Genomic DNA, 115,343 nt, shown 5'->3' on the forward strand with positions numbered 1-115,343 from the left:
CATTGGTGTAAGTAGTTTGATGGGAGGGATAATCTCAAAAAAGAACCTATTTTTTTATACAAAAAGTAGGGGGGGAGATATATCAAGCGGTTAGGAGTTATATAACTATTGTTCTGGAGTTGAAAATAATTGGAGATTGGTAAGAGAATGAGGAGTTGATGGAGAATAGTTATTAGATGACAAAAGTAGTGCATACAATCACCACAAAAAAATAGATAGGTTTTGACCAAAGAAGAATTTCAAGCTTGTTTTGATAAATACTTTGATGCCATTCGGAATTATCTCTATTATCGTTCTGGAGATACCGAGTTAGCCACAGATTTGGCACAAGATGTCTTTATGAGAATATGGGAAAAGCAAATGGTTTTGGAAGAAGGGCGCATCAAAGGCTTGCTATACAAAATGGCGAGTGATACGTTTATTTCTCATTTGAGAAAGGTAAAAGTAAAGAACGAATATTTGCAGTCGATGCCGTTGGCATTTAAGACAGAACCTACCGAAGGGACAATGGATTATGAAATCCTAAAAAGGCAATATGAAAAAGTACTATCCTCATTGCCAGAAAAGCAACGAGTTGTTTTTCTAATGAGTAGAATGAATGGTTTAACTTACCAAGAAATTGCTGATCGATTGATGATAAGCGTTAAAGCCGTTGAGAAGCGTATGCGTAATGCTTTGGGCAAATTAAGAATGGGGCTTCAGGTAACTATGTTGCTCCTATGTTTTTATTTCTTTGGACTATAAGTACGATAAATTATAAGTCACATAGTTCATTAATTTTAGAAGTAACGTAAAAATGGAAGAAAATAAAGATAGAGATGCCAAGTTTGAGGAACAATTAAAACTGTTTGAAAATATGGAAGTTCCTTATAAAAGGACCAAAGAGGAGGTCTGGGAAGCGATGACCCAAAAAATGACCTCGCCTCCTTCAAAAAAAATTATTCCGCTCTACTTAACTCGATGGGCTGCTGCTGCCGTTATATTAATTATATCAGGGCTTGGTTTTATGCGCTTTTATACAACCAATGTTTATTCTGCTAATGGAGAACATTTGGCGCATACATTGCCAGACGATTCTGTTGTGCGATTAAATGCTGGTTCTAGTCTATCTTATGCACCTTATTGGTGGGTGTTTGAACGTGCTGTATCGTTGGATGGAGAAGCATTTTTTGAGGTAGAAAAAGGCAATCGTTTTGTTGTCAATTCTGATTTGGGGTATACAGAAGTGTTGGGGACCAGTTTTAATATTTATGCTAGAGATACGATCTATCAGGTTTTTTGTAAAACAGGAAAAGTTGGCGTCCATGCGACCAATTCAGATCAATCTATTGTGCTGACTCCTAACGAAAAAGGAGTGTTGAAAAATAATGTATTGACGAAAGAAGTTAAGAAAGATGGCATGTCTAGTATGGGGTGGATGAATGATAAGTTTTATTTAAATAATATTGCTTTTAAAAGAGCAATAGAAGAGGTAGAACGCCAGTTTGATGTGACCATAGAACTAGACAAAAACTTGGAACAGGAACCTTATTCTGGCTTTTTTGACAAAGAGAAACGTATTCAAACTGTCTTGGAGATTATGACGGAATCGCTTGATTTAGAGTTGACCAAAAAAGATGACAAGACTTATAGCATAACATCAAATTATTAAAAAAAGGATTGAAGCCACCACTCTCTAAAATTGTTTTACTCTTTATCGTATTATTATATGCATCTTCCAAAAGTTATGCTCAGCAAATCAATCTGTCTGTCAAAGCAAAACCTTTGGGCGAGGTATTGGGAAGTTTACACCAAGAGTACGATGTTCAAGTTTCTTTTAATGCTCAATTGTTGAATGAATGCCTAATAACGGTAGATCAGCAATTTGAATCTCCTAACGAAGTTTTAGAGTATTTAACCAAACTTTGTAACTTCAAGTACAGAGTGATTGATGGCGTTTTTGTGATTAGCAAAAAGCGTTCTATATCAAAGGAAATGCGTTCGCTCAAACAAAAATATACTTATCAAGGGAAAATTATTGACAAAGAAAATAAAGGCCATTTGCCCTATGCAACAGTTTTGATTGATAATACACGGATAGTGACCGATGTAGAAGGAAATTTTACCTACCAATCCGAAGAAAACAAAGCAAAACTGTTGGTGTCTTATTTGGGGTATTTTGTAAAAGATACGCTTGTCAAAGCAAAGCGAGGCTTCTTGATTGAATTAGCACCTTCTATTACGGAACTGCAAGAAGTAACGGTATTTTCAAATCAAAAAATTAAAACAATTAATTCAGAAGACAGATCTGGCTTGGCAAAATTGAATAACCGTCAAACACCATTTTTGCCAGGAAACAATAAAAATAGCTTGTTTTCTTTTTTGCGTTTGCAACCTGGTGTCATGGCATCTGGTGAGCAAAATAATGGTTATATTTTGTGGGGAGGACAGAAGGGAGAGACGCATATTTTATTTGATGGGATTACGATATTCAATACAAGCAATTATAATAATAAAATAGGCGCAATTAATCCTCTGTTGATTCAAGATATTGAGATCTTAAAAGGTGGATATAATGTAGAAATTGGCGATCGCTTGGGAGGCGTAGTTAATATTACAAGTAAGCCGGGTAACGTGGATACTTCTACCACAGAATTATTGGGAACACACAATTCATTTAATGCTTATATGAATTTAGACCTCAAGAAGCAGTCAAGTTTGCAACTTGGCATTCGTATCGTTGTACCAGATATTTTTGCATCTATTAATATACGACCAACGGCTTTTTTTTCGGATTTGACAGTGAGGTACGCCAAGCAGTTTAAGGATGGCAGTTCTTTACGTTTTACATCGTTGGTTAATGTCGATGCCTCGAATGTTCCCAAAAAACATTATTTAGCAGACTATTGGTATATCAATCAATTTAGACTGAGCAATTTGTACGGAGGAAATTTGAACTATATCAAACCTTGGAAAAATATTGGTCAAACACAATTTAGTCTTGCTTATTCTGAATTTATGACGGATTATTATGTTCGCCATTATGACTTGTATGTTAATGGAACAGGTCGGTTAGAACGCATTGGCGAACAGCATTTTTACAACAGTGTTCGAGAAGTTTCTGCCAAAGTGGTGCATAGACTACCTGCTTCTCGGTACCACCAACTGTCCTTTGGTCTCAATTTTACTTACAATAGCTCTCTAATCAACCATGGTATTCTCAAACGATTTGAAGGCGTTCAGCAAAAGAACAATCGGCTTGGAGCCTATGTTAAAGATGATATTAGCTTTTCTAAATGGTTTACGCTTAGATTAGGAATTCGAGCGGACCTACCTCTAGAGAGCTATACAAAACTGTTGATACAACCAAGAATTGAAGCGATATTTACTCCTGTGTCACAATGGAAAATTAATTTGGCGCATGGTGTTTATAATCAATTTTTGAGTGAGACAACTATTGTTGATGTTTATCGAAATTATACATACCATTGGTCTTTGACCAATAATAAATACCATCCTGTCCCTCAAGCAACCCATACCGTTATCGGGGTATCTGGTCGTTATAAATATTGGAATTGTCGCCTAGAAGCTTATTATAGACGTACCAAAAATACCTTGCAGTACTGGGGGGATAGTAACAATCAAATTATAGAAACCTCTTTTGGGAAGCATTATAATTATGGGGTAGATGTTAAGTTTGGGGCACACTACAAAAATCAGCAAATATGGTTGGCATATACCTTGAGCAAGGCAGAAGTGCAATTGAATAAAAACCAGCCCCCAACTAGAGCGCCACAAGATCAACGGCACGAATTTAAAGTAGCAGGAATGTTTAATGTAGGTCGATTTTTTTGGTCTATTAATTACGTTTATGGAAGTGGCTTCCCAAACAAGCATAACTTAACATCCAATAACAACATACGCTCGTATAGTCGATTAGATATTGGTAGTTTTTATCGTTTTAGAGTTAAGGAGTTAAGTGTTGATTTTGGTTGTTCTGTGCTCAATGTCTTAAATACTTATAATATTCAATACAACAATTGGGCAAATTTTTTGCAAGATGGGGAACAATATATTCAAGCCATGCCACGAAACTTTACATTCTTTGTTCATTTTAAATTTTAGCGTGTTAAGAAAGAATTACTCTTTTAAACGTTAATTAGGTTGATAATTATTATAGTTGGTTTGATTATTGGACGAGGTGATGATGATGAATTTTTGCTCTTTTTTGTAAGTAGTCAAAAAAATAAAGGAAAAAATGGATATGCTTTTTTATCTTTTGGCTAACTAAACTTGCTGCTTAATAGGGTAAAACGACAGCAGGTCATGAGGGGAACTAACCTTGCGATCTCATGAGCGCAGCGAATAATAATCAACAACCACAAAATAGCGGCGCAGCTAACTACTATATACTCAATAACCGATTAAAAACAATTGAAGACACCACGCTCCATAATTGTTTTACTCATTCTGTCTCTATTGGCATACAACAGCTATGCTCAGCAAATTAATGTCCATGCAGAAGCAGAGCCTTTGGGGGAGTTATTGACTAGTTTTCACCAGAACTACAACATTCAGATATCTTTTAATGCTCAATTACTGAATGAATGTCTAATTACAGCCAATCAACATTTTGAATCGCCTTACGAAGCTTTTGATTATTTAGCAGAAGTGTGTGGTTGTAACTATAAGATGTTGGACGGTGTATTTATTGTAACCAAGCCTCGCCCTAGAAAGAGTGTGTACCACAAAGGAGAAACCTACATTTATCAAGGAAAAATAGTGGATAAGATGAACCAAGAAAAACTACCTTATGCAACTATTTTGATCGATAAAACGAGTATTACAACGGATGCCGATGGAAACTTTACATACCAGTCCGACAAACGGAAGGCAAACTTATTGGCTTCGCATGTAGGCTATTTTGTCTTGGACACACTCATCAATGCAGATCGTGGTTTGTGGATTGAATTATCTCCATCTATAACCGAATTACAAGAGATAACGGTGTTATCAACGAAAAAAATAAATTTGCTAAACCCAGAGCAAAAGTCAGGATTGTCAAAGCTAAACAATCGCCAAACACCTTTCTTGCCAGGTAGCAACAACAATAGCTTGTTCTCATTTTTGCGTTTGCAACCAGGAGTGATGGCATCGGGGGAACAAAACAATGGTTATATTTTGTGGGGAGGACAAAAAGGAGAGACGCATATTATTTTTGACGGTATGACAATTTTTAACACCAGTAATTATAATGATAGGATAGGAGCGATCAATCCACTCATGATAAAAGATATAGAGGTGCTTAAGGGGGGCTATAATGTAGATATTGGCGATCGTTTGGGGGGAGTAGTCAATATTACAAGTAAGTCGGGAAATACAGATACATCAACGGTAGAGATAATGGGAACACCAACCTCTTTTAATGGATATTTGAATTTAAATGTAGCTCCTAAGTCAAGTGTTCAGGTTGGAATTCGCTTTGTTGGACCCGATGCTATTGCTTCTCTTACTCAATTTCCTACAGCAATGTTTATAGATGCTACCACGAAATATACACACCGATTTGACGATGGAGCTTCTTTTGCATTTACAACATTGGCAAACGTGGATATTTCGAGGCGTCCTAGAAATATACCTTCTACCACAAGTATAAAAACAGAGTCTCGAATCAGCGAACTGTTAGCAGGTAGTTTTTCATATATCAAGCCTTGGAAGAAACTGGGGCGCTCCAATCTTAGAGTAGCTTATTCCAATTTTGCGACAGATTTTAGTATTTTTTCAGTTCAGAATAATGGAAATGCTCCATCAATACATTTGCAACGTATATACGAACAACGGTTTTATAATAATGTACGAGAAGTATCTATAAAAGGAGATCATAGTTTTCCTGCGCTCCAATACCACCAATTATCGCTAGGGGTGAACTTGACACATAACAGTTCTAAGATTAATCATGGTATTATTGAACGTTTTGCGGATATAGAGCAATATTCTAATCGATTTGGGTTTTACCTAAAAGACGAATTAAGTTTGTTTAAAGGATTGCTTATTCGTTTGGGGATTCGGGCGGATTTGCCATTGCAAAATAAAACTCAATTGTATATACAGCCACGTATAGAGGCGATCTTTTCTCCTTCTAATGCATGGAAAATTAATTTAGCACACGGTGTTTATAATCAGTTTATAACAGAAACAACTTTGGTGGATTTCTATCGAAATTATACTTATCATTGGTCTTTAACAAATGGACAGTATCATACAGTACCTCAAGCTACGCATACTGTTTTAGGGCTCTCTGGGCGTTACCAATATTGGAACTGTAGAGTAGAAGGCTATTATAAGAGAATTAAAAATACATTACAATATTGGAGCAATAGTAACAATAAAATTATAGAAACCTCTTTTGGTAAAACCTACAATTATGGTTTGGATGTGAAGCTTGGAGCACATTATAAAAATCAACAAATATGGTTGGCTTATACCTTAAGTAAATCAGAAGTACAGTTTGATAAAAATAAACCAATTACAAGAGCACCACAAGATCAACGACATGAATTTAAAGTAGCAGGGATGTTTAATTGGAAGCAATTTTTCTTATCTGCCAACTATGTTTATGGAAGTGGTTTCCCAAATATTCACAATCTAACTTCTAACAAAAATATACGTCCATATAGTCGATTAGATGTTGGAGGTTTGTATCGTTTTAAGGTCAAAGAATTGAGTATTGATTTTGGTTGCTCGGTGCTAAACGTACTGAATACATACAATATCCAGTATAATAACTTAGCCAACTTTCCAAAAGAAGGGGAGCAATATATTCAAGCAATGCCAATCAATTTTACGATTTTTGTTCATTTTAAATTTTAATCTAAAAGTTTTGTTATAACAATAGTTCGTTGAAAAACTTTATTAGTTTGATAATCAATAGGTTATATCTTTGTTGTGTTTTATGTTAAAATTTTGATTATCAAACTAATATAAATGTGCTTTTTTATCTTTTTGGTAAAAAAGTAAAAAAGCAACGAACTACTATTATAATATATTCAATAGCTAAAGATGTTGCTAGTACGTACCGCTAACTACGAATACTAAGTGCTCTGCGAAAATGAAAGAAATTTACTTGAAAGAGTTCCAAGAAGTCAGAAAAAATATAATAAAAATAGGTTTGTTTTGAGTGCTAACTAAAAGCAAAAATAGTAAATCATTGAAATTATTAGATTCTCCAATTGCTTTCTTATGGATCATTATCCTATTTGCGTGCCAGAGCCATGCCCAGCAGATTGATGTCTGTGTAGAAGAAAAACCACTTGGAGAATTATTGGCTAGTTTGCACCTAGACTATGGTGTTCAAGTTTCTTTTAATGCCAAGCTTTTGAACGAATGTTTGATTACAACGACTCAAAAGTTTAAATCTCCTTATGAGACTTTGAATTATTTAACCCAAGTTTGTGGTTGTGAGTATAAAATGATAGATGGAGTTTTTATCGTTACCCAAAAACGAAGTTCTAAACGCTATTATTCTAAAAATAAAAAATACATTTATCAAGGTAAAATAATCGATAAAATAAATCAAGAAAAACTACCTTTTGCAACCATTAGAATTGATAAAACAAGCATTACAACGGATTCAGAAGGAAACTTTACGTATCAGTCCGAAGATCAGAGTGCGAATTTATTGGCTTCTCATGTAGGGTATTTTGTATTAGATACTCTTATTAATGCAGATCATGGTTTGGTGATAGCTCTCTCTCCATCTATAACCGAATTGCAAGAAATAACCGTGTTATCTACTCAAAAGATAAAAATTTTAAACCCAGAACAAAAAACAGGTCTGGCTAAAATCAACAATCGTCAAACGCCTTTCTTGCCAGGAAATAACAACAACAGTTTGTTTTCTTTTTTGCGTTTACAGCCAGGAGTGATGGCATCGGGGGAACAAAACAATGGCTATATTTTATGGGGAGGGCAGAAAGGGGAGACTCATATTTTGTTTGATGGAATAACGATCTTTAATACTAGTAATTACAACGATAGAATAGGAGCCATCAATCCTATTTTTATTAAAGATATAGAAATTCTGAAAGGGGGATATAATGTGGAAATAGGAGATCGTTTGGGGGGAGTAGTTAATATTACAAGTAAATCGGGTAATAAAGACACAACTACTTGCGAAATGGTAGGGACGCAAAAGTCATTCAATGGCTATATCAACAAGGGAATAGCCCCTAGTTCTAGCATTCAATTGGGTACTAGAATTGTTGGAGCGCCAGATGCTTCTGTTTATTCCACCAACCTTCTGCCTACCGCTATTTTTGCCGATGTAACTAGCAAGTATACACATCGACTTCAAGATGGCAGCCATCTGAGCTTTACGACTTTGGCTAATTTTGATATGTCGCAACGTCCTTTTCGATTGGGAAACACCAATAGTTATTTGGTATACCAAAGACTGAGCAACTTAATAGGAGGAAGTATGACTTACATAAAACCTTGGAAAGAAATAGGACATACCACGATTAAGATGGCTTACTCTGAATTTGCAACAAATTATAGTGTCTATTCTGTTAGTTTTCAGGATTCTATTTTTACAGTTAGAAATCAAAGAATTTCTGAGCAGCGATTTTTTAATAACGTGGGCGAGTTGTCTGTTCGAGCAGATCATGCTTTGCCTGCTTCGCAATACCATCAATTTTCTTTTGGTGCCAATCTGACCCACAATAAGTCTAAGATTAATCATGGCATTATTAAAAGATTTAGAAAGGTAGAGCAACAGTCTTTTCGTTTAGGAGGATATATCAAAGAAGAGATTAGTTTGTTTCAATGGTTGATACTAAGGATGGGAATACGGATAGATTTGCCTTTAGAGAACAAAACACAATTATTGGTTCAGCCAAGAGTTGAAGCCATTCTCTCCCCATCCAAACAATGGAAAATTAATCTAGCGCATGGCGTTTACAATCAATTTATAACCGAAAACACCTTGGTGGACATTTATAGAAATTATACCTATCATTGGTCGTTAACCAACAGTCGATACCACCCCGTTCCTAAAGCTACTCATACTATCTTGGGTGCTTCTGGACGTTATCGATACTGGAGCTGTCGGGTCGAAGCTTATTATAGACATACTAAAAACACCTTGCAGTATTGGAGTGATAGAAACAGTCAAGTTATCGAGACATCTTTAGGCAAAACCTTTAATTATGGTTTAGATGCAAAATTTTCTGCTCATTACAAAAATCAACAGATATGGTTGGCGTATACTTTGAGCAAATCAGAAGTACAAGTTGATAAAAACAAACCACTTACAAGGGCTCCGCAGGATCAACGGCACGAACTTAAAATAGCGGGAATGTTTAATTGGAAACAAATTTTTTGTTCTGTTAATTATGTGTATGGAAGCGGTTTTCCGAATATACATAATTTGACTTCTTCTCAAAATATAAGACCTTATAGTCGCCTAGATCTGGGCGCTCTTTACCGATTTAAAGTAAAAGAATTGAGTATTGATTTTGGCTTTTCTATCTTGAATGTGTTAAACACGTATAACGTTCAGTATAATAACCTTGCGAACTTTCCCAAAAAAGAAGAACAATACACCAACGCTATGCCTTTAAATTTTACAGTTTTTGCTCATTTTAGATTTTAGTTCTAGTATTTGAAAATGTTGACTAAGTGTTAAGGATGTACTATAAAAAAGAGGTTATTAGATTGTCCTAATAACCTCTTGACTTAATTTTTATACATAGCTCAATCTTGCATTTTACGACAAGAAATGAACTATTTTTATAACTTTTTAATTTCTAGATGGATAAACACCTTCAAGAGCAATAATGTAGTTGACACAACAGAAAGGTTGTATATTGTTATGGGATTGGCTACCACCGGTATTGCTTGCGGCAAGCGGATTTAATGTTGTATTGGCGCTTGTTCCATACTCGTTATCAAAACTACCTGTATTGGCTAAAAAGTTGTTGGTAGGATCATTTGTTGTTCCAACAACACTTGTTGCATTAATAGTATGATTATGAGATGGAATTTGGTTGATTGTCAAGGTTACATCTTCGGTACCTCCTTTTTGACCTAAGCGATAGTTGCTCAAGCCTGGTCCTTGTCGAGGGTTAATTGCAACACGACCACGCAAGTCAGGTAGTGCAAAAGTAGTTCGGCCATCACCTCCATAGGTAGTCCCTAAAATAGAAAATAAGGCAGAATGGCTGTTAATTGCTAACAATTGACCATCACAAAGCGCCCAACCTCTAGGGGCAAAATTACCACCAAACATAATGATTTCAGCAATAAATGGATTCATATTTTTTTAGTTTAGGTTATTTGAAAATTGGATAGGAATAACTATTGTTAGCTTCTAGATGGGAATACCCCTTGCAAAGCAATAATAAAATTGACACAGCAGTAAGGTTGTATATTCGTATGCGATTGTCCCCCTCCAGTGTGTCCTAGGGCATTGCTGTTCATGATGGTGTTGGCTGTTGTTCCATATTCCGAATCAAAGGCACCCGTGTTGGCTAAAAAGTGGTTGGTAGGATCGTTGGTTGTTCCTGCACTGTTGTTTACATTAATCATGTGATTGTGGGAGGGAATTTGATTCGTTGTTAACGTTACAGTCTCTGTTCCTCCTTTTTGCCCCAAACGGTAGTCACTTAGACCTGGACCATTCCCAGGGTGAATGGCAACACGACCACGTAGGTCAGGTAGTGCAAAAGTAGTTCGACCGTCACCACCATAAGTAGTTCCTAAAATAGAAAATAAAGCAGAATTTTGAGCAATAGGTAATAGCTGACCATCGCAAAAAGCCCAACCTCTAGGGGCAAAATTACCGCCAAACATAATAATCTCTCCAATAAAAGGATCCATAGTTTAAAAGTTTTAAGTGTTAATGATATATACAATACTTATCTGTAATAATTATATTACAAAATAGTAAATAAGCACAGAATTAAATAGAACTAATGTTTGTGTGATTTTATAGATTCTATTTCAATAGATATTTATGAAGGATAGCCAACTTAATGTAAATGATCATTTATGATTTAAGATATGTTATTGGACGAAGTACCATTAGTGATTGATACTTAAGTCTATATCAAAAAACGAGGGAGAAAGTATTTAAAAGTTACTACGAAAGTACAGTAGTTCGTTGGGCTTCCTTAGGTCTAGCACCTGAAGAAGTTTATGTAGTGGTATTAACTACGTTGTAGTTCCGATAATTTTTTTGAACGATTACTTCATACTTCCGACTTGTTGCATAACAAAAATAACTTTTTATTTAAAAAATAAAAATAAGTATGCTATAAAATTTGTTTATTTTTTAATTCTATAGAATATTATATTTTGTATAAGATTATTTTAATGTAATTTTTTTGCTAACTGTATGTGTTGCCGTATGAATTCTTGTCCAGTAAAACCCTTTAGGCAAGGAATGTAAGTTTATTTGAAGTTGGTTTTGGGACACAGGAATGGTTCGTAGTATTTGCCCCGTTGTTGCAATAATTTCGATTGTATGCATATCGCGTCCTTGAACATAGACTATGCCTGTTGTAAGGTTGGGGAATAGGTGGATTTTGCCTTGTGAGCCTAGTGGCGTATCAGATGAGGTAGGGACTAGATCTTGCGACAGATAAGCAAATAAATTAAGGTGATATTGGCGATTGCTACTTTGAAAAATATCTGTCTCGTAACGATTGCTTGTTATACGAGGATCTCTAAAAATACGCTCACCAGAGCCTAATATAACTTTGCCTAATCCCCATTTTCTTACTGCTAGTAAAGGAATTCTATTAGAAGAATAACCCAATACATTCCAAGCTGAGCTACTAAAAAAACGACCACTAACATCGGTTTGAATGCTACTTAGTTGCTTGGTTAAAGGGTGTGCTACAAAAGAGGTAATAGCAGTTTCAATCAATGGCCATTCTCGTCCAGTTTGATCGCCATCAACTCCAATAACTTCTATACCAAGTGGTGTCAGTAGGTTGTCATAACCTTTTCTGCTAGTTAAATAAAGTGTCCCACCTTCTCGAACAAAGGTTAAAATAGCCTCTACTTGACTTTGAGAAAAAAGTTGCTCTTGATTCCACGTTTGTCGAAGGTTAAAAAGGGTAAGTGCTGTTTTATTTTCTAAAGATTGAGCCGAAATATCCGAATAAGAAACATTCTGCGGTACGTATCCGCTCTCTTCAATAATAGAACGAAGTTCTGTGGTGTACTTGCTCAATCCAACTGTTAGAATAGTTTGGGCTTGCAGAAAAGAAAGCCCGTTAAGCATATAGATATAACAAAAAAGAACAACTATGGTGACTTTTGATGACAGCATATTATGAAATTTAAGTTGAAAGACCTTTTCTAAAGTACAAAATAAGTATGGAATCGATCGTCTTATCCAATAGAAAATTGATCACAAATACAACATACGCTTCAATATATAATTTGAGATAAGAAAATTGGACGACTCAAAAGTGCGATAAGGGAAAAATCGTTAAAAGTAAAGGAATTCTGACCTATTTATCGACTAGGTATTTGCCTCATCTTTGTTTTATCAGCTTGGCAATTGTTTTTAGCCAAATTGATAACCAATTATTTCTATAACTATGAATGTGTCATTAAAATCTATTTGAGGAAGATTTGCTGTAAGTGCCAATGTGGTGATACATTTAGTAAAAAGTACAAAAGATGAGAATAACAAATTTTTTATTGATTGCCTTAGTCAGTGGATTGTTTATTTTAACAGGATGTCAAGAAACACCAATTACAACCAATAACTTTACAGTCTCTATCGCAGGGCTAGAAGATTTAGGAAATGATTATGTGTACGAAGGTTGGTTAATTGTCAATGGAACTCCAGTTTCTACAGGGACTTTTACCGTTAATAATACAGGAGTTTTATCTCAAACAAGTTTTGAAGCAGATATTAGTGATTTGGACAATGCAACAAAATTTGTCTTATCGATAGAACCTAGTGTCGATAGTGATCCTGCACCTAGTGCTGTCAAAATTCTGGCAGGAGATTTTAGCAACAATACCGCAACGCTTTCAGTTGGAGATGGTGCTGCATTGGGAAGTGATTTTTCTACAGCAGCAGGTTCTTATATTTTAGCTACTCCAACAGATGCTTTGTCTAATAACGAGAATAGTGGCGTTTGGTGGTTGGTACCAGGAGGAACACCCAGCTTAACGTTACCGACGCTACCCAGTGGATGGAGATACGAAGGATGGGCTGTTGTTAATGGAATGCCTTTGAGTACAGGAACATTTACCAATGTTTCAGGAGCAGATGATGCTGCACCTTACAGTGGTCCTAATGCAGGACCAGCTTTTCCTGGCGAGGACTTTTTAACCAATGCTCCTTCTGGAATTACTTTTCCTTTGGATTTGTCGAATGCTAATGTTGTTATTTCTGTAGAACCATTTCCAGACAATAGTGAGAAGCCATTTTTACTAAAACCGTTGGTTGCAACAGTACCCGCTAATGCGACGAATGGTACGTCTTATAATATGAATAATAACAATACTACTAATCCTAGTGGAACAGTGACAAGACCATAATAGGTTACTACAGGATAATTAGATAGCTTACTTATTTTTTGACACCACTTTAGGGGGATGTAAAACTAGGAACGACTAGTAACTAAAATAAAGTGTTTGGATAGATGATTCTATGTGCAAGATAAGATTTTAAGAGGGCTGGATGCTTTTCTTTTAGTAGTATTCCTGTTCTTATGAATTCAAATTTAGTGGTGTATTTATTTATGATGCGTTGATTGGATGGTACTTAAATCAGCGCATCTTTTTTGCTATTTGGTGTCGAACCAAAGCGGAGAGTCATCTTCTGGATTGCCATTATAGTTAATCGTAATTTCTTCGCCAGCAACAATGTCTCTCAAGGCGTGGATATAAAGAACATCCGCATCCATATCAACTTGATAGGTAGCATTACAGGTAAAAGAATGATTGTAAATGCTGCCATAGCCCAAAGCAAGTGCTCCTGCTTGTAAATCCTCGTCCCATTCAAAATAATAATCGTTGATAATGGTCCCTTGCAAAGCTGGAATATCTTCTTTAGGGAGGTATAGGATAGGACAAATTTCTATAATACTACCAGAGCTAATTGGTGCACCTGTAAAAACACCTCGCCCATGCAATTTGCTGTGAGCGACAAAAATATGGGGAATCTGTTGACTCATCTCCTGAACAATAAAAAAATTCTTGGATAACCTAGTTCTAAAATTTGAATGCTTGGCTCGTTATACTTACATGTCTGTAATTATGCTGCGATTAGTTACCCTAGAATGCATGAACAAATGAACAATTTGGTTGACAACATACTTTTTACTTATGTTGGGACAAATATATTATTTTCAGTTTTTTTTAGAAAAAATAAGCTTAGAATTCTTAATGAATAATCGATGTATTATCCATTATTTAGGGGACACGGCAGTGTGCCACAAATTATGCGCTATGAATGTAACTAATCCCAAAGAAAAATCATAGATTTTGTGGTGCTAAACAAAGTCCCCAAGCTTTAGTTCTAAAGAGCCTTCTAGAACAATGGATGAATAAGTGTTAATTTATTAAAATTAAGTAATCGTTCAGAAAAAATTCTATAAACCACGAAGTAGCACCGCAGGTAAAGCCACACTTTTCCTCTTCGATTAGTACTAAAAATAAGGCTATTTTTTAACTATAATTTTTTATGCCCACTTACTACATAGGGAGTATTTTGCCAATTGTACTCGAGGAGCAGTGCAGCAACAGGGTAAAATTAGTGAGAGCTCATGGACCCACTTAATTTTGATCGCTTGTTGTTAGGTAGAGTTTTTTATAACAAGAGCTTATTTATTCTTATTTGAATTTCGTTCTTATCTTTAGATGTTGGCTTATAGCTTTTTAATGTTTTGTAGACACTAATGTTGAATTGTTTTTTCCCTAATCTAGTATCTATAATGTCTTGAATATTCTCCATCCTTTCTTTACAAGTATGTTTTGAAATTTTTTGATTTACACTTGCTTCAATCTGAAATATGAACAGGTCTTCTAATTCATCAATAGGGACAATTTTAAGGATGGAATCTGTTTCAAATTTATCAAGCCATTTGGCAATTGTTCTGTAATTATCATTATTCAATTTTACTTGAGAAGATGAATCATATTTAAGATTTAAAGTATATTCCATAATTCTTTTATTTATGATACTTTCAATATCATGATATTCCCCATTTTTTTTTTCATTTAAGTTGGGGGAATGATTATTCTTGCAAGAATAGAGAAAGATCAATATAATAGTTATTATAGGTAGTATTTTTTTCATTTGTTTTATCTAACAATTACAAGTATTTTTACATATCTGTCTGGATCATCCGATATTTCTCCTTTAGAGGAATATCGGATATCAGCAACTCCTTCAGTTTCTGATTTCTTACCAATAATAGTATCTAGTAGTTTTTTGACATCTAATGCCCGCTGCTCACCTAATTTGTCATTATATCGGTCATTTCCTGTAGTAGTAGTATAGCCAATAACTTTTATATATGCTTCTCTATTTTCTACTTTGTTTTTGAGTTCTTGTTGTAATGAATCCCACCATTTATGAAGAACCCTTAGTTGGTCACAAGAGAGAATTGCTTGATTTTCTGATTCAAAAATTAGCTCTTTTGAGACTGGTGGTGGTGCAATATACTTAAGAGCTTTTAGTTTAAGGGTAGGAGCTATAGATTTTAAGACTTTATCTTTAAATTCTGCTTTTTCTTTTATTGTTTTTGTATCCCAGTTTTTATATTCTTTTTCAACTACTTTACCAGTTGCAAAACCATCAGCATGTACTCTAATTTGTTGCCCATTTTTTATATATTCGATATTAAGAGAAACATCATAATCACTTAAAACTTTACTATTATGAATATTTGTTTTTTCATTAGTATCTATTAAGGAGTAATTTCCCTTTTTATCAACTTTAATTAATGCAAAATAATCTTTTTGTAAAATTTCTACATAAGGATCAGCAAATATGTTTGCATCTATAAATGAAGCTTTTGCCCAAGTACTAATTTCAACTTCGCTGTAGGAGGGAATCTCTATAGTAGGAAAATCTGATTCAGATTCTAATTCAATCTTTTTAGTAAAATAAGGTTTCTCTTTACCTTTATTTAAATCCCAAACTTTAACATAGATAAATGTTTCAAGAGATAGATAAAGTTCGTAATTAATTTGCTTTACTATTGGGTCATCTATTTTAGAAATTTCATTTATTTTTTCTGAATAATAAGCTTTTAATATTTTAATTTTATTTTTAATCCTCCTAAGAGTCTCTTTTTCTTCAGATGTTATAGCTCCATCTTCTTTGAAAAGATTAAGATATTTAGTATATTCCTTTTGTATTTTAACAAGTTCAATATTTACTTTTTTAAGTTCTTCTTTAGTCATACATAAACTCTTTTTAAATTGAATTAAGTAAGTGGGCATAAAAAATTATAGGTAAAAAATAGCCTTATTTTTAGTGCTAATCGAAGAGGAAAGGTGCGGTTTTACCTGCGGTGCTACTGCGTGGTAGCGAGCTAAAACAAATTTTTCCGATGAAGAGTAGTGCAAAAAGAAGGTTGTTTTTATAGAATTTTTTCTGAACGATTACTTATTACCCTAAAGTAGTAATAATAATTCAATTTAAAAAGAGTTTATGTATGAAACTCCTAATTCCACTGTACCCATTTTTACATCGTCTACATTAAAAATGATTTCAGGTTCTCTCATGGTTTTTATTTTAAAACGATTATTAAAAAGTCTAAAGAGCCAGCAATTTTTGTTGAAAAAAATGTTTAAAAATATGAGTATATATTTCAGTGGTTATAATCGAATTATGGGCCAGTAGTGTTGGCATATATCTTAAGTTGAGGTCTCTTTCCAATCACTACTCTGTTGATTGTTTAACGGAGTATTAATTGTTGGTAACAGGTGATTAATTGTTGACTGAGCTTTTGAGGATGAAATAATTGTTGGGCATACTCGTATCCTTTGTTGCACATTGTTTGTGCTAAGGTGGGGTGCTTCAACACTTGTTGAATGGCTTGGGCAAGACCTTGTTCATCGGTTGGAGATACGTACAAAGAATGTGGACCTCCAGCTTCTGTTAGGGCAGAGGTGTTTGCTGTAATAACAGGAGTTTTACTTAATAAAGCCTCAACAACAGGCAAGCCAAAGCCTTCATAAAAAGAAGGGTAGACAAGGAGTGTTGCTTTTTGGTAGAGTGCTTGCAATACTTCATTGGATGCCAAGTCCGTTATCCAGATGATTTTTTTCTCTAACTGCATTGCTTTAATCAGCGTTTGAACTTCTTTTTTATACTGCCCTCCCTGTCCAACGACTACAATAGGCAACTGTTGGTCGGAAGGCAAATATTGGTAAGCCTGAATTAGCAACTTTAAATTCTTACGCTCTTGAATGGTTCCCACAGACAAAACATATCGTTCGGGCAATCTATATTTTTTTAGCAAGGCTTCTATAGAAGTAGAATCATTTAAGGTGTAATAGATAGGATGGCAAGCTTGATAGATAACTTCTATTTTTTCAGGAGCTATCTTATAATATTGTACAATATCTCGTTTTGTATGTTCGCTAATAGCTATAATTCGATCTGCTTGCTGACAACTGTACCTAAATTTTCTATCATATATTTGTCGATCAAAAAAAGAGTACGTTTGGGGATAAACTTTGAAAATTAGATCGTGAATGGTGACGATGCTTTTTATACCGCTGCGTTGAATGCCAATGGGCAATTCGTGGCTAAGACCGTGGTATAGTTCAATAGAATCTGCTTGTAGTTGTTTGGGGATTGAAAAGGTACGCCACCAACTTTTAAACGAAGTTTTGGGGGCAAAAGAGTGGTAGTGCTTGGAATTTAAAAAGGGAGTTGTTCGAGCATCATGGTTAATTTTAGGGCTGTATAAATAGTATTGATGCTCTGGGTGAAAGGTCGCTAAATTAGATACTAGCGTGCGACTGTAATTGCCCAACCCTGTAAAATTGCAAAAAAGTCGTTTGGCATCAAATCCTATTTTCATATGAGTTTGTCCAGTCATTATTCAATTCTGTATTAGCCCATTTATGGATAAACTACCTAGCTAATTTAACGCAAGGAGGTTAAGTGGACTATTGTCGAATGCTACTACTAATCGGTTGTTAGGAAGTAATGTGATTATTATAAATAGTTATCAAGCAAATTCATATCATAAAAAACAGTGGCTCCTGCTTCCTCAAGCTGTTTAGCTGTACGCTTAGAAGCATAGCCAAGCACCTCGAAGCCACCTGTTTTGGCAGCAGTAACACCCGCCAAACTATCCTCAACAATGAGACATTCATGAGGCGCAAAACCCATTGTTTTTGCGGCATGTAAAAATAGGTCGGGTTGAGGCTTCCACTTCTGGATATCATAAGCGCTAAAAATATTATCTTGAAAAAAGTGCGTTAATTTTAACAGCCCTAAATTCAATCGAATTTTCTCTTGAGGAGCATTAGAGGCAACACATCGAGGAAGTGTCAAGCGTTCTAAAGCTGCATGAATTCCAGGGATGGGTTGTAGGCTCTTTTCAAAAGCTTCATAGGTTCGAGCACGATAAATATGGACAATATTAGCAGGAAACTTTTGACCACTAGCTTTTTCTATATAATCAAAACAATATTGCAATGATTGACCAGAAAATTCACCAATAGCTTGTTCTAGAGACATAGAATAGCCCATTTCTTGTGCCAAATCAACAATCGCACCTATTGAAGTAGCTTCGCTGTCAACCAAAACACCATCACAATCAAAAATGATGCACTTAAATTTCATTTCTATCTTTTTGGAACGTTATTTAAACCATTGTCGAAAGATAGAGTAGAAATTTCATAATTCAAAATAATGAGGAAAATGCCGAATTGAATTTAAAAAATGATAGGTTAACGAACAGATATTCCAAGTGTTTTTTTCTTCTTTCTAAAAGAAACTTTATGCATTTTTTCATAATAAAAATGAATAAAATAAGTGAAAATGGTGATGATAGGAATAAGGACAAGAACAACGCCAACACCATGTTGTTGGTACCCCAAGATTCCCATTCCAAAACAAATAATAACCCATTGAAATACATATAGTAACGTAACTCGTTGGCTAGAATAGATCAAAAAATTAAAAAATACATTAGGGGCAAAATAGCCTGCAATTTTGTTAACAATGAACAGCAAAACAAGATTAAAACCTAATAAGTAGATAGCACCACCTGGTCCTAAATGAAAATAATCGTTAAAGTGGTAGCTAAAATTGCTATAAACTAACCCTCCTCCAATAAGAAGAAACAGCAGACCATATAGTAGCATTTGCCTAAAAATAAACGTTTGATGGTTGTTTTTTTCCTTGAACCACCTGCCAAAAAACATGCCCGCTAAAATAAAAAAGAACCAAGGAAATACTGCAAAGTAAACATTCCATTCTCCTCCCCAAAGTAGATCCAAGCAATAGTCAACACCTATTATATCCAAACGAATACCTCGTACGAATGGGGTAATGATTAGTAGAAGTAGTCCTATTGCCAATGGAATAAACTTGTTATTGCCCAATTTTTGAACCCCAACCAAAAGTAATAGCGAAATTCCTGCTAATTGCAAGATGTCGCCCGTTAATAATAGATAAGTTAATTGCCCAAACTCTAGTGGAGTTGTCCAACCATAGGCTGCTATAAATTCAGTAGGTAGAATACCTAAGAAATAGGGAACAACAAACTTAAAGAGATTCATTCCATAACCAAATCCCAATAGCCCTAAGGCTCTACGAATGATAGCACGGGTACTCTGTCTTTTAGATAGACAAAAAGAGAAGCCCATGGCGATTAAGAACATTGGAGTACCTTTTCCGATGAAATGAATACTCGTTCCAAGCCAAGTGCTACTTTGAGTATAAGGATTTCCATACATCCATAATGTATGAACAACAACAACAAATAGGACACTGATTCCTCTTGCCAAGTCGATGGCAAGTACTCTATTTCTATTATTAATATTTGGATTCATTTGTATTTTATTTTGGTTCATTGATGCTAATAAGCGATAATCTAGTTAACGCCAAGAGTTGCTCACGAGGGAAGCTAATCTTTAGCAATTGTTTATTCTGACCAACTTAATTTTTTTCGTAATAATTTTCTTCTTCTTTTGGGAGGTGCTTGTTTGGGAGAATAGTATCCCATATAAAAAAGCCCCAAACACCGTTCATTTTTTTTAAGACCTAATTGAGCACCATATAAAATAGCAGCTTCAGAGCTATCCCAATAGCCCCCTATGTCATAAGCAGTACAGGACAACCACAAGTTTTGAACGGCACAAGCAACAGCAGCGAGTTCCTCCCATTCTTTAATGTTTACTTTTAAAGAACGTTGCATAATAATAGCGACCATCGTAGCATGTTGTGGATAGTGGCGTGTCTGTTCGTATCGGGAAGGAGGGAAATCTTTCTCGTGCCATTCTCTTTGATAATAGTCTAGTAAAAAAGTGCCCAATGCTTTTCGATGCTTGCCTCTCAAGACCACAAAACGCCAAGGTTCCGTACATTTATAATTAGGTGCCCAAGTCGCATTGATGATTAATTCTGTTAGTATCGAATCAGGGATTTCTTTAGCTAAAAAATCATCGGCATAAACACTTTTTCGGGTGCGAATGATTTCGCTTAAAAATGCAGCTTTATTTTTTTCATTCATCATTTTGTTAGATAATTACTTTACAGCGTATTTAGCTCTTTTGATGGATAATTATTGGTAGAGTAGCTCAATGCTTGATTGGCATAGCAAGCGATTGGATTGTTAAGCATACCCGCAAATTGCAAACTATTCATGGGATCTTCCAAATCAAGCATCTGTTGATTGTTGCGGATTTGCAAGCGATTCAAGCAGCATTTTTTGAATTGAGGAACAAAAAGATTGTAGCGTTGATATTTTTCTGCATAGCTTGGAAAGCGTTTTTGGTAGTCGTGTACACATTCTGCTACAAGTTGCCAAAATGAATCTTCTGAAAAATGAGTTTGTTCATTAAGAATAGCGCTCATAAATCTAAAGTAACAATCAAAAACATCGGTAAACAACGACAATATTTTCATTTCATCGGTTGTTTCGACAAACACTCGTTGAGCGGCTTTAGGAAGTGTCAATTCTTTGTTGTAAAGAAGAATTTCTTCTGTAATATCTTTCATGAAAATACCCGTTGGTAAATTGTCTTCTAAAATGAGAATGACATTTTCACCATGAGGCATAAAGACCAATTCATACTTAAAAAAACAATGCAATAGCGTAGAAAAATAAGCTTTTAAATAGGCTTTTATCCATGTTTCTATAGAATGACCAGATGCTTTTATGAGTTCTGGCAGAAAGGCTGTTCCTTGATGATCTATATGTAACAAAGCCGCCATTGTCATGACTCGTTGCGATGCCGTTATTTTGGATAGAGGGCTTTCTCTCCATAAAGCAGAAAGCATCTTATTATGGGCGCAAGAGTTGCCTAGTTTTTCATAAAAATGATTGGTATATCCGATGGTAGCAACTTCACCCAACATAAGAAAACCACATTCTTGCAAATAAGCATCAGGCTCTAATAATTGGTTAATCCAGTCTGTAATGACAGGGGTGCTTTTCATATAATTAGGAGACAAGCCTCTCATAAATCCCATATTAATAATAGACAAAGCCGTTTTGGTATAAAAATGATTGGGCTTATCCTTATTATATAGTGTGCGAATAGATTGCTGAGCGACATAGCTGTCTTTAGACGTTCCTAAATATAAGAGTCGTTTTTGGGCTAAATCGGGGGCAAAAACCAACGCTAACTTATTGAACCATTGCCAAGGATGTACAGGAATGAAAATGAAATCATCAGGATTTTGTCCCAACTCGATTATTTTTTTATTAAAATCCTGTATCATCGAAAGTCCTAATTCTTGTTCCAAAAGTTGCTGGTAACTCAAGGCTTGAATAGCACTAAAACAAGTGCGAGTCTTATGTCCTGCCAACCAAACTAAAGTAAAAGGATTGGCTGCCTCTGGAGCAAACGCTTCGTAATCATTTCCATCAAAGCCTATGCGACCACTATTGGCTATAAAACAAGGATGCCCTTCTACCATTGCTTGCTCTATGGTCTGAAAATCGGTCTGAACCAATGCTTTTGAGTTATTTTTTTGATGACAGTATTTATATGCTTGACTAGAAAGTGTGCTGGTCAATTCTTCTAAGTAGGTAGGGCAGACGCTTGCCGTAATTCCCAATTGAATTTCAAATTCTAAAACAAAAGCAAGTAAGTCTAGCGTCTCTTTTTGACCATAATTGATCTTGGTAAGAGACGCTTCGTCGATGTGCCAGTGTTCTAACGCTAATATTTTAGCATCAAATTGATAATAAATATTAGGATCATCAGCGTAGACAATATATGAAGTATTACTATCCTTTCTTAACGTTGGCTTTATTAGTCCTTCGTGCGCTAATTCAGCCATTGCTTTTTTTAGTTGTTTTCGATTGACAATAGCCCAACTGTCAGGATTTAGATGTTGAATAATCGAATGATGGTAAGATGAAGTCATTGATAATATATTTAAATCTTTGATGGTTTAAGAAACTGCTTAATAGACAATACATTCAGCTCGACTTTGCTGATAAGCCTCGTAAGTACAGAAAGCTAAGAAAGCTTTTTTGTCAGGTAGGTTGACCTGTTTGTCGTAGACAAAACCCGCTCGTTTGTTAAGGCGATGAATTTTGTGATTATTGACATCTGGTTCGACAACAATGCGTTTGCAATGGTTTTGCTCAAATAAAAAATCCATAATGCTAGAAAAGACATGCCAAGTGAAACCAGAAATTCGATGTTGAGGAGGTTTGACCAATACATGCATGCCGCAATCTCCTTCTAAAACGGGGTAATGTTGCCCGATAGGATCCGTTTTGGGGTTGTAAGATTCCATCAAGAAAGCAGCTTCATTCTGTATCTCCCCAATATATACCTTATAGTCAGGGATACTGAGCAAATGCGTGTAAGTTGTAATCAGCTCCTCTGCCGTAGCATCTAACATACCCCAATATTGAGCATGTGGATTGTTGACCCATTTCAATAAACAAGCAGCGTCTTTTTTGACACTAAATGGTCGAAAGGAAATAGGATGTGTTTCTTTTAACGGTGTTTGGTTCATAAAGCAGCCTGGTTGATGATGGAAGAAGTTGTTGTTGTGTTGTAATTTGCAATAGGATTTTTTAAGCGCCCAACAAATTGTAACAGAGCCGTCGGATCATCTAAATCAATCATTTGCTTGCCATTATTTAGTTGGAGGCGATTTAAACAAGATAATTGAAAATCAGGTGCAAATAAATCGTATTGCTCGAACTTAGATTGTAGTTCGGGGTATCTAGCTTGGTAGTCTAATATGTTTTCGGCTACCAATTCCCAAAATCGTTGCTCGTCATAGTTGGCGTGCTCTACTAGAATCTGTGCCAAAAAACGGAAGAAGCCGTCAAAGATGTCAATGAAAATAGAGAGTAGTTTTACATCTTCATCAACAGGGGCATACATCCGCTCTAATCCTTTGGGAAGCTCTATATTAGGATTTAAAATAACGGCTTCTTCTGTAATATCTTTCAAAAAGACCTTGATAGGCATATGATTGTCAAACACAAGAATTAAATTTTCACCATGTGGCATAAAGACCAAGTCATATTGATAGAAACAATGTAGGAGAGGACTTAGGTAGGCTTTGAGATACTTTCGAAGCCAGTGGTCGGTTGTTAAGCCAGAAGCTTTGATAAGTTCGGGCAGCAAAGCATCGCCATTTTGATCTACGTGCAGCAGTGCTGCCATCGTCATGACTTGTTGCCCTTCTTGAAGTTTGGAAGTTGGGCTTTCTCGCCACAAAGAGGCCAGCATTTTGTTATAATCATTGTGAGGACCCAATTCTTCATAATAAGGATTGATATAACTAACCGATGCAATTTCTCCGAGCATTTCAAAGCCAGTTTCTTGTATATATTTGTCTTGATGTAGTAAATTTTCCAACCAAACTGCCATTTGAGGAGCTGTTCCTAAATAATACATTGGAAGCCCTCTCATAAAGCCCATATTGAGAATGGATAAGGCTGTTTTGGTGTAAAACTTATGAGGATGTGTACTGTTGTATAAGGTGCGTATGGACTGCTGCGCAAAATACTGATCGTTGCCATAACCCAAACAAATAAGTTTGCCTTGAGCTATTTCGGGCGCAAATATATTGGATAATTTATTGAACCATTGCCAAGGATGGATAGGAATGAAATAATAATCCTCAGGGGCAAAACCATCGTCTGTTATCATTTTCGAAAACATCGCACGTGTTTCAGCATCCAATTCTTGTTGAATTAGGGTTTCGTAAGGCAAATCCTTTGTCCCCGCATAGAATGTTCGATCTTTGTGCCCTGCTAACCACAGTAGAGAAAATGAATTGCCCGATTCAGGGGCATAAGCTCTATAATCACCGCTATCAAAACCAATACGACCATTGTTGGCCACAAAACCAGGGTGTCCCTCCATCATGGCTTGTTCGATTGTTTGAAAATCAGCATAGACCAATTCTTTGGCACAAGGATTTTGTTTGATGTGTTTATAGGCACTGCTATAGAGAGTGCTGGTGATTTCCTCCAAATAAATGGCTAAATTCTTTTGTTGTATCCCTAAAGCATTTTTAAACTCTTTGATAAACAAAAGGGCATCTAATGAAATAGGGGTTCCTGTCTTGGTTTTGGTGATAGAATCTAAAGCTATGTACAAGTGATTCAAGGCCATTTCCTTGGCCTTAAAAGTATAGACAATGCTAGTATCATCTGTTGTTAAGGTATACGTATTCCAACCTTCTGAACTTTCTTGAATTACAGGTTCAATTAGGCGTTCGTGTGAAAACTCACAGATTGCTTTTTTGATTAATAGACGATTGACCTGTTGCCATATTTGTGGTTGAATATGTGCAATGGCTTGTTGTGGTGAAACAATATTATTATTGGTCGTATTCATAGCACTTCGTTTGATCATGCGACGGGTCTTTTGATTGATGATAAAATCTTTTTTTTCATAAAAAGCAAGTTGTGCTGTTTTGTGCGGTAGACTGACAATTCGATCTAAAACAAAGCCAATGCGCTCACAAATGGCAAACATCTTCTTGTTTTGAATATCTGGTTCTACTAAAATGCGTTCAACAGTTGGATTGCTAAAAATAAAGCGACTGATGGCATCAAAAATATGCCATGTAAAGTTGGGAATCGGTTGTTCTGCGGGGGCCACCAATACATGGATGCCACAGTCACCAATTCGCTGACTATAGTAGTTGGAAATGAGGTCTTTTTCAGGATCATATCGTTCCAATAAAAAGGCTGGCACTCCATTGTAGTAGCCCATAAAAACATCGTAATGTTTTGGGTGAATTAGCTTTTGGTACTCTAGTTTTACTTGCTCTAGGGTTGTATCTTGCAATCCCCAAAAAAAAGCATATTCTTGATTGACCCATTGGTGAATTAGTGGAACATCTGTTGTTATATCAAATGGGGCTAACTCAATGGTGCCAAAATGCTCGTAACTGATTTGATAGAGTACAGTTTCTTTTTTATCTTTTATCATAATATTAAATCGTTATAATCTTATTGACAATAGTTGGCTTTGTTACTCCCTGCGGTCGTGAGCTCGTTGCGCTCGGTTCGCTGCTACTATTATTGATAGTCGGTTTACTTTGAAATGGTGTGTTATGTTTTAGACACCTTGTTATTGAGTGCAGACTTGACGTTTATTTGTACATAAAAGAGTATATAATACATTAAAAGAATCGCCATGAAACAACCTACAGCAATCAAGAAAGGCATTCTTAATCCTTCTAAGTCAACAATAATTCCGACTGACAAGGAGGCTAATAAAACGCCTAAGTTTTGGAAAAAATGAATCTTGCTATAGTCTAGGGCATAAGCATCTGGATGGCTTTGTTCAAACAAAAGGACATCGAACCGAACCATGCCTTGAAATATTGCCCAGCCATAAATGATTCTACCCAAAATTAAGACAACATCTATTTGAGAGGCTTGTAGCCACAGCCCAACTATTCCTAATAATAAGGCGGATAAAATACCTCTATACAGGTTATTAGGTGCGTGTCTTTGATTGAAAAAAAGACCAATCAGTGCCACAAAACCAGGAATAGCGTACATCGTTCCAGAAACTAGTTTGCTGTCGTATATAGAAATACTTTCCCAATAGGTAGAGAAAAAAGGTCGAATTAAGAAATCACTAAAATACAGGACTAAAGTGAGTAAACCTACCTTTAGAATAAAGCCATTATTACTACGCTTTTCTACTGCTATTGCTGCTGAAGTTAGGACTTGATCGGTCAAAAAACGGTTGCTTTTTAAAAGGTACCAACTCATAGCCATTTGAACAAAATCCCCCAAAGCCATGATTAAAAAGATGTACCGAGGATCTAAAAAATCAACTGCTAAACCGCCAATCACAGCTCCTCCAATGCCACCTAGATGAACAATAACAGAGAGCAAACCAATGGTGTGTACCTGTTCTTCTTTTTTGATTATTTTAAGAATAAACGGATAAACCAGTAGATAACTTCCCTTGAATAAAACCATTATTAAAGAAGCCAACCAAAAATTAAAATAAGAACTAGTACTGAAACAATACAAGGCTAAAATCCCTGCAATGGCTTGAGTAATAACTAAAATTTTTAGTTCCGCTATTTTCTTGGCTAGGTATGCCCAGAAAGGGAAGGCAATCATGACCATAAAGCAAATCGCCCCAAAATAATAACCAACTATTTTAGGATCTGTAATGCCAAATCTTAATTCAAAAAATTGAGGATAAAAAGGATGCAGTAGATAGTCACTTACAACAGCAACTAAAGTCATTAAAATTAAAAAAAATCTTAAATCCATAAGGTGTATTTTTAGACTTGATGTTCAAGGTCTTTTAATTGTAATTGGGAAGTGTGGTCTACTTCAAATTGTTGAAAAGCAATTTTTTGTTCGATAGGATAGTAGTCAATTCCTGTCATTTCTTTGATAATGTAAGAATTGCGATAAGCAGCCATTCCCAAATCAGGTGTTACAAAACCATGCGTATGCAATTCAGCATTTTGAACAAAAATGGCATTGTTTTGAGTATCGATGCTATAATTTCTTTGGACATCAAATCGCCCCTTGTCATCCCACTGAATACGCTCGTGAATGCTTTCCAGAAATTTAGGTAACCTATAGGTATAACCTGTCGCCAAAACCAGCCCTTCTGTTTTTAACTCATAATAGGCATCTTGTTGGTGTTGATGAAAGGTAAGCTCTAATTCCGATAGAGTAGTAGGACGAACTTCTTTTAAGGTCGAATGTGTTTGTAACTGTACGTTTATATTAGGTTTTGAAAGGCGTTTGGTATACAGTAAATCATAAATAGCATTGATCAAATCGCCGTTGATTCCTTTGTACAGATGTTTTTGACGTTGAAGAATGGCATCTCTTTTGGCAGCAGGGAGGCGATAGAAATAATCAACATATTCAGGAGAAGTCATTTCTAAAGTCAGCTTGGTATATTCCAAAGGAAAATAACGATCAGAACGAGTAATCCAATTCAATTCATACTCCATATGATCAATATCTTGCAATAAATCGTAAAAAATTTCAGCAGCACTTTGACCACTTCCAACAATCGTAATGCTTTTTTGCTGTTGCAGTTGTTTTTTGTGTGCTAAATAATTAGATGAATGAATAAGCGTTTCCTTGTGCGCAAGACAACACTTGGGTATATGTGGGCTTGTTCCTGTACCCAATACGATTTTTTTTGTTTTATAAACAAGCGTTTTTTGCAATGGCTGATGAAAAACAGAAACCTCATAAAGTTTATTGGAGGCATTGTAATGGATAGAATCTACTCGAGATTGAAAATGAACGTTGGGCAATTGTTGAATAACCCATTGGCAGTACTGGTTGTATTCTTTTCGGAGTAACAGAAAGTTTTCACGAATATAAAAGGCATAGATTCGACCAGCTTGCTTGATATAATTTAAGAAGCTATAAGGGTTGGTAGGATCTGCTAATGTAACCAAATCTGCAATAAAAGGAATTTGTAATGTTGTTCCTTCAATCATCATTCCTGGATGCCAGTCAAAAGAAGTGGATTGGTCAAAAAATAGTCCCTGTAGTTCTTGTATAGGTTCTGTTAGTGCTGCCAATCCTAAGTTAAAAGGACCAACACCAATACCGATGAAGTCATAAATTTTACTTGTGTTCATTACGATAGTATATTAGTTTAGTACTCCGTTGATTTTTTAGTTTTTTTATAAAAAACATAAAAAAGCATCTTGCATCAGTTTGATTATTAGCCTTTTATCATAAAAAATAATAAAAATGCATCTTTCTGATAATCAAACTGATACGATTTTTTAACGGAGTAATGTTAGTTGTTAGAATAGAAGATATTTCCTTGTTGAATGATTAACTGAATAATCTTTTTGAGGTCTGAAGGAGTTGTTTTGGGATTTAGTAGCGTGAATTTTAGATAGGTCGTGCCATTAATTTTGGTACTGGCAATAGAGGCCTGTCCAGTGTTAAATAAAGCAGTTTTAATGGCTAAATTGACACTATCAAGAACAGCGTCGTCTTCAATCCCTGCTTTTAGTTTGTATCGAAACACGACCGTACTTAACTCTGGTTTGTGCATGACCTCAAAGCAATCGGCTGCTAACAATAAGTTATAGGCATCTAAGGCGCGTTGGTGTACAATTTCCAAGAAAGAGGCAATGGTTTCAATCCCTGTCATCCGTAGTGTGAACCATAGTTTGAGTGCGTCAAAACGTCTAGTTGTTTGAAGCGACTTGACAACTAAGTTGGGAGCTTCTGCATCTTTGGTTTCTATTGGATTTAGATAATCGGCATAGTAGGATACATACTTAAAATTAGCCTTGTCAGCAGTAATAAAAGCACTAGAGCAAACAGGTTGAAAGAATGTTTTATGGAAATCAATGGTGAGAGAGTCGGCATGCTGGATTGCTTCCAATGTTTTTTGGTGCGTTTGGGTAAAAATAAAACACCCCCCATAAGCACCATCTACATGCAACCATAAGTTATGAGCCTTAGCAATTTTAGAAATGTCAGCGATAGGGTCTATACTACCAAAATCAGTTGTTCCTGCCGTAGCGACTACAGCGATAGGGATATTGCCTTTTGCTTTTTCTGCCTCAATGGCTTGAGATAGGGCTTGTGGATTCATTTTGTATACCGCATCTGTTGGTACTTCAACCACAGCATCGTAACCTAAGCCCAATAAGGCAGCATTTTTTTTGATGCTATAATGTGCTTTTTCAGAACAGAAGATTCGAAATTTATGAACCACTTTAGAAAAACCATGCTGCTTAATATTTAGACCTAAATATTGATGTGCATAGTGGTCTCGAGCCATCAACAAGCCCATGAAGTTTGATTGTGTTCCTCCACTTGTAAAAACTCCGTCAGCAGTTGCAGGCATTTTGAAACTTGTTGCAATCCATTCAATGAGTTCTTGTTCTATTAAGGTGCCAGATGTACTTTGGTCCCATGTTTCAACTGCTGTATTGATTGTTGAAGCCAAGAAATCACCAATGATAGCAGGAATCGTGACAGGACAATTTAGATGTGCCATATAATCTCGATTATGAAAAGAGATGGTATGATCCAAGTAAATGTCTTTGATTTCATCCAATGCGGCTGATAAATTAAGAGGATGCCCCGTCGCCTCTCCAATTTGTTGCATTTTATTTTTTAATTCTTCAATAGAAGCACCACTATAAAACTTTTCTCGTTCAAAAAATCCAATTAAATAATCAATCGTCTTTTCTATGTTATTTTTTAGCGTGTGAACCGATGTCGCATCTAGAATACTGCTAAAATCTGTCTCGTTTTTAGAAAGGTAATTTAGAATCATTGCTTATTTTTATTTAGTCTAAATAAGTTTAATGCCACAAAGCTATGTAATTATATTTTATAATTCAATTTTATTTAGACTTATTCTAAACAATTTTTTTCACCTTTTTAGAGTTGAAATAATAAATATCTGATAATGAGATTTATAGGAAATATACTTTCAATGAAAATATATACAGTTGTGATTGCAACGGCATAAGAATGTTGCTAAGGAGGAGAGGGGGGGCGCACAAAACTTTCTAATACGGCTAAAAGTTGCACAAAAAAAAAGAGACTTCGGACTTTTCCGACAGCCTCTTTGAGGGGAAAGATATATCTACTGACAGATTACTGTACAGTCACATTCCCCAATATACTTACTGGTATAAGTGTATTTTTTTACTCCATTATCGCAGCTTTTTGCTTTGCTTATACAATTATTTCTATTCTTTGAATCCAAAGAAGTATGAATAAAAATAATTGAAGCACAAATTAGTATAATAGATAGCGCTATTCTTAGTATTAATGCTGATTTTGCTTTCATATTAAAGACTTTTTTTGTTAAAAATCCTTTTATGGATTACATATAACGTCACAATCTCCATTACCGCAAGTTTTATTTTAAAATTTTTATCAAAAAATTGATAATCATTAACATACATTTATGCTGTGTAATTAACTAAAAATCAACAAAAAAAACGAGTACTATACTCGCTCGGCAATATCTTTTTTTCTTTTCCACCAAATTAACAAACCAGTTACAGGTAAAATAGAAATAAGAAAGCTAGCGAGAAAGACAATAATTTTACCAAACAATCCTAAAATTGCTCCAACGTGCGTATCATAAGCTATACGGATGGTTTTATCGGCGAAATCGCTGTCTTTATAAATACCATAAATAGAATTTGGTTTTATTTCTTGTAATGTATGTTGATCGTAAAAACGATAATCAGAGTCGTAATAAACGCCTTGGCTATACGACACCTCTACATAAATTGCGGTAGAATCTGTTTCTGGATAATGCAATTCTAAATTTTGATAATTGGGAATGTCTTTTTTGATTTGGGGAATCAATTGATCCAATGCAATGGTATCGGACGGATTGCCATTTGGCGTAGAGATATTATTAGGAATAATAAATTGAGGAGCTTTACTTCCTCCAACGGCTTTAAAAACAATGAAATAAAACCAATTTAAACCTATTATAGAGCCTGTAATACCAATAATCAAAGCAAATAAAGATAGATAAACACCAAGAATCGTATGTATTTGAATAATTTTCTTTTTCAAAGAAGTTCTCTTGGTCCATTTGACTTGTAGGGTTTGTTTGAAATGTCGTTTGTTTTTGGGCCACCAAAGCAGAAGACCCGATACCAATACAATTAAGAATAGAAAGGTACCATAGGAGACCAAGACAGCACCAATAGACTTGGGTAACCACAGTGTTTTGTGCCCTTGCAAAGCAAAAGCTAAAAAACCAGAAAGGCAATCTTCTTTGTGTAAGACAGCACCACTATAAGGATTTAGATAAACCTTATAATAAAACTCAGGTTCTGCTTCATAAAAGATAACTTCAATAGCATCGGTGGCTTTCCCAAAAACACTACCATGAATGGCTTTGTCAGGAAAAATGGTTTGTGCTATTTCTTTAACCTCAGAAGCGGTCAAAAATGGTTTGGATTCTTTGGGAACCGTTTTGTAATCTGCGCCAAAATCTCTTATCTCATCTTGAAAAGAGAGACAAACACCAGTTAGGGCAAGAATAAAAACAATCAAACCAGTTGCTAAGCCTAAAAAGAGATGAACTTTTCGAGCTACTTTTTTTATGCGTTGTTTTAGAGGAGGCTTATTTTTCATAAATCTTAATAGGTGATACTCTGTTGCTTATTAGTATTGTATTTGAAAATTTATAAGAATGTACCTTGCTAATAATTAGATTGATACGATTTTTGAAACAGAGTAATAGATAGGCGAAAGTTATTGTTAATAGTAGCCTATGAATGATTATCAGGCTATTGATATTGAGTATTAGAAAATAAATTTGATAGGCAATGTTGAATTGCAATACATTGCAATAGTCCGCTCTTAATGCTTGACTTATTATAATTAACAAGTGTGCTGTGTTTTTAAGCATGAGCGGACTAAAGCAATAACATAAGTGCAAAATCAAGCCAAATAATCGCTTAGAAAAAATCAATTTTTAAAATGCTTTTTCCTAAACAATTACTTAAATTTTGAAATACTTTGCCTTAGTAAAGTTTGTAGAACCCTTTGATTGTTTTTCCTACTATTTTGGCACCTTTGGTTCCTACAGCAGAAGCGATGTCAACTTGATAGACATAAGCATCATTGGCTGTTTCAATGCTTACATAAACTTTTCCTTCTTCTACCAAGATAGGAGAGGTGTATCGTTTGGCATGCAAAGGTACATTGGTAACATCCGTAATCGTTTGATTTGCTAAGTCAATAATGACGAGTTTCTGATTAAAAATATCACGACCATAAGCTGCCCAAGGAGCGGCTGGATTGTCTGACGTCAATATTCTAGCAATAGCTTTATTATTACCTACATAATCAAACCAAAACAATTTACCTCCATTGGTTGCCGCTTCTATATCAAAGAAGTAATTAGGATCAAAATCAGTTTCCCCTGCTTTGATTCTCAAAATACCAGAAGGTTTGGTAGGAGCGACAGAAAACCCAGCCATAATAGCACCACAAGAGAAAGAATAAAGGTCCCCATTATCGGCTTCTATCAAGCCCTCTGTTGCACCATTCACGCCAATGTGACAAGTTCTAGAATCTGAAATAATTTTGGTAGGGCTTGTTCCTACATTTGGGTAATCATAAACAGCAATTAGAGCTTCGTTGGGTTGTGGTGTGCTAAAGTTGCCTTGTACGTCCAATTTATGAAATGGCACAAATAGATGATTGCCACGAACTTTTAAGGCAGTAGGCCAAGCAACCAAAGAATCAGGAATGGATTCAAATATTTTTGTTCCAACGATTTTCTTGACACCAACAGTATTGACATCAATAAAATAGAGCCTTCTGTTTTGGAAACCAGCTCTAGGAATCTCCATCGCCAACAAGGTCTCTTCATCCGAAGATGCACCAAACATTTCTAAGGCATTATCAAAAATAAACTCTCCTTTTTTTATCAAACTTCCATTTTCGTCTAAGGCATAAGCAGCACATTGATTGTCATCACTATATCCCGATGCAAACAAGGTTTTGCCGACAGGATAATAAAAACGCCAGCCCGTTTGCTCTACACCACTATTGACAGCAGAGAGTTCTCCCTGCATAAGGTCTGTTTTATTCAATAAAAACTCTGTTTCATCTGTACCTGTCGTTTTTAGGGCATATGTAATTCCTGCTTCAACAGGTTGAGGTGTCACTACTTTTTGCTCACAAGCAACAAAACCTAAAGAAATGCTGAGCAATAAGCAGAAAAAACTATTTAAATTAGACATGCTATACATGATATAAGTAATTTGATACTTCGTGTTATAAAATGTTTGAACGAAGTAAGGATGATGGTAAAAAATGAACCTATTTATTTCAGGAAAAAGCATCTTAGTTTGACATAAAATGCAATCCCTGGTTTTTGTATATTAAAATTATCGTATGCTTTGGTATTGGTAAAGTTGTTAAGACTAGCTGCTAAATTATACTTGCCTTTTTTCCACGAGCATTCTAGGTTCAAATCCTGAATGAACTGACTTGGAATAACATTTTTTGTCGCAGCATTGCCAAGTTTTTCCCACGTCAAGTAGAATTGATGGACATAGCGCCCACTCCAAAAAATAGCAAATTGTAGATCTTTTGTTTTTAGGTCGAAGTGGTACCCCAAGCGAATATTGGAAAATAAATATGGAATATTGGGAACCCTACTTTGGTAGTTAACATTGGGCAAACCTTCATCAAAAGGAGATTCGTCCGTAAGGTGCTGATAAGTAGCATTAAGAGACAAGCTAACGGTTTTTTTATAATGAACCGCACCGCCCATTTCTACTCCAATAACACCAACATTGTTGATGTTTTCATAAGAACCAAAAGGACCTAGAGGGACAAAGCGAATGTAGTTTTGAGCATTTCTATAAAAAAAGTTGCACTCATAATGAAACTGAAATAGTGGTATGGTAGGACTCGTATTAAATCCAAAATTTATATTGTGACTTGCTTCTGGAAGCAATGCTGGGTTTGGGCGAATGTAGATGCCATCACCTAATATTTCATAAGTTTCAGGAAGGCGATATGCTTTTTCATACGACAGTTTGAATTGCATTTTTTTAGGGAGTCGGTAAGTTCCTACAATGCCATAGCCCCCAAAAAAGTTGTTGACAGTATTCTCAACATCATTGTTGGTATAATCTTGAGTAATAATATGGGCATTGAACCAATAGCCTTTGCCAAAGACCGTTGCCTCTAGTCGCTTGTTTTTGGTGTTGATGCTATACCCTAAACTCATTAAATTTTTATGCAAAGTACTAGGAGTGGTAAATGATCGCCTTAATGCATCAACTTTATCTTTGCCTTCTCGATACAAGAAATTTTGATGCACTGCCCAGTTGACTTGATGGCGAGGATGTATTTTGTAAGAAAGTTGTAAGCTAGAGTTGATTAGTTTGTCATTCAAAACAAAGAGTGAGCGACGCTCGTTCAACTCTCCTCTAGAAGAACTGGCATCTCTCCACCAATACACACCAGCCCAATTGTATTTTTTTTGACTAGTATCGACAACCGATTCGATGACATTACTCCATTGGGTATACGCTTTTATTTTTATCTTTTTAAACGATTTTTTATACAAAGCTTGTGCAGAAAGCGTTTGGTTTTTGGTATGGTAGTCCCCAAATGTTAGTTTGATATTATTATTGGGATGTTGGTAATTATTTCTATTTAAGGCTCCCATTACAGAGAGTGACAATTCGTCTGCAAACACTTTATCTAATAAACCTATTCTAAATCTGACCATTCCAGAAGTGTACTGATCGTGAAATCGTTGGATACTGATGTTGTTTACTTTATTGCCCAATTCATCATAAACAGGAAGGTCGTCCATCCAGTAGTTGTTATCAGAATGGTTAAAGAAGGCGTTTAGTGTTATGAAATAGCCTTTATTGGGTTGGGAGTATTGTGCATTTAAGGCAATTTGATGGGTATTAAAAGAGCCAAATGAATAGCTAGCATCCAAGAATGTTTTTCCTTTGTAATCGCTGACAATATTGATAGCACCGCCTAGTGCATCTGCGCTTAATTCGATAGGTACAACGCCTTTGTAGACTTCAATACTTTTGACTAAGTTGACAGGATAATTGTTCAAACTTAGAGACGTACCCAAATTTTCCATAGGAATACCATCTACAAAATATCGAATGCGATTGCCCGAAAGCCCGTTGAGAGACAAATTAAAAGCAGAACCAAGCCCACCTACCGAACGAATGTGGATGCCTGCGGTTTTGTTGAGCAACTGATTCAAATCAACCGTAAGGTTTTTGTAAGCTTTGGTCGCAATGACATCAACCGCATAGGCAGAAGATTTTAGCATCTGTTCATCGCTTTGGCCAACAACTTCTAGTTCTTGCAACACATTGGTAGAGCTGGTTAAGGTGACATTGATGGTGTATGTTTTCTTTTCGGTGATTGAGATTGTTCTTTCAAAGCGTTCATACCCCAAATAATGTACGGATAGAGTACAGACTCCCTTGGGAAGGTTGTCAAAATTGTAAGTGCCTATGCTATCGGATAGTGTTGTTAAAAGAAACCCTTCTCCACTTATAGAAATATCAGCAAATGGAAGAACATTATTAGAACCATCTACAACTTTTCCTTTTACATACTGAGCATTGCTAACAAGGGCAATGGAGAACAACAAGAGTAACAGTATATAGCGAGCAGAGAAGTGTTTCATTTAAATTTATTTTTATTTAGTCTAAATAAGATTTGATGCAAAAATATACAAATTTGTCAAAGCACCAAAATATCACCCAATTCTTCATCAATAATATTTTAGGTAGAAGACAAGAAGTATTGATAGTAATAGTTGTATCTTTTGAGGAGGTTTTTATTATATATAGACAGCAATCATCTAGTTTAAATAAAAGCTAACTTGCTGACCAAAAACTTAGAAGCTTCTTGTTTAGTTTTTATTAGTTAGATGTATTAATCACTCGATCAATTTCCATATAACAATCTCAATACGATGAAAAATTATCAGCAATTATTACTAAGTGGCTTACTGTTGCTAATCGGAAATATACTTTGCGCACAAATATCAAACGATACTTTGGATATAAACGGTCATGCAGATTGTACAACTCGTTTGAGCATTGAAACACGAAAAACAATTGGTCCAACAACAAGTCCTAATGGGCATGGCGAAGTCTTGGAGTTTAGTAGAAACGATTCAAAGAGTTTACATTTTATGGAGCGTGAGAATCACACCGTTTGGTATGAATTTGAAACAAAAACAGGAGGGCACTTAACATTTGAAATAGAGCCTTTGGATAGCTTAAATGATTATGACTTTGCTTTATACAAATACACAGATGATAATTTTTGTGCCAATGTTCGGAATAAAACAATTTTGCCAATTCGAACTAATTTTTCTCGGAATAAACCCGCTATAGGAAGTAGGACAGGGCTAGATATGGAAAGCGAGGAAATGTTGGTAACTTCTGGGATTAACGCGGCGTATGCTCAATCTGTTGTTGTAAAACCCAAAGAAAAATATGTACTGTTAGTCAATAATGTTTATGGCAATGGCAAAGGGCATTGGCTGCATTTCGATTATAGTATTAATATGGAGCTGACAGGACAAGTTGTTCAAGTAGATGGAGCGGGGAGCTTGGATGCCAATATTACTTTGACGAATACTAAAACGGGTCTTGTTATTGCCGAAACAACAGCAGACTCTATGACTGGAGCTTATCAACTAATGTTTGATTTGCCCAAAAGCCAGATGAATGACCTATTGCATTTAGAGGTGAGCAAGGAGGGGTACTTCTTTTATGATACACTCATGACGGCGTTTAAAATTAAAACCAAAATGAGAAATATTCAATTAAAAACACCCATTCGAAGATTAAAAAAAGGAACTAAGTTTGTTGTTAGCAATATCTTGTTTTACGGTGGTTCGCCCAAGCCACTGCCGAAGTCTATGCCCACACTCAAGGCATTGTATAAAATGATGCAACGCAATAAAAAGTTGAAAATAAAAATTGAAGGACATACGAATGGTTGTCTAGATGGAGAAGTGTTTTCTCAAGAGTTATCAGATGCTAGAGCAGCTACCGTAGCAACATTTTTAATTGATTATAAAATTAACCCCAAACGTTTGGATTCAGTTGGCTATGGATGTAAAAGAATGTTACACGATATTCATGGTAAATTTGCGTATTTAAATCGACGAGTGGAAATTGAAATTGTGAGTTTTTGATGGAGAGCTTGGTAATGTAAATTTTATAAAATTGTTTTTAATAAACTTTTTAAGGAACAGTACAATAATGCTTAAAAAAGAATATCTTTGCCGATTATTGATACTTTTAGTAGGGTTGAGTACCACTTATTAATTTGTAATGTACTTCTTGACAATAGTTAGCTGCGCTGCTACTATCTTGATACTAAAGAAAAAATACGTTCACCAGTTATGTTTCAGAAGCTTAAAGTTATTGAAGAAAGTCCTAGTTTTATTGTTATTAATAAAAGAGCAGGTTTAATTACAGAAAGAAATCCTTTCGAGATAATTACAGTAGAATCCTTAGTAGAAGAGTATCTAACAACAGGCAAACGAACTCCATACAGTTTGGAGCGTAATCAGGTTGTTGCATCAAAGAATCGAAAGAACTTCAAGGCACCAACAAAACCTAAAAATGCTGCTTTTGTCGGCGTTGTACACCGTTTAGATCGGGTTACAAGTGGTACCATGGTATTTGCCAAAAAGAAGAATAGCCTTAAAAAACTCAACGATCAGTTGAGTAGTCGAAAAATAAAAAAAACGTATCTAGCTATCCTTGAGAATGAGCCACCAAACAAGGCAGGAACGTTGCGGCACTATTTGGTCAAAAACCAAAAAGCAAAACGAGCAGATATTTTTAAGGAAAATAAGAAAGGTAGTGTACAGTGTACTTTGTCTTACGAGCTTTTAAAATCAAGTGCTAATGGTCACCTTGTCAAAATAGAATTACAGACAGGTCGTTTTCATCAAATTCGAGCGCAATTTGGCTTTATAGGCTGTCCTATCATAGGAGACGAAAAGTATGGTGCCACCAAAAAACACCTTCCTTTGGCTATTTGTTTGCATGCTTGGCAACTGCAATTTAGAGACCCGATTTCAAATGAAGAGGTGCTTTGTGAAGCAGAGGTGCCTAGAACGCGCTACTGGCAAGATTTTTCTCATATATTGTAAACGGAGTAGTAGTGTAGCTGATTTTTAAACTAGCACCAGTTTTTTCGATTTACTGAATGGTCAGAGAGCTTAGAAATGTTAATCTTTGTGTATAGGGATAGTTAAAGTGTTGAGGAGTTGAGAAGGAGGTATGAAATTTGGTTCTAAAAATTATTAAGAACGCCTTTTCATTCACTCTACATTATATAGATCTGAATAAGTTAATAACCGTATAACAATAGTTCGTTGAAACCACGCAGTAGCAGCGAAGCTAAACTTTATTAGTTTACTTCGTGAGTGCTGCGCAGTTGATAATTAATAAGTTATGATTTCATCGCATTTTGTGTTAAAATTTTGATTATCAAACTAATCTAAATGTGCTTTTTTATCTTTTTGGTGAAAAAGTAAACAACTAAGCGATAGCGATCTCACGACCGCAGGGAGCTACCACGAAGTAGCACCGCAGGTAATCAACGAACTACTAGTATAAGGTTGAAAACCTTTTTGGCTTTGTATAATGTCCTTAAAAATACACTTCATGCCAAAATTATTACTACTACTTGCCTTAATTATTTGCACATTTTCCAATTGTCGAAAAGATACCTTTGATCGTATAGAAATGAACATAGAGGGAACTTGGGAATTTACAAGTGCTAGCCAACGTTCTTATCAAGCCTTTGCTGGGCACCAATCTATTTTTTCTCACTACGAAGGGGATTTGATTAGATTTGAGAAAGATAAAACAGCTTACTACACAGAATCTAATGGTGATCAATTAGAAGGAATTTGGGACATTAGATCTGTTGACGGAACAGATGACGATGGAGATAGTGTTACAGAATACATTATTTCGATTGCCTTAGCAGATCAAGCGGGGGGCTTAATTCATTACGTTTGGGAAGTTCAAAATATAAACATCAATCATCATTTGAGAGTTGAAGAATCTACTTCGGATTATGAATATTGCTATGAGTTATCAAAGCGATAAATAAGAATGTTACTAAATTTATTATGTTTTGTGCTACGGTTTTTATTATCAACTGCACAGTACTTATAAAACGAAGTTCATGAGATAAACACCTCATAATGGTGACGTACTATTATTACTAAATACATGACAACAATTTGGCAGAAACGTTGCTATACTTTAGGTGTTTTTGGTGCCTTGCAATTTATTATATTGACTCTTGTAGCAATGCTAGTTTATCCAGGAGGAACGTTGCACGAGCCTTATCTAGAGCATTATTCCTTTTTATATAATTTTTTTAGTGACTTAGGTCGGACAGTTACGTTTAACCATACTTCCAATTGGTTGACGCATTGGATTTTTAAGACAGCGTTGGGGATAGGAGGAACTTGTTTGATGGTCTTTTTTGTGGCTTTGCCCAATTTATTTACCCAACCTACTGCCAAAGTGTTCGGATTGCTGACTATGATTTTTGGTGTTTTGGCAGGCGCAAGCTATATTGGAATTGGGCAAGTTCCTTGGGATATTGACTATTGGGGACATCGTTTGTATGTGCGAGTAGGTTTTTTAGCGTTTTTGGCGATGACCCTTTTTTATACCTTAGCTATTTTAAGAGAGCAAGCATATCCCAATCGTTATGCTGTTGCAATGGCTGTTTTTGCTATCGTTTTAGCGATACAAATAGCTATCATGTTTTATGCTACCAATGCTTGGCATTCTAATGAGGCTTTGTATTTACAGGCAGTTGCCCAAAAAGTGGTGGTATATGCCGAAATCTTGTGTATGCTATATCAAAGTTATGGTGCTTTAAAATTAGTTAAGTAAGTGGTCAGAAAAAATAATAACAAAAAATAAGATCGTTTGACTTGCTATTTTTTTGAACGATTACTTAAGTAGCTATTGGGGGGAATTAAAAGTAGATTTCTGAAAAAAGCATTGGAAAACACGCCTTTGAGCAGTTTGTTGCATTCTATCTGAACCATGATAGAGTAGGGGACTAAATAAAATAACATCCCTTGCGTTTGCATCTAAAAAGACAACCTCTTCTTTAGAAAAAGGACTGTTTTTTCCTTTTAAGTGACTTTGAGGAATTACTTTTAAGGCACCCGTTTGACGATCATTGAAATCTAAGTTGATTCGCACCCAAAAACCTTGATTTAACCACAATTCTTTTTGAGAATGATCCAATTGTAAATAAGCAGGAAGATTAATGTCTTGGTGAAATTGTAAGGGCCAATTTTCTTGCTTAGACTTGGATAGATAAAAGCAATAATCTGTCATAAAACAAGGCAATCCTTTGTGCTTTAAACTGGTTTCGATTTGCTTAAAAATAGGTTTTATACTAGTAGAATGGCCAAAGACATTTTTTCGGATATTTGGTGAAGCCCCCTCCAATGCTATGCTGCACGATTGCAGTGTTTGTAGAGTTGCCTCAGAAATAAAGAGGGGCAGCAGTTGATAGCCGTTTTTTTCTAAGAAAAGCATTGTTTTTTAGATTGGTGAAGTGCAAGAATAAACCATTTTAAAACTATGAACGAACTGATGATGAATGTTTATAGTTTTAAAATGGTTTTGCTAGAAATTTCTCTTTATTTGGCAATAGTACCTGCTAAGCGACGCAATTCCCATTCTGATAATTTGGCATTGTATTTTGCTGTAATGACTTGTTTTTGAGCTTGTATATAATTGAGCTCGGCACGTTGATAGTCTAAGAGACTCGCTTGCCCTAAATTGTAGGCTTTAGTAATACGATCAAAACTTTGCTTACTAATGACTACATTGCTCTCTTCCAGAGGGATTAAGGCCATATTGTTTTCATGGTTCGAATAAGCATCTTTAACGCTTTGCTCAATATCATATTGAACCAATTCTAGATTGAGTTCTTGATTTTTAATATTTAGGCGATTTTGAATCTTAGCACGTTTGACCGCACCTGCACCATAAATGGTATAGGTCAATCCTAAATTGACGCTAGGACCAAAGGCATCGCTTGTTTTTACAATACCAACGTCATTCCTAGAACCATTATAACCATACGTAATCGTTGTATTTAGTTTAGGAAACAATTCCGTTTTAGTTATTTGGTAATCAAGGTTTGCTTTTTCAATATTTTGCTGAGCTGAAATCACCATTAAGTTATTTTTTAAGGCAGCTTCTTTGACCGTTTCATAGTTTAAGGACAAGTCTAGTTCTGTATCTACTTGAACAATAGCGTCATCAGCAACTTCCTCTGTTCCTAGAGCTTTATTTAACTGTCGGACAGCTTGGCGCATATTTAATTTAAGACGTAGCAATTGCGTGCTATCGCTGTTATAAGAGGTCAATAAATTCAAGCGTTCTACTTCAGAACCCTGACCGTATTTTCGTTGTGTTTCAATGCGCTTGAGTTGAATTTTTGTTAGCTCTAATTTTTCAGTAGCAATTCTATAATCTTCTTGCAACAAAGCTAAGTTGTAGTAGGCTTGAATGACGTTATAAATAGTCGTTTCAATCTGCTGTTGATATTGCGTATTGCTCAACTGAACATCTACCTTTGACTTTTTTAATTGATAAACAGGTTTTAGACCATCAAAAATAGTATAGCGCAAATTTAGATTTGCATTAAAGTTGTGAGAAGCTGCTGCGGGTTCATTTTGATCAGGAATATTACCAGAAAAGGTCGTCTTGCTATTATTATTAGAATAAGTATAGCCCCCCGAAAAATCAATGGTAGGCAAAAAACCAGCGGCGCCAATAGTGGCATTAGTGGCAGCTACTTCTATATTATTTTTAGCAATTTTAATATTAAAATTATTTTCTATAGCCGTTTGAACGACATCGTCCAATTGAATAGGCTGTTGTTGAGCTAGCATTAATATAGGGCTACTCCATAAGAACGCCATAATGATGCTTTTAAATTTCATGTTATATCTTTTTAGTTAATACTCCGTTGATTATTATTCGCTACGCTCATGAGAGCGCAAGGCTAGTTCCCTGCGGTCATGGATCGCAAGCTTAGTTACCTGCGGTGCTACTGCGTGGTTTTAACGGAGTAATGCTTAGTAATTGGCTAACCTTTTTGTATTAAAAAGTTTAAAATTATTCTTCCTCCTCTTCTAGAACACTAGGTTCAACAGCTCTAGGCGCTACTTTTTCTCCTTCCCAAAGCCATCTCCACCCTCTACGGAGGTTATTAACAACGACCAACAATGGTGGCAGCATTAATAACATGATAAAGGTAGCGGACAATAATCCATAGGCTAAGGATACCGCCATAGGAATAACAAACTGTGCTTGCAAACTGGTTTCTAGAACAATAGGCAGCAGTCCAGCGACAGTCGTAACAGAAGTTAGTAAGATTGGGCGGAAGCGGGAAATACTAGCCTCATAAACAGCATCCATAAAACTCAAACCATCTTTTAACAAACGGTTCATGGTACTCACCAAAACCAAACTATCGTTAATCACAACTCCTGCAACGGCCAATATACCAAAAAGAGACAACATACTGATTGGTAGATTGTGAATCCAGTGTCCTGTTACCACTCCAATAAAAGCAAATGGAATTAAGAGTAAAACTATTGCCGCTTGAAAGAACGAACGGAAAGTCAAAACCACTGTAAAAAAGACAAGTAACAAAATAACTGGCAACCAACGTTTCATGGAGGAGGTTGTATCACCTGCTCGTTCGCTCTGACCTTCATAAATAACCTGTACGCTAGGGTGTTTTGCCAAGATAGTTGGAACAATTTCATCTTTTGCTTCGTCAAAAATTTCTGTAGCCGAAGCATTGGGATCGTTCAAAGAAGCACTAACCTCCATTTTTGCTTGGTTATTGACGTGAGAAATCTTCAACGCCACTCGTTTTTGTTCTAGTTTGACCAGTTCTTTTAAAGGATACGTATTTTGCCCCACTCTAATTTTCATGTTGAGCAATTGACTGAACGATTCTCTTTCTTGGTTGGTGTATCGCAACCAGACCTTAACCTCATCAGTGCCACGTTGCAATCGCTGCACTTCGTAACCAAAATAGCCTTGGCGAATTTGGCGAATGACGGTTGAAATATCAACGCCCAATGCACGAGCTTTAGGCAATAGTTCTATATGAAATTCTAGCCCTCCTTTTTGGTCGTTGTCTTCAACATTTTTGAGACGACTATCGGCTTCCAAAATCTCTTTGAATTCATCTTTTGCTTTGCGCAATTCCTCCATGTTTTCACCAACAAAACCGACTTGGATAGCAGCACCAAAAATAGATTTTTGCCCATAGGTTAAGCTTTCTGCTTCGTAGACTTTTCCAACCTTATCACGCAGTTGATTTCCAAAATCAGAACTTAGCATATTTCTAGTTTCTCCATCTAACAGAGAAATAAACAAGCTTCCTTCGTTAGGGCTATTGCTAATAGAACGAGCAATTGACTGTACTAGCATTTGACCATCTTCTCGTTGAGCGGATAGTTCCGTGTTTAGTTTCCATGCCTCTTTTTCAATTTTTGTCAAAAGACCTTGAGTAACCTCTTCTGTTGTTCCTGCTGGTAATTTTAAGGCAACCACTACATTATCCTGATCTACATTAGGGAAGAAAGTAACTTTTACAATCCCTCCTTTTACTAAGTTACCGCATAGAACCAAGATAACAATGCCTACAGAAATAGAAATCATTTTGTTGTTGATACAAAAACGAAGGGTAGGACCATAAACTTTGTCTTTTAGAAAGTCAAAAAATGCGGTACTGGTTTTTTCTAGAACGTTTTTCTTATTCCCATGCTCTAAATCTTTGGAATGCGCAACATGTGCAGGCAAGATAAAGAAGCCCTCAATTAGAGAAAAGAGTAGGGTACAGATAACGACAAAGGCAATATTAGACATAAAGTCTCCCATTTGCCCTTCAATCAAAAAGAAGAGCATAAAGAACCAACAAGTTGTAATAACAGCAGAGATAACAGAAGGCAAGACCTCCATTACACCTTCTATGGCGGCTTGTTTGGCAGGAATTCCTTTCTCGTATTTCTGGAAAATATTTTCAGCAATAACAACCCCATCGTCTACCAAAATACCAATAACTAAGATTAACCCAAATAGTGACAACATATTGATGTTAACTGTAGAAAAAGGCATGATTATAAACATTCCTGCAATAGAAATAGGAATACTCAAGGCGACCCAAAAGGCAATTCTTGGTTTTAAAAACAAGCCTAATAGTAGCAATACCAAAACAAATCCAATCAATCCATTGTTGACCAATAACTCTGTACGTTGTTGAATACCAATACTTCCATCTCGAAGCAAAAAGGCTTCAACAATTGTGTTTTCGTTATTAAATTCTTCTATAAACTCTTTTGATTCGGTAGCCGTTGTAATAATATCCTCACTCAAACGACTCATCACCTGAATTTTTACAGCAGGTTTGCCATTGTAAAATTCTCGTTGTGGAACATCTGCCCATTGGTTCTTAATATCAGCGATATCTTTTAGGAGAATATTGGTACCACTAGAACTTGTTTGAATGATAATGTTTTCAAGTTGCTCGGCATAGTAGGCTTTATTTTCTGCACGAATCGTAATTTTAGTACTACCCATTTCTAGATTTCCTCCCGTCAATTCGACATTGGAACCTTGAACAGCACGGGCAACATCTTCAAATGTTAATTGATAAGCATCTAAAGCGTTTTCTCGAATAGCAATCTCGATTTCCTCGTCAGGATAGCCCGATACGATTACTTTAGAGATGTTCTTTTTTGCCAATAATTCTTGCTCTGCTCTTTCTGCAAACTCTTTGAGTGTTTTTAAATCAACATCGCCACTAATCATAATATCTGCTGCGGCATCTGTTCGCTCTCTTTTGTAAATAACAGGCGTTTCGGCGTCATCAGGAAATGTATTGACTCGGTCAATCGCATTTTTGACATCGCTTAAGACATTTTCAATTTTGTAGTTGCTAAAAATTTCAACATTGACCGTTGATAAGTTTTCGATAGAGGTAGAACTAACTTTTTTGATCCCTTCTAATCCATCAATTTCTTCCTCTATTTTTATGGTAATTCCCTTTTCTACTTCAGTAGGAGAGGCACCAATATAAGTCGTTTCGATAACGATTTCTCGACTTTCTACCCTAGGGAACTGGCTGCGTTGAATATTAATAGCAGAAAGCACTCCCAGTATACCAATCAAAAGCAGCAATACATCTGCTGTGATGTGGTATTTTATAAAATATTGTATTGCGTTTTTCATTTATGATTGATTTTACTGAATTACTTGGACAGGCATACCTTGGTAGGCACCTAAAACAGATTGTGCCAATAACTCTGTCCCGTCTTCCACACCTCGAACGTACATTTGATTGTTGTCAACTTTCACCACTTCAATTTGTTGGAGGTCTAGTTTTCCCTCTTTGACAACATATACCTTATTATTATTGATAAGTAGCTTTCTAGGCAAGGCAACGACATTATCCAAAGACTTAGTTGTAATTTTTCCATTGAGAAACATGCCTTCGTTCAGTTGGCTGCTATTGATAGTGATAAAGACTTTTTGAGTTTGAGTCTTTTCTTCAATAGTTTTTCCAAAGCGATTGACCGTACCCGACCACGTTTCATTGGTTGCCTCCGAATAGAGGTTGACCTTATTTCCTTTTTTGAAAAACTGTACATCATACAGAGAAACGGTTGCTTCCAATTCGTAGCGAGAAGGGTGCGTTAGTTCCCCTAGTTTTTGACCACTACGAACCAATGCCCCCTCATACGTGGAAGCATTGCTAAGAACGCCATCAAAAGGAGCATAAATTTTGTATTTGGTCAACCGATATTCTTGACGTTTGATATTGATGTATTGATTTTCGATGTTACGACCTCCTATGTAAAGCTTTTCTCTAGCATTTTTGGTTTTTGGCAATTCTTTGATAGGTTGTTTGAGATCAAAATTATCTACATAAGCTCGCCATGCTTCAAAATTTTCTGAATAGTCATTTTCCAAGTCAGGTAAAATGCTGATAATAGAACTGTACAATTGACTTTTGGCAGCTTGGAGTTCTAATTGAGCTTCTGTATCGTCTAGCGTTAACATCAATTCTTTGGCTTTAAAGAAAATGCCTTCTCTAAACTCTTTCCCTGCTTTTTTTATGGTACCTGTAACCTCAGAGTATAAGTCAATTTTTTGGCGAGGAACAACTTTTCCACTTATAACGACTTCAGATGAAAGGGTTTCATTGGCTGCCTTCATGGTATAAACATAATTTGTTTTAGCGGTAGCCATACCAGCAGATTCTGTATTGGTTTTCTTCGTTTTGTTAGCACTTGAATTTCCAACTTGAGAGGCAAAGTAAACACCTCCAACAAGAATGACAAATCCAATAACAACACTAATTTTTCGAAATATTTTATTCATGATTTATGTTCAATCTAAACGATTTGGTTATGGTTATAGTAATAGAGGTTGGGTTAGGTTTAGGATGAAACCTATATTTGTCCTTTAATGTTCACAAGTATAGACTAAAAAAATTATTTATTGTTTATTAGGACGACCAGTTTTCAATGAATGGTAAGATAACTTCAATAAAAGGAGGAGCAAATGTTGGTTGGGTAAGCCCAAAAATAAAAGTCACTCTGAACGAATCCAGAATGACTTCTTTATAAAAAGGGGTAAAGCAATTGCAAATTAAACGTGTAGAATCGCCTTTTTCTTTAGCAATCTTTCTTCTGATTCTACATGATTTTCGTCAGGAACACAACAATCAACAGGGCAAACTGCTGCACATTGTGGTTCTTCGTGAAAACCAACACATTCTGTACACTTATCAGTTACGATATAGTAGAAATCTTCTTCAACCGGTGCATTCATTTTATGCGCATCTACTTCCTGTCCATCAACAAGTTGAAACATGCCCGTTGCACCTGTACCATCTGCATAAGCCCATTCTACGCCTCCATCATAGATGGCGTTGTTGGGGCATTCTGGTTCGCAAGCACCACAATTGATGCATTCATCAGTGATATAAATAGCCATTATTAGAATATTATGGATAAGTGATTAAATAAGAATGCAAAACTAATTATAAAACGTCCAAAAAACAAGAAAAGTTGATACTTTCAAACTATTTTTTACAGGAATAAGTGAATTCTTTTGACATCGAATAAAGAAATCAAACAACGTGTTTTTAGTGCTTTTTCAAAATATAGTGTATTGGTTTGTATATTGTGTGGTATTGAAGTGAAACAACCTTTTTGACTGAGATACAGTAGACTTAGTTGTTGTCCAGAATATCTAAAACAGCCTCCACAATAGTCGCTTCATCGAGTTGATTCATGCAGTTGAAATGTCCTTTGGGGCATTGCGGGTGACCAATTTTGGAACAAGGGCGGCAAGTGAGCGTCGGCTGTTCTATGATGGTAAATTTAGGACCATTACTAGGCAAGTAAGGATACATGCCAAATTTGGGAACGGTATTGCCCCAAATAGAAACAATGGGACGCTTTAATGCAGCAGCAATGTGCATGAAACCCGTATCATGAGCAATAACTACTTTGGCTCGGTCTACAATAGATGCCGATTGATGTAAGTTGAATTGACCACAGGCATTGATCACCTGATTTCCTGCTGTTTCAATAATTTGGGCAGCTTCACGATCTCCTTTGCCGCCAATGAGAACAATTAGTTCTTTGGGGAGCATTTTGCAGATGGACTTAATTTTGGAAGCAGGCAGGCGTTTGGTGGCATGGGCAGCACCAATCACAAAGACAATAAAGGTCTGATCGGTTAAACGTTGGTCGAGTATTGTTAAATCAATGTAATCTTGAGGTGGAATGTGGTAATCTAAGCCCTTGTCATCGTTCTTAATATTTAATTCTCGAACGGTATCCAGATAACGATCTACAATATGAAGATGGGGCATTTTATCTATCTTAAATTGCGTTAGCAGCCATTTCTGAAGATTTAATTTATTGAACGCTATGGTTTTGATCCCTAATTGGCGAGCAACATACCAAGATCTAAGATTTTTGTGTAAATCAATGAGTAGTGTGTACTGTTCTTTTTGTAGTGCTTTGACGACTTGTTTGAGAGGCTGTGTGTCTTTATCAAAGGTATGTACCTGATCAATGTACGGATTGGCGTCGAGGATGGAAGCAAACGTCTTTTTGGTCAAAAAATGAATCTCAACGTTTGGTAACTGTGTTTTTAAACAGCGAACAACAGGACTAGTTAGGACAATGTCGCCAATAGAGCTGAAACGAAGAAGAAGAATTTTTTGCATTTTTTGGAACTTTGAATGAATGAATGAAGTTAATCTTTCGTTATATATTTAACACCTAGTTGTGTTACCATTTCATGAGTGTTGAATAAGTAATTCCATATTATACGTATTTTGCTGCAGAAAAAAAATTACACAAAAAATAATACAACCGAACGAAAAAGTTAACCTACTAATATACTTTGTATGATAATTAAAAAAGATGTACTTTTGCTTAGTAGTCTGCTTATTATTAGTTGTCAATTGTTAAGTACACACAAAGCAATACAATATATTTTTAATACAGACGAATGTTTTTTATGAATTCAATATTTCCACACTCTCAATAAGAGGGGTAGGATAATGAGAGAAACTAAACCCAATTGGCTATTAATTAGTAGTAACGTAGCTAACTATTAGCTAATACAATAGTTAGCTGCGCTGCTACTACGTGGTCGTTGAAAACTTTATTAGTTTAGCTGCGCTGCTACTTCGTGGTACTTCGTGAGTGCTGCGCAGTTGATAATCAGTAAATTCCGCCTTTGTTGTGTTTTGTGTTAAAATTTTGATTATCAAGTTAATATAAATGTGCTTTTTTATCTTTTTGGTAACTAAGTTTGCGATCTCACGAGCGCAGCGAGCTAAAAAAGTAAACAACTAAGCGATAGCGATCTCACGACCGCAGGGAGCTAATCAACGAACTACTATAATAATAACATTTCTTTTATGGATTTATTCCCCTTATAGAGTAGTATTTTATTTCACCTTAAACCACTGCCTGTTAAGTTATGCTGTTTTTTACAGAACAAGTTGATAAAGACTCCAAAATTTATACACTTATTTGATAGTAATTACTCAGATAATCGAAAAGTAGATTGATGATTTGTCTATAAATTACTGGATGTCATTGTAATAAAGTTCTTTTGTTTAGCTATTCTTAATAGATTCTTTTGTAAGAATATTAATATCAATACTTACAAAGTATCTATACCACAGACAGTGCGCTAAAATTCCCCAATATGCAATCCCAATTTTATATTCTAATTTTATTCCTAATGTATGTACAGTCGTCAAAAGCGCAAAGCTTTTTGAATGGCAGTTTTGAGAATACAACTTCAACAGGCTGTAATTATAATCTTAATAACACAGCTTTTAATGCACTAATGAGCGATGTTAATGCTTATGGAGCAGGAAATGAAACCGATATTATGGTAGCAGGCTGTTATGTGCCTACGATACCAGATGGTACTTATTGTATTGCTCTTGCTGCTCCTAATAGCGATGAATTAGCCATGGCACTCTCTACGCCTTTGGTAGCAGGAACAGCTTACACCTTTACGTTTTATGCCTATTCTGATATTCAATTTAGACCACAAGGCAATGTTGAAATAGGAGCATCTACGGCAAACAATACGTTTGGTACGTTAATATATACAGGGATTACGGTGCCTAATACGTGGGTACAATATACCGTAAGTTTTGTCGCTCCGAATAATGCTACGCACATTACAATGAGGAATATCGCAGGGGCGACTCATTGGAACCGTTTAGATGCATTTGATTTTACAACATTATTGCCCATACAAATGCAAGAATTTAATGCCAATCTAGTCGATCAAGTGGTAGAGTTGGATTGGCAAACAGAGCAAGAAAAAGATAGTGATTATTTTTTGGTAGAACATAGTTTAGATGGGTTAGAATGGACGGAATTAGGACGTGTGGCAGCAGCAGGAAATAGTACGAATCTAACTACCTATCAATTTGTAGACAAACATCCTTTTGTTGGTGTTAATTATTATAGAATTAGAGAATATGACTATCAGGGAAATGCTATGGTTTCTGAAATGAAGGCAATTGATTATCAGATGAATCAAAATGAAAGCATTCAAGTCTTCCCAAATCCAACCAGCAAGCAAATTACGGTAAGCTTATTGGCGTCAGAAATGGCTACAATCACTGTTGAAATATACGATATGACAGGACGCAAGTTATTAGAAAAAGAGCATAGAACGATCTCTAAAGGATATCATCAAGAGACAGTAGATATGAGCGCCTTAGATGCTGGGGTTTACATGTTAAAGGTTACTAGCAATATGCTACGTTATCCTATGCAAAAAATTGTGAAGCAATAAAAGCAATCTATTAACTAGCATTTAATAAAAGGTATTGGTAGTTAGTACTTAGTTTTGTTACTCCCTTTGGTCGTGCGCTTGCTGCTGTTCCCACGAAGTAAAGGATAAAAATGCCTCAAGGTAATTGAACGGCAATCATTGAGTTGTTTTTAGTTTAAAAATTTTGAGGCGTTTTATTTGGTTAGCTCATTTGAATTGAAAAGTAAATGATTTATTTCCAATGATAAACTTATTTTAATTTATTACTTTTGTATAGTCAAAAAAATAAAGAAGAATGAGGTCCATACCAATTGTTGGGAAGGTAAGTTGTTGCTAGATAGGTTTTGTTATGAATAGAATTACAATTTTCAAACTCTATGAATTAATTGGAAGTTTGAAGAAGGAAGAAAAACGATCTTTTAAGTTGTTTTCAAAGAAATATCGTTTGGATAATGACAGTGGTACTTACTTAAAAGTGTTTGATTATTTGGACAAACAGGAAACCTTAGATCGAAAAAAATTTAAGCAAAAGTTTCAACAGGTAAAAGGGTTGAGTGGCATTCAAACGTATTTGTACCAGCAAATATTAAAAAGTTTGAGAAATCAACAAGCCTATAAGAATGTAGATGTAGAACTGATGGAAGGCCTGATAGAGTTGGAAATTTTGTTTAGCAAAAATTTGTTAAATACAGCACTTGAAAAGTTGCTAGAGTTGCAATATATAGCAGAAAGGCAGCAACGAATTTTGATCCTGCCCTTGATTTATGAATGGTGGTTTAAACTTCAAAATACACGTTTCCGTTATGACAATGTTGAGCAAGCTGACTTAGAAAAATATGAGCAAAAATATGCAGATATATTTTCTATTACAAAAGAGTATGCTGATTGCAGAATACAATTGGGGCGAATTATTTATTCTTCAAAACTAAAGTTTTCTAGACAACTGCCTACTTTGGTTCAAGAAATAAGTGATTGCCTTCCTGTTTATAAACCATACCAGCAGCAAAGTGTTCCAGGCGAAGTCGCAGCATTACAACTTCGGGCTTATTTGGCAGCAGTTGCTAGAGATACCAAAAGTGCAGCAAAGTATCATCAGTACCTCTATGATTTTACAAAGGAGTTGCCTCCACTACTTTTTCAAGAATATAAACGAATACATTTTACAGCTTTAGGAGGAGTTATTGTTAATTCCACAGACTGGAAAACAATAGTTGTTTTGTTGGAAGATTATAATAATATTAGCCCTGAAAATCAAAAATACATTACATTTTATGCTCGATTAAGCATTGCTTCGACACAATTAAAGGGCTATTTATCAACAGGGCTGTTTAAAGAAAGTCAGGAATACATAAAAAGTTTGCCTCCCAGTTCTACTTATCCTAATCAAACGATTTCGACCTTCCTGCATTATCAATTTGCACTATCACATTATGGTAATAAGGATTACGACATAGCCTTAAAAGTAATAGATGAAATATTGAATGATAAACAGGCTACGAAACCAACCAATTATAGTTCGCTGCTTAGAATTATAATTCTATACGAACAAGAAGAATATATCCTATTAGGATCTTACCTGAATAATGTTCGACGAAATTTTAAGAAGAAAGATGTTCTTTTTGATTTTGATAAAAAGTTTATTTCGCTGATCAATAAGTTAATCTCATTACCACAACAAGAGCATATAGGGGAATTGATTCGTTTTAGGGCTAAGTTGCTCTCTTTTTTAAGGGAACATTCTTCTTTGCAAAGAGAATTCTTACTGTATTTCAATTTTTTAGGATGGTTGGATTGGCAAATTGATAAAAAAGAATTTAAAAAGTTGTGTTATTGGGGGGTAGATGGAGAAGAATGGGATGAAGAATTTCGAGAAATGGCATAAAAGCAAAAATAGCAGCTGCGTAAGTGAAAAAAAATTGCAGCTGCTTAGTTGGGTGATTGATTATTTGTGAATGTTTTTGCAGTTCATTTCTGTATCAATTTCTGAAAATAAAAATTTGGGAGCACCATATTTCCCACCTCCTTCATAATCTTTTCTTAGTTCTCCACTTGCTTTGTAACAAACGCCATCCTTATCTTTTACAGCAATGCTATACCATAATGATTTGTGTTTGGGCAAATCCAAAGCATTTTTAACAACTTGCCAGTCAGAAGAGACTATAACCGCTCTTAAGATTTGTTTTCCATCGCTGAACGTACGATCTAAAGCCATTTTTTCGTAAGTACTATTGCTCATGCCTTTAGGATTTAGGCGGACGGCATCTATACGCTCTTGTTGGCGTTGTTTAATGGCTGCCTCCAATTGTCCACTATCAATAAATTCTTTCAACATGCTGGTTTCTTTAGTTATTTTGTTTCTTAAAGCAATTGCAGTTGTTTCATCTTGTAGTTTGTCTTTGGATGGGATACGAGTCAAAATTTGATTGAAACGTTTGAGATAAGAAGCGGCTTCTATTTTATAGTTCTCATGTCCTTCCCAAAGCTGCTTTTTATACATTGCTTCGATGATAATATCGGCTTCTTCTTCGGCTTTGGTTACTTCTTTATAGACCCTATTTTTAAAATAATCATCTAAATTTTTGAAAATTGCTTGCACATTGGAGCTTTTGTCAAATGCTTCAGGCAGTTCTTTTTTGTAATTTTCGATTTCTTTGTAAAAGCCTTGATAAGAAAAATCTATCCCAGCATCTTCGGATTTATTTCCGTATCGAATCCAGCTTTCATAACTTTTTATGTTTTTTTCAAAAGTTTCTCTCTTGTTAAATGCAGCTGTCTCACTAGAACAAGTAGTGTTTAGAGTCGTATATGTTTCGTTAAATTCCTTGAGGTAATTTTGATTTTGTTCAGAAGGTTGTTGATTTAAAATATCTAATCCTTCTTTTGCTTTTGCCAAATATTTAGCAGCATCTTTTTGAGCTTTCTCTCTATTTTGCTTCCATTCGATACCCTCCATAATGCTTTTGGCAAATTTTATATTCTCTCTAGCCTTTGAATAAGCTTTATAGGTGGCATCGTCAGGATTGTATTTAGGTGTTCCATCCTTATTTCTATTACTTTCGACAGGAGAGCTTTGAGAAGAGTTGGACGTTGTCGTTTTTTTACTCGATTTATTTTTTGTAGTAGTAATATTGGGTTTTTTAGGCTTTTTTATTAACCCTCCAAATTGTCCAAAACTATAGGAACATAGTGTAAGTAGTGCTAATGTTGTTATCAGTTTGAATGTGTTCATTGTTTAAATTATTTGCTTTCTTTTTTGATAATAATTTTAAAAATCTGAACACGAAATTATTCTATCGTAGAAACCTATTCAAGTCTAAAAAAGTTTTTTTTATGGATTTTCAAATGGCTTTGAAATTTTATTTTTAATTGATTTGTAGGTGTTTGTGATTTATTTTATACGACCTTTAAAGGTGTAGATTGTGTTGTGTTGTAAAGAAATAAAATAGAGTTCGAAAAACAAGACCAATAAATGGTGTCATCTAAATAGTGATGTTTTTTCTGCTTGATTTTTCTGTCAATAATTGCCAAGTTACAGCAGCTAATAAGGCACCTAAAATAGGTGCAATGATGTAGACCCAAAGCGCATGCAGTTGACCAGAAACTAATGCAGGGCCGATAGAGCGAGCAGGGTTTATAGAAGCACCTGTTATTGGACCTGCAAACATTGCTTCTAAGAGAACCGTAGCTCCAACAGCAACCCCTGTAAATGGTTGAGTATGTCTATTTTGACCAACCATTAGAATCACTAGCATTAAAAAATAAGTTAAGATTATTTCAAGCAAAAAGGACTGTTGCCAAGATTCGTACGGAAGAGTGGTTCCAAGCGTTTGGTGTGTAGGGAATAAAAATGCTAGACTGAGACTAGCCAATAATGCGCCTGTTATTTGGGCGATACAATAAGAAGCTAAATTCTTAAAGTTTAGGTGCTTAGTAAATGTAAAGGATATAGAAACAGCAGGGTTAATATGAGCTCCCGAAATAGGGGCTAAGGCATAAATCATTACCATAACAATAGCTCCAAAAGTGATAGCAATGCCTTGATGTCCAATTGTACCATTGCTGATATCGTTAATAATAATTGCACCAGTTCCACAAAAAACTAAAGCGTAAGTACCGATACATTCAGCTAGATAAGCTCTCATAAGGTAATCTGTTTTAGAACAAAAAGCATTTCTAAGGCAATTAGCCGACAAGTTTTTAAATACTCTACCGCTTCTAAGTCTGTACCATCAAATGCTTTGGGGTCAGCATAAGGAAGTGCTATTTTTAAAGCGCTGCCGAATACAATCGGGCAATGAATATCTGCATGACTACAAACAACAAGCGCTGCAAAGTCTTTGCGGGGATTGGGTGGGGCTTCATATTGTTTAGAGAAAGCTAAATATGGAGGCATGCTGTCGTTCCAACGAATTTGGTAAACAGGGTTGAGTAGATTTGTATTGTCTGTTGTAATTTTTAATCCAATTTGTTGTAATGCTGCAACTGTTCTATGATTAAAAGCAGTAGCTTCGGTGCCACCAGAAAACGTTCGAATTGAAGGTGTTTGATAGTAATCGGCAGCGATGGCCAACCAAATCTGTGCTAAGTGACTGCGTCGCGAGTTGTGCGTACAGATAGCGATAATATCAGGTGTTTGGGAAGCATGTATCTTTTCTTTCAAAAAAGTGCTTAAGCGCAATAATTGTTGCTGCCTATGGTTAATAATTTGTCCAAAACTTTGTTCTAATTCTTGGCAATATTGGTAGATAGAAGAATATAATTGGGTCATGTATAACAATGGATGAATAATAATTATCGTATATATACAAATAGTAGTTCGTTGATTAGTTCGCTACGCCCATGAGGGCGCAAGCTTAGTTTTTTACTTTTTTAGCTCGCTGCGCTCGTGAGATCGCAAGCTTAGTTACCAAAAAGATAAAAAAGCACATTTATATTAGTTTGATAATCAAAATTTTAACACAAAACGCAGCAAAGGCGCAATTTGCTGATTATCAACTGCGCAGCACTCACGAAGTAAACTAATAAAGTTTTTCAACGAACTATTGTACAAATATATACGATAATTATTGATGTTAAAAAAATAAAAAACCTTTTTATCAACGCCTTCTGTTTGCTCCCTTAAAAAATAGAAATCTACTCTAAAGAAGCAATTGAGTTAGTTTCGTTCGTTCCTCTTTGTTGTTGGTCTGCGTGCGTTTGTAGACTGCGGTTTCGTTGATATGGTTTTAGTATATTGTGACCAGTCAGAGGGGGGAATAGTAGTAATAAATTAACAACAACCACTGTCTGGCGAACAAGCATTTTGGTTGGCAATCAAATCGTTGAGATTTAATTTCTGTTTGCCTAGTTGGGGAATACATTTATCAGGAGCGAGGCAGTTGGTCATTTTATTGATGAGCAAAAAATGTTTGCCATCAAAGGACAAGCCATATTTGCCAATCGTTCCAGCTTGGTATTCTACCTCTATTTCTAAATCTTCTAAGCTTAGTTTTTCTTCAGATAATTTGATGATGTCGAGTAATTTTTGAGGCTGAAGACTGTGGTCAACATCATCAGAATACCACAACTGAAAATTAATTACTTTTTCTTCTCTTAATGTACCGCCGCAATCTATAAAGTTTTTTTGAATCATTCCTACTTCTGTCACATGATAATGGCTAGGAACTGAGCTGCCATCAGGTAGCTGAAAATGAATGCGGTCAATGTTAGCAATATGCTTTTTTAAGGTGGATAATTTCATGATTTTTCTTTTTCAGAACAACAATTGTCGTCCATTGGTTGAATAGAATAAAGTATATGTTGATAATAATTGGCTAGTAGTTTAAAAGGTTCTGGATTAAGACAATAGCAAACACTATTTCCCTCAATGTTCCCCTTGATTAATCCTACTTTTTTTAACTCTCTCAAATGTTGAGAAATAGTCGGCTGGGCTAAGGGAATTTCTTCTACAATGTCTTTACAAATACAGGATTTTTGTTGCAATAAAAATTCAACAATAGCGATCCGAGCAGGATGTCCTAGAGCTTTTGCTATTTGTGCCATCGAGTTTTGTTCGTTGGTAAAAATGTCTGTTTTGGATATTCCCATAATTAATTTTATTAATTTGTATATTGCAATATTACGATTAACTTTTGTAACAAAAAAATGAAATGAACTTTTTATTTTACATTACTTTGTTGAAACCACATAGTAGTAGTAAACAAAGCTTGCTGAAAGCTAAATTCTGTTAGTTTATGGGAAAGCACTCCTGTGAAAAACTAAAAAACTAAGCTTGCCGAGTAGGCTTGAGCTAGTAGCATAAAAGCCCAAGGTCATGAGAGCATAGCGAACTCACGACCATAGGGAGTAACAAAGCTAACTAAAAGCGCAGCGCTCACGAAGTACCACGCAGTAGCAGCGAAGCTAATCAATAGAGTATTAACTCTAAAAAAGATTTAACATCTCCAATTCAAATATCATGATTGGTTTGCCAATAGGAGGATTAAGACATAGAATAGAATTATATCCTTTAGTGGTTGAATTTTTCCTTTTTAGTAAACAATTAGTTGTTTAGTCAAGTGTTGAGTGGCGGTTTGTATTTTGAGTAGATAAGCACCTTTGGGTAGATTTTGTGTAGGGATTTTTTGTGTATTGGGAGGTAGTTCAAGAATTAATTGCCCTTGAAGGTTGTATAAAGAGAAAGTGTAATCACCTGTATTGTGCGTTGAAATTTCAACGGTAATAGGAGCTCCTTGGCGAACAGGATTGGGAAAAATGCTAACCATAGGAGTAGGAATTTTTTGAATAGCAATCGTTGTATTTTGATGAATAACACCTATTGCATCCAAGTCAAAGCCACTAGAAGGAAAAGGAGTACTCCAAGGGTCATTGACTTTGATTCCACGGCTATCACGAGTCGCATAAGCATCTTGAATGCAGCCAACAGCGTCAACAATGCGAACATGACTGATTGCACTAAGGTTGAGTATAGCTGAGTCTGCTGCCAATTCTTGCAAATCAAAAGGAGTACCATAATTGGCACGATACTTACCCGCAAAGTTATACAGACGAGTAGCATCCAAATTGCCAAATCCCCCAATTTGAACGCTCGTGTCTGTATTGGAAATCGCGGGGAAGCGAACAAAGTTCTGCCCATCAGAACTTACTTCTACAAATGCCAATTCTAAAAACGTAGCATTAAAAGCATTTTCGAAGACTACAAAATCAGCACCTGGTCCATTTTGAATCGGATGCTCAAAGGTAAGGGTGGCCTGTCCACCATCACCAAGACTCAAGGTAAAACCATCTCCAGCCATTCCCAAAGTACCCGCAACGCTTCCTGCTGATGCCGTACCTAAACTGGGTTGGCTGATGTCAACCAAACCCCGTTCTACCACACATTGGGTCGCCCAAGCTACCAAAATACTAGAGTCTTTGTAGATTGCTGTACTTCCTGGCTGTCCAGCAATAGGAGCAAATTGAGCATTAGCAAAAGAATAGAAAAAGAAAATACTTAAAAAACTTGTCATTAACTTTGAACGAAATTGCATTGGAAGTAATCTTTAATTTTTAATACTTTGTGGAGGAACCTGTGTGTTGTTCAATTGATTATTAGAAGGATAGTTGCTGAATGTCCAAATATTTATAATTAAATTTTTATGAACGATTACTTACTCCGTTGATTTTATATAACTAAAATCTTTTGAACTATTTTGATGGCAAATATACAGAGTCTAAATCAGATTATAATAATTGGGTAAATCTAAAAAAAATAATTTGATAACTTATCTAATATTTCTAATGGCTTTTAAGCCGTTTTATTTAAAGTGAATGTAATTAAATGATTGGAATAAAGGGGTTTAGGTTTGTTTGTTATTTGCGTTAAAAAAAAAGAAAAGGATTTAGTATCTATTTTTATAAAGGCCTTTATGCATATATTTATTAGAATATCGCTATTTTAGACACTATAAATAAATAGAAGAAACGTTGAATCACAGTAGTGTTTTTAACAAGCATGCTGTTAGCCAGTACAGATAGACTTAAATAGAATTTTTTAAAACTTTTTGTTTTAAATTGTGCATATTTTTGTTTTTTAAGCTAGAAATGAATATATTTACTACTGTATGTTTTTTGTATTATTTATAATCACATTACTCCGTTGAAAAATCGTATTAGTTTATTGCATGAGTGCTTCGCAGTTGATTATCAGTAAGATGTGCTTTTGTGCTAAAAGACTGATAATCAAGCTAATGTAAGATGCTTTTTTACGTTTTTACTTCGTGAGCCTACGGGTTCGTAGGAAAACTAAAAAATCAACGGAGTATTATAATCAATAACAACCTACCAAAAAGTATATTAATTTGATTGTTATTATTAAGCTCTTTTAAATCGCTTAACAATCAAGTTGTTAGAAAATTAAACATTACACAACTGAATACAACCTCAGCTAACTATGCAAATCAAAAATATCCAACAATTTCGTACAAACTGGCGCAATGCCCAAGGTTATGACATGCCTAACTGGGATGAAAATTTTATAGGGAGTGGTCATAATGAGAATAGTGGTTTTTATAAAATGGTCAATGGTATTGTTGAGAACATTAAAGCTGATTTAACGCCTAAGTTGCAAAATGCACAAGACGAGCAAGCGATTTATGAGTTTTTACAAAATGCAGCAGATAGCCAATCGACGGAGTGTGCCGTTATTTATGATGAAACCTTTTTTATGGTGTTGAATAATGGACGTGCTTTTTCTGAAAAAGATTTGAAGGCTTTATTGAATTCTTTTCAAGGGACAAAAGCTGATAAAACAAAAGTAGAAAATTGTGGAAAAATTGGACGCTATGGTATTGGTTTTAAGTTAGCTTATCGGTTGATGGGGAAATCAGATGGTGCGGAAGAATTGCTGCGAGACTTGGCTGGCCCCTTGTTGTTTAGTTGGTACAACAACAAGCAGTTTGCAGATTTGATGAATTATGATGGAGGTAGTTTGAACTTAGAAAATTCGATTGAGGCTGATACCGCTCCTTGGTTGTTAAAAATTATTTTGGCTTGTTTTCCTACTTCTCCAGAAGAATCGGTAAAGAATTTAGATTACAAAGATCAAGTTTTGTTTAACCAAGAGGAGTTGGGTGACTTAGTAGCTTTTTTAAATAAAAATAAAGAATTGTTGCAACAATTCTCTTTGGAACAAGGCTCTCTATTTTTCTTGCGATTTGGCCCTAAAAAACATGAAAAACTAAAAGAATCGTTACTCAACATTACTTCGGGGATTGGTTATGCTATGAATAATCTTAAAACCTTGGAAAAGGTAGCCTTGCAAGAAGATATCATAGAGAAGTTTGAAACTAAGTTTGAACGTTATTCTATTCTACCTGGTACAGAAGATTTTAAAAATATAGATCCTGAATTTCCAACTTGTCCGATTGAAATTTCATTGGGCTTTCCTGCTAGTTTGGAGCAAATGCAGGCTCTAAAAGAAGCGCCTAGTTTATATCAGTTTTTCCCAATGCGAAACGAGCGTCATGGAATGGCTTATTTTGTGCACAGTTCTTCTTTTGCCAAAATTACAGATAGAACCCGTTTAGATGATCAAGGCGAAGCGAATATTGAAACCTTTAAGTATATTGCCAAGTCGTTGAAACGTAACTTGGATAAATATAAACAAGAGAATTTAGAGACTTATTGCCATATTTATAAGGCTTTGTTGTTGACAGACCGTTCTACAGAATACGATGCAGAATTGATTAATAAACATTTGTACGATCCATTGTTGGAGTATATACAAATGAATATTCCAACTAATAAAGGTAATTTTTACCTCAAAGATTTAATCATTGCAAAAGGAACAGCATTGCCCATTGAGCCTATGAGTTTGGGAATTGGGAGAGAGTGGTTGTATTGGACGGATATAAAGGAAGAAAATGATATTTTGCGCTCCGCAGCCAACAATGCTAAACTAGGTTTAAAGCGTTGGGGAATAAAGGAGTTAATCATGGAAGCTAATTTAAGTTTGCTGAATAACTTTATTGCACAACTATCGCCAGAAGATTACCAAGTTTTTGTGGCAGAGTTAAAACGGGTTGACTTTGATGAGGCATTTTTAGAGAAGTTTGGAAATATTAAGTGTTTCAAATTTACAAGTACAACAGGTGCTGCTCATTTTTATGCTATTGATGATTTGCAAGGGCAAGAAGATATTTTCTTGATGAGTGAGCATATCTTGCCTATTCGAGATTCCATCAAAGGGTTAGGGTTCTCGGTATTGGAATTTAATATTTTAGATTACGCTGTAATTCTACAGCAACTAGAGTCTCAGTTAGATTATTTGACCAACGATGAGGCTTTGTTTAAAAAAATAACTGCACGTACTAACAATGCAACGCTTTCAGTTGAACAAAAACACAACTTATATAGCTTTTTGATGAGCTTAGATGGGGTAAAAAAAGAAGCGTTAAGAGGGGTGCATTTATTTTATAACAAAGAGGGACTCCCTGCTCCTTTGTATGGCTTATTGCCCGCCGATGCCAATGTTGAGTATTGGTTAGAGAATTTTAAAATAGCAGAAGAGGAGGATTCAGAAGTACTAGCAGAGCAATACATTTCTAAAAAAAATCAGTGGGAACTATACACTCATATTATTGTTCCTTTTTGGGAAGAGTTAGTTAAAGGAATTGATGGTGAGGATGAAGAAAGTTTGGTGGCATTTTATACAAGCGTTGCCAATTATTTTAAGTTAAAGTCGAATCAGCCCAAACTAGACGAAGCCAACTATATTTATACCAACTCAGAGCATGGATTTTGTACTGCTCAAACTGTGTTTTATCATCGCTGCTTAGGGCAAATAGAGGTTGATTACCCCGCTTTGCGTTCGGCAGTATCCAAAGTGTTGAACCTTGTTTTACCACACCCTAGTATTTTACCCTTTCTAGAAGCTGATCCATTTAGAACAAGCCCTACCACAGCTAGTAAGGAATGGAAAAAAGGGCTAAATGGATTAATTGAACGTTGTAAAACAACGGACTTAAATCCTGAGGAAAAGAAAGCTTTCTTTGTACTATTAACAGGCATTCTGTCAGCCAAAGAACTAGCTCGGATTGAACTGTTTCGTAATCAAAAAGGGGAACACATGGTGTTGTCTAAACTGATTGCTTCTACAAAGTCTGTTGAAAATTGGTTGAATGATTATCGTATTGATGAAAAAGAAGACGATGTCTTGTTGCAAAATTATCTGGCGAAAGAAACGGATATTTATAACAACATTCTTGTTGCAGAATGGAAGGCGGTAACCACACATAATAGTATAGCGGCTAATATCAAATCTTTTTATCAAGGAGTGCTAAAATATGCAAGCTTAGCCAAGTCACCTAAACCATTGATTACGAGCAAGTATATTTTTGTAGATACTAGTATAGGTTTTGTTGGAAGTGGTCAAATTTTCTTTCACAATCAGATGATTGAAACAGAAAAATACGGTCCGCTAAGAACAGCGATTAATACACTAACGGATTGTTATACACCACATCCCGATGTATTGCCTTTCTTGATAGAAGGGGTGTTCAAAACTAGAAATAGTATTTTGTCTAAATCGATTGCCAAGGATGTTGTGGTTTTGGAAAAAGGCGAAGCAGCTAGTTTGGTTCATTTCTTTGAAAAAACAAAAGAGGACTTATTTACTTTCTTATATCTAACAGAGAGTCCAGAAAATTCGAGGGAGTGTGAAGTTGGAAAGCGGGCTAGAAATATTCCTTATGCGGTAGAAAAAGGACAACAAGGTTTGGCGGAAAAAATTAATGCTATTTTTGGCGATACTTATAAATTGGTGCCTGCCAAAATTTACCAGCCAGATTATAGAAACAAAGGCTTATTAAGAGGAAGTCAGTTATTTAATGCGATTTCTAAGTCTAAAGAAGTATCCCCTGAACTACTTTCGGCATTGATTGTAGAGAGTGGCAATGCCGACGTACAAGAACAAGTATTCAGCAAAATTGATAAAATTGTTCTCAAAGAGGGACAAACATATAATAAAGATTCTTTTGAGCACCAAACGTTACAAATATTCAGAAACAAAGAGGCAGATCATTCTAAAGTTCGATCTAAAATTTATATCGAAAATTTAGAAGGAGAATTGTTTAAGTTGAATGATATTGGGTTTGATGATGCGATTACCATTTCTATTGAACGAAGCGGTAAGTTTAATTTGAAATTATCAGAAGTACTGCCTCGTTTTAAGGTCATTCAAGCATTGTTACAGAACATAGCGAATCAGTTTGTCGATTATGAGGCCCCCACGGTATTACAACGCCGTTGTTTTGAAGGGGAAGAGAAACTGGTCAAAGATATTTTTGATGAACTAAAAGCAAATCATCCCGTTTTGGAAAATGCTTATCAACTAGCTTTTGCATTGTTGTATGCGAAGGATAATGATAATAGCAAAATTATCAAATCGTTTTTGCTGCATACACAAGCTGCTGAACCCATAGAAATCAGTACGTTTGATGCGTTTCATTTGAATAACAACTCTTTTATTGATTCAAGTGCTATTTTGAATTCCCAATACTATGCGGGAGTTGATGAGTTGCTTCGTATACAAGAGAAAGAAACAGCATTTAGTTTTGGGTCTCAAAATTTGGTTTATGGTCCTTATATAGATAAAAATACCTTCTATTGTGCGCCGATTAGAACGTTGGAAGAGAAAGAAAAACCAGAGCAATTGCAATCTGAACTATTAAATTTCTTGTACGAAATTTGGTCAGAAATTCCTGATTTGGAACGTCCTACTCAGTTGGAACTTAAAACAAATACAGAGAATAGCTTGGGTGGTTTATTACCTGCGGAGCTGGTTTATCCTGAGGAATATGCTTTGGTAAAAGAGCGTTTCCCTGATTGGTTGATGAATTGGGTCGGAGAAGAAGAAGAGTTAGTGGAAGAACGTACGATTCAGCCTGATTATGAGGAACCAATTCCAGTGGACGGAGAGGAAGTAGAGGAATTTGTTCCCCCTTCGCCCAAAGTTGTTCTAATTCCTAGAGGCAAGTTATCGTTGTTAAATGCTATAGGGGTCAATACAGAGCGTTCTACGCTAGTAGGGGTACGCCAATATTTTCATACAAATATTGGAGAGCCTGTTTCACAAAAACAACTGAATGATTTACGAAATTCAGAACAAGACTATTTATTGCAAACCATCCTTTGGCTTCAGTCTGAAGGAACGGTATTTACCTCCGAAGATGAGCGTTTGTATTGGTTGAGAAAATTATACAATACACTACCTAAATTGACTCAAAATACACCTTTACCTTATATTATTAAGGTAGGAGGAATAGAGGAAGAACCAACCTTTGAGTACAAAGTCGATAATCATGCGGATCAAGAGTTGTATTACTTTGACCAAAAACAACAGAAACAACTTTTTGAAAAATTTGAAATTAGTATTGCTCATGTATTCGACTGTTTGACAGCAGCAGGGCAATATTTGACAAATTTGGATATCAAAGGGATTGAGTTTAAAACAACCAAAGTGGAGAACAAATTGGATCTTGAACGATTAGAAGCCAATAGCCAAGAATGGGGGGCAGATCACTATATGAAATGGCGAGAAGATGCTGAATATAGCATTTATTTGTATGATGGAAAAATGCCTTATGTGGTTTACTTCTTAGATCAAGTCGTAAAAGAGTATGAACATGAAAATGCTGTTTTGTGCAATAAAATTGCTTACGTGAATAGTAATTCAACCAATATTGAGGAAGATTTATTTAGTATCACGAAGTACAATACTTTGACAGAAGCACATTTATTGGGCTTACTGCGCTTCAAAAATGAAGATAAAAAAGAAACAAGTGCTCATAAGGTCATTGAACGAGTGGTAGAAACAGTTGTGGTGGAAGAAAAGTTGGCAGAGAATGAGGAAGCAATTGAAAACCCTTCTGTAGAGGATATTCAAGTGTACAAAGATCAAAATGTCAAAGGGAAACTCAAGCTGGCATTTGACATTAGTGAATTGCCTGCTGAAATGTTAGAAGAGTTACTACAATATGCTAAGTCATCGAAAATGATTATTGAGAAGAAGGAAGTCGATAAAGGTTGATGAACGACATATCCTAAATATTTCATAAAAAATAAAAATGGTATAATTCTTTTACTTTTAATCATCATATTGCGCCTGAAAAACAATTCTTAGATGGAAATAATTTTTATCAACAATAGTTTGTGCAAAAATTGTACAGACGATTATTAACTAAATTTAAACTAAACAATGAAAAACCTATTTGTATTTTTAATGCTTACCGTAGTTAGTGTTGGTTTTTTTTCTTGTGAAAAAGATACTACTACTACTACTAACAACACTCCTAATGATTATTATATTACATTTGATTTTGATGGAACACCTGTAGAGTATCGATCAACCAGCTACCAATGCAACTCCTCTCAAAGTAGTATAATTTCTGTAAGTGGAGGTATATTGAAACCTAACTTATCTAATTTTTCAAAAACGGAGAGTATCTATGTTAATGTTAATATGGATGAAGACTCAGTTACATACAATGAGCTAAATAGTTTGGTAGGTCAAAATTTGGAAGTGTGTTATTCTTCATCAGCCATTTGTAATGCACCTATTCATATTGGTTTGGATTATAACGATGGTACTACAGATTGGAGAACAGATAAGAACAACAATATTTTTCCCGCTAATTATCTTAAAATTACTTCTGTAGAACGTTCTTCAGTAGTAGCTTTAGGTTATGGTGATTTAGTAATCGTAGAAGGAGAGTTTAACCTTGTTTTGGATGGTGATGGAATGGTTAAGAATGCCTCTAATGGTAAATTTCGTTTGTTGTTTCCCGAATTTAAATAAATTGGAATACTCATAACTCAATATTAATGCACAAAAAAGCAGTTAAAAGGTATAAACTTAGCTGCTTTTTTGTATCTAATAAGTAAGAGGTCAGAAAAAATAAGAACAAAAAATGGGATTATTTTTTTGCTAATCCAAGAAGAAAAAGGAAGGCTTAGCGAGCTAAGACAAGTTTTTCTGATGAAGAGTAGCGCAAAAAGAAGGCTGTTTTAGCTGCGCTGCTACTGCGTGGTACTTGTTATTTTTTTGAACGATTACTTAATATTCAAAAATAAGGCAAATAAAAGGAAGCCAAGTCTATATGCCCTAAGAATGTAAACACCATTACTATGACAATATTTGCTTTTTCTTAGCTATAAAAATAATATGTTGTTGTTGTGTTCCTCCTTTTGGGTAATCTAGGGAGCTAATTTGGAGTATCTCAAAATGAAACTGTTTTAAAGCTGCTTTTATTTGGGAAGAAGAATGATAATAGACAAAAACTTGATCTCCAGAGCTTCCTTGTTCGTATCTAGAGTCGTTATAGTTCCCTTCTATAAAACTTAGGTATAATAAACCATTAGAGGAGAGTAAATTAAAGCTATCTTGTAGCAACTTTAAACAGTCGTCTTTAGACAAATAGGGGAGACAAAAACCACAACATATCCCATCAAATTTTTCGTTTAAGGTATGAATATTACGAGCATCCATTTCTAATAACTTTGCTTTAGGAACATTTTTCTTAGCGAGTGCAAGCATATTAGGGGCAATGTCAATGGCTGTAAGCTGAAAATTAGGTCGTTGTTGGATGAGGTATCGTGTTATATTCCCAGGACCACAACCAATTTCTAAAATCTTTGCGGCTGTCGTTGGAATTGCTTTGCAAAAAGCAGCGTAAGAGTCATTGTAAAGCGTGCTATCCATGAACTTTTCTTGGTATAAATCGGCTATCTTATTCCAAGTTTGAAATGTAATTTTGTATTTGTCCATTTGGCTTAAGTAGAGATTTTTTGCGTGAAAAATTACTTTTTTCTTTGGTTGAAGACGGTATAACTGAAAAAAGCAACTAAAAGAAGTAAAGCAATACTTGCTTGCAATGTGAGCAAAGAAAAAGAGTCGAAATAATCCTCAGGAGGATTTTCTTTGGCAGGTAACTGCCTAGATAAAGAATTATTGGCTGGATGAAATTTTGCTTCGAAAATAGACTCGTCAAATTCGTATTTTCTAAAATGAGGCATTAATCGTGTTAATGCTTCGGTTATGTTCAGTTGATTTTTAGGGTCATAATGTAGGGCAATTTTATAAGCAACAAAGGCATCTTTAATAGATAAATTGATCGCAAAATGATATCCTAGTTCCTTCATGATATTGGCAACCAAAAGATTGGGACTAGATACATAGGGAATATGAGTTTTCATAACATTTCCGATAGACCACAGGGTATCCAATTGATTTTTGTAATTGGTATAACGAAGGAGTTGTAGGCTATCCCTTTGTTGTTCAGTATAACTTTGAGTAGAATTATTTTGATAAAAGGAGGTGTCCCAGTTCAAATTTAAAACGTGATGATGTAGTAACCAGTTGGGGTCTTGTTGAATAGATCGTTTGGCTGCGATAATTTTTAATTGTACCCATTCGGTTTTAGGAGGATCATGAGGCGACTGTGTAAAAGCTTTTAATAAATAGTGTTCCGCAGAATCTAAATTGCCATTTAATTCATGTACAACTCCTAAGTTAGAAGTAATATTATATTCTTCAGAGTGTTGTTCGTGTAGCCATTGAAAGACATTTAATGCCTTGTTATTCTCTCCTAAATGGGTGAGATAAATTCCTGCATCTGATAGTTCTTGAAACGCATAATTAGCAGGTTGATCAAAATCAAAATCGGCAACAAATTCTTTGGCAAAAGCAGTGTCAAAGGTATAGGCAATGTCGGGAATGTTACTAGACCGTTTTTTAACGTCCGTTTCTTTTTTGTGGTATAAATTAGGATGAAGCGATAAAGCGAATGTACTACTAAAGCCCCAAATGAATGTAAAAAGTAGCGTTCTCATTGTAATCAACTTGGAAAGGTTATGACTCTTTACCAAGATACAAAAAAGCAAAGGAATTTATTTGAAAAATGCTGATTTAGAACGCTTTAAAGGATGAATTTTAACATATTAGCTAATAGTCTAGCTCTTGTCGACGTTTTAAATTACTAAAAGCACGCGTTTTTTTTCCATTTCTATATTCTTGAGAATCAATCAAACTAGGGACAGCATCTGTTTTTAGTTGCAAAATTAAAATGGTTGAATCGGTCTGGACAACTTGATTGTTTTTAAATAACTTAACAACTTCTGTTTGTTGAATAATGGAAGGAGTTAGAAGGGTGGAGAATGTATTAATTTCTTTTTCTTCTGTTCTTTTATACATTGCTAGAGGAAATGGATCAGCGCAACAGGCAAAACTTCCCTTGGGTAAATAAGCAGCATTCCCATAAGTATCTTTTACCAAAAAGATGGGAAGTATTTTAAAAGACTTCTGAATCGAATCTACTTCTATTAGTGTCATAAAATCGTAGGTATAGCCATTCTGCATGTCCAATAAAGCCTGTTCTTCTAATGTCAAGTAGCGCGTTTGCTGCTTGTCGAGACTCTTGGCAAAAGACTTTTCTATAGAATAAAAATAGCGGTCTTTTTGTTCCTTGTTGGGAGCATAATCTTTGGAGTTTTGAAAAAAAGCAGCATACTCTACAGGACTTAGTTTATAATAATTAGAAAAACCTGTTTTAATACTAGGGAAAATGTGTAATTCTTTGCGATTATGATACGGAAAACGCCATTGATTCGCATCAATATCATAAGCTGCTTTGGTGCCTTGGGGATCTCCATTGATGGGTGGGGTAGTCGTTGTTCTTGAGGTTGTTTCAGAAGTAGTTGCTGTTTGATACTCTTTGGGAATGGCTAAGCGTTCGCCCTTGCGGATAATATTGTTCTTTTTGTGGTTAATTTGTTTGACATCCTCAACTTCAACACCATAGATTTGGCAAATCCCCCAAAGACTTTTATCTGTTTCAGAAACGATGTGAATAATGTATTTCCCATTTTTAGGAATTTTAAGTTGCTCACCTGCTCGAATAGTGCTGTTTTTCTTGTTGTTGAGCAACATCAACTCTTCTGTTGTAACTTTGTATTTTAACCCAATTCGGTATAAGTTTTTGTCTTTTTTCTCTACTACATGTATAATATAGTCGGGATCTTTAGCGATCTGCTTAGGAATTTTTAAGACCTCTCCAACTTGTACTTTGTTGTCGTCTTTTTGATTTAAAATCTTTATTTCTTCAAGTGAGACGCCATGTTTTTGGCTAATACTCCAAAGCGTTTTGTCTTTTTCAGTAACGGTATAATTGAAATAAGGGGTTAATGCTTGCGCTAATAATAAATTGTGATAGAACAAAAATGCAAAAATGATAAACGTATATCTAGGCATAACTGGTTAATTTTTTTTGTGTTTTAGACATTGATATTAGGACGAGTCTAAGACACTAAATAGTTAACGGAATTACAATGTAGTCGTTGGTAAGTTAGGTTCTATACATCATTGTAGCACTTCTAGAATCCGAAGGCATTTTATTAATTACCAAAAACAAGCCAAAATTAACCATGCTCAAAAACGTAAGATTTAAATAACCAAGGCTTTATCTGGTAAAAGGGAATTTATAACTAGAACGAATGATAATTCGTAAATGTTGTTTTAAATAGTTGGTATGTGTTAATAGAGGGGCGACTTTACTTTCTCGAAAGAAAATAGAGTACCAGTCCAATCAACAAAGTATTATCTAATAAAAACTAGAGTGTGTCGGTTGATTAGTTAAAGGATTGTCAATACGATTTTAAAAATTGCGGTTAGAAGCTAGGTTCTAATTGTTCGGAAAGCTGTTTGGAAATACTGTCCCACAATTTGATTCTTTGTTCTAGTGCTTGTATTGCGACAGCCAATACTTCGTCCCATTTTTTTACATCATGTCCACACAACTCCTGAACCATTTGCAAAGACAAAGGACCATGTTCGTCTCCATCTAATTCAATATGCCTTTTTAGATAATAAGTTAGTTTGCTATAGGATGTTTTTTTGTTGGCAGCTTCTTCATTTTTGATAATTTCCAAAAACATATCAGGAATCAAATCTTCTCGACCAAAGGTAAACGCAGAGGCAATAAGATGTGGCTTGTTGGAATCAATAACAGTAAATGTAAAATTGATGAAATCTTGAACAGCAGGCTTAAGTTGAAGGTTTTGTGCAGCATCCTTGACAGAAGCACCTGCTTTGATTTCTACGATAAAACGCTTGATCAAATCAGTATTAGCACCCACTTGTTCCATCGCATCTAAGTACATATCAAAGTGACTTTGAGGAGTACCAGCCTCGTTTAAATCACTTTCTTCTCCCAATACAATTTCGTTAATAAAGCGACTCAGTAATGGATTTGGGTTAGGAACCCAAGGTGTATGGGTACAAGTTAAATGCTGTTGTAATGCCTTGAGTAAAGACATGAAATCCCAAACCGCAAAAACGTGTTGTTCCATAAAAGCTTGAATGTCTTCTATGCTACTTAGTTTTTGATACAAAGAATGATCGATTAGAGCTTTTCTAAGAGGAGTGATTTGAGTTTGAATCGTTTCTATATTTGTCATAATACCAAGGTTAATTTTAAACAATAGCTCACTAGATGCTTTTGGTTAATAGGATAAATAGCAACTTGCTGAGCCATTATGAGCTGGCAAAAATACAAAAAGTCGCTTAATCTAAGAACAGGGAAAGTAGAATTGTTGTTTAAGTTGTGGTATAAATTTTAGATAACTTTAAGTAATCGTCCCTCAATTACAGATATATTTACCGTTCTGTTTCTCAATTAGGACTAAGTAAAGGTTCATTGTTATGCTTACCGATGGTTTGCGAAAGGCGTTGTTCGTGACGAGAGGGAGTAATTAACAATTACAAAATAACAGCACAGCTAATAACTAACTAAAAAACTCAGTTCTTACTATTACTATAATTTATTCAGATCACTTATTTAGAATAAATATGGCATCTTATTGGTGGAACTATATCTTTGTTTTTATTCATTAAGCCATCGTAGTTTACTAAATAATTACTTTGTGTACACGAATAGAGGGCACTTATATTTATTAGAACTTCTATCATTATGTGATTTTAGTAAACTATTCAACCAAATTAACCTAGATAAATTATGTTGGTATTGTTACTGTTTTTGATGTTAACAACTTATGCACAGAGCCAAACGACAACCAATCAAGAAGAAGCAATTCGTTGGGCAAAAGAAAAAAATAAAGCCATATTGCTTGTTTTTTCAGGCTCTGACTGGTGCCAGCCTTGCATTCGTTTTGATAAAAATGTCCTGCAAGAGTCTTCCTTTCAAGCTTATGCAGAGGAGGCTTTGGTGGTGTTAAAATGTGATTTTCCTCAAAGAAGCCAATTGCCCAAAGATGTTGTGCAACAAAATGAAGCATTAGCAGAACGTTTCAACCCACAGGGGGAATTTCCCAAACTTTTATTACTCAACCAAGACTTTAAATTGTTGGCTCATTTAAATTACAAAAGCGAAGCCACTCATCAATTCGTCGCACAAATTAAACAATATTTGCCCCTTGAAACAGGAGCCAAAGAGTATAGAAAAAAAGTCCCTTTAATGGGAAGTTTTTTTGAATTTATTGTGGTAGCCCCCAAAAAGGAGGCAAAGGCTGCTTGGACCTTAATTGAGGATTGTGTTAAAGAGGCAAAGCGAATTGAAGCACTTATTTCGGAATGGATTCCAAGCTCAGATATTAGCAAAATCAATCAACAAGCAGGAAAAGAAGGCGTTAGAGTAGATGAGGAGGTCTATAAATTATTGCAACGTAGTATTGCTATTAGTCAATTGACACAGGGAGCTTTTGACATTACTTTTTTAGCTTATTATGATTATTGGAAGTTTGATCAAACACAAGTATTCCCTTTTGACTCTGTTCAAGTCAAACAGCTCTCTCAGTATGTAGATTATCAACAAGTAGAATTACTTCCAGATTACCAAGTTAGGATACCTGCAAGAATGCGGATTGGTTTGGGTGGGATAGGGCAGGGCTATGCTGTTGATCGAATAAAGGAGTTTTTGTTATCTAAAGGAGTCGAAAATTTTGTGATTAATTCTAGTGGGGATATTTATGCACATGGACAACGTCCAGATGGCAGCCCTTGGAAAGTTGGTGTTGCAAGCCCTTTGGATCGAGATAAGATTGTCAAATGGTTGCCTGTAGAGAATTTTGCTGTTGTTACATCAGGAACCTCAGAAAAGAACTTTGAGTATCAAAATACAATTTATAGTCATATCATCAATACACATACTGGTTTTCCCATCGAAGGGCTGCAATCTGTAACCGTAATAAGCGATTTTACAGAAATAGCCGATGCATTGGCGACAAGTATTCTTATATTGGGGACAGAAATTGGTCTAGATTTAATCAATCAAATGCCACAAACACATTGTATTATTATTGATAAGGATCAAAATATTCATTATTCAGATGACTTACAAATCAAAAAATAGTTGGAATTGTTGTTGTAAATATATGAAGTGCTGAAAGTCATGTTTTTCATAAGTTATAGTTTTGCTGCATATTTACATGTAGACGAAAACGGAAGTCTTTGTTATAATTTCGAAAAAGCAATATATCTTTTTATTATGGCTTTTTGGGGTTTTGTGAGAAAAAATCTCACTTTATTGTTATGTTTGTAATAACAATAGTTTGTTGAAAGCTAATCAACGAACTACTAATAATAAAATAACTATAAAAAATGAAAGATGATTATTGAATTTACAGTTGGGAATTTTTTATCGTTTAAGGAACCCAAAACTTTATCATTAGAAGCTACTAATATTACGGAATATAAGGATTCAGCATTTAAATATGGTAAAAATAAATTATTAAAGAGTGCTGTCCTGTATGGAGCGAATTCGAGTGGAAAATCAAATTTTATAAAGGCAATGTCAATTATGAAAATGATAATCTTGACATCTGCTGAGAAATCTTCTGCTAGTAGGTTTGAAATAGTACCTTTTCTATTGAATACAAGCACTGAGAATAAGCCATCTTTTTTCGAAGTAGTTTTTTTAATTGGAGCAATAAGATATAGGTACGGGTTTGAAATGGATAATAAATCCATCTATGGAGAATGGCTATTTAAGTTAGAGGATAAGGAGGAAATTCCTCTTTTTATAAGGGAAAAGGATGGAATTGGCATTACTGATGAATTTAACGAAGGAGAAGCTTTGGAAGCAAAAACAAGAGATAATGCTTTGTTTTTATCAGTTGTAGATCAGTTTAATGGAGAGACAGCAACTAAAATTATTAGTTGGTTTAATAATTTAGAAACTATATCAGGTTTAAGTCATGAAAATTATAGTCATGTAACATTTTCGTTGTTGGACAAAGAACAATCTAAAGAAAGACTGCTTGATTTTTTTAAGGATTTAGATTTAGGATTTGAGCAGTTAAAGTTTCGAAAAGAGAAATTTCAAGGAAAAATTTTACCTAAAGACTTACCGTCAGAACTATTAGATGTTATCATAAATGATTTAGAGGGGAAAACAATTGCAAAAATTACTACTGTACACAAAAAGTTTAATGCAGAGGGTAAGCAGATTGGACATAAGGATTTTGATTTAAGAGAACATGAGTCATCTGGTACAAATAAAGTAATTGATATGTCTGGACCTATTTTTCGTACATTATTGTATGGTGGGGTTCTTGTTATTGATGAATTAGATGCTAAATTACATCCATTAATGACTGCTGCTATAACGAATTTATTCAATTCTCCAGAATATAATAATAATAATGCACAGTTAATTTTTGCTACACACGATACTAATTTATTGTCATATGGTCGATTTAGAAGAGATCAAATTTATTTTCTTGAAAAAGATAAATACGAGGCAAGTGACTTATATTCTTTGATTGAGTACAAAGAAGAGGGGTCAAACAAGAAAATTAGAAAAGATAGGTCTTTTGAAAAAGACTATATTAATGGCAGATATGGAGCGATTCCATTTATTGGTAATTTTGAAGAACTTTTAGGTAATGGCTAGGAAAATAAAAATAGATAATGCCATTCTTAAAAGAAGGGCAAGAAAAGAAGAAAAAAGAAAAATACAGTTTAAATCGAAAAGAAAGTTCTATTTGATTGTTTGCGAAGGAGTCAAAACTGAACCCAACTATTTTGAGTCTTTAAAAGCTTCTCTTCCAAAAGGCGTTTTGGAGTTGACGAATATTGATATTGATGGAACGGGAAAAAATACATTATCAATAATAGAAGAAACTAAAAAACTTAGGAAAAGATATGAGGAAAAATATTTAAGAAAAATTGATAAGTCTTGGGCGGTATTTGACAAGGACAGCTTTCCTCCCAAAAATTTTAACAATGCGATTAATAAGGGCGAAAATTCCAAGCCAAAAGTAAATTGTGCATGGTCTAACGAGGCATTTGAGTTATGGTATCTTCTACATTTTAGCTATTACAACACAGGTATATCGAGGGAACGATATCAAGAACTTCTGGAAAAAGAGATTAATAAGGCATCCAATCGAACGGATTTTAAATATAGAAAAAATTCAGAGGAAATGTTTGCGATTCTAGATAAGTTTGGAGATCAAGATTTTGCTATTGAGAATGCAGAAAAACTAGAAAATCTATATTTAGATAGAAGTTATGCAAAGCATAATCCATGTACAAAAGTACATCATTTAATCAAAGAATTAATAGATTTAGCAGATGAATATACCAGCCAAGAACAGGTTTAACTGGCTACAACTAAAATATAGTCTTGCTTTGGGTGGGGTATTGCTAGCCGTATCATCCTGCACTACTGTAAAGCCTTATCAAAGAGCCTATTTAGAAGATAAAGATATGGCGTTCAAACAAAACGCACCCGAGAAATTTGAGCAAAGTGCTCATACTTATCGGGAAGGCGCAGCAGGAGGAGGAATGGGGAAAAGTAGTGGTGGTTGTGGTTGTAATTAATCATAAATTAAGTGATCAGAAAAATAATAAGTAAAGACTATTGGAAAATTGAAATAGTATAAAATGCGCATCCCCAAAAAACAGTTGATTGGATTATTGTTACTGCTCACACAGGTCTGTTTTGGACAAGAAAGAGACAGTAGTTTTCGAAAAAAAGCCCTCACGACCTTAGATGTTCAAGCTTTTTTCTCTATGTACACGCAAGAAGGCACTCATTCCGCTGTAACGGGAGGGGAAGGAGATGAGCATTTAGAGGTCTATCATACGGGAGCCAATGTGGCTTATGGCATCAATTCTAGCTTAATTATTTTTGATGCTAGTGTCGATGTAATCACGTCTCCCTCTACAGATAAAATTAATTTCATTAAATCATCGGCTTCTGAACACGACAATCACGTACAGGCTAGAATAGGTTATCAGTATAGCCTCAAAAAGCATAATATAAGTTTTGGGGCAGCTTATATGTTGGGCATTGAGTCCGATTATTGGTCAGATGGTATTAGCACTTGGTTTAGTTGGGGCAGCAAAAATAAAATGCGTTCTATTTCTATTGCGACAGATTTCTTTTTCGATGATCTAAGATGGGGACGTCTCAGCCCTAGCCAAGGGTTTAAACCTACTAGATTAATTTATCCTGTGGAATTAAGATATATAGATTGGTTTGGTATTTATCATCGCAATTCCTACAATATAAATTTAAATGTACGCCAAGATATTAATAAACGTCTCCGACTTAATCTAGGGCTTGGAGCAACATATCAGGAAGGATTATTATCGACTCCCTTTCATCGAGTTTATTTTATCAACTCTACAGATCCCAAAGTAGAGAACTTGCCCCGTCAACGGATTCGTTTGCCATTGAGCATTGCAGCCAATTGGTTTTTTAAGCAAACATTGGTTTTTCAACCTTCTTATCGTTTTTATTGGGATAATTTTGGAATTTGGGCGCATACTTTAGCGTTGCAAACAGCGATCAAACCCAACAATAAAATTACATTATACCCATTTGTAAGAGGATATTATCAGCAAGGTTCGCCTTATTTTGCACCTTATGGAGCACATCAACCTTCTTCGATATACTATACTTCTGATTATGATTTTTCAACTTTAGGAAGTATTAAAGCAGGTATAGGAATCGGTTGGTTTCCTGATGCTCGTCTAGGAAAAAAATCCAGTTTTTATTTTAATAATGTTATTTTAAGATATGCCTTTTTCTATCGAACCGATGGACTTTATGCGCATATAATTAGTCTACAAGTGGGCTTAAAGAAATAGATATTTTTATTAAAAAAAGAACGGAACTGAAATATATGATTGCTACAAAAAATCTAGGATAGACTTATGTTGGCAACACCTTTCAATTCCGCCCTATTTATTATTTACATTACTCCGTTGAAACCACGCAGTAGCAGCGAAGTAATCAACAGAATATTATATTTAATTATACCAATTCTAAACTTTCTTTATTCTCATTAATATTTTTGATTGCATTTAGAATAGAAGCTAACCAAGTTTGTAGATTTTCTCTATGGTTAGAAACCTTATTCCTAGCACCTTGTAGTGCCGAACTTGCTTTCTCAAAAATAGCAATAAATTTATCTAAATATTGTCTAGCTTCTGAAGCTTTGATACGCTGAGAAATGATGACATTAATGGCGCTAGTGATTCCTTTTACAATTCCACCTACTAATAGAGGAATAGGGGCGTATGGCCCAACAAAAGCAGCTGTAATACTAGCCGCAGCACCTCCTGCAGTACCAATTAGTTCTACAACAGATTGCCATTTCTTTGCCCCAACTTGGAAATTTTCTTCCGTCATATCGTTGTCAGGAACAATACTACTTAGAACACGAGAAGCTTGCACAAAACTAGAAGACATCATGTCAATACCATCAGCAACTTTGCCTGTTGTGCGCATGGCTCTCAATACAGTAGGTAGGGCAGCAGTATCACTTTCTTCAATAAGATTTTGGAAAGTATCTGGGTATTTGCGTTTGTGCTCCGCTAGAGCTTCTGGTTTGGCTGTAGAGAACGTTTCAAACTGAACAATATTCACATTAGGTAAAAAGATTTGTAAGTCCATGTCTTTTGTGCTTTTTGAAATTTCTTCTTCTAAAGCACTGATTTTTTCTAAATGATAGTCAATTTGAGCAGGACCTTGTTTCTTCGCATCCTTATGCGTTGTAATAGGCGTTTTCTTTTTGAAACCATCGGCATCTTCTATTTTGGATGCTTTACCTTTGCTAAGTTCTCTCCAATTAATCTCATTGTCTATTCGCTTGCGATAGCGTTCCTTAAAAGGATTAAGGATTTCTGCATAATCACTATCCTCAATCTTGCCCATCATATTATCAACATAATTGACAGTCAATTTTCGAGTTTCGTAGTCAGGATCAATCTCTTCAGGGGTTACCAAGTCTTTGTCGATATACTTTAGTAATTCTGCAAAACGAAGTGCATAAACATTCTTTAAATCTTTCGTTTTTTCTTTGAATCGCTGCTCAATATATTCTAACAAACGTTGTTTTATGGTATTTTTAAATGTAGGCAAGCTAAATCCACCTGTTTTTTCGAGTTCCTCAATAGTAAGCTCCTTTTGCTCTTTCTTTGGTGGAGGAGTGCTTGTTTCAGGGAATTTAGCAAGGATATCTATATTTTTAGTAAGACTTTTGACATCCTTTTCAAAATTAAGATTCAAAATTGCCGTGTTCCATTTGTCACACAAATCAATGGTTTTACTTAAAGTATCCGTAGAAGGAGGTTTTGTAAATTCTTGAACAACTTTTTTAAGTGCCATAATCGTATCTACACTACCTTTCATAATAGCAATACCTTTATTGGCCGTTTTCTCGTTGCTTGGGTTAAGAGGATTATCAAACTCCTTGTTTCGATCAGCAGAAGAGACTTTTTGACCATTGATTGTAACCGAAGACTTTGTGAAATTTCGTCCAGCAATAGGATCAAAAGCCGTTTTAAACTGAGACAAAGCATCCATAGTCGTCGTTAATGCTCCAGGAACATCGCTGCCGCCAATTTTTTTCATAGCAGAACGCAAAGACTCAATGGCATTGGTTGTTTTTCCCTGACTTTGCCAGTTAATAATATAATTAACACTACCCGTAATTGCCTCAATAGATAGATTTTTGATGATATTGCTACGACTTTCTAAGGCCTCTTTACTTTCTCCATTTTCTACGGTAATGAGTGACAAGACAAAGTTATTGAGTTGGTTGATGTATTTGTGATACTCGTTCAACTCTTCAAAAATATAAGCAAAGCCTTCTGCGAGCCCTTTACTAGTTTTGAACAAGTCATTTCTATACCATGTAGAATCTTTACTATGTTTGCTTTGTTCTTGAGCCTGTTGCAAAACCAAAACGTTAGGACTTAAGGTAGTTGGCGCTTCATTTAAGGCTTTAATTAATGCTTTGTAAGCTGTCTCTGCTTTTTTTGTGCCCCCTTTATCTTTGAAATCTCCAATGATATCTTTTAGAGCTGCAATCAATTTATCTATTCCTTCTAATTGGGGATTTTGTGCTTCTAAAGCCAACTTTAGTTTTGTGGCAGCTTCTTGAAAATTGCTGCTACTAACTTGTCGTTTGAACTTGTCCGAACTTCCATCTTTGTTATCACTTTTTAGCTTATTAAGTAGCGTGACGAATTCGTCAACATCTTTGCCATATTTGAGATGCGCTTGTTTTTTTTCAGGACTATCGAGTTTATGGTGATACTCTCTAAAATCTCGGATGGTTTTGTTGACATCTTCAGGTCTTAAGATGATTGTTTGATTCAATACAGAATGCGATTTTACAACAGCTTTGTTAAGGGCATTTAATTCATTCTGACTAGCATCTCGCAAGACCAAATCGTCCAAGGACATATCAAACAAATCCATTTCGTTGGGACGTGCTAAGACCTTTGTATTTACCCTAGATTTGTGCTCCAACAAACGATTGTCTAAAGAAGGTGGCCAACTAGCAATTAAACCTTGCATTTCTAAGGCATCTTCTACCAAAACTTTCTTGTTTTTGTCAATTTTTTCATGAAGTGCCTCTACTTTGCTTAGTACACCAGCCCAGCGCAGCGATTGAGGATCTTTTACTTTCTTTATTTCATCTGCCAATGCCTTTAGTTTTTGGAGCACTGTACCCACTTCTGTTTTGTAGAGCGACTCACGATCCAATAGTAAATTGGAAAAATCATTAGCAACTGTATGCACCTTTTTTTCCTCTTCAGAATAGGCGCCATGTTTTTCTTTGTAAGCCAGATAGTTTCTGATAGAGTCCACAAATTCTTCTGTATCCAAGACGCCAAAAGTCATTTCACCATCTTCCAGCATTTTTTCGATGCTTTCTAATTCTTCTTGGCTCAATTCACCTTTATTTTTCCAGCCCGTTACTTTCTCTTTGATTCTATCTTTAGCATGTTTTTGATAAGAGACATGATCTTCAGGAGGTTCTACGATGGTTGATTGAATATCTGTATGAATGCCTGCGATACTATCTCTTCTAGTAAGGTTGGCAACAAATGGAGCGCCAATTTTTTTTAGTTCTTCAACAACTTCAACTTCGACTTGGATAGAATCATTATGGCTATTCAACGAATGATCCAAGGATGGTTCGTTTTGATTATCTTCATTGCTTGAAAATAAATTTCTTAAAAATTCAAACATAATTTTATTTTTTTTGGTTAAAAACAGGGAAAAGAAACAATGAGATTAGACATTACGATGTGTCTTCTCATAGGGTAATAATACCAACTAAACTTGCTCTAATATTTTCTTAAATTGATTAAAAGTTTGACTAAAGGCATCGTTCAGTTTTTGGCGCTTTTCTTTATTTTCCTTTAGTTTATCATTCCAAGCTTGTAGGAGTGATTCTAGTTGAGCGCGTTCTTGATCATTCTCAGCCCAAAATGTTTCCCAATTTGAAGAAGAACTATTGGTTTGCTTTTCTTGTAGGCTCTGTATGGTTTTATTGAGTTTTGATTGTTCTGATTCCAATACTTTATTGGATTGTACTAACAACTCATCTTGTTCTACCAACAACTTCAAATCCTGATTGAACCAATCTGTAAGCATCTTTTTGGTTCGATTAATAAACTGAAGTAGTTCGTTTTCTGCTTTTTGCATGGCTTGCAAATCTTGTGATAGATGCTTTTCGGTATCTAACTTTTCTATTTTTTGACGGAATTGATCCATTTCGGCAAACTTTGGAAATAGCTTTTCTATATTTGCCATACTTTTTAGCCAACTAACCGATTCTTGCTGCAATTCTTTGGCCGTCTGTTTTTGAGTAAGAATTGCTTCGAAGGTACGGCAATAATTTTTTAAGTAGGGAACAAGTTGTTCAACCATAGTTGCACGAGCATCTTCCCAGTTTGCCAATGCTTCTAACAGCTGATTACATACCTCTGGCTTTTTATAATTTGCCTTAATGAGTTCTCTTAATTTGTGTCCTCCTTTTAATAATAACTTAGTGTCCTCAACAATGCTATCTAATTGATTTGTATTGACAGGCATATCTTTACTGTCCTTATATTTATCAGATAAATCACTAATTGTTGTACTGATTTCGTTAATTTCTTGATACGTGCTATGTGATTTGGTTAAAGCGTGTAATCTTTTGCCACTACCATAACCATTGTTTTCTGTATTATTTTTACCCTTAAATAAATTGGAGAAAACCTTGACGAGTTTTGATGCGATAAATTCAATATGAGATTCGTCAATATTAGTAGCACTTACCCAGTAGTTGTACATTGCCTTTTCTAAATCGGCATAAGCTGTATACGCCTTCTCGATAGCATGTTCTTTAACAGAACCTTCAGTACGATCCATTTTAGCCCAAAAATCCTCTGACAATTTGATGATACCAGCTAAAGGTTTTAAAGAGGGGGGAGTGGTAGAAGGAAAATGCGTAGCAATATTATTAGCTACTTTTTGTATTTGTTGGTCAAGGGCAACACTTAGTTCCTCTTGACTTCCTTCTTGATCAGAAGTTTCAATAACATTGTCGTCTTCCTCATCGTTTTCATCTTCCTCTGGCTTTTTTTCTAGTTCTTGTTCTAATTTCTTAAAGGCATCTTCAGATATTTCATTGAAAATAATCTCGTAACTAGATAGAGGAATGAGTTTGCCGAGTTTACGTTTTAATTCCTTCCCCTTCTTTTTCCCTTTTCCTTTGGCTAGATCAATACAGATTGTTTCTTGACCACTTTGGGGGTCTACACCATTAAAGTAAACTATACCAATAGCACTCAAAGGCAATTTGATAACTTCTTCTTTGGCGTATTTCTTAAACTTTCCTTTCCAGTCACCAAATATAGGAAGAATCATATCTTGTTTATCGAGATAATCGTGACTTCCTAGTATAATGCATTGAGTAGGATTTTCTTTTGAAGTTCGTTTGACGAGGCGCAGAAACTCTTTTTTGGCGAGAGGTTTCATTTTTTTAAACTCTAGATCTTTTAAATCATCTGGAGTTTTTGCAATTTTCTGGTTTAACTTCATGATATAGTTGGTTTTATAAGGAGTGAAGGAATATATGGACCTATAATTTATGTATTATTGCTAATATTTCAAAGAAATCGAGTGTCTAAAAGAATATTACACTTATGTATTTTTTTAATGTGTAAATTGAGATTTGTAGCAAATAGAAGGCAAGCGTATTGTTTGCAAAAAGGTTGGTGTTTTTTGAGGAAGGATTTTGCGATTTTTCTACTCTAAATCAAGATCTGATGGCAATAAAAAAAGAGGCAAATCTGGAATTATTCACAAGATTTGCCTCTTTGTAGAGTTGTTTTATAACGTGGGTAAGATTATACTTCTAAATCTACAGTACTAGTAACAACATGATAGCGAGGATCATCAATAGATTTTTCGATGATGGTCTCAAATTTATGATTTGCTTTTAATAATAACACTTGACACTCAGGGCTAAGATGAGTCAGTTTAATACTTTTACCCAAATCTAAGTACTTATTAGCAATTGTACGAATTGCCTCAATTCCAGAATGATCATTTACTTTTGACTCAATAAAGTCAATTTCGATACAATCGGGATCATTTTTAGCATCAAACTTAGCTGTAAAATTCTGAACCGAACCAAAAAATAAAGGACCCCAGATTTCATATACTTTGGTACCGTCTTCTTTGATGCGTTTTCTAGCACGAATCATAATGGCATTTTTCCAAGCAAACACCAAGGCAGACATAATCACACCAGCAATAACAGCAACAGCCAAATCCTCGATGACTGTAATTGTAGACACTGCTACTAGAACAACAGCATCCGATAGTGGAATTTTGTGCAAAATTCTAAAACTACTCCAAGCAAAAGTACCAATAACCACCATAAACATAACACCAACCAACGCCGCAATCGGTATTTGCTCAATCAAAGGCGCGCCAAACAAAACAAAGCATAACAAAGCAATAGCAGCGGTTACCCCCGACAATCGACCACTACCACCAGATTCTACATTAATAATAGACTGACCAATCATTGCACAGCCTCCCATTCCACCAAACAAACCGTTGATAATATTGGCACCTCCTTGTGCGATACATTCTCTATTACCACTACCACGTGTTTCTGTGATGTCATCAATTAAGTTTAGTGTCATTAAAGATTCAATCAAACCAATGGCTGCTAAAATGGCGGCCATTTTTATAATAAAGAACCAATGTCCATCTAGAGTCTCAAACAAACTGAAAATCTGAATTTGAAAAGAGGGTAGGGTACCTTCTAGACCATTTCCACCTCCATCGCGAATAAAAGAACCTACTGTACTTACATCCAAATCTCCAAAAATAGTAATACAAGCTACTATAATAATCGCCACCAAGGCAGAAGGAACCTTTTCGGTTAGCTTAGGTAGCAAAAACATAATAGCCATGGTCAAGCCCACTAATCCCAACATAATAAACAGATCAGAGCCTTGTAACCACTGTGTTTCACCATTGACAGTTTCTTTAAACATACCTAATTGTGCTAAGAAAATGACAATAGCCAGTCCGTTAACAAACCCCATCATTACAGGGTGAGGAATCAGTCGAACAAATTTTCCTAACTTAAATAATCCTGCCATGATTTGGAAGGTTCCAACTAGCAGCAGTGTGATAAAGAGCCATTGTAATCCTAAATCTTGGATTGGGGTGGCCAAGTTATCCCCAACATCATTACCCATTCTAATAATGTAGACCATCACGACAGCCATGGCACCTGTAGCACCAGAAATCATACCTGGACGTCCACCAAAAATAGCCGTAATAAGCCCCATCATAAATGCACCATACAAGCCAACCAAGGGGTCAACTTCTGCAACAAAAGAAAATGCTACTGCTTCTGGAACTAAAGCTAAAGCAACGGTTAAACCAGATAGAATGTCATTTTTGGGGTTACGAGTAAAACTTCGTAAAAAACTTTTCATCAATGTTATTTTTTATTAATATTTAGATTAGGCACTTAACTCACTAAAACCTTGTAACAGAAATGGCTTTAGCCAATGAATGCCAAAACTTAAGCATGTGTTTTTTGTATCGAAATAGTGCCTTTTGGCATCGCATTTCGTTTGACCATACTCTTAAAAAAGGTGCAAAGATAGTTTTTTAGTTGAGAGTTTAGGGCAGCTTTTGAATAAAGAATTGTTATTTTTTTATAAAAACTGGAATTCCTATTATCCAAAACTTGTTTTTAGGAAAAGAAAAAGCTTTATACCCTGACAAGGAGCTAAAGCTTTAGACGTGTTTGATGCATGACAAATAGTATATACTAAGTATATTTTTCCTTCTTGCCCAATTGTTTGGTTATAACAAAGAGTAGCAAAAGAATAAAAAGACCTCCGCCCCAAATATATCCCATCGAATCACTTTCTTGATGAATTGAAATAGGCTGGTGGTTGCCGATGTGGATAAAGGCTGACCAGAATGCAGGATGTGCTACCAAGCCATTTTTTTGTTTCAAATAACTGATTTTAGCTTGACGAAGTGCTTCATCCTTAGGCATGCCTGTACTTAAATTATGATAAAAATTGCGTATAATGTGTGCTGTAGAAAAATCATTGACAGACCACAGGCTTACCACTAAAGAGGGAACACCTGCATACATAAACGAACGCCCTAATGAGATGATCCCTTCCCCTTGTTGAAATTCCCCATAGCCTGTTTCGCAAGCCGATAAAACCGCTAAGTTGGCATTTAAGTTTAATTTCGAGACTTCATAAGCATATAGGAAATTATTTTCTAAACTATCATAGTTTTCACTAAAAACGAGGGAAGATAACATTGGCTGTTCAGCATTGACAACACCATGCATTGCCAAGTGAATAATGCCATAATCGGAAGCTTTGGTTTTAAACGAGTGCTCATTGGCGTCTGTTTCAAAGATAAAGTTGCCCGCATACAGTTCGCTTAATTTTTGTACTTCTTCTTTAGCCGATTTTAAAGGTTCTAATAGTTGTCGAATACGATATTCTTGACTTCTTGTATGAATAATATTGGCAGAATCTGGTTGGTGATATGCAGGAGCATACGCCAAAATTTGGGAATTGTACTTAGCTTGACTAATAGTGGCTAAATTCTGCTTCCACAGGGTTGCCGAATAATCATAACTAATCGTATATTGATTCAATAGGTAAGGCAAACTTTGATAACTAGCAGAAGCAGGTGCTGGAGCAGTCAACAGGGTTTCAAAAGGTAAATAGCCCAGTTCTCTGTCTGTAATAATGATCAGGCGATTAATTTTATTATTTCCCTCCAAAGCCATTGCTAATATATTGTTATAAAGCCAATGAGCTGTGGACGTATAATTTTCGTAAGCCTTATCCATGTGGTTGACAATCCAATTAAAATCCGTCAAGGCTTGGCGGTTGACGTTTAATTTTAACATCCAATCCTTTGCATCAATATTTATTGGATAAACGTTAATTTTTGTTTTGCTAATACTGAATAAATACAAAATAGTATCGGTTACAAAGTATTCTAACAAAAGTGTTTTATCATCTAGTTGTTGCTGAATCGTTTCGACACTAACCGATATGTCTTGGTATTTTAAAGCATAATATTTAGGATAATTCTTTTTTATTTGCTCAATGAATTTATTTCGTTGAAGTTCAAGATCCAAAATAGCACGGTTGAGATGGGTGCGTTCCTCTTTAGAACGTATCCGAAGTCGTTTGTTCTTTAATTGATGTAATTCTTTTTGTAGCATGACTTCTATATTGCCAAGAGAGTCAGGGAGGTAGCCAAGAGACCTAGCAGCAGTTCCTTTGATGGCATCTGTTAACAAAATGGATTTATTTTGTTCTGCGAATCGAAACGATTCTTTGATGGCAGCATCTGTGTCAATTATTAAAGCCGCTTCAATTCCTTTCTCTATGAGTAGAAAGTTGCTTTTTAAAGATTTTAATTTGTTTTGGTCACTGTCAAAAGAGTTTTTCCATTTTTCTCCTAAAGCAATGCTTTTTTGAACCAACGCATAATATTCTTCAATCTTTTGCTTGTCTCCATTTTGGTATTGCAGCTCGTAGATGCTTAATAGTTTTTGAATGGTCAAATGAAACAAGCTATTAGAAAAATAATCATACTCGTGTATTTTATCTAATGAAAAACTATCGGAAGCTACGTTGGTATTGGACAAAAGACTTTGAATGAGATAATGCTCAGATTGTTGCCAGTTGTGTTGGTTAAAATATAAATCACCTAAGGTTAAAAGTGTTCTAGCACACTGATAATGTTTGATTCCCCAAACTTTTGTTTGTATGAGTAATGCTTCTTGTAGTAGTTTTTCGGAAGCATCGTATTTTTTAGCTAGGATGTAAAATGCTCCCAAGTCGTGTAATCCTACTGCATAGTAAGGATGAGATGCACCTAGTATTTTGAGCCTAATTTTCTTTACTTTTTCAAACAAAGGGGCTGCTTTATCGTATTCTTTTAAGTCTTTGTAAAGAATGGCTAGATTGGATAATGTAATCGCATAGTCTTTATCAAATTCACCCAAATTTTGCTTTTGGATGTCTTTGGTCTTTATCAGTAATTTTTCTGCTTTTTTATATTGCTTATTCATCCAATATAATCGAGCACAGTTATTTAGAATAATAGCAAATAAATTGGGATTGGTTGACCATTGTTTGGTGATAATGTCTTCTAACTCAATAAAAATACTTTCTGCTTCTGTATAGCGATCGCTCATTTGATAGGCAGCTCCTAGACCATTTAAAGCTTTGATATAATTAATGTCATGCCTACCTATTTTATTTTTAAGAATGTTCTGGGCAGAGAAATAGTGAAAAGCTGATTTTTTGTATGCGCCAAGTTCATAATAAAAAGAACCTAAGTCATTTTGATAAAAGGCATACAGTGTATCTTCTTTACCAAATTCTTTAGCAACTTTGGTAAGTACTTTTTCTGTAAAAATAGCACAACTGTTATAGTCTCCTTTGTTGTATAATTCAATTTGAATGCTATCAATTTCAGCATAAGTCAGTTGATTGTTAAAGTATTCTTGCGCAACAAGGGAGGGCGAAAAAAGAAGTATGAATAGAAAGGACGTAATGGTATAAATCTTCATTATTACAACAAGGGATTTGATATAAAAAATATTATGATAATTAGATCTTCAAACTCTCAAGTACATTGAAGGAATAGAGCGGAAGAAAATAAATTGATAGCCAAACTATTTTAGTAATCGTATCAATTGGTCTAAATTGGGAGAAAGCTTGGAAATGATTGAGACATTAAAAATACATAGAAATTGACAAAGAAATTAACTTTAGCTCGTATCTGGAAAAAATATGTTTTTTAGCAAAAGATTGGTTGGGATATTGTCTATTGCATTAACACCAACGAACTACTATTTTTTCTTAATGACCAAAACATAATAGTCAAAAAAGAAAGCTTTATCTTTGTGAATGGTTGCTTGAATGTGACCACCTCTTGTTGTAACCATTGTTTGATACTCTTCAAGGTCAAATTGATGCGGATGCAAAATGTCGCCAGGAATAGCTCTAAATAGATGTTTAAAGATGCGATGATTGTGGGCGTCAATGGAAACAACTAAGGTGCCACCAGCCTTGGTCAATGAAAATAAATTATCGAAGCATTGTTCCAAATCAGCGACATGATTAATAGCATTCAAGCAAAACACATAGTCATAGGTTTTGTTGAGTTGAACTTTTTCTAAGGGCAGGTTTTGAAACGTTACATTAGGATAATCACTTGGCACAAAATGCGGTAATTTTTCTGCATAACTATCTAAAAGGGGATCAATGGCATCTACTTCTTGATAGGGTAAGATGGTGAAAATACCAGCAGGTCCACAACCAATATCTAAACAAATTGCCTGTGGAGGAAGGGAGAGTTGACAATCTTTTAAAAATTGTTTCCAGTAATCTTTTTTCCAAGTTAAGTATTCTGATTTGTCTTTTTTGTTCAAATAGCCTTGCCACCAGCGTATTTCAGCAGCCTGAGCTATTTTCCAGCGTAATTTCATTGTTATTGAAGTCTATCTTTATAAAGGTTAGCAAGATACAATAAATCATGATTTCAAAGAAAAAGTTTGCTTTGTACCTCAATGATTTTTGCAAAATATAGCTCCCATAATAACAATCGCAACCAAAGCATTTAGCGAGTAAAGGGGCTAGGATTTTCTTTCTCTGCATTTAACTTTTATTTAACAAGCATTTAAAGGATGAATGTTTTTTTGATTCAAGATTAATGTTAGCTTTGCCAGCGAACAAATTTTATAACTCATTTTAAATCTTAAAATCATGAAAAAATTACTATTCTCTTGTGCCCTAGCTATAACAGCTGCTGTCTCATTCTCTTCTTGTGCAAAAGATACTTGCTATGTATGTGAGCAAACTATTAACAATGTTGATACGAAGTACGATGTTTGTAACGATCAAGTTACAATTACAACAAATGGTACTTCAAGCGCTAGTACAGGAATTCCTGGCGGGATATCTGCAATTGACTACAGAAGAACATTAGAAACAGGTGGTTATACTTGTACGAATAAGTAATCTCAATGAGATATAGAATATAAAAAGACTGTCTGAAAAGACAGTCTTTTTTTGTTTATAGAACTTTGTATCAGGTACAAAAAAAAGGACTAGATATTGGGAAATATTTATTTTTTTATAAAATATTAATTGTATATAATTTGATGTTTGTGAATATATTCTTATTATGTAGAACTAATACTTCGTGAGTGTTGCGCAACTGATTGTCAAATTGATGCGGTTCACTGTTACTGCGTAGTTTCCAAAAAGTAATGGTAGCATAATTTATTAGAATTAATTAAAGTTTGTCCCCAATTGGTATTATGCCAATGTCCTATTTTGTAAATCCCTTTATTGCATAAAATAAGGTTGTTTTAATTATAGATATTTATTTCATTCAATATTTGTGAACACTACAGTTCATAAGGTGGTATGCTGTGTTAATTAAAAACCACAACGCAATGAAAATAAAATATACAAGAAGCTCTTTCATCACAATTAAAACATTAAAAATCTTATGCAAAATCGCTATTCGAGGCATTTAATTCACCTTTTTAAGCAGCCTCAACGCCTTAAGTCTGCCGAATTAGTAGGGGCTGTACAAGCTCAAATTCCCGCAGAGTTTAACCCCAAAGATTGGTTAAGTTATCTATTACATGTAGATGCTGAGCTAGAACATAGCCTAATGGTGCAGTATCTCTATGCTGCTTATAGTTTGGGAGGTCCTCAAGTACTAGATAAGTACAAAGCCAAGGTTCATGCTTGGCAAGAAATCGTATTGGGAATCGCCAAAGAAGAAATGGGGCATTTTGTTTCTGTCCAAAATGTACTGCGCTTGATAGGAGCGCCTTTAAATTTTAATCGTCAAGATTTTCCATGGGATTCTGTTTTGTATCCCTTTGAATTTAAGCTAGAACCTTTCTCAAAAGACTCGTTGGCCAAGTACGTGTACGCAGAATCACCAGAAAACTGGCTGAATGATACAGATGGAGATGACGATGAGATGAAAGAAATCAAGGCAGAAATAAAAGCAGTTATTAATACAGAAGAAAATCATGGCGATCCTATTAGTGTATTGTTTAAGCAGATATTAGCAATTATAGAGGACGATCAACTAATTCCAGATGATGTGTTTTTATCAGGTACTTATCCTTTTCAAGCGAAGTTTGATGAATGGGGTAGAGGATATAAAGGAGGAGCAAGAGGAAATAGTTCGGGGGCAAATCCTCAAGGAACTCCAGATGTATTAGTAGCTCCTTTACTTTCTAGAACAGATGCCATCACAGCTTTGAATAAAATTGCAGAACAAGGAGAAGCAATGGAGGAAGTTGATGGCGAAGATTCTCACTTCGAACGATTTTTAACCATATACAAAGAATGGCGCAAGATGCCACAAGATTTTGAGCCTACTAGACCCGTTGCAACCAATCCTACCGTCAACGAAACAGTGGCAGATCCTACTTATTCACCCTCCGAAGGTCTGGATACTGATAGCAAAATTGATGTTATTACAAATCCAGTCGCAAAGACGTGGGGAAATTTATTTAATGTCCGTTATAGAATGTTGTTGACATTCTTGACACATAGCTTTTTGTTGGATGGCGGCTTTAATAATTCTGGAGCTTATTCTCCTAGAGGAACAATTATTCATGCAACATTTGGAGAAATGTATAACCTTCGAGGAATTGCAGGAGTTCTAGTTCAACTTCCTATTGCAGTAGGTTCTTCAACTATGGCAGGCCCACCATTTTTAACACCATATACGATGGAATTACCATTGGGAGAAATAAGTCGATGGAAAGTACATCAAGATTTGGTTCAAGCTTCCAAACCGCTTATTGAAGAACTGTTATTGACCGCGGATGAGCAACATAAAAAATATTTATATTCTCTAAAGGAAGCGGATGAGAATTTTCAAAAAATTGCTATGGCTATTATTAATGTTCCTGCTTAACATGACTAGGGGTATTGCATGAGTACTTCGTAGTTGCTTATTAGTAAGATATGTTTTTATTTGCTTTTGGTGGTAAAAGGAATGATAATCAGTCTAATAAGGTTTTTAGTGAACTGTTGTTAATTAAACACACCCAATAAATGTAAAAAAATGAAAATTATAGATATAAGAATATTGCCCCCTATTGCTATCGGTCGACTTGGTTCTGCTACAGAGCCTTTAGCAGCTTTTGATTTGGAAGTATCGGAAACCAAACCACTTGATTTTAGAACGATTATTCCTAAAGAAACACTCAATGTAAATCCGACGACAGGAGTTATTGAAGCCTATCTGCCTGAACAAATTGTTTTTAAAGATTCTACAGGCTTAGGCGATTCTGCGGGGAAAATTCATCCTGTGGCACCATTTTTAGAAGTTTTTGTGATTACCGATCAAGATGAAAATACGCTAGTTCCTTTAACAGAAGCATTGTTGGAAGAGGCTGGCTTAACATTGAGCAATCTCTCTTGGCATGTTGATGTGGCCAATATCAAATTATATAGGAGAACTCAAAATGTAGCAGATAAGATCAATGCTCAAATCAACAATATTACGACACATGAGCGAATGGAGTTGAAGGGATTGTGTGATAACTTTTTGGCAGGGAAATATTTGCCATTAGGAACAGTACAGTTCATCCAACCGACAGAAGATTTTCCAGAAATTAGATTTAGGTACACCCCTGGTCCAGGAAAAGTTTATGGGGCTTCTAAAACGAGAATATCTGGCGAGACGATGACAGAAGAAAAAGACCCTATTTATGAACAAATGGGAGATGCTTTTCTCATTTATGATAAAACAAAAGATTGGTTTGGCTATACAGAAGGCAATCAAGAAAGACCTATTTTAACTAATCCTGCTATGATTTTTGCAGGGTATGATGATGCTACAAATGGTACCCGTGTGAGTTGGGGATATTTGGATGATGAATGTGATGGGTTTATTTCTGTACATTTAGACTTAGGACAAGGTGATATTCTAAAGGCTCGAACTCATATTAGTGCTGGTCCGCCAGCCTTTGCGCCTGATACATTGCCTGTTCGTGTTGTTACAGATGAAATTGAGCAAATATTAAAAGGTCCCATAGTGCAAGAGCCCGTGTCTATAGAAGAAGCAGAAGACATTATTCGTCGTGCTCTGGAAACGGTTCGATTGATGAATACGGCTATTATGAATGGCAATGCATACAACGGCAAATACAATACAGCAAGTACAATGGTGCGCCAAGATTCTAATGATTTTAATAGAATGTATGAGCCTATTATGGCTACTTCCTTGGTCGATAACTTAGCTGTTCGAGCAATTCATGAGCGAGTGTTCAATGGAATTAGTACTGGCTTATCACCTTGGTTTGATAATGCAATTAGACGACCAGATAAAATTGGGGATTTGTCGGATGAAGAACGTCGAAAAATGCCTGGGTTGATGCGGGGTGCAGATGGGAGAGCGCTGTGTTTTACGCATCGACAAATTGATACGATTATTAAGGCAGCTGCTAACGCTATGTTTAAGGAAGCTAGTGAGCAGTTAAATCAGACTTGCCGAACCATTCCTGTATCCGACCTCCAAAGCCAATTGCATTATAGAGGTAAAGGAAATCCTTTTTCTATCTTACCTAGGTCGGCTATTTCCAACTGTTTCCCTGGCTTAGAATTTGATTTTAGAAATCTATGGCGACGTGCTTTTAAAGGCTTGACTTTGATTGAGAACAATAATTTTGTTATTGAAGGAGAAGGAGAATTGGAACGTTTGAAATATCATCGCTTAGTTGGTATCAATGGAAAACCAACGATGGTACCAACAACAGGACCTACTATGCCTGGTAGTGGAAATGTGTCTTTGATGACAAAAGAGAATCCTAATGGCGTTTCATTTATGGAGTGGTCCAATAATTTAGCGGCAATTTTGCAGTTGCAAGGGCAAGAAGTGGAGTGTTATTTTACCAAAGAAGAGTCTAACGAAGAGATTGTTGTTGAAGCCAAAGATTTGAATGTTAATAATAATGCGTTGGAGCTACATGTATTAACTGTCAATACCTTTTTTGAAGATAACAGTGCTGCGTTTACAGAAGATATCTTAGAGCCAGGAGAATTAACGCAAGGTCTTTGTGCCCCTTGGCAAAATGATTATAGAGAGTGTGCTTGTTATTATTGGGCTGCTAGCCGTCCAGATTATGTCAATGTCGAGCCTGATAAAGATGGTTTAAGCAAGGGCGATAATTGGATGTCTAAAAAACGTAGTGGTAGTTATATTCCTGACGATAGGGTGGATTCCCGATTGTTAACTTACGATGATTTGTTTATGAATTGGGAAGGTGAGTTGCAATTTATCGTTAGAGGAAAGGATGCCTTAGGTTCTAATGACAATAAAGAAGCATAAAATGGAAACTAAGTCATATTCAAAAGGCGCTTCATTGAATTTATTAGCACAAAAAATGGCAGGACATATTGCAACGGCTGCACAACCTAAAACACCTCAAATACACCTTATTGAGGGGGCAAAAGGACAGCAACTGTTTGTACCCAATGGTAGCCAACTTATTGATGTTGATTTTTCAACAGCTGAGCGTCTAAAAAAAATGATGCAATTACAGGACCAGCAAGCAATTCAATACGAATTGCTTGCCTTGGGCGTGGACATGAGGACAAAAATAAACGATACTGCTTTAAAAGAACCGCCACTGCGTGCTTTGTCGTTGGCAATGGCACAAAAATGCAATCTAGGTTGTTCCTATTGCTATGCTGATCAAGGAGATTTTGGAGGACCATCTAAGAATATGTCCTTAGAAATGGCCTTACAGTCGATTGATATGTTGATCAATGGTGCCAACAAAGGCGACACAGTACAGCTAACGTTTTTGGGGGGAGAACCCTTAATGAATCGGGTTGGTCTTCGTTTGGCAACAGAGTATGCTGCTAATTTAGCAGAACAAAAACAGGTGAACGTTAATTTTTCAACGACATCTAATGGAACGCTAATTCGAGACGAGGATATACAGTTTTTTGAGGAGTACGGTTTTGCAATTACGATTAGTTTAGATGGACTAAAAGAGGCACATGATCGTTTGCGGCCTTTAAAAAACGGCAAGGGGACTTATGAGCAAATTATGACAAAAATACGCCCTTTGTTAAGCGCACAACGCAAAATGCAGGTATCGGCAAGAGTGACTGTGACGGCTGAAAATTTAGGTTTGGCAACGGTATTGGATGAGTTTATCAATATGGGGTTTCATAGCGTTGGCTTTTCTCCTCTACTAAATGCTAGCAATGGGAAAAAGGAAATGAGCAAAAAAGATTTGGAAGTTTTATTGACCAATATGATAGAATGCGGGCTGAGGTTTGAACAAGCTGTACTTCAAGGCAAACGATACCCATTCTTGAATATGATCAATGCTTTTAAGGAAATTAGCAACGGAACACATCGTCCTTACCCTTGTGGAGCAGGAGCAGGATATATGGGCGTTTCGGCAGATGGAGATTTGTATGCTTGTCATCGTTTTGTTAATGAAGAAAGTGGTGCTATGGGAAGTATCCAAGAAGGAATTAACAGCGAATGGCAGCACAAATGGCTTCATGATAGGCACGTACACCAACAGTCACCTTGTACAGAATGTTGGGCTCGTTACCTCTGTGGCGGAGGTTGTCATCATGAGGTAATTGAAAAAGGAAGAGTGGCTTGTGATTATATAAGAGGATGGTTGCATTTTGCCATTCAATCTTACGAACGTGTTCATCGTTTGATGCCTAATTGGAACAAATAAACTATGGATAAGTATCAATCTAAATACGATATAGCTGTGATTGGGGGAGGTCCAGCAGGCTCTACAATAGCCCATCAATTGACTCAATTTGGGTATAAGGTGCTGTTGTTGGAAAAAGCGGCGTTCCCCCGTCCACATATCGGCTTATCTTTGAGTGCAGGAATTCTGCATTGGTTGGATTTGTTGGAGATTAGAGATATTGTGGCTGCCAAAGGATTTGTTAGTGCTAAAGAATCGAAGTTGCTGTGGGCAAGCGAACATATTGTTGACAAAAATTTTGATACTGATAAAGCAGGGTGGCACGTTGATCGGGGTGTTTTTGACGAAATTTTGATGAATGCGGCAGTAAAAAAAGGAGTAGACCTCTTGCAAGGTTTTAAGCAGTTACAGTTGCAGTTAAGCCCAGAAGAACAGTGGGATATTAGTATCAAAGACGCCACCAATAAAACGATAAACATTCAAGCGGACTTTCTTGTCGAGGCAAGTGGTCGAAAACCCGTTGTCAAGAATTCTATCAAAAAGGCATATTTGACCAAAACATTGGCTACTTATGCTTATTGGAGATGCAATGAAGTTATGTGTGCAAACTCTTTTATTGAAGCGATTCCAAACGGTTGGGTTTGGGGAGCACCAGTATCGGAGTATGATTATTTGATGTGTGTATTTTCCGATGCTGATTTTATCAAAAAACATGCTTCTTTAAATCAATTTTATAACAAAAGTATTGAATGTGCCTCATTATTTCCTGCTCAAAAGTATCACAGAAAAGACTCTATACTCAACACTTGTGATGCGACTGCTTATGTGGATAGCCAACCTATTTCTAAACAATATATTAGGGTAGGTGATGCTGCATATTCTTTAGATCCAATAGCTTCACAAGGTGTACAGAAGGCTATTAAATCAGCTTTTCAAGGGGCTATTGTCGTGAATACTTTATTATCTCAGCCACAAAATGAGATGCTGGCAATTAATTATTACAAACAAGTTATTGATATAGAAGTTACCAAAAATCAAACGTGGACCAAAGCCTTTTACAACCAACATCAACAATTTAAACACCATTCTTTTTGGAAAACAAGGCAAACGTTCTTGACGGCTTCTGAGGTAGAAAATGAAACGGTTACTTTAAAAAAAACAGCTAAGTTAATTGTCAATAAAGAAGCAAGCATTCTATCAGTGCCTGTCTTAGGAGCAACTTACGTGCAAGAGGAAGAAGGAATTTATTTGCCTACGAATTTAGAGCCGTTTGTGTATGTACAAAATAAAGCCATCGTTCCTTTAATAAGGAAACTACACGATCATTACTTGATTGATTGTGTCAAAATGATTGCTGCTTATATGCCGAATACGGCTCCTGTGAAAGTATTAGAGTGGCTTATTTATAATAAAATATTGTGCCCTAAACAATGAGATTGAATCATTTAAAAACGATCTACTTAGGTTGAATGGTTTTGATTAATTTTCCAGCTTCTTCCAATACATCTTCTGTTTTGGCAAAACAAAAGCGGACAACTTTGTTGTCTAAATTATTATGATAAAAGACAGAGATAGGAATGACCGCAACGCCATATTCTATGGTCATACGTTTGGCAAATTCTGTATCTGGTTCATCGCTAATAGCAGAGTAATCAGCTACTTGAAAATAAGTGCCTGCGCTAGGAATAAATTCAAAGGGACTGTCTTTGATTTTATCTAAAAATAAATCTCGCTTTTGTTGGAAAAAGTTAGCTAAGCCTAAATAGGTGCTTTCGTCTTCCAAGTAATCGGCAATGGCATATTGCATAGGAGTATTGGATGAAAAAACATCGAATTGGTGCACTTTTCGGAATTCGTACATTAAAGCTTCATCGGCGACAATATAACCTAATTTCCAACCTGTTGCATGCAAGGTTTTGCCAAAAGAATAGACCGCTAAGCTTCGTTTTCTCAAAGCGGGGTAGCTTAAAATAGAGCAATGCTTTTGACCATCATAAATCATGTGCTCATAGACCTCATCACTCAAAATTAAGATATTAGTATCCGCTACTAATTTTTGTAAAGCTTGATAATCGTCATCTATTAAAATACTGCCCGAAGGATTGTGAGGCGTATTGAGGATAATCATTTTAGTTTTAGGAGTAATCAGTTGCCCAAACGCTTCCCAGTCAATTTTCCAATCAGGTGCTTTAATTTGATAGGGGACAACAATACCGCCTGCTAGTTGTATGCTTGGTTGGTAACAATCATAAGCAGGTTCTACAATAATCACCTGGTCACCAGCATGCACAAAGGCATGAATGGTACTGAAAATAGCCTGAGTAGCGCCCGAAGTAATGTTGATTTCGGTTTTTGGGTTGTAGGCTACTTGATATAAATGCTCAATTTTATTTGCCAAGCGTTGTGTTAGAGTAGGAAGCCCTGTCATAGGACAATATTGATTATACCCATTTTGAACGTAATGACTGACTAGATTTTTTAGCTTAGGGTCGCAGTCAAAGTTGGGGAATCCTTGAGATAAATTGATGGCATTGTGCTGATTAGCTAAGCCAGACATGACCGTGAATATGGTAGTTCCTAGATTGGGTAACTTAGATGTTATTTGCATGGCAAAATATTAAACTATGGATAATTTTCTCAAAGTAGAGATTTTGGATAGAAATTCATTAAGTTTAGGAGGAAAAATTTACAAGGTATTAAAATAGCTTAATCGTATTTTAGCCCTTTCGAATAGATGCTTTTATAAAAAATTAGGAAACTCAATGGTACAAGTATTCTTGCAAGTTGAACATAAGAAATAGTTGAGAATACGAACGAACGAAAAAAAGAAAAAATATGGAAGTTAAAGCAAGTTTAATTAGTCAATTGCTAGGCGGGGAGTTGGTGGGAAACCCTGATGTGTTGGTCAGTAAGCCAGCAAAAATAGAAGCAGGAGAACCTGGTGCCATCAGTTTTCTAGGCAATATGAAATATGAATCGTATGTCTATACTTGTGACTCTTCTGTTATTTTGGTGCACAAAGATTTTGAACCCAAAGAAACTTTAAAGGCAACCTTAATCAAAGTTGATGACGTATATGCCAGTTTGAGTGTTTTGATGCAACACTTTAGCGATGCAATGGAGGCAGAGCAACAAAAGCAAATTTCTAAGCAGGCTTACATTGATGAAACAGCTGAAATAGGTGAGGGAGCAAGAATTGATGCCTTTGCTTATGTTGAAAAAGGTGCTAAAATTGGAAAAAATGTAACTATTTACCCACACGTTTATGTCGGTGCCGATGTTGTGTTGGGGGATCATGTTACACTGCATTCGGGGGTAAAGATATATCGAGCTTGCCAATTGGGGGATCATGTCACTATTCATGCGAATGCTGTTATTGGTAGTGATGGCTTTGGTTTTGCGCCACAAACAGATGGTTCGTACAAAAAAATTCCTCAATTAGGGATTGTTTTAATTGCCAATGAGGTGGAAATTGGAGCCAATACGGTTATTGATCGTGCTACGATGGATGCCACGGTAATAGAGGAAGGTGCAAAATTAGACAATTTAATTCAGATAGCTCATAATGTTAGAGTAGGCAAACATACGGTATTGGCTTCGCAAGTAGGAGTCGCAGGGAGTACTCAGATTGGAGATAACTGTATGGTTGGAGGGCAAGCAGGTTTTGCAGGTCATTTAAAGATTGCCAATGGTACCAAAATTCAAGCGCAAAGTGGCTTGGCTCAGTCTGTTAAAAAAGAAAATACGGCTATTTGGGGATCACCTGCAATAGATTATAAGCAGTATTATCGTTGTGCTATTGTATTTAAAAATTTGCCTGAATTACAGAAGAAAGTAGATAAAATGGAAAAAGAGTGGATGAAGTTAAAATAATACTCAAGAGGTCTTTTTTGTATCGAAATGTATCTTTGTATTAATAGAGAGTTGTTTGTGTATTAGTTTGATTGTTAGGTTTTTAATGTTAGAGTTGTTGTGGTTGCTTTCTATTGATCATTGCTAATGTTAGAAGCTAAAGCTTCATTTATTTAACATAAAAATTGTTTGGGATTATAATGCCTTGAAAAATAGCTTATCTTTGTAACCAAAAAAAAGGAATCCTGTTCTTTATTTACCAATTATGAATCAACTCTTAAAATACACTTTAGTTTTATTGATACTAGGAAGTGTGCAACTACTTTTTTCGTCCTGTTTGTGGGATTATGATACCCTCGAAATGGAGCGAGAGCAGTTCCCAAGCGCACTAGAGTTGATTGCAGGAAATTTTTTAAGACATTCACCTGCATTTTATTATTGGAGAGTTAAAGACAGAACCGCAAAACTAAAGGAAAATCCCAAACACTTCGATTGGTACGACGATTTGGCAGTTGCTTATTCTAAACTAGGAGAGCAGAAAAAGGCAATTCGGTTGATGCATGAAAAAGAAGAGTTAGAAGGACCTTCTTACAAGACATATGCAAATTTAGGAACGTTTTATATTTTTGATGGGAATTTAGAGGCTGCTTTAAAGGCAATTGATCAAGCTTTGTTGCTCGACACAAATGCTCATTTTGGACGTGAGATTTATCAGAAGTATTTGGTGGAGTATATTTTGTCTAAATCCAAAGAAGGAAAAATCAATTTACCCTTAGATGCTACTTTTTATAAGTATCCTCAAAATTATTATAGTACGTTAAATGACAATAACTTCTATAGCTTTTTGTTAGAAAAACATAAAGAACGCACCCAAAAGGATGTTGAAAAATTGCCTACAGATATTTTGGACAAAGCATTGATCGGTGTATTGGGAATGATGCGTTTTGCAAATTATGATTCTCCCATTTTATTAGAAGTGTTGGGGGACTTATTATTTAATACAGGCAATCGCTCTGCTGCAAGACACTTGGCTGCTCGTGCTTATCTAAAAGCGTCTTATGAGGTAGAAGATCCTAAGGTGCAAGAAATATATAAAAGAAGGGCAGCTTATGTATTGTTCACGCAATATGCCAATGAAAAAAAAGAACTTTTGGATATACAACGTTTACAAGCGTTGTTGGAGGAGGAAATAAAAATAGGGCAGGCTTTTTATGAGGAAATCAAGTCGGATGAGTTGTCGTGGATTTCAGCAGGTGAAAATGTAGAAGAGGCCTATTCAAAAAAATATTACACCAAGCCTACTTTACCCAAACGAACCTTAGAAGGAGTGAGTCAACAAGAATTTGCAGAGATGAGAAAATACCTAAAGGGAAATTACCCATTGGGGGCTCAATTGGATTATCGTCCAGTTTTGGCTTATAAATTGGAGGTAACTCCTCAAGAAAAAACTCTAATTGATAGCTTATTTGAACGAAAGTTAGCTTTACAATTAAAAAAGAAACAAGAAGAACAGGAAATAAAACAAGATAGCAATACTGCAAAATCTTCTAATACATCTCTACTTTTATGGGGGGCTGTTGGTGGAACAATTATTTTGCTACTAATATTATTTCTCTTAAAGAAAAACAGCAGACCCTAAAAACTATGTTAGAGTTACTAGAAGCATTAAAAGAATTGATGGAGATGATCCGCCAGTTGGAAACAGCTATTGAGGCGGAAAAAAATAATCCAGAGAGCATCAGTCCTGAATTATCAAAAAAATTAGAAGCTTATAAAAACCTCAAAGCTTCTTTGGAAATCTTGTATCAAGATGCTGAAATTGAAAGAGAACTACTTAGACCGCCTTATTCAGAAGACGATATTAAGGAAAAAGTAAAAGAATTGATCTCTAATACGGAAGATAAAGTAACCAAAAGGAAATTAAAAAAGACGTATATCGCCTTCAAGAAAGCCCTAAAATCTTCTAAAATAGCTTGGGAAACAAAATCTTGTGATAAATTGTTCTTGCGATATTTTCCCATGTTTGAACCACCTTTAAGAGCAATAAAACTACCTGTTTTGCCTGTCGAGCCGATTCCAGTTCCTGATATAGAAGTTGAAATCAAACCGATCCCAATTCCTGACCCAATTTTGATTGACGATGAAATACGTTTTGGGAATAAATTGCTAAAAGAATTTCCAAATGGGTTGACCGTTATTTTTTACGAGATTGATGATGACGTAAATCTGGAGATATTTAAGAATGGTTCTGGCAGATGGGCAAGGGAACAAAAAGCAATTGGTTTTACTGGGAGTACACCAACGGTTGATTCTGTGAAAATAGGTATAGCAATGCCTGAATATATTCAAAAAAAATCAGCAGGAGTTGGTAACTCGATTACTAGTTTAGGAGCCTTTGTAAAAAAATGTATGACCAAGGCACACCGCTACAATAACCAAACTTATTATACACCAGAAATAGAAAATCCTGTTTTTGAGATGGCAGACGATGCTTATTTATTTAAAACAGTTGCTTTGGCTTCTCATGGATGGATTGATGGTATTTCGATTAATAGCGGTCCCAAAGGAGAAGAGTTAAATAGTGACAATATAGAGGCATTTATTAAAAACTGCTCTCCATATATGTCTAGTGATGTGAATATTATTTTTTACTCTTGTACAGCCGCATCAGATTGGGCTAACAATGACTCAACTTCAGATGGGGGAAGCGAATCATTGATTGCCAAAGCAATAGGGGCATTAGCAAAGTTAGGTCATTTAGAAGGCGAAGCGTGGGGACATACAACAGTTGATGGCTATTTTCATAACAAAGACTTGCGTTATTTTAAAGTCTCAGATGGTTATGAAGGTGTTTATCAGGGAAGAAGTTATATGCGTTATTGTTATGGAGATTTTATAGAGGCAGATATCAAAGTAATTTTGGATCTAATCAAAGAAAATCATAGTGCAGTATATAATCGTGTAGGGGAGGAACAACTTAGAATTTTGATTGATGAGGAGATTATTTTTGATTTTTCAGATTGCTACAATGCTGCTTTTTCAAGAGGAATAATAATAACACATAAAATAAAAGGGACAGAGTTGAGGCGAAAACTATCTGAAATTGCCCCAATTGCACCAGAAGAAGTAAAGGATATTATTGTAAAATACAGGAGCACTTGGAAAAAAAGATATACCTATTCAACCATTGTCCGAACGGTTATTAGTAAATTGTAGCCGCTAAGAAAAAAAAGCATAAAGTATTCACTATATATGAAACCATATTATCTAACAATCTTTTAAGCTTCATAGAGTTATGAAACAAGCGACGATAAAACAATCTATAGAGATAGAAGGTAAAGGATTGCACACAGGTAAGGAAACCACACTATCCTTGCATCCTGCCGCTGCGAACCATGGCATAAAATTTCGCAGAATTGATTTAGAAAAACAGCCAATTATAAAAGCAGACGCTAATCATGTTGTAGCAACACAACGCTGCACCGTTTTGGGAGTAAAGGACGCCACTGTGTCTACGGTAGAGCACCTACTGGCTGCTTTAAAAGGTACTGGAGTAAGTAATGTCCTGATTGATATTGATGGAGAAGAAGTGCCGATATTAGATGGTTCTGCTTTGCCATTTGTTGAAAAGATAAACGAAGTAGGAGTTGATCTACAAGAAGAAGAACAAAATTATCTGGATGTTTCTGAACCAATGATTTGGAAACATGAGGCTTCTGGAGCAGAATATACAATTTTACCTTCAGAAAAATTTGAGATTACAACCCTTATTGATTTTGATTCGTCTGTAATAGGAAAGCAGTATGCAAATCTAGATCATTTAGAAGACTTTGCAACAGAAATTGCACCGAATCGAACCTTTGTTTTCTTGCATGAATTATCTGCTTTGGCAGACGCTGGACTGGTCAAAGGCGGCGAATTAGACAATGCGCTCGTTTTTGTAGATAGTGTTCCAAAAAATGGAGAGTTGGCTGCCTTGGCAAAGAAATTGGATGTCTCGACAGATATAGAGGTCAAACAATCGGGAATATTGAACACCACCGAATTGCGTTTTCAAAATGAAGCAGCGCGCCACAAATTACTAGATGTAGTTGGTGATTTGGCATTAACAGGATTGGATCTGAGGGTCAAGATTATTGCTAAAAAACCTGGACATGCCGCTAATACAGAACTAGCAAAAGAATTATTAAGCACTTATAAGACATCTCGCAAATTGCGAGGTATACCCAAATACGATCCGAATAAGAAACCAGTTAATGATATTAATGAAATAACAAAAAAACTTCAGCATCGATTTCCTTTTTTGTTAATTGATAAAATCATAGAGCTATCTGACAAACATGTGGTTGGGGTTAAAAATGTGACAATGAACGAGCCATTTTTCCCTGGACACTTCCCTAACAATCCTGTTATGCCAGGGGTGTTGCAGATAGAAGCTATGGCCCAAACGGGTGGTATTTTGGTTATGGAAAATGTAGAGAATCCTCATGAATGGGATACTTTCTTTTTGCGCATCAAAAATGCACTTTTTAGACATCCTGTTTTGCCAGGAGATACAATTCTCTTTAAAATGGAGCTCATTAGCCCTATTCGAAGAGGTTTGTGTGAAATGACAGGCAAAGCATATGTCGGTAACAAATTAGTATGCGAAGCGGAACTATTAGCGCAAATTATTAGACGATAAAACGAATGGAAGAAAACGTTATGCAACCTTATCAGCACGCAGCTGTTCATCCTAATGCACGTATTGGTAAAAATGTTAAAATTGGCCCTTGGGTAACTATTGAAGCAGATGTAGTGATTGGAGACAATACTACTATTGGAGCAAATGTCTGTATCATGTCAGGGACACGAATTGGAAAAAATTGTCAAATTTTTCCAGGAGCAATAGTTGGAGCAATTCCTCAGGATTTGAAATACAATGGAGAGGATACAACATTGGAAATTGGTGACAATGTGATCATTAGAGAATATTGTACACTAAATAGAGGGACTCGAGCCAATTATAAAACAGTTATTGGAAACAATTGTTTGTTGATGGCTTATGTTCATGTGGCTCATGATTGTGTTATTGGAGAGCACTGTATCTTGGCGAACAATGCTACTTTAGCAGGACATGTAGAAATAGAAGAACATGTTATTTTAGGAGGGATGACTGCTGTACATCAATTTGTACAAATTGGTGCGCACGCACTGATTGGCGGAGGTACTTTGTTGAATAAAGATGTGCCTCCTTATGTCCGAATCTCTCGCTATCCTGCTTCTTATATTGGAGTCAATACAGTTGGTTTACGTCGTCAAGGATTTACTTCTAACTCTATCCGAACAATTCAGGATATTTACCACCAATTGTTTGTAGAGCATCGAAATATCTCTAAAGGCATTCAATTTATTGAAGAGAATATTGAAGATAGCCAAGAGCGTCAACGTATTATAGATTTTACGAGAGCTTCTAAAAATGGAGTCATCAAGGGCTTGACAAATAAACGCCCTAAAAATAACGATGCCCCTGAAATCTAATATCAGGAGCTAAGGTCATAACGGTTTTATCTTGTCTAATAAAACAGAAGCAGCTAAATTGTTAAAAAAACAGTTTGGCTGCTTCTGTTGTGATATATAATAGTAGTAGTATGAATTTAGAGTTGACAAATATTGGAAAAAGGTATCGATTTGAGTGGATTTTCAAAGAAATAAACTATCAATTTTTGATGGGAACTGGCTATGCCATTTTAGGTAATAATGGTTCTGGAAAATCTACATTTATGCAGGTCTTATCAGGACATTTGTCTCCTTCGAGAGGAAAATTAATCTATTCCAAAAAAGGGGAAATTATTTCCATCGATCAAGCTTATAAGGAATTGAGTTTTGCTGCTCCTTATATAGAGTTAATTGAAGAATTTACGCTACAAGAAGTTATTGATTTTCATTGGAAATTTAAAACAATGAGATGTTCTAAAAAAGAATTGATAGAACGGCTAGAATATCCCAAATCAGCAAGAAAAAAAGCAGTTAAATATTTTTCTTCAGGAATGCAGCAACGCCTAAAATTGGCTCTAGCAATCTGTTCCGATACTTCTTTGTTGTTGTTGGATGAACCTACTATTACATTAGATCGGAAGGCGGTTGCTTGGTATGTTGATTTGCTAAAAGAATATGCCTACGCTCCCGATAGGTTAACGATTATTGCATCCAATGTAGAAGAAGATTTTCAAGGGTGCACAGAACGATTAAATATTCTAGATTATAAAAAGAAATCGGCAAAAGTTAAGTCATTATAACTCCAATTATAGTAATAATATCCCTCCAACTAACCAACCCAATAAGCACATCAAGCCTTTATGTTCTGTAAAAAAAGCGATGCTCAGTAATACGAATAGTAAATAATTGGAGTACGTGTTGGCACTAGGGGCAAGGTAGATACATGTCAGGGTTTGTCCGACTAATGCAAGTCCTATAACCCAAAAGTGTTGTTTCCTAAAATGTTCGTAATAATCTAAGTAAGCAAATTGATCTTTGGTATTAAGTGTTTGAGTATTAGGAAAAGCCAACATCCCAATCCAATAATAACAAGCTGTTGTTAACATAGATATAGTGATTAGCATCGGATTTATAGTGGTGTTGACTAATAAAATAGATGTTTTTAGGTATAAAACGACAAAAATTAAGGACCAAAGCAAAGGAACAATAACATAAATCGAATAAGAACGGACTTGCAATAATTCACCCCATTTTTTTATATATAGGATAAGTGTTAGACCAACCAACATAGAATAGACAAGGGCATAATGCTCTGAAAGATTCATGACTTAGTAGTTGTTTTTTGTTGACTTTTAATTTTTAATATATTTTAATTTTTTTCTTATTTGAAAGTATTCCCTCAAAATGTCTTTTTTTTAACTTCGATAATGAAATATATTAGATGCAGAAACAAAGATGTCTTAAGTTTCCTTAAAAATGAGGATAGTGGTATGATCAACCAGAGGCATTCGATGTTTTGCAATTCATAGGAAATATTCATTTAGATGGAGTGAACATTGGGCACTTTTTCAAATGGAGTTTTCCAAATTTTAAACAAGAAATGTACTCTAAACAGAGTTGTAGATTTGTTTAGAGAAGAGCATGTTTAAAGTTATTTAACGTTGTTAGAATGAAATCATGGGGTTCTTTCCAATAAAAAATATAAGACTTGAGATACGGAAAGAAGCCTGTGATTTTATAAGTATGTTTATCCTTTATCTAATCTACCCGTTCTCGGATTTTTTTATACCACTTTACGCCCATGCCCAAGGCAATACCAAATAGAACTAGTCCTACAAGGGCATAGATAAATTTCAAACCATCTTTGTAAACTGCTAGTAAAACGATTGCCGTCAAAAAAAGTGTGGTGATCTCATTGTACAAGCGAAACTGAGTTGAGGTCATTACTTGTTCTCCCTTTTCCAAACGTTTCATAATACCTTTACTATAGTGGTGATAGCCTACCAAGAGAAGTATTAAGCCAAATTTCCAGTGCATCCAAATATTGAATGTCCACCAAGTCCAACCTCGTAAATACAGCATAGAGAACCCTCCTAAAAATGTAATAAATAGGGCAGGGGTCATAATAATTGTATACAGTCGACGCTCCATAATGCCCATTTGTTCCATGATGATTGAACGTTTGGGCTCTTCCATGTCCATAGCTTCAGTATGGTAAATAAATAGACGGGGTAAGTAAAAGAGAGCTGCAAACCAACTAACAAAACCAATGATGTGCAACGACTTGAAAAAGTAAAATGTATTGGGATTTTGGATGATTTCTTGAAGATACGTCATAATATTGATACTAAAAATTACTCGTGATGATAAGGTTGATTTCTTAAAATAGTCATCGCTCTATAGAGCTGTTCTAAAATAAATAAACGAACCATTTGATGAGAGAAAGTCATCTTAGACAGCGATATTTTGGCGTTTGCCCGTTGATATACTTCAGGTGAAAAACCATAAGCGCCACCAACCACAAAAATAATTCTTTTGTGGCTTTGTTGTAGCATATTTTCCATGTAATTAGCAAACTTTAGAGAACTGTATTCTTTTCCGCCTTCATCTAATAAAACTAACCAATCTCCTTTGTCTAATTTTTTTAGTATGGCTGCTCCTTCTTTTGATTTTAATTGCTCGTTGGTTCTATTTTTAGCATTTTTAATATCGGGGATAATTGAATATTCAAAAGGAAGGTAATGCTTTAGGCGTTTTTCATAAATCGCTGTTCCTTCTTTCAAATAAGGAAAAGAGGTATTGCCAATAACCCATAGTTCTACTTTCATGTAACGTGGTTTAAATTTTTATCTATAAAACGATATAAATACTCAATTAAAAAAGAAAAAAACATCCAAGCAGGAATATAATCCAACCGTATATAGCCCATAAAGTGCCATCCTGTAGTGTACTCCCAAGGACATTTGCCTGTCAACTGTTCTAAGGCAAAGCCTGAAATAAATTCAATGCTTAAAATTAGCGTTGTATAAAAAATCAATCGAAGCAAAAGGTGCCACGATTTTGTCTTTGTGACAATTGGTTCTGCAATCAAAGGAATCAAAGCGTAAATAGGCAGCATCCAAACATAGGTCTTACCAGTTAAAGACCAAAGCGGTTCATTACAGTAAGGTGTTTGATTGATTAAATTGCTAATGGCGACAAAAATAACTTCTGTAGTGACGCCAAAACAAGCAAAAAATAAACATAAAAATAATCTTTTAGGCATTTTGAGTGAATTTAGAAATACGAAGTAGTGGCGTAGCTAACGACTGAAATACAGTCGCCCTATAAAAATAGAGAATTATTGAAAACAATAAACGGGTAGAAGTTGTTAAAATGCATCTTAATGAACTAAGTGCCAAAAATAGGGATTTTGAATTGTATCTTTATAAACAGGCATCTGTTAATTTAAATCGACTATTATATATATCAATCATTTTATACAACTAAAGATTATGAAACAATTAGTATTATTAGTTATAGCCTTGCTTTTTGCTCAATCTAATATTGCCCAAATCATTGATACCAAAGCTTCAAAAATAGAGTTTGAGGTGAGCAATATGGGAAAGATAGTAAAAGGAACCATGTTGAATTTGAAAGGAACCGTTAATTTTGATGCCAATAATTTAGAAGCCTCTAGTTTTGAAGCAACGGCAGATCCTGCTACTGTCAATACCGAAAGTAAAGGACGAGATAAACATTTACAAAAAGATGATTTTTTTGGAGTTGCTACTTATCCAACAGTTAAAATTAGTTCTGATAAAATCTCTAAAACAGAAGAAGGATACGAAGCAGAAGCGACCTTGACAATTCGGGACATTAGCACGAAGATAACCATTCCATTTACCGTAGAAGAAAAAGAAAACCGACAGCATCTAACAGGAACATTTACCATCCAAAGAAAAGAATATGGTTTGGGAGAAAAAATGGGAGCGGGGTCCATTGGTTTGGATGTAACCGTTTATATTGATTGTTTTGTTCAGTTAAAATAATAAAACATGGAACTGAAAGCTTAATTTATTGCTAGCAAGTAGGTATTATTGTAACAATGATTGGTGATTATTGAAATTGCCAATCATTGTTACAACCAATGGAGTATTATATTATTTTTAACAACGGAGTGCCATTCATCTCCTCTGAAGCTTGGAGTGCCATTAATTGCAAGATAGTAGGAGCAATATCAGCTAATTTGCCATCTTGAAGTTGAATGTTGTTAATCTCATTGGCAACAAAAAAACAAGGCACAGGATTGGTTGTATGAGCCGTATGAGGCGAGCCATCGTCGTTAATCATATAATCAGAGTTACCATGATCGGCAATGATAATAATAGCATAATCATGTTGCAGTAGATTTTTTACCAAACGTTTGACGCAAGTGTCAACTGTTTCAGCAGCTTTGACAGCCGCTTCAAAAACGCCTGTGTGACCGACCATATCCGCATTGGCGTAATTCAAACAAATAAAATTAGGTTGATTGCTTTCAACCTCTGCCAAAATGCTATCTGTAATGCCATGAGCACTCATTTCGGGTTGCAAATCATAAGTGGCTACTTTAGGTGAGGCAACAATCAAGCGTTTTTCTTGCTCAAAAGGTGCTTCTCGTCCCCCTGAAAAGAAGAAAGTAACGTGTGGATATTTTTCAGTTTCAGCAATTCTAACTTGTGTTTTGTTTGCCTTTGCTAGTACTTCTCCTAGTGTGTTGGTTAAGTTTTCTTTTTCAAAGAGTACTTTTACACCTTGGAATGTATCGTCATAACGCGTCATTGTTACATAATGAAGCGGGAGTGTTTTCATACTAAAATCAGGGAAATCTTGTTGTGTTAGTGCCATTGTAATTTGGCGACAACGATCTGTTCTAAAGTTAAAGCAAATGACAACATCTCCTTCTTGTATGGTTGCATCATGGCAAGTAATCGGCTGAATAAATTCATCGCTTTTACCAGCAGCATAAGAAGCTTCTAATGCTTTGATAGGATCGCTAAAATACGCTCCTTTGTTGTGCAACAATAAATCATACGCCAATTGAATGCGTTCCCAACGTTTATCTCGATCCATTGCATAGTAACGCCCAATAATAGAGGCTATTTGAACAGGCATATCTTGAAGATGTTGTTGTAATTCTTTTATATAGCCAATGCCACCATTAGGAGCGGTATCTCTACCATCCATAAATGCATGGATATAGACGTTGGATAACTGATGTTCTTGCGTGGCATCGCACAAAGCTTTTAGGTGATTGATGTGAGAATGTACTCCTCCATCAGACAGCAAGCCCATTAAATGAACAGCTTTATTATTTTCTTTCGCATACTTCAAGGCTTCAACCAATGTGTTGTTTTCGTGCAAAGAATGATCTTTTGCTGCTTTGTTGATGCGGACTAATTCTTGATAAACGATTCTACCTGCTCCAATATTAAGATGTCCTACTTCTGAATTTCCCATTTGCCCTTCGGGCAAGCCAACTTGCTCGCCATAAGTGACCAGCTCAGAATTGGGGTAGTCTTGGTACAAACTGTCGATAAAAGGGGTTTTTGCCTGAGCAATGGCACTGACTTTAGGGTTAGGACCATGTCCCCAACCATCTAAAATTAATAAAGCTGTTTTATCGTATTTCTTTAACATGCTTTTGCTGTTTTTTGATAATCAATTTGATATGATGTGTCTACAAAGTAGTTTTGTAGGTTATAACATTGGATAATTTCCCACAACAGCCTCAAAGTTATTATTATAATTATTGATTTGCAATTTGGCTTGTGTTTTCTTACCTTGTTTGTATGAAAAATACACTATACATAATATTAACCGCACTCTTGTTCGGTGCTTGTGGGGATTCCACCAACTCAATCAATACAGAAAAAAAGACAGAGGCTGTAAAAAGTACTTTAGAATTCCAGATAGATTATAAGGATTGGAATTTTGAAACACCTAGGACTTATGAAGATTTTAAAGAGTTGTTGGACAAAAAAGGAGCAATTCGCTTGGATAACATTTTAATCAAGCAAGAAGGGAATGATTTATACGACTTCAATCAAAATTTAGGAGATGTCCTTATAACACAAAATAGCCCCAATGATTATACTATCCTAGAACATTATATTATTCCTATAGGAAGCGTTTATGGAAAGTCAGCGATTTTTAAATATACCATGGATCCTGAAAAAGGAACGATCATACGAGACAAAGACTTTGTACCACAATTGACCATTTATAAATATTGGTCGAACCATATTGTCAAAGAGTACGACAGTTATTTAAATGATACTAGTTTTACGACCAATAATATAGAAGCAGTGCCTTATCGAGCTTTTGAAAATATGCGCTTTTTGATGTTTAATTTAGCATTGGCTACAGTACTAGAAGATTGCCAAGCTTGCGAGGAAAGATTAAACCGAATCGAAACAGACTATAGTTTTGTGAGTTCCAAGGCTTATTTTAAACAAAATCTGTTTGTTTGTAAGACCATTCTACGAAAATTTAAAATGTGAGAAGTTGGTGGAATTGTTTTAATTTTTTGTTCGATTTTTTTACATTGGTAATACAAAACATAAAATTCTTAGTGGATTTTAAGCAACTTGGCAAGAAAAGACACTTTTTGGCAAAAAAAAGCCATCCACAATTAAGAGAAATGATGTTTTTTGTCTAACAAGAATGGTTGGTAGTTGTTTTTAACTATTAAACTCAATAACATTATTCAATTAAAACATTAAACAAAGCTAAACATGAGCAAGTTCGATGAAAAAGTAGCTGGTTACAAAGCTAACATGGAAAAATTAGGAATTAAATATGATGAGGACAAATTAATCGCTTGTACTAAAGCATGTGGTCCTTCTATTTATAACAAAGACGGAGAAACCGTTTCTGGCTCAGATCAATCAGAGTTGGATCGTGTAAAAAATAACTACTTAGTTAAAAAATTAGGTCTTTCTGAAAGTGATGATTTGGATGGTATTGTTGATTATGCGATTGAAAAAATGGGAAAATCTAATAGTAAAAAGTATAGAGCTATTTTTTACTATCTTTGTTCTGAAAAAGCAGGCAAATACCCTGCCTAAGAGTTTTGTAAATCGTTATAACAAAGATATTCAAAAGCCATTTCTTCATAGGAATGGCTTTTGTATTGTAATAGAATAATTTATGCAGATAGTTTTGGCAACACATGTTGTTCCTGAAATCGAAGTGCCGCAACGATTGAGTGATTACTTATGTGGTGTTTTTGCAGAGTTGCCCTCTCGCAAGAGTGTTAAAACAGCCATTAAAAAGGGAGCTGTTTATGTCAATGGGAAAAAAGGTCATACTGGAGATTGGGTCAAGAGTCATCAAGAAATTCAGCTGATGGATATAGACCACGCTCCTCGTAAGGTTTTAAAAATGCCTCTAGAAGTTTTATACGAAGATGCTTACTTGGCAGTCATTTTTAAACCCGCAGGGCTTCCTGTTAGTGGCAACCAGTTTAGAACGATTGAACAAGCATTATTGTATAACTTAGAACCATCTACAGCACCAGACCGATTAAAACAACCCAGAGCAGCTCATCGTTTGGATGCCCCCACTTCTGGTCTTTTGTTGGTTGCTAAAACAAAACAGGCTAGGATAAATCTAGGAGCGCAATTTGAAGCTAAAAGCATTCAGAAACGTTACCAAGCAATAGTTATTGGAGCGCCTCCTAGAGAGGGAAGTATTAATTTGCCAATAGAAGGCAAAGCATCTTTAAGTATGTATGAGTGTTTAAAAACCGTAGATTCGTTAAAGAGTGGTCAATTATCTTTAATGAACCTGTACCCCAAAACAGGTCGAACACATCAACTGCGTATTCATCTTTCTAAGCTTGGTTTTCCAATTTTAGGAGATGCGCTTTATGGCAAAGAAGGCTTGATCTTAAAGCATAAGGGGCTGTTTTTGACTGCAATTGAATTGACGTTTCAACACCCTATTACGGAGAAAAAACAAACAATCACTTTAGAAACACCGTACAAATACACCGCCTTATTAGCACGAGAACAACGCCGATTTGATGCGTATCAAAAGTAATAATTAGCATTAAAGCTGTCTACATGCTTTTTAAGACTAGTTTTGTTTTATGTTGCAGAATACTTGTTGCTTCAGCTTTTTTTTTAGAAATTTAAGAATATGTTAATAATTTGCATGCTCTTTGCAATGAGAGAGGTAATTGTTAGTTCTACAGACACTAAAAAAATATAATATGAGAACAGTTACACTTTTTACACTTCTATTTTTCAGTATATTCACAACCTCAACATTACTAGCACAAGGGGATGATCCCGAAACCCCATATAATGATCGACAGGTAGAAATTATCAAAAAAGGTCACAAGGTTTTTGCTGCTTATCAGAAGGTTTATAAAGAAAAACATGGTGAGTTGCCTAAAATCAATTTGAAAGAGGCTAGTCTGCCTGGAGTAGATTTTAGAGGTATGAATTTGGACAATGCCGATTTTCGAGAAGCAGATTTGAGAGGGGCTCGTTTTGGAGACAAACCAGCTATTCGAACCAAAAAATATGATAATGAGGATAGGTTGATTGGTGGCCATGATCCTGTTCCTGCTGCTAGCCTTAGGAATGCTGATTTTAGAGGCGCAGATATTGGAGAACATAATTTGGTAGTTGCCGATTTGAGTTTGACCAATAGTGAGGGGGCTAACTTTTCAGAAACAGATTTGACAGGAGCCAAGTTTATCAAAGCAAAATTAAAAGGTGCGTCATTCAAAGAAACAAGTTTGATTGGAACCAACTTTCGAAAAGCGGATTTAACAGATGCAGATTTGACCGAAGCAGATGTAGAAGGAGCAACCTTTGATCGTACCATTATGATTCGTACTCAAATGGCTGGTTTGAATGTAGATGAATGTACTATGACAGATGTCTTTCTGACAGAAAAAGCACTACAAGATTACAAGGATATGAACAGCAAGAAAGAAAATATTTTTGAAGATGAGTAATTGTATTGGAAGCTAATCAGCGCTCCTGAAGTAGCAACATAATTAATTACTAATTTAACATTACTTCGTGGGAAAATCGCATCAGTTTGATTATCAATAGAGTATGTTTTGGTTGCTTGATTTTTTAAAAGGTTGATAATCAAATTGATGTAAAGATGCTTTTTTAGTTTTTTACAAAAAAGCTAAAAAATTTACGAAGTACTAAATTTAAACAACGAATGAAATAACTAAAGGCTTCTAAACATTGGACCCATTTTTATAGAATCCGCACTTCTGTAAAAATACTCAATGAGCTGCTTCTTTTTGGAAGTAGCTTTTTTTTGTATCTTAATGTATAAGTCCATTTTGGTATAAATTTATGTTAAGAACCTATTGCTTGATAACTTTTGGGGTATAATTTGATTATTAAAAAGAAAATGAAGAATCCCTAAGCACTTTGCAGAGAACTCTATTCGTTTTGTCGATAAAAAGTTTTTAACTCAGGCTATTTATGAGAACTCATCAAAGTTATATCTATCTTGTATTTAAATTATGAATGGAATGCATCTAAAATATATTTTATTTCTCTTGGTTTTCACGGCTAGTAGTGGAGTGGTATTAATTGGGCAATCTGATTATACAACAGCTGTTAATGCCTCTAAAAAAACAAAAGAAGCGTACAAAAAGGCATATGGTTATATTCTTAGAAAAGATTATAAAACCGCCAAAAAAGAGTTGGGTAAGTTATTAAAAAAGGATCCAACTTTTGTCAATTCATACATTCAGTTGGGGTATATTGCCGAAGCAGAACAAGATTTAAATACCGCAACAGACTACTTCAAAAAAGCCCTAGAGTTGGCGCCAGATTATTACCCAAAATCTTATATGGATTTGAGTCGAATTGCAATGAAAGAGGAGGCGTATGAGGATGTGGTGACGTATTTAAAAAAGTTTTTGAGCTTTGATAAAATCCACCCTAATTTAGTCAAAATAGCCAACAAGCGTTTGGGGGATGCTGAGTTTAGACCCAAAGCACTCGCGAACCCCGTTCCGTTTGACCCTAAAAACTTAGGGACTCGAATCAACTCTGATGATCGGGAATACTTTCCTTCGATTACTTTAGAAGACGAGTTGGTGTTTACAGTTCAAGAGGGGCAAGGACAACGAGGACAAGAAGATTTATACCGAAGTCAATGTACGGAAAATGGTTGGGAAGAACGGCAACCTATTACAAGTATTAATACACCTGAAAATGAAGCCGCTCAGTGTATATCAGCAGATGGAAAACTATTGGTTTTTACGGTTTGCAACCGAAGAGAGGATTACGGAAGTTGTGATTTATACTATTCCAAGAAGATAAATGGTAAGTGGACGAAACCTAAAAATATTGGGGCTCCTATTAATTCTAAAAATTGGGAGTCACAGCCTTCTATCGCTCCTAACAGCGATGCTATTTATTTTGTTCGTGGTGGGGCGAGGGGACAGGGAGACAAAGATATTTTTGTTTCTAAATTACAATCAGATGGAACTTGGGGTATCCCTGAGAATGTAAGCGAGTTGAACACACCTTATGATGAGTCTTCTCCTTCTTTGCATCCTGATGGAAAAACATTATACTTTAGCTCTACTGGACATCCTGGAATGGGCGGTTTTGATTTGTTTGTCACTAGAATGCAAGACAATGGTAAGTGGGGAACACCGATGAATTTAGGTTACCCTATTAATACCGAAAAACAGGAAGAAGCCTTGGCAGTGAGTCGAAAGGGAAAGGTGGCTTATTTGGCGTCTGATCGCTTGGGGGGATACGGATCGATGGATTTGTATAGTTTTGAGCTGCCAGAGTCGTCTCGACCAGCTGCGGTAACGTATATTAATGGCATCACTTTGAGTGCAACAACTAATTTGCCTGTAGCAGCGGAAATTGAGATTATTAATCTGGAAACAGAAAAAGTAGTGCTACAGCTTCAAACGTCTAAACGTGGAACTTTTATAGCTTGTTTGCCTGTTGGTCAATATGCTTTGAATGCTCAAAAAGAAGGGTATTTGTTCTTTTCGGCTAATTATAATTTAACGGAAGAAAAATCGTTAGATTTGGCTTATCGATTGGAGGCAAAATTACAGCCAGTTGTGTATGGAACAGCCGATTCTACTAAAAAAATAGATCGTGAACCTATTGTGTTGGAAAATGTTTTCTTTGCAACTGCTTCTGCTGAGTTAAAATCTGAATCGAAAGTGGAATTGAATAAACTGAAAGCATTATTAGAGACCAATAAAACATTAAAAATTCAACTTAATGGTCATACCGATAATATTGGAAAACCAGAGGATAATTTAAAACTATCGGAAGCTCGTGCTCAAGCTGTGATGAATTATTTAGTTGAGAAAGGAATTGATGCCAAGCGTTTGAAAGCCAAAGGTTTTGGCGAGACCAAGCCTAAATATAGTAATGATTCTGCCTCTGGGCGTGCTGGGAATCGGCGAACAGAATTTGAAGTATTGTAATTTATGGATTACTTATTACCGCTATTGATTTAATAAAACATGAACACACTATTATTATTACCAAGAATTTTCTTTGAAAGTATTCGTCAGGCATTTCAACAATTGGCAGGAAATAAGTTGCGTACCTTGTTGTCTTTGTCTGGTATTACGATAGGTATTTTTTGTGTAATAATGGTGCTGTCTGCGGTAGATTCCTTAGAAGCCAATATCCAAGATAGTTTTAAGCAATTGGGAGACGATGTTATTTATATTAGTAAAATGCCTTGGGGCGAACCCCCACACGAAGGAAACTTTTGGAAGTACCAACGCCGCCCCGAAACAGACTATCGAGACTACGAAGTAATTGCAGAGCAGGTTCAAACGGCAGATATTGCTACGTTCACGGTTTTTATTGGTAATGGCACCGCAGAATCTAAAACAAGTAATGCTTCTAATGTCTTTTTTATAGGAGTAACGGATCACTACAAAGATATGTTTGGGCTTAAGTTTAGCAAAGGACGTTATTTTACTCCCCTCGAATTTTACAAAGGAACCAATCACATTATTATAGGACACGACGTTGCCGAAACACTTTTTAGACCTACTGAAGACCCTATAGGCAAATATATCAAGGTGAAAGGGCAGCGATTGCAAGTTATTGGTGTTTTGGAAAAAGAAGGCAAAGATCTGATTAATCCACTTGATTTTGATGGTGCTGGCTTAATTCCTTATAATACGGCAAGAAAATATGTCAACTTAAAAAAAGCAGGATTTAATCGAGGACGAACGTCAATTTCTGTCAAAGCTAAAGAAGGGGTGCGTTTAGAAACTTTACAAGCAGAACTAACTGGTGTATTGAGAGCCAAGCGCCTGTTAAAACCTGTTGAAGAAGATAATTTTTCACTCAATACGTTATCTATTGTTTCTCAAATATTTGAAAACGTATTTGGTATTATCCGAATTGCAGGATATATTATAGGCTTTTTTGCCATTATAGTTGGTGGGTTTAGTGTGGCGAATATTATGTTTGTTTCGGTAACAGAACGAACTCGTTTGATTGGAATTAAGAAAGCGCTGGGTGCTAAAAACTATGTTATCTTAATGGAGTTTTTAGTCGAGTCTATTATCCTTTGTTTGATAGGTGGGGTAGTAGGGCTTGTTTTTGTTATCTTAGGAGCAGAGGCAGCCACTAGTATTGCAGAATATGATATCTTTTTGTCTCCAGCAAATGCCATAAGAGGTTTGTTAATTGCCTCAGCTTCTGGAGTTATAGCAGGAATTATTCCAGCTTATCGAGCCTCTAAGATGGTTCCCGTAGAAGCCATACGAGGATAGGGCACTTATCAAGAC

Annotated in this window: 83 protein-coding genes; 37 read left to right on the plus strand and 46 right to left on the minus strand. The window is 35.5% G+C overall.

Features of this window, described 5'->3' with window-relative positions; genetic code table 11:
• The first annotated feature begins 222 nt into the window (after positions 1–222).
• The 5 genes from CG11_RS05525 to CG11_RS05545 all read left to right on the plus strand — a co-directional run bounded on the left by CG11_RS05525 (position 223) and on the right by CG11_RS05545 (position 9,631).
• On the plus strand, positions 223–744 hold the full coding sequence (locus CG11_RS05525; protein WP_052593958.1) for a sigma-70 family RNA polymerase sigma factor: 522 nt from the start codon (positions 223–225) through the stop codon (positions 742–744).
• Between the two features lie 52 nt (positions 745–796).
• Positions 797–1,651, plus strand: coding sequence for a FecR family protein (locus CG11_RS05530; protein WP_052593960.1), 855 nt, complete (start codon positions 797–799; stop codon positions 1,649–1,651).
• A gap of 8 nt (positions 1,652–1,659) precedes the next feature.
• Entirely contained in the window at positions 1,660–4,104 is a 2,445-nt protein-coding gene (locus CG11_RS05535; RefSeq protein WP_052593962.1) for a carboxypeptidase-like regulatory domain-containing protein, read from the plus strand.
• Positions 4,105–4,413: 309 nt separating this feature from the next.
• Complete coding sequence (locus CG11_RS05540; protein WP_156039667.1) at positions 4,414–6,849, plus strand: carboxypeptidase-like regulatory domain-containing protein; 2,436 nt, start codon at positions 4,414–4,416, stop codon at positions 6,847–6,849.
• Between the two features lie 337 nt (positions 6,850–7,186).
• Positions 7,187–9,631, plus strand: coding sequence for a carboxypeptidase-like regulatory domain-containing protein (locus CG11_RS05545; protein ID WP_156039668.1), 2,445 nt, complete (start codon positions 7,187–7,189; stop codon positions 9,629–9,631).
• A gap of 147 nt (positions 9,632–9,778) precedes the next feature.
• Here CG11_RS05545 and CG11_RS05550 read toward each other — a convergent pair whose 3' ends face one another.
• From CG11_RS05550 to CG11_RS05560, 3 genes are all read right to left on the minus strand, one after another.
• On the minus strand, positions 9,779–10,294 hold the full coding sequence (locus CG11_RS05550) for a phage tail protein (RefSeq protein ID WP_052593967.1): 516 nt from the start codon (positions 10,292–10,294) through the stop codon (positions 9,779–9,781).
• A 47-nt stretch (positions 10,295–10,341) separates the two neighbouring features.
• Positions 10,342–10,857 carry a phage tail protein gene (locus CG11_RS05555; protein WP_052593968.1) on the minus strand — a complete coding sequence of 172 codons (516 nt, stop codon included), beginning with the start codon at positions 10,855–10,857 and terminating at the stop codon, positions 10,342–10,344.
• Positions 10,858–11,344: 487 nt separating this feature from the next.
• Positions 11,345–12,316, minus strand: a complete 972-nt coding sequence (locus CG11_RS05560) for a T9SS type A sorting domain-containing protein (RefSeq protein ID WP_081909473.1) — start codon at positions 12,314–12,316, stop codon at positions 11,345–11,347.
• A gap of 356 nt (positions 12,317–12,672) precedes the next feature.
• Here CG11_RS05560 and CG11_RS05565 point away from each other — a divergent pair, with 356 nt between their 5' ends.
• Positions 12,673–13,545 (plus strand): anti-sigma factor, encoded by an 873-nt coding sequence (locus CG11_RS05565; RefSeq protein WP_052593970.1) that lies wholly within the window; start codon positions 12,673–12,675, stop codon positions 13,543–13,545.
• Positions 13,546–13,793: 248 nt separating this feature from the next.
• Here the strand turns inward: CG11_RS05565 and CG11_RS05570 are convergent, their stop codons facing one another.
• The 16 genes from CG11_RS05570 to CG11_RS05645 all read right to left on the minus strand — a co-directional run bounded on the left by CG11_RS05570 (position 13,794) and on the right by CG11_RS05645 (position 35,844).
• Positions 13,794–14,183: an SET domain-containing protein gene (locus CG11_RS05570; RefSeq protein ID WP_052593972.1), complete on the minus strand. Its 390-nt coding sequence runs from the start codon at positions 14,181–14,183 to the stop codon at positions 13,794–13,796.
• A 635-nt stretch (positions 14,184–14,818) separates the two neighbouring features.
• A complete protein-coding gene (locus CG11_RS05575) occupies positions 14,819–15,307 on the minus strand; it encodes a hypothetical protein (protein ID WP_052593974.1) in 489 nt (162 codons plus the stop codon).
• Between the two features lie 5 nt (positions 15,308–15,312).
• Positions 15,313–16,419 (minus strand): OmpA family protein, encoded by a 1,107-nt coding sequence (locus CG11_RS05580; protein WP_052593976.1) that lies wholly within the window; start codon positions 16,417–16,419, stop codon positions 15,313–15,315.
• Between the two features lie 497 nt (positions 16,420–16,916).
• On the minus strand, positions 16,917–18,050 hold the full coding sequence (locus tag CG11_RS05585) for a glycosyltransferase family 1 protein (RefSeq protein ID WP_052594224.1): 1,134 nt from the start codon (positions 18,048–18,050) through the stop codon (positions 16,917–16,919).
• 137 nt (positions 18,051–18,187) lie between these two features.
• Positions 18,188–18,820 (minus strand): HAD family hydrolase, encoded by a 633-nt coding sequence (locus CG11_RS05590; protein WP_052593978.1) that lies wholly within the window; start codon positions 18,818–18,820, stop codon positions 18,188–18,190.
• A gap of 107 nt (positions 18,821–18,927) precedes the next feature.
• Positions 18,928–20,034 carry a heparan-alpha-glucosaminide N-acetyltransferase domain-containing protein gene (locus tag CG11_RS05595; RefSeq protein WP_052593980.1) on the minus strand — a complete coding sequence of 369 codons (1,107 nt, stop codon included), beginning with the start codon at positions 20,032–20,034 and terminating at the stop codon, positions 18,928–18,930.
• 92 nt (positions 20,035–20,126) lie between these two features.
• A complete protein-coding gene (locus tag CG11_RS05600) occupies positions 20,127–20,717 on the minus strand; it encodes a nitroreductase (RefSeq protein WP_063833021.1) in 591 nt (196 codons plus the stop codon).
• Between the two features lie 17 nt (positions 20,718–20,734).
• A complete protein-coding gene (locus CG11_RS05605; RefSeq protein WP_197043783.1) occupies positions 20,735–22,579 on the minus strand; it encodes an IucA/IucC family siderophore biosynthesis protein in 1,845 nt (614 codons plus the stop codon).
• Between the two features lie 39 nt (positions 22,580–22,618).
• A complete protein-coding gene (locus CG11_RS30360) occupies positions 22,619–23,182 on the minus strand; it encodes a GNAT family N-acetyltransferase (RefSeq protein WP_052593984.1) in 564 nt (187 codons plus the stop codon).
• Positions 23,179–25,626 carry a GNAT family N-acetyltransferase gene (locus tag CG11_RS05615; RefSeq protein ID WP_052593986.1) on the minus strand — a complete coding sequence of 816 codons (2,448 nt, stop codon included), beginning with the start codon at positions 25,624–25,626 and terminating at the stop codon, positions 23,179–23,181. Before CG11_RS05615 ends, CG11_RS30360 begins: the two co-directional genes overlap by 4 nt.
• 122 nt (positions 25,627–25,748) lie before the next feature.
• The gene (locus CG11_RS05620) at positions 25,749–26,936 is read right to left on the minus strand and encodes an MFS transporter (protein WP_197043784.1); all 1,188 of its coding nucleotides are present in this window, start codon (positions 26,934–26,936) and stop codon (positions 25,749–25,751) included.
• Between the two features lie 11 nt (positions 26,937–26,947).
• Positions 26,948–28,282: a lysine N(6)-hydroxylase/L-ornithine N(5)-oxygenase family protein gene (locus CG11_RS05625; protein WP_156039669.1), complete on the minus strand. Its 1,335-nt coding sequence runs from the start codon at positions 28,280–28,282 to the stop codon at positions 26,948–26,950.
• A 164-nt stretch (positions 28,283–28,446) separates the two neighbouring features.
• Positions 28,447–29,949 carry an aspartate aminotransferase family protein gene (locus CG11_RS05630; protein ID WP_052593989.1) on the minus strand — a complete coding sequence of 501 codons (1,503 nt, stop codon included), beginning with the start codon at positions 29,947–29,949 and terminating at the stop codon, positions 28,447–28,449.
• Positions 29,950–30,632: 683 nt separating this feature from the next.
• Positions 30,633–31,784, minus strand: coding sequence for a PepSY domain-containing protein (locus tag CG11_RS05635; protein ID WP_052593992.1), 1,152 nt, complete (start codon positions 31,782–31,784; stop codon positions 30,633–30,635).
• A gap of 392 nt (positions 31,785–32,176) precedes the next feature.
• On the minus strand, positions 32,177–33,403 hold the full coding sequence (locus tag CG11_RS05640) for a DUF4374 domain-containing protein (RefSeq protein ID WP_197043785.1): 1,227 nt from the start codon (positions 33,401–33,403) through the stop codon (positions 32,177–32,179).
• 83 nt (positions 33,404–33,486) lie between these two features.
• Positions 33,487–35,844 carry a carboxypeptidase regulatory-like domain-containing protein gene (locus tag CG11_RS05645; protein ID WP_052593996.1) on the minus strand — a complete coding sequence of 786 codons (2,358 nt, stop codon included), beginning with the start codon at positions 35,842–35,844 and terminating at the stop codon, positions 33,487–33,489.
• Positions 35,845–36,135: 291 nt separating this feature from the next.
• Between CG11_RS05645 and CG11_RS05650 the strand changes: the two genes are divergently transcribed.
• The 4 genes from CG11_RS05650 to CG11_RS05665 all read left to right on the plus strand — a co-directional run bounded on the left by CG11_RS05650 (position 36,136) and on the right by CG11_RS05665 (position 40,111).
• Positions 36,136–37,371, plus strand: a complete 1,236-nt coding sequence (locus CG11_RS05650; RefSeq protein ID WP_052593998.1) for an OmpA family protein — start codon at positions 36,136–36,138, stop codon at positions 37,369–37,371.
• Positions 37,372–37,581: 210 nt separating this feature from the next.
• Positions 37,582–38,340 (plus strand): RluA family pseudouridine synthase, encoded by a 759-nt coding sequence (locus CG11_RS05655; protein ID WP_052594000.1) that lies wholly within the window; start codon positions 37,582–37,584, stop codon positions 38,338–38,340.
• Positions 38,341–38,857: 517 nt separating this feature from the next.
• Complete coding sequence (locus CG11_RS05660; RefSeq protein WP_052594002.1) at positions 38,858–39,307, plus strand: hypothetical protein; 450 nt, start codon at positions 38,858–38,860, stop codon at positions 39,305–39,307.
• Positions 39,308–39,433: 126 nt separating this feature from the next.
• Positions 39,434–40,111 carry a DUF998 domain-containing protein gene (locus CG11_RS05665; RefSeq protein ID WP_052594004.1) on the plus strand — a complete coding sequence of 226 codons (678 nt, stop codon included), beginning with the start codon at positions 39,434–39,436 and terminating at the stop codon, positions 40,109–40,111.
• A 72-nt stretch (positions 40,112–40,183) separates the two neighbouring features.
• Here CG11_RS05665 and CG11_RS05670 read toward each other — a convergent pair whose 3' ends face one another.
• The 6 genes from CG11_RS05670 to CG11_RS05695 form a co-directional block, all read right to left on the minus strand.
• Entirely contained in the window at positions 40,184–40,771 is a 588-nt protein-coding gene (locus CG11_RS05670) for a phytanoyl-CoA dioxygenase family protein (protein ID WP_052594006.1), read from the minus strand.
• Positions 40,772–40,875: 104 nt separating this feature from the next.
• Positions 40,876–42,189: a TolC family protein gene (locus CG11_RS05675; RefSeq protein ID WP_052594008.1), complete on the minus strand. Its 1,314-nt coding sequence runs from the start codon at positions 42,187–42,189 to the stop codon at positions 40,876–40,878.
• 175 nt (positions 42,190–42,364) lie between these two features.
• A complete protein-coding gene (locus CG11_RS05680; protein WP_052594009.1) occupies positions 42,365–45,496 on the minus strand; it encodes an efflux RND transporter permease subunit in 3,132 nt (1,043 codons plus the stop codon).
• Between the two features lie 12 nt (positions 45,497–45,508).
• Entirely contained in the window at positions 45,509–46,648 is a 1,140-nt protein-coding gene (locus CG11_RS05685) for an efflux RND transporter periplasmic adaptor subunit (RefSeq protein ID WP_052594011.1), read from the minus strand.
• 270 nt (positions 46,649–46,918) lie between these two features.
• Entirely contained in the window at positions 46,919–47,266 is a 348-nt protein-coding gene (locus CG11_RS05690; RefSeq protein WP_052594014.1) for a 4Fe-4S binding protein, read from the minus strand.
• Positions 47,267–47,504: 238 nt separating this feature from the next.
• On the minus strand, positions 47,505–48,512 hold the full coding sequence (locus CG11_RS05695; RefSeq protein ID WP_052594016.1) for a glycosyltransferase family 9 protein: 1,008 nt from the start codon (positions 48,510–48,512) through the stop codon (positions 47,505–47,507).
• 995 nt (positions 48,513–49,507) lie between these two features.
• Here CG11_RS05695 and CG11_RS05700 point away from each other — a divergent pair.
• Together CG11_RS05700 and CG11_RS05705 are read left to right on the plus strand one after the other, a co-directional pair.
• Entirely contained in the window at positions 49,508–50,620 is a 1,113-nt protein-coding gene (locus CG11_RS05700; protein ID WP_052594018.1) for a T9SS type A sorting domain-containing protein, read from the plus strand.
• A 328-nt stretch (positions 50,621–50,948) separates the two neighbouring features.
• Positions 50,949–52,481, plus strand: coding sequence for a hypothetical protein (locus tag CG11_RS05705; protein ID WP_052594019.1), 1,533 nt, complete (start codon positions 50,949–50,951; stop codon positions 52,479–52,481).
• A gap of 60 nt (positions 52,482–52,541) precedes the next feature.
• On the opposite strand, the gene CG11_RS05710 is transcribed toward CG11_RS05705, so the two are convergent.
• The 6 genes from CG11_RS05710 to CG11_RS05735 form a co-directional block, all read right to left on the minus strand.
• Positions 52,542–53,828: a hypothetical protein gene (locus CG11_RS05710; RefSeq protein WP_052594020.1), complete on the minus strand. Its 1,287-nt coding sequence runs from the start codon at positions 53,826–53,828 to the stop codon at positions 52,542–52,544.
• A gap of 250 nt (positions 53,829–54,078) precedes the next feature.
• Positions 54,079–54,741 (minus strand): MIP/aquaporin family protein, encoded by a 663-nt coding sequence (locus tag CG11_RS05715; protein WP_052594022.1) that lies wholly within the window; start codon positions 54,739–54,741, stop codon positions 54,079–54,081.
• Positions 54,738–55,367 carry a hypothetical protein gene (locus CG11_RS05720; protein WP_063833022.1) on the minus strand — a complete coding sequence of 210 codons (630 nt, stop codon included), beginning with the start codon at positions 55,365–55,367 and terminating at the stop codon, positions 54,738–54,740. Before CG11_RS05720 ends, CG11_RS05715 begins: the two co-directional genes overlap by 4 nt.
• Positions 55,368–55,868: 501 nt before the next feature.
• A complete protein-coding gene (locus CG11_RS05725; protein WP_052594023.1) occupies positions 55,869–56,339 on the minus strand; it encodes a DUF6428 family protein in 471 nt (156 codons plus the stop codon).
• Positions 56,336–56,686, minus strand: a complete 351-nt coding sequence (locus CG11_RS05730; RefSeq protein ID WP_052594028.1) for a helix-turn-helix transcriptional regulator — start codon at positions 56,684–56,686, stop codon at positions 56,336–56,338. The genes CG11_RS05725 and CG11_RS05730 overlap by 4 nt, the downstream gene beginning before the upstream one ends.
• Positions 56,687–57,129: 443 nt before the next feature.
• On the minus strand, positions 57,130–58,128 hold the full coding sequence (locus CG11_RS05735) for a T9SS type A sorting domain-containing protein (protein ID WP_052594030.1): 999 nt from the start codon (positions 58,126–58,128) through the stop codon (positions 57,130–57,132).
• Between the two features lie 902 nt (positions 58,129–59,030).
• On the opposite strand from CG11_RS05735, the gene CG11_RS05740 reads away from it, so the two are divergent.
• Both CG11_RS05740 and CG11_RS05745 read left to right on the plus strand, forming a co-directional pair.
• On the plus strand, positions 59,031–64,667 hold the full coding sequence (locus CG11_RS05740; RefSeq protein WP_052594032.1) for a sacsin N-terminal ATP-binding-like domain-containing protein: 5,637 nt from the start codon (positions 59,031–59,033) through the stop codon (positions 64,665–64,667).
• 168 nt (positions 64,668–64,835) lie between these two features.
• Positions 64,836–65,435, plus strand: a complete 600-nt coding sequence (locus CG11_RS05745; protein WP_052594034.1) for a hypothetical protein — start codon at positions 64,836–64,838, stop codon at positions 65,433–65,435.
• Between the two features lie 327 nt (positions 65,436–65,762).
• Here CG11_RS05745 and CG11_RS05750 read toward each other — a convergent pair whose 3' ends face one another.
• The 4 genes from CG11_RS05750 to CG11_RS05765 all read right to left on the minus strand — a co-directional run bounded on the left by CG11_RS05750 (position 65,763) and on the right by CG11_RS05765 (position 70,090).
• Positions 65,763–66,404, minus strand: a complete 642-nt coding sequence (locus CG11_RS05750; protein WP_052594036.1) for a class I SAM-dependent methyltransferase — start codon at positions 66,402–66,404, stop codon at positions 65,763–65,765.
• Positions 66,405–66,436: 32 nt separating this feature from the next.
• Complete coding sequence (locus tag CG11_RS05755) at positions 66,437–67,468, minus strand: M48 family metallopeptidase (RefSeq protein WP_052594038.1); 1,032 nt, start codon at positions 67,466–67,468, stop codon at positions 66,437–66,439.
• Between the two features lie 112 nt (positions 67,469–67,580).
• Complete coding sequence (locus tag CG11_RS05760) at positions 67,581–68,885, minus strand: LysM peptidoglycan-binding domain-containing protein (protein WP_052594040.1); 1,305 nt, start codon at positions 68,883–68,885, stop codon at positions 67,581–67,583.
• Positions 68,886–69,301: 416 nt separating this feature from the next.
• The gene (locus tag CG11_RS05765) at positions 69,302–70,090 is read right to left on the minus strand and encodes a DUF3050 domain-containing protein (protein ID WP_052594041.1); all 789 of its coding nucleotides are present in this window, start codon (positions 70,088–70,090) and stop codon (positions 69,302–69,304) included.
• Between the two features lie 557 nt (positions 70,091–70,647).
• On the opposite strand from CG11_RS05765, the gene CG11_RS05770 reads away from it, so the two are divergent.
• The 5 genes from CG11_RS05770 (at position 70,648) to CG11_RS05790 (ending at position 75,749) form a co-directional block, all read left to right on the plus strand.
• Complete coding sequence (locus CG11_RS05770) at positions 70,648–72,000, plus strand: FAD:protein FMN transferase (protein WP_052594043.1); 1,353 nt, start codon at positions 70,648–70,650, stop codon at positions 71,998–72,000.
• A 255-nt stretch (positions 72,001–72,255) separates the two neighbouring features.
• On the plus strand, positions 72,256–73,542 hold the full coding sequence (locus tag CG11_RS05775; protein WP_052594045.1) for an ATP/GTP-binding protein: 1,287 nt from the start codon (positions 72,256–72,258) through the stop codon (positions 73,540–73,542).
• Positions 73,535–74,254: an RloB family protein gene (locus CG11_RS05780; protein ID WP_052594048.1), complete on the plus strand. Its 720-nt coding sequence runs from the start codon at positions 73,535–73,537 to the stop codon at positions 74,252–74,254. The genes CG11_RS05775 and CG11_RS05780 overlap by 8 nt, the downstream gene beginning before the upstream one ends.
• Positions 74,226–74,474: a DUF4266 domain-containing protein gene (locus CG11_RS05785; protein WP_063833023.1), complete on the plus strand. Its 249-nt coding sequence runs from the start codon at positions 74,226–74,228 to the stop codon at positions 74,472–74,474. Before CG11_RS05780 ends, CG11_RS05785 begins: the two co-directional genes overlap by 29 nt.
• Positions 74,475–74,537: 63 nt before the next feature.
• Complete coding sequence (locus CG11_RS05790) at positions 74,538–75,749, plus strand: DUF3570 domain-containing protein (RefSeq protein ID WP_052594050.1); 1,212 nt, start codon at positions 74,538–74,540, stop codon at positions 75,747–75,749.
• A 166-nt stretch (positions 75,750–75,915) separates the two neighbouring features.
• On the opposite strand, the gene CG11_RS05795 is transcribed toward CG11_RS05790, so the two are convergent.
• The 5 genes from CG11_RS05795 to CG11_RS05815 all read right to left on the minus strand — a co-directional run bounded on the left by CG11_RS05795 (position 75,916) and on the right by CG11_RS05815 (position 86,965).
• The gene (locus tag CG11_RS05795) at positions 75,916–79,146 is read right to left on the minus strand and encodes a hypothetical protein (RefSeq protein WP_052594051.1); all 3,231 of its coding nucleotides are present in this window, start codon (positions 79,144–79,146) and stop codon (positions 75,916–75,918) included.
• 87 nt (positions 79,147–79,233) lie between these two features.
• Positions 79,234–80,985 (minus strand): hypothetical protein, encoded by a 1,752-nt coding sequence (locus CG11_RS05800; RefSeq protein ID WP_052594052.1) that lies wholly within the window; start codon positions 80,983–80,985, stop codon positions 79,234–79,236.
• A gap of 308 nt (positions 80,986–81,293) precedes the next feature.
• The gene (locus CG11_RS05805; protein ID WP_052594053.1) at positions 81,294–82,907 is read right to left on the minus strand and encodes a SulP family inorganic anion transporter; all 1,614 of its coding nucleotides are present in this window, start codon (positions 82,905–82,907) and stop codon (positions 81,294–81,296) included.
• Between the two features lie 341 nt (positions 82,908–83,248).
• Entirely contained in the window at positions 83,249–86,044 is a 2,796-nt protein-coding gene (locus CG11_RS05810; protein ID WP_052594055.1) for a CHAT domain-containing tetratricopeptide repeat protein, read from the minus strand.
• Between the two features lie 282 nt (positions 86,045–86,326).
• Positions 86,327–86,965 carry a bifunctional 2-polyprenyl-6-hydroxyphenol methylase/3-demethylubiquinol 3-O-methyltransferase UbiG gene (locus CG11_RS05815; protein WP_052594057.1) on the minus strand — a complete coding sequence of 213 codons (639 nt, stop codon included), beginning with the start codon at positions 86,963–86,965 and terminating at the stop codon, positions 86,327–86,329.
• A 277-nt stretch (positions 86,966–87,242) separates the two neighbouring features.
• On the opposite strand from CG11_RS05815, the gene CG11_RS05820 reads away from it, so the two are divergent.
• The 5 genes from CG11_RS05820 to CG11_RS05840 all read left to right on the plus strand — a co-directional run bounded on the left by CG11_RS05820 (position 87,243) and on the right by CG11_RS05840 (position 94,642).
• Complete coding sequence (locus CG11_RS05820; RefSeq protein ID WP_052594059.1) at positions 87,243–87,497, plus strand: hypothetical protein; 255 nt, start codon at positions 87,243–87,245, stop codon at positions 87,495–87,497.
• Between the two features lie 496 nt (positions 87,498–87,993).
• Positions 87,994–89,430, plus strand: a complete 1,437-nt coding sequence (locus CG11_RS05825; RefSeq protein WP_052594060.1) for a ferritin-like domain-containing protein — start codon at positions 87,994–87,996, stop codon at positions 89,428–89,430.
• A gap of 150 nt (positions 89,431–89,580) precedes the next feature.
• Complete coding sequence (locus CG11_RS29720; RefSeq protein ID WP_052594062.1) at positions 89,581–91,848, plus strand: hypothetical protein; 2,268 nt, start codon at positions 89,581–89,583, stop codon at positions 91,846–91,848.
• 1 nt (position 91,849) lies between these two features.
• Positions 91,850–93,229, plus strand: coding sequence for a radical SAM protein (locus CG11_RS05835; protein ID WP_081909477.1), 1,380 nt, complete (start codon positions 91,850–91,852; stop codon positions 93,227–93,229).
• A 3-nt stretch (positions 93,230–93,232) separates the two neighbouring features.
• A complete protein-coding gene (locus CG11_RS05840) occupies positions 93,233–94,642 on the plus strand; it encodes an NAD(P)/FAD-dependent oxidoreductase (protein ID WP_052594064.1) in 1,410 nt (469 codons plus the stop codon).
• A gap of 22 nt (positions 94,643–94,664) precedes the next feature.
• On the opposite strand, the gene CG11_RS05845 is transcribed toward CG11_RS05840, so the two are convergent.
• Positions 94,665–95,816, minus strand: a complete 1,152-nt coding sequence (locus CG11_RS05845) for a methionine aminotransferase (RefSeq protein ID WP_052594065.1) — start codon at positions 95,814–95,816, stop codon at positions 94,665–94,667.
• Positions 95,817–96,043: 227 nt separating this feature from the next.
• Here CG11_RS05845 and lpxD point away from each other — a divergent pair, with 227 nt between their 5' ends.
• The 6 genes from lpxD to CG11_RS05875 all read left to right on the plus strand — a co-directional run bounded on the left by lpxD (position 96,044) and on the right by CG11_RS05875 (position 103,338).
• Positions 96,044–97,081 carry a UDP-3-O-(3-hydroxymyristoyl)glucosamine N-acyltransferase gene (lpxD, locus tag CG11_RS05850; protein WP_052594066.1) on the plus strand — a complete coding sequence of 346 codons (1,038 nt, stop codon included), beginning with the start codon at positions 96,044–96,046 and terminating at the stop codon, positions 97,079–97,081.
• Between the two features lie 244 nt (positions 97,082–97,325).
• A complete protein-coding gene (locus CG11_RS05855) occupies positions 97,326–98,699 on the plus strand; it encodes a hypothetical protein (protein ID WP_052594067.1) in 1,374 nt (457 codons plus the stop codon).
• Between the two features lie 5 nt (positions 98,700–98,704).
• Complete coding sequence (locus tag CG11_RS05860; RefSeq protein ID WP_156039670.1) at positions 98,705–100,276, plus strand: hypothetical protein; 1,572 nt, start codon at positions 98,705–98,707, stop codon at positions 100,274–100,276.
• Positions 100,277–100,355: 79 nt separating this feature from the next.
• Positions 100,356–101,744: a bifunctional UDP-3-O-[3-hydroxymyristoyl] N-acetylglucosamine deacetylase/3-hydroxyacyl-ACP dehydratase gene (locus CG11_RS05865; protein WP_052594071.1), complete on the plus strand. Its 1,389-nt coding sequence runs from the start codon at positions 100,356–100,358 to the stop codon at positions 101,742–101,744.
• 5 nt (positions 101,745–101,749) lie between these two features.
• On the plus strand, positions 101,750–102,580 hold the full coding sequence (gene lpxA / locus CG11_RS05870; RefSeq protein WP_231512760.1) for an acyl-ACP--UDP-N-acetylglucosamine O-acyltransferase: 831 nt from the start codon (positions 101,750–101,752) through the stop codon (positions 102,578–102,580).
• A 110-nt stretch (positions 102,581–102,690) separates the two neighbouring features.
• Entirely contained in the window at positions 102,691–103,338 is a 648-nt protein-coding gene (locus CG11_RS05875; RefSeq protein WP_052594238.1) for an ATP-binding cassette domain-containing protein, read from the plus strand.
• Positions 103,339–103,344: 6 nt separating this feature from the next.
• Here the strand turns inward: CG11_RS05875 and CG11_RS05880 are convergent, their stop codons facing one another.
• From CG11_RS05880 to CG11_RS05895, 4 genes are all read right to left on the minus strand, one after another.
• The gene (locus CG11_RS05880) at positions 103,345–103,863 is read right to left on the minus strand and encodes a hypothetical protein (RefSeq protein WP_052594073.1); all 519 of its coding nucleotides are present in this window, start codon (positions 103,861–103,863) and stop codon (positions 103,345–103,347) included.
• Positions 103,864–104,296: 433 nt separating this feature from the next.
• Complete coding sequence (locus CG11_RS05885; RefSeq protein WP_052594074.1) at positions 104,297–104,875, minus strand: CopD family protein; 579 nt, start codon at positions 104,873–104,875, stop codon at positions 104,297–104,299.
• 17 nt (positions 104,876–104,892) lie between these two features.
• Positions 104,893–105,366 (minus strand): 23S rRNA (pseudouridine(1915)-N(3))-methyltransferase RlmH, encoded by a 474-nt coding sequence (gene rlmH, locus CG11_RS05890; protein ID WP_052594076.1) that lies wholly within the window; start codon positions 105,364–105,366, stop codon positions 104,893–104,895.
• Positions 105,363–105,803, minus strand: coding sequence for a hypothetical protein (locus tag CG11_RS05895; RefSeq protein ID WP_052594077.1), 441 nt, complete (start codon positions 105,801–105,803; stop codon positions 105,363–105,365). The genes rlmH and CG11_RS05895 overlap by 4 nt, the downstream gene beginning before the upstream one ends.
• 229 nt (positions 105,804–106,032) lie before the next feature.
• On the opposite strand from CG11_RS05895, the gene CG11_RS05900 reads away from it, so the two are divergent.
• Positions 106,033–106,569 carry a YceI family protein gene (locus tag CG11_RS05900; protein ID WP_052594079.1) on the plus strand — a complete coding sequence of 179 codons (537 nt, stop codon included), beginning with the start codon at positions 106,033–106,035 and terminating at the stop codon, positions 106,567–106,569.
• Positions 106,570–106,675: 106 nt separating this feature from the next.
• Here the strand turns inward: CG11_RS05900 and gpmI are convergent, their stop codons facing one another.
• Positions 106,676–108,199, minus strand: coding sequence for a 2,3-bisphosphoglycerate-independent phosphoglycerate mutase (gene gpmI, locus CG11_RS05905; protein WP_052594082.1), 1,524 nt, complete (start codon positions 108,197–108,199; stop codon positions 106,676–106,678).
• Positions 108,200–108,351: 152 nt separating this feature from the next.
• On the opposite strand from gpmI, the gene CG11_RS05910 reads away from it, so the two are divergent.
• The 6 genes from CG11_RS05910 to CG11_RS05935 all read left to right on the plus strand — a co-directional run bounded on the left by CG11_RS05910 (position 108,352) and on the right by CG11_RS05935 (position 115,328).
• Positions 108,352–109,062 carry a hypothetical protein gene (locus CG11_RS05910; RefSeq protein ID WP_052594084.1) on the plus strand — a complete coding sequence of 237 codons (711 nt, stop codon included), beginning with the start codon at positions 108,352–108,354 and terminating at the stop codon, positions 109,060–109,062.
• Between the two features lie 234 nt (positions 109,063–109,296).
• Entirely contained in the window at positions 109,297–109,629 is a 333-nt protein-coding gene (locus CG11_RS05915; protein ID WP_052594085.1) for a DUF2853 family protein, read from the plus strand.
• 82 nt (positions 109,630–109,711) lie between these two features.
• Complete coding sequence (locus tag CG11_RS05920; protein ID WP_052594087.1) at positions 109,712–110,605, plus strand: RluA family pseudouridine synthase; 894 nt, start codon at positions 109,712–109,714, stop codon at positions 110,603–110,605.
• Positions 110,606–110,777: 172 nt separating this feature from the next.
• Positions 110,778–111,533, plus strand: coding sequence for a pentapeptide repeat-containing protein (locus tag CG11_RS05925; RefSeq protein ID WP_052594089.1), 756 nt, complete (start codon positions 110,778–110,780; stop codon positions 111,531–111,533).
• Between the two features lie 531 nt (positions 111,534–112,064).
• The gene (locus CG11_RS05930; RefSeq protein WP_052594091.1) at positions 112,065–114,014 is read left to right on the plus strand and encodes an OmpA family protein; all 1,950 of its coding nucleotides are present in this window, start codon (positions 112,065–112,067) and stop codon (positions 114,012–114,014) included.
• Between the two features lie 39 nt (positions 114,015–114,053).
• Complete coding sequence (locus tag CG11_RS05935; RefSeq protein ID WP_052594093.1) at positions 114,054–115,328, plus strand: ABC transporter permease; 1,275 nt, start codon at positions 114,054–114,056, stop codon at positions 115,326–115,328.
• Positions 115,329–115,343 lie beyond the last annotated feature (15 nt).

This window comes from Aureispira sp. CCB-QB1 (assembly GCF_000724545.1).
In the GTDB taxonomy this organism is placed as follows: domain Bacteria; phylum Bacteroidota; class Bacteroidia; order Chitinophagales; family Saprospiraceae; genus Aureispira.

Bases quoted from the DNA above. Each gene is read 5' to 3' on its own strand.
- CG11_RS05710 (WP_052594020.1), bottom strand. From the start codon at position 53,828: ATGAACACATTCAAACTGATAACAACATTAGCACTACTTACACTATGT.
- CG11_RS05715 (WP_052594022.1), bottom strand. From the start codon at position 54,741: ATGAGAGCTTATCTAGCTGAATGTATCGGTACTTACGCTTTAGTTTTT.
- CG11_RS05780 (WP_052594048.1), top strand. From the start codon at position 73,535: ATGGCTAGGAAAATAAAAATAGATAATGCCATTCTTAAAAGAAGGGCA.
- CG11_RS05560 (WP_081909473.1), bottom strand. From the start codon at position 12,316: ATGCTGTCATCAAAAGTCACCATAGTTGTTCTTTTTTGTTATATCTAT.
- CG11_RS05775 (WP_052594045.1), top strand. From the start codon at position 72,256: ATGATTATTGAATTTACAGTTGGGAATTTTTTATCGTTTAAGGAACCC.
- CG11_RS05625 (WP_156039669.1), bottom strand. From the start codon at position 28,282: ATGAACACAAGTAAAATTTATGACTTCATCGGTATTGGTGTTGGTCCT.
- CG11_RS05730 (WP_052594028.1), bottom strand. From the start codon at position 56,686: ATGGGAATATCCAAAACAGACATTTTTACCAACGAACAAAACTCGATG.
- CG11_RS05745 (WP_052594034.1), top strand. From the start codon at position 64,836: ATGAAAAACCTATTTGTATTTTTAATGCTTACCGTAGTTAGTGTTGGT.
- CG11_RS05620 (WP_197043784.1), bottom strand. From the start codon at position 26,936: ATGGATTTAAGATTTTTTTTAATTTTAATGACTTTAGTTGCTGTTGTA.
- CG11_RS05785 (WP_063833023.1), top strand. From the start codon at position 74,226: ATGAATATACCAGCCAAGAACAGGTTTAACTGGCTACAACTAAAATAT.
- CG11_RS05675 (WP_052594008.1), bottom strand. From the start codon at position 42,189: ATGAAATTTAAAAGCATCATTATGGCGTTCTTATGGAGTAGCCCTATA.
- CG11_RS05735 (WP_052594030.1), bottom strand. From the start codon at position 58,128: ATGCAATTTCGTTCAAAGTTAATGACAAGTTTTTTAAGTATTTTCTTT.
- CG11_RS05835 (WP_081909477.1), top strand. From the start codon at position 91,850: ATGGAAACTAAGTCATATTCAAAAGGCGCTTCATTGAATTTATTAGCA.
- CG11_RS05660 (WP_052594002.1), top strand. From the start codon at position 38,858: ATGCCAAAATTATTACTACTACTTGCCTTAATTATTTGCACATTTTCC.
- CG11_RS05910 (WP_052594084.1), top strand. From the start codon at position 108,352: ATGAAAAATACACTATACATAATATTAACCGCACTCTTGTTCGGTGCT.
- CG11_RS05640 (WP_197043785.1), bottom strand. From the start codon at position 33,403: ATGTCTAATTTAAATAGTTTTTTCTGCTTATTGCTCAGCATTTCTTTA.
- CG11_RS05580 (WP_052593976.1), bottom strand. From the start codon at position 16,419: ATGACTAAAGAAGAACTTAAAAAAGTAAATATTGAACTTGTTAAAATA.
- CG11_RS05845 (WP_052594065.1), bottom strand. From the start codon at position 95,816: ATGCAAATAACATCTAAGTTACCCAATCTAGGAACTACCATATTCACG.
- CG11_RS05595 (WP_052593980.1), bottom strand. From the start codon at position 20,034: ATGAATCCAAATATTAATAATAGAAATAGAGTACTTGCCATCGACTTG.
- CG11_RS05860 (WP_156039670.1), top strand. From the start codon at position 98,705: ATGTTAGAGTTACTAGAAGCATTAAAAGAATTGATGGAGATGATCCGC.
- CG11_RS05740 (WP_052594032.1), top strand. From the start codon at position 59,031: ATGCAAATCAAAAATATCCAACAATTTCGTACAAACTGGCGCAATGCC.
- CG11_RS05705 (WP_052594019.1), top strand. From the start codon at position 50,949: ATGAATAGAATTACAATTTTCAAACTCTATGAATTAATTGGAAGTTTG.
- lpxA (WP_231512760.1), top strand. From the start codon at position 101,750: ATGGAAGAAAACGTTATGCAACCTTATCAGCACGCAGCTGTTCATCCT.
- CG11_RS05555 (WP_052593968.1), bottom strand. From the start codon at position 10,857: ATGGATCCTTTTATTGGAGAGATTATTATGTTTGGCGGTAATTTTGCC.
- CG11_RS05865 (WP_052594071.1), top strand. From the start codon at position 100,356: ATGAAACAAGCGACGATAAAACAATCTATAGAGATAGAAGGTAAAGGA.
- CG11_RS29720 (WP_052594062.1), top strand. From the start codon at position 89,581: ATGAAAATTATAGATATAAGAATATTGCCCCCTATTGCTATCGGTCGA.
- CG11_RS05800 (WP_052594052.1), bottom strand. From the start codon at position 80,985: ATGAAGTTAAACCAGAAAATTGCAAAAACTCCAGATGATTTAAAAGAT.
- CG11_RS05570 (WP_052593972.1), bottom strand. From the start codon at position 14,183: ATGAGTCAACAGATTCCCCATATTTTTGTCGCTCACAGCAAATTGCAT.
- CG11_RS05575 (WP_052593974.1), bottom strand. From the start codon at position 15,307: ATGAAAAAAATACTACCTATAATAACTATTATATTGATCTTTCTCTAT.
- CG11_RS05815 (WP_052594057.1), bottom strand. From the start codon at position 86,965: ATGAAATTACGCTGGAAAATAGCTCAGGCTGCTGAAATACGCTGGTGG.
- CG11_RS05645 (WP_052593996.1), bottom strand. From the start codon at position 35,844: ATGAAACACTTCTCTGCTCGCTATATACTGTTACTCTTGTTGTTCTCC.
- CG11_RS05855 (WP_052594067.1), top strand. From the start codon at position 97,326: ATGAATCAACTCTTAAAATACACTTTAGTTTTATTGATACTAGGAAGT.
- CG11_RS05720 (WP_063833022.1), bottom strand. From the start codon at position 55,367: ATGACCCAATTATATTCTTCTATCTACCAATATTGCCAAGAATTAGAA.
- CG11_RS05565 (WP_052593970.1), top strand. From the start codon at position 12,673: ATGAGAATAACAAATTTTTTATTGATTGCCTTAGTCAGTGGATTGTTT.
- CG11_RS05840 (WP_052594064.1), top strand. From the start codon at position 93,233: ATGGATAAGTATCAATCTAAATACGATATAGCTGTGATTGGGGGAGGT.
- CG11_RS05605 (WP_197043783.1), bottom strand. From the start codon at position 22,579: ATGACTTCATCTTACCATCATTCGATTATTCAACATCTAAATCCTGAC.
- CG11_RS05805 (WP_052594053.1), bottom strand. From the start codon at position 82,907: ATGAAAAGTTTTTTACGAAGTTTTACTCGTAACCCCAAAAATGACATT.
- CG11_RS05795 (WP_052594051.1), bottom strand. From the start codon at position 79,146: ATGTTTGAATTTTTAAGAAATTTATTTTCAAGCAATGAAGATAATCAA.
- CG11_RS05790 (WP_052594050.1), top strand. From the start codon at position 74,538: ATGCGCATCCCCAAAAAACAGTTGATTGGATTATTGTTACTGCTCACA.
- CG11_RS05695 (WP_052594016.1), bottom strand. From the start codon at position 48,512: ATGCAAAAAATTCTTCTTCTTCGTTTCAGCTCTATTGGCGACATTGTC.
- CG11_RS05770 (WP_052594043.1), top strand. From the start codon at position 70,648: ATGTTGGTATTGTTACTGTTTTTGATGTTAACAACTTATGCACAGAGC.
- CG11_RS05690 (WP_052594014.1), bottom strand. From the start codon at position 47,266: ATGGCTATTTATATCACTGATGAATGCATCAATTGTGGTGCTTGCGAA.
- CG11_RS05600 (WP_063833021.1), bottom strand. From the start codon at position 20,717: ATGATGAATGAAAAAAATAAAGCTGCATTTTTAAGCGAAATCATTCGC.
- CG11_RS05875 (WP_052594238.1), top strand. From the start codon at position 102,691: ATGAATTTAGAGTTGACAAATATTGGAAAAAGGTATCGATTTGAGTGG.
- CG11_RS05820 (WP_052594059.1), top strand. From the start codon at position 87,243: ATGAAAAAATTACTATTCTCTTGTGCCCTAGCTATAACAGCTGCTGTC.
- CG11_RS05765 (WP_052594041.1), bottom strand. From the start codon at position 70,090: ATGACAAATATAGAAACGATTCAAACTCAAATCACTCCTCTTAGAAAA.
- CG11_RS05760 (WP_052594040.1), bottom strand. From the start codon at position 68,885: ATGCCTAGATATACGTTTATCATTTTTGCATTTTTGTTCTATCACAAT.
- CG11_RS05670 (WP_052594006.1), bottom strand. From the start codon at position 40,771: ATGCTTTTCTTAGAAAAAAACGGCTATCAACTGCTGCCCCTCTTTATT.
- lpxD (WP_052594066.1), top strand. From the start codon at position 96,044: ATGGAAGTTAAAGCAAGTTTAATTAGTCAATTGCTAGGCGGGGAGTTG.
- CG11_RS05680 (WP_052594009.1), bottom strand. From the start codon at position 45,496: ATGAAAAACGCAATACAATATTTTATAAAATACCACATCACAGCAGAT.
- CG11_RS05935 (WP_052594093.1), top strand. From the start codon at position 114,054: ATGAACACACTATTATTATTACCAAGAATTTTCTTTGAAAGTATTCGT.
- CG11_RS05585 (WP_052594224.1), bottom strand. From the start codon at position 18,050: ATGAAAATAGGATTTGATGCCAAACGACTTTTTTGCAATTTTACAGGG.
- CG11_RS30360 (WP_052593984.1), bottom strand. From the start codon at position 23,182: ATGAACCAAACACCGTTAAAAGAAACACATCCTATTTCCTTTCGACCA.
- CG11_RS05925 (WP_052594089.1), top strand. From the start codon at position 110,778: ATGAGAACAGTTACACTTTTTACACTTCTATTTTTCAGTATATTCACA.
- CG11_RS05885 (WP_052594074.1), bottom strand. From the start codon at position 104,875: ATGACGTATCTTCAAGAAATCATCCAAAATCCCAATACATTTTACTTT.
- CG11_RS05530 (WP_052593960.1), top strand. From the start codon at position 797: ATGGAAGAAAATAAAGATAGAGATGCCAAGTTTGAGGAACAATTAAAA.
- CG11_RS05630 (WP_052593989.1), bottom strand. From the start codon at position 29,949: ATGATTCTAAATTACCTTTCTAAAAACGAGACAGATTTTAGCAGTATT.
- CG11_RS05655 (WP_052594000.1), top strand. From the start codon at position 37,582: ATGTTTCAGAAGCTTAAAGTTATTGAAGAAAGTCCTAGTTTTATTGTT.
- CG11_RS05755 (WP_052594038.1), bottom strand. From the start codon at position 67,468: ATGAGAACGCTACTTTTTACATTCATTTGGGGCTTTAGTAGTACATTC.
- gpmI (WP_052594082.1), bottom strand. From the start codon at position 108,199: ATGTTAAAGAAATACGATAAAACAGCTTTATTAATTTTAGATGGTTGG.
- CG11_RS05915 (WP_052594085.1), top strand. From the start codon at position 109,297: ATGAGCAAGTTCGATGAAAAAGTAGCTGGTTACAAAGCTAACATGGAA.
- CG11_RS05810 (WP_052594055.1), bottom strand. From the start codon at position 86,044: ATGAAGATTTATACCATTACGTCCTTTCTATTCATACTTCTTTTTTCG.
- CG11_RS05685 (WP_052594011.1), bottom strand. From the start codon at position 46,648: ATGAATAAAATATTTCGAAAAATTAGTGTTGTTATTGGATTTGTCATT.
- CG11_RS05550 (WP_052593967.1), bottom strand. From the start codon at position 10,294: ATGAATCCATTTATTGCTGAAATCATTATGTTTGGTGGTAATTTTGCC.
- CG11_RS05665 (WP_052594004.1), top strand. From the start codon at position 39,434: ATGACAACAATTTGGCAGAAACGTTGCTATACTTTAGGTGTTTTTGGT.
- CG11_RS05590 (WP_052593978.1), bottom strand. From the start codon at position 18,820: ATGAAATTTAAGTGCATCATTTTTGATTGTGATGGTGTTTTGGTTGAC.
- rlmH (WP_052594076.1), bottom strand. From the start codon at position 105,366: ATGAAAGTAGAACTATGGGTTATTGGCAATACCTCTTTTCCTTATTTG.
- CG11_RS05900 (WP_052594079.1), top strand. From the start codon at position 106,033: ATGAAACAATTAGTATTATTAGTTATAGCCTTGCTTTTTGCTCAATCT.
- CG11_RS05920 (WP_052594087.1), top strand. From the start codon at position 109,712: ATGCAGATAGTTTTGGCAACACATGTTGTTCCTGAAATCGAAGTGCCG.
- CG11_RS05750 (WP_052594036.1), bottom strand. From the start codon at position 66,404: ATGGACAAATACAAAATTACATTTCAAACTTGGAATAAGATAGCCGAT.
- CG11_RS05700 (WP_052594018.1), top strand. From the start codon at position 49,508: ATGCAATCCCAATTTTATATTCTAATTTTATTCCTAATGTATGTACAG.
- CG11_RS05825 (WP_052594060.1), top strand. From the start codon at position 87,994: ATGCAAAATCGCTATTCGAGGCATTTAATTCACCTTTTTAAGCAGCCT.
- CG11_RS05895 (WP_052594077.1), bottom strand. From the start codon at position 105,803: ATGCCTAAAAGATTATTTTTATGTTTATTTTTTGCTTGTTTTGGCGTC.
- CG11_RS05930 (WP_052594091.1), top strand. From the start codon at position 112,065: ATGAATGGAATGCATCTAAAATATATTTTATTTCTCTTGGTTTTCACG.
- CG11_RS05635 (WP_052593992.1), bottom strand. From the start codon at position 31,784: ATGAAAAATAAGCCTCCTCTAAAACAACGCATAAAAAAAGTAGCTCGA.
- CG11_RS05725 (WP_052594023.1), bottom strand. From the start codon at position 56,339: ATGAAATTATCCACCTTAAAAAAGCATATTGCTAACATTGACCGCATT.
- CG11_RS05650 (WP_052593998.1), top strand. From the start codon at position 36,136: ATGAAAAATTATCAGCAATTATTACTAAGTGGCTTACTGTTGCTAATC.
- CG11_RS05880 (WP_052594073.1), bottom strand. From the start codon at position 103,863: ATGAATCTTTCAGAGCATTATGCCCTTGTCTATTCTATGTTGGTTGGT.
- CG11_RS05615 (WP_052593986.1), bottom strand. From the start codon at position 25,626: ATGATAAAAGATAAAAAAGAAACTGTACTCTATCAAATCAGTTACGAG.